The organism is Streptomyces sp. NPDC001744 (assembly GCF_042892575.1).
GTDB lineage: Bacteria > Actinomycetota > Actinomycetes > Streptomycetales > Streptomycetaceae > Streptomyces.
The window spans coordinates 334,870-449,224 of sequence record NZ_JBIAUG010000001.1 but is presented as its reverse complement, the minus strand read 5'-3'; the positions used below and the strand labels follow the sequence as shown (position 1 = coordinate 449,224).

The window sequence follows — 114,355 nt, the reverse complement described above, 5'->3', positions numbered from 1 at the left end:
GCGAACCGAGCCGGGTCGCGAAGGTCACCGTGCGCGGCCCGCCCGGACCGAGCGCCACCCACACGTGCCGGCGCCCGATCTCGTCGCAGGTGCCCTCCACGAGCAGCCCGTCCGGGGCGAGCCGTCCGCACAGGCGCTCCCAGACGGCCGCGACCTGCTCCTCGTCGTACTGGCGCAGCACGTTCGCCGCCCGGATCAGGGCGGCCCGGCCGGGGACGGGCACCTCGAAGCCGCCGTGCACGAAGGAGAGCCCGTCGTGCTCGTACGGCCTGGCGGCCTCGACCCGGGCGGGCTCGATCTCGACGCCGTACAGGAGCGCGCGGGGGTCGGCGGTGCGCAGCCGGGCGAGCAGCTCGACGGCGGTCCAGGGGGCGGCCCCGTACCCGAGGTCGACGGCGAGCGGCGGCCCGGGGGAGCGGCGCAGGGCGGGACCGTGGACGGCGGCGATCCAGCGGTCCATGCGGCGCAGCCGGTTGGGGTTGGTGGTCCCGCGGGTCGGCGTGCCGACGGGGCGGGTGGTGCGCGGGGCCATGCCACGAGCGTAAGGGGTGGGGGAGGGGCGCCGGAGGGGCGAGGGGCCGGGTGGTGCGGGGCGGGCGAGAGGTGCCGGAGGGTCGAGGGGGCCAGGCGGTGCGGGGCGGGGGAGCGAGGGACCCGGGCTCACGGCAACGAATTGGCAAAAGGCCCCCACCAGCGGAAATGAAAGGGACCGTTCCGGTGTTCTCGCCGCTGGAAGGCGCACCGCGCCCTCCGCCCGCCCTGCGGACCCAGCCCAGCCCGTCCAGACCCAGTTCAGTTCAGCCCGAAGGCCCGGTCACCGGCTCCGGTCCCGGCCCGGCCCCGGCTCCCGCCCCGGTCCCGGCCGGTCCGGGAGCACGGTCCGCGGGCCCCGAGCGGAAGGACCGCCGACGTGAGCCAGTACGTGTCCCGGTTCGCCGGCACCCGGCACCGGCACCCGGCGCCGAACCGGCTCCGGCTTCCCGGCCGGTCCCGTGCCCCCCGGCGCGTGGCCATGCTCAGCGTCCACACCTCGCCGCTGCACCAGCCGGGCACCGGCGACGCGGGCGGCATGAACGTCTACATCGTCGAGCTGGCCAAGCGGCTCGCCGCCATCGACATCGAGGTGGAGATCTTCACCCGGGCCACCGCCGGCGGCCTCCCCCCGGTGGTCGAGCTGACGCCGGGCGTGCTCGTGCGGCACGTGGACGCGGGGCCGTACGAGGGCCTGGCCAAGGAGGAGCTGCCGGCCCAGCTCTGTGCCTTCACGCACGGCGTGATGCGGGCGTGGGCGAACCACCGCCCGGGGTACTACGACCTCGTCCACTCCCACTACTGGCTCTCCGGCCACGTCGGCTGGCTCGCCGCCGAGCGCTGGGGCGTCCCGCTGGTCCACGCCATGCACACCATGGCGAAGGTCAAGAACGCCGCGCTCGCCGAGGGCGACACGCCCGAGCCGGCGGCCCGGGTGATCGGCGAGACCCAGATCGTCTCCGCCGCCGACCGGCTGATCGCGAACACGACCGAGGAGGCCGGCGAACTGGCCCGCTTCTACGACGCGGAGCCCGGCAAGATCGCGGTCGTCCACCCGGGCGTCAACCTCGACCGCTTCCGCCCCGGCGACGGCCGCGCCGCCGCCCGCGCCCGGCTCGGCCTGCCGCAGGACGCGTTCGTACCGGTCTTCGCCGGCCGCATACAGCCCCTGAAGGCCCCGGACATCCTGCTGCGGGCGGCCGCCCTGCTGGTGGAACGGGACCCGTCCCTGCGCGCGCGCATGGTCGTCCCGGTGGTCGGCGGCCCGAGCGGCAGCGGCCTGGCCAGGCCGGAGGGGCTCCAGAAGCTCGCCGCCCGGCTCGGCGTCGCGGACATCGTGCGCTTCCACCCGCCGGTGGGCCAGGAGCGGCTCGCCGACTGGTTCCGCGCGGCCAGCGTGCTCGTGATGCCCTCGTACAGCGAGTCCTTCGGCCTGGTCGCCATAGAGGCACAGGCGGCCGGCACCCCGGTCGTCGCGGCGGCGGTGGGCGGCCTGCCCGTGGCCGTACGGGACGGCGTGACCGGCTTCCTCGTACAGGGCCACGACCCGGCGGACTACGCGCGGGCCCTCGGCCGCTTCGTGGCCGACCCGTCCCTGTCGGCCCGGATGGGCGACGCGGCGGCGGCGCACGCGGGCTCCTTCGGCTGGGACACGGCGGCCTCGGCCACGGCGGACGTCTACACGGCCGCCGTCCACGACCACCGGCTGCGCGAGAACCGGCGTCGCGTACGCTCCCACCATGGCTGAGGACAAGACCGCCGAGGGCGTTCGGCAGACCATCGAGTCCACGCTCGACGACGCGGAGCTGGAGTGGGAGTCCCCCGGACCGGGCTCCTACGTCGTCAAGCTCCCCGGCACGCGCAAGCTCTTCACCACGCTCTCCCTGCGCGCGGGCCGCCACTCGCTCTCCCTCAACGCCTTCGTCGTCCGCCACCCGGACGAGAACGAGGCGGGCGTCCACCGCTGGCTCCTCGAACGCAACCTCAAGCTGTACGGGGTGGGGTACGCGGTCGACGGCCTCGGCGACGTCTACCTCACCGGCAAGCTCCCGCTCGCCGCCGTCACGCCCGAGGAACTGGACCGGCTGCTCGGCTCGGTCCTGGAGGCGGCGGACGGCGACTTCAACACGCTCCTGGAGCTGGGCTTCGCGACGTCGATCCGGCGCGAGTACGCGTGGCGGGTCTCGCGGGGCGAGTCGACCCGGAACCTGGACGCGTTCAAGCACCTCCTCGGGAAGCCGGCGGACGAGCCGGTGGAGGAACCGCGGGAGAAGCCGGTCGGCTGAGAGACCCCCGAACGCCGCGACGGCGCCCGCCCGTGCTCGGTGCGGGCGGGCGCCGTCGCGGCGCGTACGGAGGGGAAGGCCCGCCCCGGCCCGGCGCCCGGAAGCCGGAAGGACGAGGACCGGGACCCGGGCGCCGGGCGGGGATCAGACGTCGTCCGGTGTCCGGCCGGCGTCCTCCCCCTTCCCGAGGGGAACGGCCACGGGGACGGGGACGGGACCGGCCCCGGCGTCGCGCTCGACCCCGGTACCGAGACCGGCTCCGGTATCGAGACCGGGGTCGGACTCGTGCCCGGATCCGGACTCGTGATCGGAAGCGAAGGCCGTGTCGGAGCCCTCGGCCAGGGCCTTCCGCAGCAGGGTCGGGTACCCGACGGCGGCGACGGCGCCGATCGCGGCCGTGGCCGCCCACAGGACGCCGGGGCCGGGGCCGTCGACGATCGCGCCGGCGAGGATCGGGGCGACGAAACCGGCGACGGCCCAGGACATGCCCATGACGCCCTGATAGCGGCCCCGGGCGTGCTCGGGGGCGAGGAGGGCGGTGGCGGCGGCGTTGGTCGGGACGTGGATCATCTCGCCGACGGTCCAGACGACGACGGTCGCGGCGAAGGCGACGGAGGACCCGGCGAGGGCGGTGGCGCCGGTGCCGAGGCCGAAGAGGAGGGCGGAGAGGGCGAGCAGGAGCACCGGGGAGCGCTTGTCGGTCAGCTTGTTGACGAGGAGCTGGAAGCCGACGATGACGATGCCGTTGACGGCGATGACGACGCCGTACGAGGAGGGGGAGAGGCCCTGGGCGGCCATGGTGAGGGGCAGCCCGATCCAGGGGGCGGTGAACACCAGGCAGACGAGCAGGTTGAGGAGGACGAGCGTGCGGAAGGGCGCGTCGCGCAGCACGGTGAGCATGCCGGCCTTCTCCTCGGCCACGGGCTCGTCCACGGTCCGGGGGCGCCGCTCGGGGCGGGTTTCGGGAAGCCGGAGGAAGACGATCACGGCGCACAGGACGGTGGCGACGGCGTCGACGACGAAGAGGGTGCGGTAGCCGAGGAAGGCCGCCGCGCCGCCGCCGATGGAGGCGATGGCGAAGCCGAGGTTGAGGGCCCAGTAGTTGAGGGCGTAGGCCCGGCGCACGTCGTGGGCGGGGACCATGTCGGCGATGGTCGCGTTGATGGAGGGCCGGACGGCCTGCATGGCGGCGCCCATGAGGAGGACGGCGGTGGCGATGGCCCAGGGGCTGGTGACGACGGCGAGGGCGGCGGCGCAGGCGGCACCGGCGAGGTGCGTGGTGATCATGGTGGGGCGGCGGCCCCAGCGGTCGGTGAGGGTGCCGCCCAGCGGGGAGCCGGCGACGCCGCCGAGGCCGTGGAGGGCGACGACGAGCCCGGCGAACCAGGCGGAGTGCCCGAGTTCCAGCGTCAGGTAGAGGGAGAGGAAGGTGAGGACGAAGGCGCCGGTGCGGTTGACGAGGGTCGAGAGCCAGAGCCACCAGAAGCCGGGCGGGAGGCCCGAGACCGTCGCACGGGCCGATCGTCTGAGCGAACTGATGGACATGTGTGGCGGTCCCCCTGATGCGTAAGACTCCTTCTGGCCACACGCAACTTACGCATCTCTCATGCCGGACACCACTCGATTGACGGCGCGCGGCAATCACCGGGGGTCGATTAGGCTCGTACGCATGGCCGACGCACCGTACAAGCTGATCCTCCTCCGCCACGGCGAGAGCGAGTGGAACGAGAAGAATCTGTTCACCGGATGGGTGGACGTGAACCTCACCGCGAAGGGCGAGAAGGAGGCGACGCGCGGCGGCGAGCTGCTCAAGGACGCCGGCCTGCTGCCCGACGTGCTGCACACCTCCCTCCAGAAGCGCGCCATCCGCACGGCGCAGCTCGCGCTCGAGGCGGCCGACCGCCACTGGATCCCGGTGAACCGTTCCTGGCGCCTGAACGAGCGTCACTACGGGGCCCTCCAGGGCAAGGACAAGGCGCAGACGCTCGCCGAGTTCGGCGAGGAGCAGTTCATGCTGTGGCGCCGCTCGTACGACACCCCGCCGCCGCCGCTCTCCGACGACAGCGAGTACTCGCAGGCCCACGACGCCCGTTACCAGACGATCCCGCCGGAGCTGCGCCCGCGCACGGAGTGCCTGAAGGACGTCGTGGAGCGGATGCTCCCCTACTGGTACGACAGCGTCGTCCCGGACCTGCTCGCCGGCCGCACGGTCCTGATCGCGGCCCACGGCAACAGCCTCCGCGCCCTGGTCAAGCACCTGGACGGCATCTCGGACGCCGACATCGCGGGCCTCAACATCCCGACCGGCATCCCCCTCGCCTACGAACTGGACGGGGACTTCAAGCCCCTGAAGCCGGGCGGCACGTACCTCGACCCGGAGGCGGCCGCGGCGGCGATCGAGGCCGTGAAGAACCAGGGCAAGAAGAAGTAGCCCATGTGATCACGCCCCCTACCTGCGGGTCCTCCGCCGGTGGGGGGCATGGTCATGCTGGTGGACCGGTCGGTGACGCGGCGGGTCGTGGTGTCGATGCGGGACGCGAGCCGGTGGCGCGTGCCCCGGGAGGCACCGGCTCCGGTGCTCTCAGGACTCGGGCTCGTCCAGGCGGCCGTTCAGGCTGAAGAGGAACCATTCGAGCCAGTCCGCCGTGACCCCCATGGAGGACGCCCAGTCGTGCATGTGGTGGACGTAGGTGGTGTACCGGGTGGGCCAGTGGCGCGTTCCGGCCGCCTCCCAGCTGGACCACCCGAGGGCGTTCAGGGAGCGGAAGACCCGGTCGTCGAGGATCAGGGCCCGCTCGCACGGGGCGTCGCGGTCGTCCACGGTCCTGAACCACTTGGTGAAGAAGGACCGTCCCACGCCCCTGAGGACGAACTTCCGGTAGGCGCCGCCCAGATCGCCGGCCCGGACCGCCTCGCGCGTGCTCCGGAGGACGGCGGGCAGGCGCGGGTCGGCGAGGGCCGCTCCGGTGTACCGGGGGCCCCGCCCGTTGGTGGTGCCCGAGCCCCAGATCATGACGGCCACGAACAGGTCGCGCAGGCCGTCGGGGTCGTCGCCGACGCGGTCGCGGAGGGCGGCCAGGTCGTCCCGGCCGACGAGCCGGTCGCCGCGCACCCCGCCCGTGGACGGGACGCCGATGTCGAGCACGTGCGCCGCCCGGTGCGGCTCCAGCCACGGGCGCCACGTCCCCGGGCGGAAACGTACGGGTTCCTGCGCGCGTTCGCCGTGACGTTCGACGAGTGTCCGAAGCTGTTCCATCGTGGCCCCCGGGTCATGACGGCGACGTGCCGTGGGGGCCAACGTACGGGAGCGCGGACCGGGACGACAGACCCGCCGGCGGTGACGGGACGCGCCGTCCGGGACCGCCCGACGGGGGACCGGGCCGCTCGCGGAACGCACCCGCTCCGGCGCCCCCCGCCGCGCGTACGGAAGAAACCGCACGACGGATCCGTACGGTCCCGCTAGCGTCCACGTCATGAGCGCCCCGTACACCCCGGACCCCCAGGTCACCCCGGACACGTCACTCCGCCTGGAGGAGATCACCCCCGCCAACGTCGACGCCGCCCTCGACCTCCGCGTCCATCCCCACCAGGAGCGGAACGTCGCCCCCGTGGTGCGCTCCCTCGCCGAGGCGTACGCCTTCGGGGAGGCCGCCTGGCCACGGCTGATCCTCGACGGGGACCGGATCGTCGGGTTCCTCATGGCCTACCTCGACATCCCGTGGGGCGAGGAGGCGGACGGCGACCGCCGCAGCGGCCTCTGGCGGCTCAACATCTCCGCCGACGTACAGGGAAAGGGGTACGGGCGCTTCGCGGTCCGCGCCGTCGCCGACGAGCTGCGGCGGCGCGGGGAGCGGCGGATGTACGTCAGCTGGGAGCCGGGCGACGGGGGGCCCGGCGCGTTCTACCACCGGCTCGGCTTCCGCCCCACCGGTGAGCACAGCGGGCGGCAGGTCGTAGGCGTGCTCGACCTCGGGTGAGTTCGGGTGACCCCGGGTGACCCCGGGTGGGAAAGAGGGGGGTGCGGCGAGCCGCACCCCCCTCCCCCCCCGTTCAGCCCGAGCAGCCCCCGCACTGGCACGGGCCGCCCGACTGGCATCCGCAGCCACAGCCCGAGCCGCAGCCGCAGGCGCCGAGGACGGGCAGCAGGACCGCCTCGCGCGGCGGTTCCGCCCCGGATTCGGTCGTCATCGGGGAATCGGCCATGAGGGTCCCTCCCTTTCGAGGCGCGGATCGCCTCCCCCCATTGCATGCCCACCCGGACCGGCGCATCAACGGCGCACCGGAGCCCGCACACCTGTGTGTTTTGGAGCGGTTCCGGCGGGGAGCTACGCCCCCTCCACCGGCGCCTCCGCCGCCTGGAGCTCGTCCGCGTGCTCGCCCGTCACCAGGTACACCACCCGCTTCGCCACCGACACCGCGTGGTCCGCGAACCGCTCGTAGTACCGGCCGAGCAGCGTCACGTCCACCGCCGTCTCGATGCCGTGCTTCCAGCGGTCGTCCATCAGGTGCCGGAACAGCGTCCGGTGCAGCAGGTCCATCTCGTCGTCGTCCTGCTCCAGCTGGAGCGCCAGGTCGACGTCCTTGGTGATGATGACCTCCGCCGCCTTCGCCATCAGGCGCTGCGCCAGCTGACCCATCTCCAGGATGGTCGCGTGCAGGTCCCTCGGCACCGCCGACGCCGGGAACCGCAGCCGCGCCAGCTTCGCGACGTGCTGTGCCAGGTCGCCCGAGCGCTCCAGGTCGGCGCTCATCCGCAGCGAGGTCACCACGATCCGCAGGTCCGTCGCCACCGGCTGCTGGCGGGCGAGCAGCGCTATCGCCCGCGCCTCCAGGTCGTGCTGGAGGTCGTCCACCTTCTGGTCCGCCGCGATCACGCTCTCCGCGAGCTTCAGGTCGGCGTCGAGCATCGCCGTCGTGGCGCGCCCGATCGCCGATCCGACGAGTCGGGCCATCTCGACCAGGCTCTCGCCGATCGAGTCCAGTTCCTCGTGGTACGCGTCCCGCATCGATGTCCCTCTCTACCTCTACGCAAAGCTCCGGACCCCTACGCAAGGCTCCGGAAGCCCCGGAAGTTCCCGGCCCGAGTGGGGCTCGGACCCCCACGTTTCCACGTTCGGCCCCCTACGCGTCCGGCTCCACCCCCTCGTGTGAACCGGCACCGTCCCCCAGGTGAACTCTGGGCGACGCGCGCCACCGCGCCCGCCGGGACAAGTGAACCGGCCCCGTCCCCAGGGTGAACTCTGGGCGACGACTGTTCGAGCAGCCACTCGTACGGCTGGGAGAGGGTCCGCGAGCCCGCATAACCTTGAGGCATGGACGTGAACGCGGCAGTCGCCGCATTGGCAGCGATCGCCGGGGTGTGCACCGGCGTGATCGCCGTGCTGGCGTTCCGCTGGAGCGAACGCGACCAGACGCGACCCACCCGCACCTCGCTGCACACCGACGCCGTGCTCCCGCCCGGCGTCGACACCGTGCTGTCCGTACTGCGCTCCTCCGCGGTCGTCCTCGACGAGAGCGACTCCGTGGTGAAGGCCAGCTCGGCGGCGTACGCGCTCGGTCTGGTCCGCGGCGGCAAACTGGCCGTCGAGGCCATGCTCACCATGGCCCGCGACACCCGCCGCGACGGAGAGATACGGCAGGTCGAACTGGACCTGCCCCGGCGCGGCACCGGGCGCGGCGAGGCCCTCGCCGTCTCCGCCCGCGTCGCCCCGCTGGGCTCCCGGCTGGTCCTGCTCCTGGTCGAGGACCTCACCGAGGCCCGGCGCATCGAAGCGGTGCGACGGGACTTCGTCGCCAACGTGAGCCATGAGCTGAAGACGCCCACGGGCGCGCTCTCCCTGCTCTCCGAGGCGGTCATGGACGCCTCGGACGACCCCGAGGCGGTCACCCGCTTCGCCGGCCGGATGCAGATCGAGGCGACCCGTCTCACCAACCTCGTACAGGAGCTGATCGACCTCTCCCGCGTGCAGAACGACGATCCGCTGGAGGACTCCGAACCGGTGTCCGTGGACGAGCTGGTCGCCGAGGCGATCGACCGCTCCCGGCACACCGCCGGCACCAAGCAGATCACCATGGTCTCCGGAGGCTCCGCCGACCTGCGGATCTGGGGCAGCCGCGGCCAGCTCGCCGCCGCCCTCGGCAACCTCGTCGAGAACGCCGTCAACTACTCACCGGCCCACACCCGCGTCGGCATCGCGGCCCGCAAGGTCGCCGCGCCCGGCGGCGACCTCATCGAGATCGCCGTCACCGACCAGGGCATCGGCATCCCCGACAAGGACAAGGAGCGCGTCTTCGAGCGCTTCTACCGCGTCGACCCCGCCCGCTCCCGTGCCACCGGCGGTACGGGCCTCGGCCTGGCCATCGTGAAGCACGTGGCCGCCTCGCACGGCGGCGAGGTCACCGTCTGGAGCACCGAGGGCCAGGGCTCCACCTTCACCCTGCGGCTGCCCGAGGCGGGCTCCGCACGGGACCGCCGCCCCGCCTCGTCGCTCACCCCCGATCTCATGACCGAACCGCTTCCTGCCCCGGAGGTCCTTCCGTGACCCGAGTGCTCGTCGTCGAGGATGAGGAATCCTTCAGCGACGCCCTGTCGTACATGCTCCGCAAGGAAGGCTTCGAGGTCGCCGTCGCGGCGACCGGGCCCGACGGCCTCGACGAGTTCGAGCGCAACGGAGCCGACCTCGTCCTCCTCGACCTGATGCTCCCGGGCCTGCCCGGCACGGAGGTCTGCCGCCAGCTGCGCGGCCGCTCGAACGTCCCGGTCATCATGGTGACCGCCAAGGACAGCGAGATCGACAAGGTCGTCGGCCTGGAGATAGGGGCCGACGACTACGTGACCAAGCCCTTCTCCTCGCGGGAGCTGGTCGCCCGCATCCGCGCGGTGCTGCGCCGCCGGGGCGAGCCGGAGGAGGTCACCCCGGCGGCCCTGGAGGCCGGCCCGGTCCGCATGGACGTGGACCGCCACGTGGTGACGGTCTCCGGCGGCAAGGTCGACCTGCCGCTGAAGGAGTTCGACCTCCTGGAGATGCTGCTGCGCAACGCGGGCCGCGTGCTGACCCGCATGCAGCTCATCGACCGGGTGTGGGGCGCGGACTACGTCGGCGACACCAAGACCCTCGACGTCCACGTCAAGCGTCTGCGCGCCAAGATCGAGCCGGACCCGGGCGCCCCGCGCTACCTGGTGACGGTGCGCGGTCTGGGCTACAAGTTCGAGCCGTAGGAAGAACCGCGGGAAACCGCGGGAAACCGTGCGTACGCGTGAAGGGGCGCCCCCTCGGCAGGGGGCGCCCCTTCACGCGTACGCGGGTGCGGCCGGGTCAGTGACCGGTTCCGTGGCTCGCCTCGCCCGACGGCGACGCGGAGGCGGAGGGCGACGCCGGGGCGGACGCGGAGGCGGACGGGGGAGCGGGGACGACCGAGGGGCCGAACTCCTTGAAGTAGCTCGTCGCGGGGACCACGAAGGCGTCCAGGCCGACCTCGCCGGTCTTGCTCAGCTTGAAGACGACCTTCTGCGCGTCGCCGTCCTTGGCGGACTCGGCGCCGCTCTCGACCAGGGCGGTGGCGTTGCCCGCGCCGCCGATGACGAGGGAGCCGCCGGCCGGGACGGTGACCTGGCCGGTGCCCTTGGCCGGGGTCAGCTTCACGACGGCGTTGGTACCCGGCAGGGTGACCGCTTCGAGGGTCTGCGGCTGGTCGCCGCCGTTGAAGACGGTGGCCGAGACGGCGGCCGGACCCTTGGCGCCGGGCTCGGGCTGGGTGATCACGAGCGCGTTCTGGATCTTGATGTCGTCCACCGTCACGGCGGCGTTGTCCGGACGGATCTGAAGGGTCTGCGCGTCGTTGCCCGCGCCACAGGCGGACAGGGCGGCGACGGAGAACACGATGGCGGTGGCGGCGAGGGCGCCGCGTCGAAGGCTGCGGCTCACGGCGGCGGCATCTCCTAGGACGTACGGACGGACTGGGGACCGGGGGCCAACTCAAGGCGTGTCAGCGCGTTCAGGTTACCGAGCCGCACTCTCCGTCCCGCACCCGACCCGCCCCTAACCCGCCGCGGCCCTTTCCCGCCTCTCCGGGGAGCCCGCCTCTGCGCGCTCCCCGTGGAGCGGGCCTTCCTCGTGGGGCCGGGGCCCTCCTTCGTGGAGCCGGCCCTCCCCGTGGAGTCCGGCGGAGCGCTCCCGGGCGCCCCCGCGGCCGCCGCACCCGTGCGGTCATGGCCGGATCGCGACCCATTGACCTGTTGTTCACATAAGAGCCTTGATCAATTCGGGAGTGCCGCGCATTCCCCGGAGCCGCGTCTCCGGAAAATCCCGGGCCGATGTCGACCGGACCCGGTTGATCAATTCCGGGAAACGTCGTGCGATGCACCCGTACGAGTGGTCGATCCTCGAACGGAGTAGGTGAAGAAGGACACACCGAACCCGACAAAACGGCACATCACGCCTTCTCCTCGAAGGGGCGAGTGGGTGTAACGTACGCGTTTCTCTCCGTCCGGACAGCCGCTCCGACCTGCGAATACCCCCTTCCGCAAGCCTTCCGCAGCACGTCCGCATCGCTGTTGTCAAGCCCCGAGATATGCCCTGACCTGCGAAAACGCCATTCAGAAGAAGCCGTATCCGTGTTACCCTGGATAGCCACGGAAGGGGTACCTGTCACATGACGTTCAAGGTTGGCGACACCGTGGTCTATCCCCATCACGGGGCCGCGCTGATCGAGGCCATCGAAACTCGCCAGATCAAAGGCGTGGACAAGACCTACTTGGTGCTCAAGGTCGCGCAGGGTGACCTGACGGTCCGCGTGCCGGCGGACAACGCGGAGTTCGTCGGGGTCCGCGACGTAGTCGGGCAGGACGGGCTGGACCGGGTCTTCGAGGTGCTGCGCGCGCCGTACGCCGAAGAGCCGACGAACTGGTCCCGTCGGTACAAGGCGAACCTGGAGAAGCTCGCCTCCGGCGATGTCATCAAGGTCGCCGAAGTGGTCCGCGACCTGTGGCGGCGCGAGCGCGAGCGGGGTCTCTCCGCGGGTGAGAAGCGCATGCTCGCCAAGGCGCGGCAGATCCTGGTCAGCGAGCTGGCCCTCGCGGAGAACACGAACGAGGACAAGGCCGAGGCCCTCCTCGACGAGGTCCTCGCGTCCTGAGCGTGCTCCGACCACACCGGAGCGCGTTGCCGAGCGAAGCACTGCCGTGGTGCCCGCCGACGCGCTGTGATCCACACAGTGCTGTCGCCGGGCGCCGCGGCATGTTCGCGTACGTACCATCCCCCTCACACATAACCGTTCGCGCGCGCCTCACACACACCTTCGCGCGTCCGCGTGCGTGAACCTCGCGCCCACGGCCGAGTGCGCACGGACCCGGATCCGCGTGTACGGCGTCGAGGAGCCGAGGAACAAGGGGAGAAGCAGCCGGGGAGCGGCCGATGAGCGCCCGCCCACCCCGCTGTGTCCGAACCCCCTGTGCTGGGCGGCAACGCCTCGACCGTCGTCACGGAAAGGGCCCGGTCAAGGCGGAGCGTCCGGCACGGTGAGTGCCCTACCCATGTCGGCCGCGGAAACAAACCTGCCGGAGTGCAACCGATGTCAGACGAAGCGCCTCCCCGTCGCACCGCCGTGGTGATCCCGGCGGCCGGACGGGGCGTACGCCTCGGCCCGGGCGCCCCCAAGGCGCTGCGCGCGCTGGGCGGCACCCCCATGCTCATCCACGCCGTCCGCGCGATGGCCGCCTCCCGCGCGGTCTCGCTCGTCGTCGTGGTCGCCCCTCCCGACAGCGCCGGTGCCGCCGAGGTCAAGAACCTCCTCGACACCCACGCCCTTCCCGAGCGCACCGACTACCTGGTCGTCCCCGGTGGCGGGACCCGCCAGGAGTCCGTACGCCTCGGGCTCGAAGCGCTCCCCCCGGGCATCGACACCGTCCTCGTCCACGACGCGGCCCGCCCCCTGGTCCCCGTCGACACCGTGGACGCCGTCGTCGAGGCCGTACGGGACGGGGCCGTCGCCGTCGTCCCCGCGCTGCCCGTCGCCGACACCGTCAAGGAGGTCGAGCCGGCCGGGGAGCCCGGCGGCCCCGAGCAGGTCGTCGCCACCCCGCCCCGCGCCCGCCTCCGCGCCGTCCAGACCCCGCAGGGCTTCGACCGCGACACCCTGGTCCACGCCCACGCCACCGTCGCCCTCGCAGGTGAGGGCGCCACCGACGACGCCGGCATGGTCGAGAGGCTCGGCGCGCCCGTCGTCGTCGTGCCCGGCCACGAAGAGGCGTTCAAGGTGACCCGCCCCCTCGACCTCCTCCTCGCCGAGGCCGTACTCGCCCGAAGGAGGGCCAACGATGGCTTCTGAGCCGCCCGCGCTCCCCGTGCTTCCTGTGATTCCCCGTACCGGCATCGGCACCGACGTCCACGCCTTCGAGAAGGGTCGCGCCCTGTGGTGCGCGGGCCTCCTCTGGGACGTCGCCGAGAGCGACGGGTACGGCCTCGCAGGGCACTCCGACGGCGACGTCGCCGCCCACGCCGCCTGCGACGCGCTCTTCTCCGCCGCCGGCATCGGCGACCTCGGCGCCCACTTCGGCACCTCGCGCCCCGAGTGGTCCGGCGCCTCCGGCACCACCCTGCTCGCCGAGGCCGCCCGGATCGTCCGCGCCGAGGGGTACGAGATCGGCAACATCGCCGTCCAGGTCGTCGGTGTCCGCCCCAAGATCGGCAAGCGGCGCGACGAGGCGCAGAAGGCGCTGAGCGAGGCGGCCGGAGCGCCCGTCTCCGTCTCCGGCACCACCACGGACGGGCTGGGCCTCACCGGCCGGGCCGAGGGCCTCGCCGCCCTCGCGACCGCCCTGGTGTACCCCGTGACCGCCCCTTAGGGGTCCCGCCGGCCGGGCCGGGACCGCGCCGCCGGGTGCCGCGGGCCCGGCCCCGGCCCCCCGGGCGCACCCCCCGAGGCGGCGGGACCGCCGAAAAAACGTGCCCCGGGGCCGGGAACGGGTCGCGGGGCACCGTCGCACGCCCACTACCCTGGGGGGGTGACTATTCGCCTGTACGACACCAGCGCCCGGCAGATCCGTGACTTCACCCCGCTCACGCCGGGCCGCGTCTCGATCTACCTGTGTGGCGCCACCGTCCAGGCGGCCCCGCACATCGGCCACATCCGGTCGGGCCTGAACTTCGACATCATGCGCCGCTGGTTCGCGTACCGCGGCTACGACGTCACGTTCGTCCGCAACGTCACCGACATCGACGACAAGATCATCACGAAGGCGGCCGAGCAGGGCCGCCCCTGGTGGTCCATCGGGTACGAGAACGAGCGCGCGTTCAACTCCGGCTACGACGCCCTCGGCTGCCTGCCGCCGACCTACGAGCCGCGCGCCACCGGGCACGTCCCCGAGATGATCGAGATGATGCGCGGTCTCATCGAGCGCGGCCACGCCTACGAGGCGGACGGCAGCGTCTACTTCGACGTGCGCTCCTTCCCGGACTACCTGGCCCTGTCCCACCAGGACGTCGACGACCTGCGCCAGCCCGACGAGGGCGTCTCCGGCAAGCGCGACCCGCGCGACTTCGCCATGTGGAAGGCGACCAAGCCGGGCGAGCCCGACTGGGAGACCCCCTGGGGCCGCGGCCGTCCCGGCTGGCACCTGGAGTGCTCGGCCATGGCCCACAAGTACCTGGGCTCCGCCTTCGACGTCCACGGCGGCGGCCTCGACCTGGTCTTCCCGCACCACGAGAACGAGATCGCCCAGGCCAGGGCCTTCGGCGACGAGTTCGCGCGGTACTGGGTGCACAACGCCTGGGTCACCATGAGCGGCGAGAAGATGTCGAAGTCGCTCGGCAACAGCGTCCTCGTGTCCGAGATGGTGAAGAACTGGCGCCCCATCGTCCTGCGCTACTACCTGGGCACCCCGCACTACCGCTCGATGATCGAGTACAGCGAGGAGGCCCTGCGCGAGGCCGAGTCGGCGTTCGCCCGCATCGAGGGCTTCGTCCAGCGCGCCACCGAGAAGGCCGGGGCGCCCGTCGCCCCCGCCGCCGAGGTGCCGCCGGCCTTCGCCGAGGCCATGGACGACGACCTGGGCGTCCCGCAGGCGCTCGCGATCATCCACACCACCGTCCGCCAGGGCAACAGCGCCCTCGCCGCGGACGACAAGGACGAGGCCGTCGCCCGCCTCGCCGAGGTCCGCGCCATGCTCGGCGTCCTCGGCCTGGACCCGCTCGACCCCCGGTGGGCCGGGGAGTCCGGCGGCGGCGAGGAGCTCCACGGCGTCGTCGACACCCTCGTGCGCCTCGTGCTCCAGCAGCGCGAGTCGGCGCGGGAGCGGAAGGACTGGGCGTCGGCGGACGCGATCCGCGACCAGCTCAACCGGTCCGGCCTCGCCGTCGAGGACGGACCGGACGGCCCCCGCTGGACGCTGGGCAACCGTTAGAAGACGTGCCGCCCGGACCTCCGGGCGGCACACTTCACTTACAGACTTCGTACGTCAGCAGAGGAAATCGGGTAGTCATGGCCGGGAACAGCCAGCGCAGGAACCGTCGCACGTCGAACAAGAAGGGTGCGACGGTCGGCAGCGGTGGCCAGCGGCGCAAGGGCCTCGAAGGCAAGGGCCCGACCCCCAAGGCCGAGAACCGCAAGGGCCACAAGGCGTACCGCGTCTCCAACGCGATGGCCCGGCAGGCGGCCAAGCGCAAGCCCGTCGCCCGGCGCGGCGGCAAGGGCCTGTCCGAGATGGTCGTCGGCCGCAACCCGGTCTTCGAGGCCCTGCGCGACGGCGTGCCCGCCACGACCCTGTACGTCCAGCAGTTCATCGACAACGACGAGCGCGTGCGCGAGGCCCTGAACCTCGCCACCGGCCGCGGCAACATCCACATCATGGAGGCGCCGCGCCCCGAGCTCGACCGGATGACGAACGGCCTCAACCACCAGGGCCTCGTCCTCCAGGTCCCGCCGTACGAGTACGCGCACCCCGAGGACCTGGCCGCGGCCGCCTTCGACGACCACGAGGACCCGCTGATCGTCGCCCTCGACGGCGTCACCGACCCGCGCAACCTCGGCGCCGTCGTCCGTTCCGTCTCCGCCTTCGGCGGCCACGGCGTCGTCGTCCCCGAGCGGCGCGCGGCGGGCATGACCGCCGGCGCCTGGAAGACCTCGGCCGGCACCGCCGCCCGCACCCCGGTCGCCCGCGCCACCAACCTGACGCGCTGCCTGGAGGCGTACCAGAAGGCCGGTCTCACCGTCGTCGGCCTCGCCGCCGACGGCGACCACGAGGTGCACGAGCTGGAGGCGCTGTCCGGCCCGGTCGTCATCGTGGTCGGCTCCGAGGGCAAGGGCCTCTCCCGGCTCGTCGGAGAGACCTGCGACTTCCTCGTCCGCATCCCGATGCCGGGCGGCGCCGAGTCGCTCAACGCCGGTGTCGCCGCCGGTGTCGTGCTGTACGAGGCGGCCCGCCGCCGCATGGGCTGACACCGGCCCGCGGCCCCGCCGCACCCCCGGCCCCGGCGTCGACCTTGACGGGTCTCGGACATTTGCGAGCCGTCAAGGCAGTGTCCTAAACCCGGATCACTCGGTTAGATGAGTGTGGACACCAGAACGCCCCGGCCGGGGTTCGACGATCAGCCCGCGCTGAGCATGGTCAAGGTGGATTCCGATCCCGCCCAGGTGATCGTGAACCACGCCAGCTTCCGTGTGCGGCTCGCGCCGGCCCCGCGACCGAAGTTCGCCGCCGGCTCCCGCGCCGCGGCCCTGTCCGGCGCGGGCGGCCCGCGCCGGCGCCCCGTCGTGTGGACCGGAAAGTCCTCCCCGGGCGCGACCGGCCTCCTCCAGGCCGTGCGCGAGTCCTCCGTCGCCACGCTCGAACCGCTCGGCGGACCCGGCGCCCCCGCCGGGCACGGCGGGTTCGACGCGGTCGCCACCCAGGGCATCCCGCGCGTCGGCGACACCGTGCCCACCCCCGTGGTGCCCGCCGGGACCGCGCCGCTGCTGCCGCCGATGCGCCGCGCCGAGGGCGCCTACGACGAGCTGTACGAGCCGCGGTCCGAGCCCGGCCCCGAGCCGTACGAGGACTCCGCGCCGCGCGGCCGGGCCGACCGGCGGAGCGGACAGGACTCCGTCCGGCACGCCTACTACCCCGGGCGCCGGATGAACCTCGGCGTCGTCCTCCTCCCGCTCCGCGTCTTCCTCGGCCTCATCTCGGTCTACGCGGGCATGGGCAAGCTCTGCGACCCCGTCTACTTCGACGGCGGCGAGCGCGGCTCCATGGTGAAGTTGCTCAACTCCCTCCACCCCTGGCCCCTCGCCGAACCCCTCCGTGACTTCGCCCTCCAGCACCCCGTCGGCGCCGGTCTCACCGTCGCCTTCCTCCAGGTCGTCGTCGGCGTCCTGACCGTCCTCGGCCTCTGGCAGCGCGTCGCCGCGGTCGGCGGCGCCCTGCTCTCCGCCGCGCTGCTCCTCACCGTCAGCTGGAAGAGCGTCCCGGCCTACGACTCCGCCGACATCATCTTCCTCGCCGCCTGGTCCCCGCTGCTCATCGCCGGCGCCCCGGTCTACTCCGTCGACAGCCGTCTCGCCGGAGAGGCGTGGCGGACCCTCGGGCCCCGCGCCGACCTCCTCGACCTCCGCCGTCGCGTCCTGCGCCGCGGAACGCTCCTCGCCTCCGTCGTCGTCGGCCTCACCCTCCTCGTCGGCTCCGTCCTCGGCGGCGCGGTCCGCTCCACCGACATGGTCACCGTCCCCGGGCCCGACAACGACCCGGTCAACCACCTCCCCGGCCGCCCGCTCCCCGAGGAGCCGCGCCGCCGGGCCCCCTCCACGACCGGGACCGCGCCCGCCGCGCCCCGGCCGACGGCGACCACCGGGGCCCCGGCGAAGAGCGAGCGGACCCGGAAGCCGACGGCCCGCCCCACCGAGCCGGCCCGGGGGTCCACCCGGACCCGGGAGCAGCGCCCGACCGCCACGCAGGGCGCCGGCACCGGCGACCGCCGGCCCGCGCGGACGAACCCGGAGCCCCCGCCGACCACCAGCGACACCCCGTCCGGTTCCGGCACCACGTCGAGCGGCGGCACCACCACCGGCTCGACCGGCGGTACGACCGGCACCCCGTCGGAGAGCGGCCCGACGAGCGGCGGTGGCGCCAAGAACCCGATCGGCGGCCTGCTGGGCTGAGGCCGCGCCCGTACGGGCGGGTGGTCCGTACGGACGGATGACGGAGGGGCGGCACCGCGCAACGCGGTGCCGCCCCTCCGTCACGCGGTGCGCGGGTTCAGGCCCTCTGGGCGGCCAGTTCCTTGGCGGCCTCGGTGAGGTCCTTGGCGGTGTCGATGGCCCGCCAGTACGCCCCCTGCGGGAGGGGGAAGCCGGCCAGGCGCCGTTCGCGGGCGAGGCGGGGGAAGGTGGTCCGCTCGTGGTCGCCGAGGGCGGGCAGCAGCTCGGTGAAGGCGGCGGAGAAGACGTAGACGCCGGCGTTGATGAGGAACGGCGACGGCGGCGCCTCGACGAAGTCGGTGATGTGCCCGAAGGTGTCGGTCTCGACGGCGCCCCACGGGATGCGGGGGCGGGCCAGGGCGAGGGTGGCGAGGGCGTCGCGCTCGGCGTGGAAGGCGGCCATCTCGCGCAGCGAGAAGCGGGTCCAGATGTCGCCGTTGGTGGCGTACCAGGGCTGGTCCGGGGCGGGCAGGTGCCCGGCGGCGTACTTCAGGCCGCCGCCGCGTCCCAGGGGTTCGGTCTCGACGACCGTCGTCACCCTGAGGGGGAGGTCGGCGCCGGCCAGCCACTCCTGCAGCACTTCGGCGAGGTGGCCGCAGGAGACGACGGCGTCGGTCACGCCCTCGGCGGCCAGCCAGGAAAGCTGATGGCCGATGATCGGGGTCCCGGTGCCCGGGATCTCGACCATCGGCTTGGGGCGGTCGTCGGTGTAGGGGCGCAGCCGCGAACCCTGGCCGCCCGCCAGGACCACGGCCTGCGTCGGAGAGATGTGCATACGGCGAACGATAGGCGCCCGGCGCGGGGGGACGGCGCGGCCGTGCCCTGCGGGGCGCGTGACGGCCCCGCCCGGTGAGTGCGGCGCCGCCCGGAGGGCGCGGCCCCGCCGTACGGGTGTGCCGGCCGTGACCGGTGGCGTACGCGCCGGTGCCGTCGCGGGAGCGCCGGGTGTGCCGTACGCGGGCGCGCCCCGGGCGGGACGCGGGTGTGCCGTACGGGGATCAGCTCGCGCGCATCACGCCGGCCGCGTACGAGGTGTCGCAGACCGGGCGGGAGAAGGACTGGGCGCGCGCGGGGCCGTAGTGCTCGACGGCGGCGCGGCCGAGGGCGCGGGCGATGGAGAAGCAGTGCCGGGCGAGGGAGGGCCGGTTCTCCACCTCGCGCTGGAGGTGGGTGAGGGCGGTGCCGGGGTCCTTCTCCCGGAGCTCCACGACGAGCCTGTCGCGGAGGACGTCCTGGGGAGCGCGGGACTCGGCAGGGGCGGAGACGTTCTTGGCGGATGCCGTCAGCTGGGTCGCGGCACCCTGGCCGGCCCACGGAACGGCGGACACCGCGAGCGTTCCCGAGAGCACCAGGACGACGGGCAGGACGAGGGCGAGGGAGCGGCCGATTCGGCGGGCAGTGTGCGTCACGCGGACGAGCGTAGCCGCCGGTAGCGGCGCGGCGACATTCCGTCACTCGCGCGGGGGACGGTTCGAGGGAGCTTTTCGAATCCCGTGTTGACGACCGGGGCGGTACGGGCCCCGAACGCCGGGGTTCTCCTCCGTAAACCACCCGGGGGGCGCGGATGGCCGAACGGCCCCGCGTCCGGGAGGGACGCGGGGCCGTTCGCGGCGTGCCGGGGCGAGCGGCGTGCCGGGGTCAGTTCTTGAGGCGCTCGCCCGTGGAGGACGAGAACACGTGCAGCTCGTCGGCGCGCGGGACGACGTGCAGCGTGGAGCCCTTGGCGGGGACGTCACGGCCGCCGACGCGGACGACCAGGTCCTTGTCCTCGCCGCCGACGCGGGTGGAGCCGTACACGAAGCCGTCCGAGCCCAGCTCCTCGACGACGTTGACGGTGACGGCGAGGCCCTCCTTGCTCGCCGGGCCCGAGATGTCGAAGTGCTCGGGGCGGACGCCGACCGTCACCGTGGTGTCGCCCTTGGCGGAGGCCGCGGCGATCGCCTCGCGGGAGACCGGGACGACGCTGTTGCCGAACTTCACGCCGCCGTCGGCGATCGGGACCTCGACGAGGTTCATGGCGGGGGAGCCGATGAAGCCGGCGACGAAGAGGTTGGCGGGCTTGTCGTACATGTTGCGCGGGGAGTCGACCTGCTGGAGCAGACCGTCCTTGAGGACGGCGACGCGGTCGCCCATGGTGAGCGCCTCGGTCTGGTCGTGGGTGACGTAGACCGTGGTGATGCCCAGGCGGCGCTGGAGGCTCGCGATCTGGGTGCGGGTCGAGACGCGGAGCTTGGCGTCGAGGTTCGACAGCGGCTCGTCCATGAGGAAGACCTGCGGCTCGCGCACGATGGCGCGGCCCATGGCGACGCGCTGGCGCTGGCCGCCGGAGAGCGCCTTCGGCTTGCGGTCGAGGTACTCGGTGAGGTCGAGCATCTTCGCGGCCTCTTCGACCTTCGCCCGGATCTCGGCCTTGTTCACGCCGGCGATCTTGAGCGCGAAGCCCATGTTGTCGCCGACGGTCATGTGCGGGTAGAGCGCGTAGTTCTGGAACACCATGGCGATGTCCCGGTCCTTGGGCGGCAGGTGCGTGACGTCGCGGTCACCGATGCGGATGGAGCCGGCGTTGACGTCCTCGAGACCCGCGAGCATGCGCAGGGAGGTCGACTTGCCGCAGCCCGAGGGGCCGACGAGGACGAGGAACTCGCCGTCGGCGATCTGGATGTCGAGCTGGTCGACGGAGGGCTTGGTGGCGCCGGGGTAGATCCGGGTCGCCTTGTCGAACGTGACGGAAGCCATGGTGATGTGCCCCTTCACCGGCAGGAACGTGCCGGACGATCCGAGTAAAGGAAGGATTGAGGTCTAGTCCACCTGGGTGAACCGCAAGTGACGCTACCCGGCGCGGGGGGATCTGTCAGCACTCCCCGGCCCATGAGATTCCCGGTCGTCGCCGGGCGGTCTTTGGATACACTGCACGGGCTGCCTCCTTAGCTCAGCTGGCCAGAGCACCGCTCTTGTAAAGCGGGGGTCGTCGGTTCGAACCCGACAGGGGGCTCCAGGTAGGAAACGCGAAGGCCCCCGACCGATCTTGGTCGGGGGCCTTCGACATCCACGGGTGACATCAACGGCGGCGGACGGCCGCGAGCGCGCGGAGCGAAATGTGGGTGCCCGCTCTCAGGCCCGGCAGGCAGGATCACGTCATGTCGACCGACGTCAGTGGAATGATCGAGTGCCGCCCCGGGGCCCGGCTGCGGGGTCTGGACCATGAGGGCGCAGTCTGGGAAGTGGACATCGATCTCTTCCCGCTGAACAGGGGCAACGCCTACGACGGTATCGTGGCGCTTGTCTTCCGCTGCAAGCCGTCCGGCGGCGAGGAACGAACCTCCACGGAGTCGACCGTGGTCGAGTGGCTCACCCCGGAGGAGAACACCGCCCGCATGACCGAGGTGTACGGGGTCCGCCTCCTCGACGCCCTGGACGACAAGGGCTCCCACGTCCGCAGCCACGACGGCCGGCACCTGCTGGAGAAGACCGCGTGACGAAGACGAAGCCGCCGACTGAGTTCGAGAACGTCTACGACTTCCTGGACCAAGTCCGCCTGCGCCCCGGCATGTGGGTCCCTGGTAGCTCCCTGGCGCACTTGGACTCCGTGCTCCTGGGCTACCGGGTGGCCATGGCGGTGCACGATGCCGAAGAGGACTTCCCCTTCTGGGCTCCTGGTGGGGACACCCCTTTCGACACCTGGCTCAATGAGCGCAACGGCCGCCCGAGCGCACTGCGTTGGTCAACACAGATCGAGCGCGAAGCCGAGACCACCGGCGCCCCGGCCATCGAGCTGTTCTTCACTCTGCTCGACCAGTTCCGAGCCGAGCAGCAGCGGTCGGCGGGGTAAGAGTTTCCCTACTTCATCAAGGCGGCTCGCTCCGCTCGCCGCGCGCGGCCCGGCCCCCGGCCGGGCCTGCGCTCTTGCCTCCGTCCCGCTCCAGTCTGGCCGGCGCCCGTGCCGCCCGCATTGCAAGCAGTCGCCTGAGGCCAGGGAAGGGGTACATCGTGGCCGGGACGGTCGGCTCCACGGCTTTACGGAGCCACTTTGGCGCGAGCCTCGAAGATCATGGCCCCAACGTCGTGCTTTACCGGGCAGGTCCACAGACTGCCCGACGCGCCGCAAGCTTACGGGGCCATGATCACTCGCGCCAAAGCAGCGCTACCCCAAAGCCGCTCCACCGACCTTGTGCGATACGCGCTTGCGCCGTTATACGGGCCTGACTAGAACTTCTGCTTGGACTACACCCGGCGGAAGTAGGCGAACCGTAAACCCATCTTTTTCGTAATCAATCAGACTTTCCTTATGGGCCGGACGGAGAACATCTCTCCTGAAGCGCGCGACATTGGGATGCTCAAGCCATTTAACGAGATCAGCCTCCCGCACTGGACCATTTTCACTCAGAAGTAGAAGGAGCATTTTTTGCTTCCAGGTCAACCCAAGACTCAGGACCCTTTTCCTGCTTCCTTCGGCCCATACTTGAGGAACTTCGCGCTCTACCAGGTTCTCAACCAGCGCGGACGCCTGTTCGACAGTGAGCTCGTGGAAAACTCTCACGAGTTCAGCCATGAGCCACTTGCTCATGTAAAGGACTGCTGTCGCATCCATGAGATTCGGATCGATGTCCCCACCAGCGTGGCCAACACCGCGATTGTTTCGAATCTCGTAGAGCGCCAAGAGCATACGAGGAATCTGAACCTTGACTGACCGCGGTACAGAGGAAGGCCTCTGCTCAAGCTCACGACAAGCGCGAACCATGTCGCGAGGTTTGGATGAACGCTCCAGATACTGACCGTCAGCGTATCCCGTGATGGCAGTATAGATTCCTTCGCAGAGCTTTCCTCCATTCAACTCCGCAGGCTCCCACCGATGCTCTCGATAGTTGCTAACGATCCGATTGAAGGCATTAACGATGTCGTCCCGCAGTCCGTCCGGTAGAGACGCAAGGGCTTCGCCAGGTGTCACGTTCCTCAGCTCGCAATCAAACCCTGGACGTAAACCAATCCTTCATGTGTGAGCTTGTACAGCTTGCGCGCCTGGCGAGAGTTCCCAGTCTTTCGCAGTTGAATTACTCGGGCAGGCTTCTTGTTTTGATTGCTCTTGAGAGAGTCCGTGACATTCTTTAGAGCGTGCCCAAGGTTCTTCAGCTCCTTGTTCAGGTTGGCTGACTGGAAGGAGGGGTCCCCCTGAATCGCCTGGAACCAATATCCCGCTACGAGAGCCCTGTCGACATCGGTCTTGGGAGCTGCGGCGTGGAACAGCTCGGCGAAGTGCTCAAACTTTGGGGCCTCGGCAGAGATCTCCTCGTCACTAACTTCGTCGGCCTCCTCTTCAGCCTCGCTCGCGCCCTTGACTCCGTTTCCAGCAGCTGGGCTGCTGAGCGCTACGCCATAGCGCTCAGCAGCCCAGCGCAGCACCCTCCCCTGGGCGTCCTCTTCAAGATCATGAAGAGCGCCAGCAATCGCGGACATTGCACCGATCTCCGGGTCGCTCATCTGTTCCCCTCCCAGTACGTGCACCTGCGGTGCGCCCATCGTCACCGCGCAGGAGTTGTGCGGTGATCGGAATGCTAGTAGCACGCACTCGACCAGGCCGTAGCGATTACCGAACCGCCCGTTGATCAAATACGGTCAACTAGCCCTGCCTGCGCCCCTTGACGCACGGCAAAGCCTTTTAGGATGCACCTAGGTCCCACGCTGCGCAATGAGAACACATTTGCGATTCTTTGCCCAAGGGGACATTGCAACCGGAATCTTTAGACGTCGTTTCCTTTGGCGGTTCGTCTCGTTGTGCTGGGCATGACGAGCCTTGCTGAGCGGTTGGTGCCGGATGAGTTGTGGGAGTTGTTCCGCAGGGTGGTGCCCGAAACGGTGGTGAGACGCCCGCAAGGAGGCGGCCGTCGACGGGCCGGGGATCGTGAGTGTCTGGCCGCGATCGTGTTCGTGGCCACGTCGGGGTGCACGTGGCGGCAGGTGCCACCGCTGTTCGGGCCGGCCTGGCCGACGGTCTACCGGAGGTTCGCCCGCTGGAGCAAGGACAGGGTCTGGGCCCGTCTGCACCGGGTCGTCCTGGACGAGCTCGGTGCCCGCGGAGAGCTGGACTGGTCGCGTTTCGCTATCGACTCGGTGAGTGTCCGGGCCCTCAAAGGGGGCTTTTGACCGGACCGAATCCGACCGATCGAGGCAAGAAGGGATCGAAGATCCACCTCGTCACCGACCGGTCCGGTCTGCCGGTCGCGGTTGTCATCTCCGCGGCCAACACCCATGACAGTCTCGCTCTGCAGCCGCTCGTCGCGTCGATACCGCCGATCCGCAGCCGCCGCGGTCCCCGCCGCAGGCGGCCCGACAAGCTCCACGGGGACAAGGGCTACGACTACCCTCACCTGCGGCGTTGGCTCCGTGACCGGGGCATTACACCTCGGATCGCTCGTCGAGGGGTCGAGACATCACAGCGGCTGGGACGCCATCGATGGGTCATCGAACGGACCATGTCCTGGTTGGCCGGCTGTCGCCGGCCCCACCGCCGCTACGAGCGCAAGCCCGAACACTTCCTCGCCTTCACCGCCATCGCCACCAGCCTCATCAACTACCGCCGACTCACCAAGTGAAACGAGGTCTTACAAGACCCAGGGCGAGAAGTAACCCTGATAGCTGTAGAGCCTCGCCAACCACTCGTTGCAGGTACCGGCCTTCTTGACCACGCCTCAGCCCGAGCGTGGCCTATTTGTGGACCGATCGGTGACAGGTGAAGGCATCCGGCGCTCTGACCTGCTGATACGCGAGCGGCGCATGCAGCCTCCGGAGCCGTTTGCCAGAGGAGCCCTTAGTCCTGAATCGGCATGTCCGGGCGGGTGAACACAAAGAGCATGTACGCAACGGCCGCTGCCGTACCCACCGACGAGAGCGCCAGGCCGGTCAGAGGCTGCGTACGACTGACGCCCTGCCGCGAGGCGGCGCGGTATTCGACGGCGCCCAGGGCGATGCCCGTGAGGCCGAGCGGCAGGGCCAGGGCCCAGACCAGCATCCAGAACGGGCAGCAGAACCAGAACGCGACGGAAGCCGCACCGGAAACGACGGAACGGCTCATCCGCCCGGATCTGTCGCCGGCCGGGTCATCGGGGTGGGTCATGCTCTGATCAAAGCATCGGGGCGGGGAGGCTCGGCAGCCGACCTGACGATCACCGTGCCCTTCCCGGGTTTCGCCCCTGTGGAGGGGCGTGGCGGTGGCCGTGGCCTCGTACGGCGGGGGCGTCCACCGGACCGGTTCACCCGCGGCGGGTGCCAGTGGGGGCGGGTCCTGTGTGGTCCGGGAATTCTTCGCGGGCGTGACGAGCGGAGGTTTCTTGCCCCCCCCCCCGGTGGTCCGGTAACCGGTCGGTGGCGGCCGACACCGTTCAAGTCGGTCTTCCCGACAAGGTCGGCGACAAGTGGCGGGGCGGCCGGTGCCCGGCGCGACGCCCTCCTTCAGCGATCTGCCGTTCGTCCCCGAGGGGTTCGGGAGCGGCCCGGACGCCGGCGGGTGGAGGAGCGAGGGGGCCGACCGCTCTCCCGGCGGTCAGCCGGGGTGGTGGGCCGGGCTCGGGGCGAGGTTCCTCGCCGACACCACGAGAGAGGGGTGGTGGAACGTCGTCGGATTCGGCGGTCCGGGCGTGTACGTGGTCCGGAACCTCCACCGCCGTTTCCGGACCCGATGACCCCCGGAGGACCGACAGCCGGCCGCCCACCCGGCCGGCTGTCGGTCCTCGGTGCTGGAATGTACGGATGACCTACAGGTTCACGGCCTCGGCCGCATGCGGATTCGACGATCCGGAAACGGACGACTGCCTGATGGCGGGGGTGGCGGAGTCGGACGACGAGGGAGGCTTCTCGCTCACGTTCATGTGCGACTTCGACGAGCCCGACGCACAGGAAGTGTCCCTGGGCATGGACACGCACTGCCTCGTCACCGCCGGCCGGGGCACTGCCTACGGCTGCGTGCGCGAGGTACGACTGGATGGCGACGTCCTGCGGGTGACCCTGGACCCCGGGTCGCTGGACGACCTCGGACTGACCGACCCCGTCGTCGAGGCGCTGCTTAGTGCACCGGAGGAGGATCTGGCCCGCATGCGCGAGGTCCTGCCGCGCATCCTCCGGTACGGACGCCCGGGGGCTCGTCCCGCGTGCGCCGGCCTCCGGGACGGGCGGACCAGCGCCCCGGCCGGCCCGACGGGACCGGCCGTCGCGTGACCGGCCCCGTCCGGGTGGTGCCGCTCACCGCCGCGCACGCCGACGAGGTGATCGCGATCTACCGGGCGGGCATCGACGGGGGCGACGCCTCCTTCGAGACCACCGCCCCCCACCTGGGAGGAGTTCGACGCGGCCAGACGGCCCGGACACCGCTTCGCCGCCGTCGACGCGGCCGGCCGCGTCCTCGGCCGGGTCGCCGCGACCGGGGTGTCCGACCGGTGCGCGTACGAGGGCGTCGTCGAGCACGCGGTGTACGTGCGCTCCGACGCCCGGGGCCGGGGCGTCGCCTCCGCCCTCCTGGAGGCGCTGATCGGGTCGACCGAGGCGGCGGGGATCCGGACGATCCAGTCCGGCATCTTCCCGGAGAACGCCGCCGGCCTCGCCGTCCGTGAACGGGCCGGCTTCCGGGGCGTCGGCACGCGCGAGGGCGTCGGCCGCCGGCGCGACACCGTCCCCGTCGAACGCTGCGGCCCCCGCGTCGTCCGACGCCGGCCGGGGTCGGCGAGCCGGACCGGGACCGGGCCCCCGCCGGTCTTTCCGGTCCCGTGTGTGAACTTTCTGTGTGCAAGCGTGCTGTCGTCCGGGACACTTGGGGGTCACGGGGGTGTACGCGTCGGGTGGGGTGTTCGTGGGAGGGGTACGCGCATGGGGCGGCGTTCCGGGGGGTTGATCGGGGTCTGGGCCGAGCAGCAGCGGGTGGCCCAGCGGCAACGGGAGGGGCAGCAGGAGGCGGTGTTGCGGCGGCGGCTGGACGCCGAGCGGCAGCAGCGGGCGTACGAGCGGGACCTGTCCCGGATGCGGCGGGAGCAGCGGGCCGCGTACCGGCAGCACCGGGACGCCGACGCCCTGCGGAAGACGCGGGAGCTGGACGAGCGCGTCGCCGTGCTCGAAGGGCTGCTCGCGGCGGGGTGCCGGGCGCCGGCGTTCGGCGTGGAGTCGCTGCGGAGGCCCGAGGAGGTCGCGCCGTTCGCGCCCGGCCCCCTGGGGGAGCCCGTGGCCCTGCCCGACCAGCGGCACTACCAGGGGCGCGACGGCCGCGCGCGGTTCGAGCGGGACTGGTACGCGGCCCAGGCCGCCGAGGCGCGGCGCCTGGAGATGCTGGCCGCGTACCGGAGGCAGTACGAGGAGTGGGCGGCCGCGCGGATCGCGGAGATCCGGGCGTACAACAGCGGGGTCGCCGGGACCGCCGCCGCCCTGTCGGCCGGTGAGCCCGAGACCGTCGTCGACTACTTCTCCGCCGTGCTCTTCGCCTCCACCGCCTGGCCCGACGGGTTCCCGCGCGAGGTGTCCGCCGCGTACGACCGGGCCGGGCGCGGGTTCGTCCTGGACTGGGACCTGCCCGGGTACGAGGTCGTGCCCGGGGCGAAGGGCGTCAAGTACCTGCCCGGCACCGACCAGGAGCGGGAGGTGCCCCGGCCCGTCACGCAGCGGCGGGCGCTGTACCGGAACGTGCTCGCGCAGAGCGTGCTGCTGGCCGTGCGGGAGCTGTTCGCCGCCGACCGCTTCGGGGCCCTGGAGACCGTCGCGCTCAACGGGTACGTGGGCGGGGTCGATCCGGCCACCGGGCTCGCCTCCCGGGTGTGCGTGGCCTCCGTGGTGGTGGGGCGGCAGGACTTCGAACGGCTCAACCTGGAGCTGGTCGCCGCCGTGGACTGCCTGACCGGGGGCCTCGCCGGGCGGCTCTCCGCCCGGCCGGACGAGCGGGTGGCCGTCGTGCCGCTGCGCACCCCCGACCAGGTCGGGTCCGACATCGTGGTGCAGGGGGACGGGGAGGAGCCCGACCTGCTCTCCATGGACCCGATCGCCTTCGAGGGGCTCGTCGCCGAACTCTTCCGGGCCCGCGGTCTCCAGGCGGTCACCACCCGGCGCTCCAACGACGGCGGGGTCGACGTCGAGGCCCTCGACCCCGACCCCATCAGCGGTGGTTCGATCCTCGTCCAGGTGAAGCGGTACCGGAACACCGTGCCGCCGTCCGCCGTGCGCGACCTCTACGGGACCGTGCAGGGCGCCGGGGCCAACAAGGGCGTCCTCGTCACCACGTCCCGGTTCGGCCCCGGCTCGTACACCTTCGCCAACGGCAAGCCGCTGACCCTGATCCCGGGGAACGACCTGGTCGACCTGCTGCACCAGCACGGGCTGCGGGGGCGGCTGGGCGGCGGCCCGGCGGAGACCGCCCCCGCCACCGCACCGGTCCCCGGCGCCGCCTCCGCCCCGGAGGACGCGCCGACGGCCGCTCCGGCGTCCGGGCGGGCCGGTGCCGCCGGCTCCGCCGATCCCTCCGACGACTTCAACCTCCTCGGCATGGTCTGGTCGGGCTCCGTCGCCCTCGACGTCTGCGCGCTGGTCTGCTCGGGCAACCGGGTCCTCGGCGACGAGTGGTTCGTCTTCTACAACAACCCCTCCACGCCGGACGGTTCGGTCGCCATGGTGCCCGCCGCCCCCGGCGACCGCGCCGCCGTCCGCGTCGGCTTCGACGCCCTCCCCGCGCGGGCCGACCGGCTGGTCCTCGTCGCGGCCGTCGACCCCGAGGTCAACCCGGACGCCGACCTCGGCGGGTTCACGGAGGCCGGCATCCGGCTCCGCGACGACTCCGGCACGGAACTCGACCGCCTGGAGGTCTCCGAGGGGCGGGCCGGCGAGACCGCGCTCGTCCTCGGGTCGTTCCGGCGGCGGGCGGGCGGCGACTGGGACTTCGTGCTCGGCGGGAAGGGGTACGGGAACGGACTCGGAGAGCTGGTCGGGGACTTCGGCATCGAGGTGGAGTGAGACCGGGGCGGTGCCGGGGCCGACCCGGCCCGCCGCCGGGTGAACGGTGCCGGGCCCCGGTCCGTCCCACTGCCGGGTGAACGGTGCCGGGCCCCGGTCCGTCCCACTGCCGGGTGAACGGTGCCGGGACCCGGCCCGTCCCGGCGCCGGACGGGCCGGGGCGGATCGGGGACCCGGTCCGCCCCGCCACCGGACGGGCCGGCCCCGTCCCCTCCGGCCCCGTCCCGGGCTACCTCCCGCTCAGCCTGTTCGCCAGGACCGCCACCCGGTCCGTCCGGACCGAACGTCCCGCCGCCTCCCGCCGGTCCGCGCCCCGGAAGGCCGCGTACATGGACCGGACGCCGAGCCAGCGCAACGGTTCCGGCTCCCACTTGCGGACCTTGTGGTTGACCCAGGGGAGGGTCGTGAGGTCGGTCGGGCCCGACTGGCCCGAGTCCTCCCTGATCAGGTCGCGCAGGGTGCGGGCGGCGAGGTTGGCGGTGGCGACGCCCGATCCGACGTAACCGCCCGCCCAGCCCAGGCCGGTGGAGCGGTCGAGGGTGACGGTGGCGCACCAGTCGCGGGGGACGCCGAGCACGCCGGACCAGGCGTGTTCCACCCGTACCCCCGCGAGCTGCGGGAAGAAGCGGACCAGGACCTCGCGCAGGTCCTCGATCGTCCGGGGCCGTGTGCGGCCGTCGTTGTCGGTCTTCGAGCCGAAGCGGTACGGGACGCCCCGGCCGCCGAGCGCGATGCGGCCGTCGGCGGTGCGCTGGGCGTACACGTAGGCGTGCGCCATGTCGCCCAGGGTCTCGCGGCCCTCCCAGCCGACGGACTCCCACTGGGCCTCGGTGAGGGGTTCGGTGGCGATCATCGAGGAGTTCATGGGGAGCCAGGCGCGACGCTGTCCCGCGAGGGAGGCGGTGAAGCCCTCGGTGCAGCGCAGGACGTACGGGGCGCGGACGGTGCCGTACGGGGTGACCGCGTGCTTCGGCCTGATCTCCGTGACGGGGGTCGACTCGTGGATCGTGACGCCGAGCGCCTCGACCGCCGCCGCGAGGCCCCTGACCAGCTTCACCGGGTGGAGGCGGGCGCCGTGCGGGGTCCAGGTGGAACCGACGGCGCCGGTGACCCGTATGCGCTCGGCGGTCTCGCGGGCCCCGTACAGCGCGCGGTCGGTCTCGCCGAAGGCGGCCTCGGCGGCGTGGAACTCCTTGAGCCGGGCGAGCTGGGCGGGGGAGAGGGCGACTTCGAGGACGCCGCCCCGGTGCACGTCGGCGTCGATCCCCTCCCGCGCGCAGACGTCGACGACCTCGGTGACGGTGGCGTTCATGGCCTGCTGGAGGCGGACGGCGGCGTCGTGGCCGTGGAGCTTCGCGTAGCGGTCGCGTCCGGCGATGCCGTTGTAGAGCCAGCCGCCGTTGCGTCCGGAGGCGCCGTACCCGCAGAACCTCGCCTCCAGGACGGTGATGTTGAGGAAGGGGACGGCCTTCTTCAGGTAGTAGGCGGTCCACAGGCCGGTGTACCCGCCGCCCACGACGCAGACGTCGGCGGTGGTGTCGCCGGGGAGCGGTTCGCGGGGGGCCGGGGCGCCCTCCCGCGCGTACCAGAAGGAGATTCCGCCGTTGACCGTGCTCATGTGTACCCCTGGGTTCCGGATGCGTGGGCGGGACGTTACCCCGGGCCCGCGGGACGGGGATACGGATGTTCCGACGGGGTTTTCGGGACGGGACCCGGCAGGGTGTCCAGAATTGGAGGCGTGGTGCACGTACCGGAGGCGTTCGCGCGTTCGCAGGAGAAGTACCACGGCGGGGCGGGGCGGGCGTTCGTCGCCGGACTCCCGGGGCTCGCCCGGGAGTTCCTCGACCGGTGGGGGCTGCGGGTCACCGGGCCGCCGATGCACGGGGTGGCCTCGCTGGTCCTCCCGGTGGAGCGGCGCGCGGACGGCGTGCCCGCCGCCCTCAAGATGCAGATCCCCGACGAGGAGACCGGGGGCGAACCGGTCGGACTGCGCGTCTGGGACGGGGCGGGCGCCGTGTGGCTCCTCGACCACGACCCGGCGACCGGGACCATGCTCCTGGAACGCCTGGACGAGACCCGGCCGCTGTCGGCCCTCGCGGACGCCCGGGAGGCGGTGGGGGTCGTCGCGGGCCTCCTCGCCCGGCTCACGGCCGTCCCCGCGCCGCCCGGCCTGCGGACGCTCGGGGGCATCGCGGCCGGGATGCTCGCGGAGGTGCCCGGGGCCGCCGCCCGGCTCGGCCCGGGGGACGCGGCGGTCCTGCGGGACTGCGCGGCGGCGGTGCGGGAGGTGGCGGGCGAACCGGGCGACCGGCTGCTCCACTGGGACCTGCACCCGGGGAACGTCCTGGCGGCCGGGCGCGAGCCGTGGCTGGCGATCGACCCCAAGCCGCTCGCGGGCGACCCCGGCTTCGACCTCCTCCCGGCGCTAGTGGACCGCTTCGACCCCGACCCGGACGAGGTGCTGTGGCGGTTCGACCTCCTCGCCGAGGTCGTCGGCGACCGGCGGCGCGCGGTGGCGTGGACGCTGGGCCGGGTGCTGCAGAACGGGCTGTGGGACGTCGAGGACGGCGAACCGTCCCTGGCCGCCGAGCAGGTCGCGGTCGCGCGGATCCTGCGGGAGCGGCGGGCCTGAGGGCGCTCCCGCAGGATCCGGAGCGCGGATGGCGTCCGGTCCCGGGTTCCCGCCCGGCGGGTCCGGGGCCGGCCCTCCGGAGCGTTCCGGTGGACCGGGGGCGCTGGCGGCCCGTACGTTCCGGCAGGCATGATGGGCACACCAGTTCCACACGTCCCGGAGCGATCGGACGCCGCACGGCGGCGCGACATCGGGGCGCCCGGGAGGTCAGAACGTGTCACGCCAGGTGCTCACCGTCGCGCAGGACGGTACGGGCGACTGCCGCACCATCTCAGAAGCCCTTCGGACGGCCCGTACCGGAGCCTTGATCAGCATCGCCCCGGGCCGCTACGAGGAGAGCCTCACCCTCGCCACCTCCCTGACCCTCACCACCACGGAGGGCCGGGGCACCGTGGAGCTGGCTCCCCGGCGCGGCTCCGCCCTGACCCTGGCCTGCGACTCCGCGATGGTCAACTCGCTGGTGCTGCGCGGCCACGACGACGAGCTGCCGGTGGTCGACGTCCCGAGCGGACAGCTCCTCCTCGACCGGTGCGACGTGTACGGGTCCTCCTGGGCCGCCCTGTTCGCCCGCGGCTCCGGCTCGCTGGCCGTCCGCCAGTGCCGGATCGAGAACCCCAAGGGCGCGGGCGTGGTGTCCACCTCCGCGGAGGAGAGCCTCCTGGAGGAGTGCGTCGTCGAGCACCTGGGCACCTCCGCCGTGGTCGCCGGCGAGCAGGGCCGGATCTCGGTGCGGGCCGGGCGGCTCCGGGACGCCCGCGGCAACGGCGTCCTCGCCAACGGGCGCGCGCAGGTGCGCGTGGAGGAGTGCGAGATCTCCGCCGCCGACAAGCCGGGCATCGCCGCCGAGGAGGAGAGCGGCGTCACCGTGGTGCGCACCACCGTCTCGGACTCGGTGGTGGGAGTCTTCATGAACACCACGGGCGTGACCTCCCTGGAGGACGTGACCGTGCGGAACACCACCGGGCACGGCTTCGTCGTCGGCTCCGGGTCCTCCCCCGACCTGCGCCGCTGCCGTACCGAACGGACCGCCGGACACGGGCTGTTCGTGACGGAGCGCGGCCGGGGCCGGTTCGAGGACTGCGTGTTCGCCCACGCCCGGGACGCCGCGGTCCGCGTGACCGACTTCTCGTCCCCCGTCCTCGTCGGGACCACCGTCCGGGACCCGGAGCGGACCGGCGTGCTCCTGGAGGAGAACTCCGTCGCCGAGATCGACGGCTTGGAGGTCACCGGCAGCGGCGGCCCCGGCGTCCTGGTCCGCACGAGCGCCAACCCGCTGCTGCGCCGGGTCACCGTCTCCCGCGCGGCCGGGCACGGCGTGGAGGTCCTCGCCGACGGCCGCGGACGCCTGGAGGAGTGCCTGGTCGAGGAGTGCGAGGGCGCGGCCGTGCACGTCTCCGGCCACGGCAGCCTGTACGTCGGCCAGGGCAGGCTGCGGGCCGCGAAGGGTTCCGGCGTGCTGGTCGGCGCCCTCGGCGCGGTGACCCTCCGCGACACCGAGGTGGACGACTGCGGGGACGCGGGCCTGCTCGTCGAGGAGCAGGGCGACCTCACGGCGGCCCGCTCGCGGGTGCGGGACTCCGGCGGGCACGGCGTGCTGGTGGCGGCGGGCGCCCGCGCGTCGCTCAACGCCTGCGAGGTGACCGGCTCGGGCGCCGACGGCGTACGGGTGGAGGGCTCCGACCCGGTCTCGGTGATCAACTGCGTGCTGCGGGACAACAAGGGCAGCGGGCTGCGCCAGTCCGTGGCCGGCGACCGGGTCGCCGTGGAGCAGCTGACGAGCGCCGGGAACGGCGCCCCGGACGCCTGGGGCAGCGCCGCCGACGCCGAGGCGGCGGGCGACGGGCGGCTGCCCGGCGGGGCCGTCGTGGCGGCGGCCGACACGGCCGGGGAGAGCGGCGCCGTGGCGGAACTCCAGTCCCTGATCGGCCTGGACGACGTCAAGGACCAGGTCCTGACGCTGATCAACCTGAACCGGATGGCGCAGCGCCGGGCCGGCCTCGGCATGCCGGCGCCCCCGATGAGCCGCCACCTGGTCTTCGCGGGCCCGCCCGGCACCGGCAAGACGACGGTGGCCCGTCTCTACGGGTCGATCCTCGCCTCCCTGGGCGTGCTGCGCTCGGGCCACCTGGTGGAGGTCTCCCGGGCCGACCTGGTCGCGCAGATCGTCGGCGGCACGGCGATCAAGACGACCGAGACCTTCACGAAGGCGCTCGGCGGCGTGCTGTTCATCGACGAGGCGTACACGCTGCTCTCCGACTCCTCCGGTTCCGGTGCCGACTTCGGCCGCGAGGCCATCGACACCCTGGTGAAGCTGATGGAGGACCACCGCGAGGACGTCGTGGTGGTGGCGGCCGGCTATCCGAAGGAGATGACGGACTTCCTCGCCTCCAACCCCGGTCTGGCCTCGCGTTTCACCCGCAGCGTGGAGTTCTCCGACTACACGTCGGCGGAGCTGGTCACCATCGTGGAGCGGATGTGCTCGGCGCACCGCTACGAGCTGGACGGCGACGCCCGGACCGCGCTGCACACCCACTTCGAGCGGATGCCCCGCGACGCCGGGTTCGGCAACGGCCGCACCGCCCGGAAGGTCTTCGAGGAGATGGTGGACCGGCAGGCGTCCCGGCTCGCCGCGCGCGGCGACGTCGGCGAGCACGACCTGGCCCTGCTGACGGCGGAGGACGTCGGGCTGCCGCCGGCCGCCGCGGCCGGGGACGACGGGGACCCGCTGCTGCGGCTGGACGCGCTGACCGGCCTGGCGGCGGTCAAGCGCGAGGTGAGCGACCTCGTCAACCTGCTCGCGACGGCCCGCCGCCGGGCGGCGGCGGGGCTCCCCGCCCCCCGGATCAGCAACCACCTGGTCTTCGCGGGCCCGCCCGGCACCGGCAAGACGACGGTGGCCCGCCTCTACGGCGAGCTGCTCGCCTCCCTCGGCGTGCTCCCGCGCGGCCAGCTGGTGGAGGTGGCCCGCGCGGACCTCGTCGGCCGGTACGTCGGCCACACCGCGCAGCTGACCAAGGAGGTCTTCCAGCGGGCGCTCGGCGGCGTGCTGTTCGTGGACGAGGCGTACACGCTGACGCCCCACGGCTCCGCGGGCTCCTCCGACTTCGGCCAGGAGGCGGTGGACACGCTCCTGAAGCTGATGGAGGACCACCGCGACGAGGTGGTGGTGATCGTGGCCGGCTACACGGAGGAGATGGACCGCTTCCTCGACTCCAACCCCGGCCTGGCGTCCCGCTTCACCCGGCACATCGAGTTCCCGAACTACTCCTCCGACGAGCTGGTCACCATCGTGCGCCGGCACGCGGTGGAGAACGGGTACGAGTGCGCCCCGGGCACGGCGTCGGCGCTGCTGGCCCACTTCGAGGCGCTCCCCCGCGGCCGCACCTTCGGCAACGCCCGTCTGGCGCGCCAGACGCTGGAGGCCATGATGACCCGGCAGGCCCGCCGGCTCAGCGCCGTGGCCGCGCCCAGCCTGGACGACCTGCGGTTGCTGCTGCCGGAGGACCTGCGGGAGGACCTTCGGGAGGGCTGAGCCGTGGCGGGCACCGGGCCCGCACCGGCCCGGCACCCGCCCCCGCCTTTCCGGAACCCCCGCCCCGCCCCCGCCTTCCCGGAACCCCCGCCCCGCCCGACGGCCCCGGCACGGCCCCGCCCGCCCCGGAGCCCCCGCTCCCCGCCCGAAGACCCCAGCTCAGCCCCGCCCCACCGGCGGGCCGAACCGAGGACAGCCATGCGCCGCCGTATCCGTCCGCTGCTGTGCGCCGCCCTGATCGCCGCGCTCGTCGGCCCCGCGCCCCTCGCGGGGGCCGCGGACGGCGGCACCGCGCTGCCCGGCGTGCCCGAACGGCTCGCCCCCGACCAGCCCTGCACGACGCTGCGGGGCACGGTCACGGCGGCCGCCCCCTGGACGCGCGGCGTCCTCGGGCTCGACCAGGTCTGGCGGCTCTCCCGCGGACGCGGGGTGACCGTCGCGGTCGTCGGCACCGGCGTGAGCGGCGACCCGGCCGTCCTCAGGGGCCGGGTGCGGGCCCTCGGCCCCGCGGGCCGGGACTGCGTGGGCCGGGGGACCTTCCAGGCCGGTCTGGTCGCCGGGGCGGCCCTGCCCGGCCAGGGCTTCTCGGGGGTGGCCCCCGATGCCCTGGTCCTGGCCGTGCGCGGCACCGGGGAGCGCGGCGAGCCCGATCCCGCCCGGCTGGCCGCCGGGGTGCGGGAGGCCGCGGCCGCCGGGGCGGACGTCATCACGGTGGCGGCGCCCCTGGACGGCTCCGATCCGCGGGTGCGCGCGGCGATGGACGCGGCGCGCGCGCACGACGCCCTCGTCGTCGTACCGGCGGCGGCCGACAGCGTCCCGCAGGGCACGGCCACGCCGCAGCCCGCCCCGGCGGCCCCGCCGGAGGCCCTCGCCGTGCTCGACACCGGGCCGCAGGGGGTCCGTCCGGACGCCGCGCCGCCCTTCCGGCACGCGGACCTGTCCGCGCCCGGCGGCGCGCTGATGGGACCGGGCCCGGTGGGCGACGGCAAGTGGACCGCGTCGGGGGCGTCCTTCGCCGCGGCGTTCACGGCGGGCGCGGCGGCCCTGGTGCGGTCGTACCATCCCGGGCTGAACGCCGCCGAGGTGCGCGCGCGGCTCCTCCGCGGGGCGTACCCGGGGGACCTGCCCGCCCTCGACCCGTACGGGGCGGTCTCCGGGGTCGCCCCCGGCGCCGCCCCGGCGGTGGCGCCCCCGCCCCCGGCGCCGCTCCGTCTGCCGGATCCCCCGGACACGGCGGGGGCCCGTTCGACCGCCTACCTGGTGGTGGCGGGTGCGGGAGGGACGATCGCGCTGGTCGGTCTCCTCGCGGTCGTCCTGCCCCGGGGCCGGGCACGCCGCTGGCGTCCGGGCCGCCTGGACGCGACGGGCCGCCCGCTGGACTGAGGCGGCCCCGGTCCTCTCACCCCTCCGCCGGCTTCTCCCCGGTCTACCCGATCTCTCCGGTCTACCCGGTCCACCCGGTCTTCCCGATCTCTCCGGCCTCCCCGATCTCCCCGATCTCCCCGATCTCCCCGGTCTCCCCGGTCTCCCCGGTCTACCCGGCCTCCTCGTTCTCCTCGGGGTCCGGCAGCGCGAGGTGGACCAGGCGGGTCTTGCGGCGGACGACGCTCTGGGCGCGGCCCGGCGGCAGGATGCGCGGTTTGATGCCGTCGAGGAGGTAGCCCTCCGACGGCGGGCAGGAGAGCAGCAGCGCCGAGGAGTTGACCTCGCCCAGCTTGTGGACGAGCGGGTCGGACCGGCCCGCTCCCGTGGAGGCGCGGGCCACGACGAAGTGCAGGCCGATCTCGTAGCCGAGCGGCAGGTGGGGCAGCAGCGAGTCGAACGGCCCGTCGAAGGGCGAGCCCACCATCTCGTAGTCGTCCACGAGGACGAAGAGGCGCGGTCCGTTCCACCAGTCGGCGCGGCGCATCCGGGCGGGGGTGATGTCCTCGCCGGGGAGCCGAGAGGTCATCGCGCGGGCGACGCCGTCGACGTACTCCCGCAGCGGGTCGGCGGAGATCGCGTGCCCGAGCCGGTACTCCTCCGGGATCGCCCCGACCAGTTCGCGGCGGTAGTCGGCGATGAGGAAGCTGGCCCGGTCCGGGCCGTGCGTCTGCATGATCCGCTGGGCGATCATGCGCAGCGCGGCGGTCTTGCCGCTCTCGGTGTCACCGATGATGTAGAGGTGCGGGCTCTGGGCGAAGTCGTGCCATACCGGGGCGAGTTCCGTCTCGTCCAGACCGATGGAGATCCGCAGCGGGCTCTCCGACACGGGGAGTTCGGCGAGGGCGAGCCGGGTGGGGAGCATCCGTACGGCCGGAGCGGGCGGGGCGTCCCAGCTCTCGGCGACGGCCTCGACGAGGTCCGCGACCGCCTCCGCCAGGTCCTCCGACCGTTCCTGGCCGTCGATGCGGGGGAGGGCGGTGAGGAAGTGCAGCTTGTCGGGGCTGAGGCCCCGGCCGGGCGAGACGGGCACGGTGCCGGCCTTGCGGACGTCCACGTCGGAGTCCATGGGGTCGCCCATGCGGAGTTCGAGACGGGTGCCGATCTGGTCGCGGAGGGCGGAGGAGAGTTCCACCCAGCGGGCGGTGGAGATCACCAGGTGGACGCCGTAGTTGAGGCCCCGGGTGGCGATCTCGCCGAAGACGGCGATGTCGTCGAAGAAGTCGCTGCGGACCGTGGACCAGCCGTCCACCACGAGGAAGACGTCCCCGAAGGGCTGGTCGGCGAACTCGCCCGCCGCGCGCCTCTTGCGGTAGGCGGTCATCGAGTCGATGCCCTGTTCCTGGAAGAACAGCTCGCGCCGGTTGAGCAGCGACAGGATCTCCGCGAAGGTGCGGGCGATCCGCTCCCGGTCGAGCCGGCCGGCGACCCCGCCGACGTGCGGAAGGCCGGCGAGGGCGCCGAGCGCGCCACCGCCGAAGTCCATGCAGTAGAACTGCACTTCGCGCGGGGAGTGGGTGAGGGCGAGGGAGCAGATCAGGGTGCGCAGCAGCGTGCTCTTGCCGCTCTGCGGGCCGCCGGCGACGGCGAAGTGCCCGCCGGCGCCGGAGAGGTCGACGGTGAGGAGGTCCCGGACCTGCTCGAAGGGCCGGTCCACGAGGCCGACGGGGACCCGGAGCCGCCCCCGGTCGGCGAAGCCGGCCGTGGTCAGGCCGAGGTCGGGGTCCGGGGTCAGCGGCGGGAGCAGGGCGTCGAGGCTGGGTGCCCGGTCCAGCGGCGGCAGCCACACCTGGTGGGCGGGCGGCCCGCTGTCGCGGAGCCGGCCGAGGGCGAGGGCGAGCAGGCTCTCCTCGGTGTCCGGCTCGGTCTCGGGCTCCGGGTCGGGGGCGGCGGGGAGGGTGTGCGGCACGATCCACTCGGTGCCCCAGGACACGACCTGGCGGGCGATCTGCTCGCGGCGGACGGTGCGCCGGGGCGCCTTGTACGGGCCGGACACGTAGGCGGCGCGGAAGCGCGTCAGCGCCTCGACGCCGCTCTTGAGGTAGCCGCTGCCGGGCTGCGAGGGAAGGTGGTAGGCGTCGGGCACGCCGAGCACGCCCCGGCTCTCGATGGCCGAGAAGGTGCGCAGGCCGATGCGGTACGAGAGGTGTCCCTCCAGCGCGCTCATCCTGCCCTCCTCCAGCCGCTGGGAGGCGAGCAGCAGGTGAACGCCGAGTGACCGCCCGAGGCGGCCGATCATCACGAAAAGCTCCATGAAATCGCGGTGCGCGGCGAGCAGTTCGCTGAACTCGTCGACGACCACGAAGAGGCTCGGCAGCGGGGCCAGCGGCGTGCCGGCGGCGCGGGCGCGCTCGTACTCCAGCACCGAGGCGTAGTTGCCGGCCTTGCGCAGCAGCTCCTGGCGGCGGATCAGCTCGCCGTGCAGGGCGTCCTGCATGCGGGCGACCAGCGCGACCTCGTCGGCGAGGTTGGTGATGACGGCGGAGGTGTGGGGCAGTTCGTCCATGCCGAGGAAGGTCGCGCCGCCCTTGAAGTCGACGAGGACGAAGTTGAGCGTCTCGGAGGAGTGGGTGAGGGCCAGGCCGAGGACGAGGGTGCGCAGCAGCTCGCTCTTGCCGGAGCCGGTGGCGCCGATCAGCATGCCGTGCGGGCCCATGCCGCCCTGCGCCGACTCCTTGATGTCGAGTTCGACGGGGGTGCCGTCCTCGCCGACCGCGATGGGCACCCGCAGTCGTCCGCGCCCTTCGACGGGGTGCTTCCAGAGCCGGTCGGGCTCGTGTTTCCGCAGGTCGGTTATGCCGAGGAGGCTGGTGAGGTCGGTGTCGGTGACGAAGGGCTCGGAGGCGGTGACGCCACCGCCGAGCCGGTACGGGGAGAGGCGGGCGGCCAGGGCGCGGGCGGCGGCGGGGCCGAGGGCGTCCGGCCGCCCGAGGAAGGTGGCCTGCTCCTTGCGCTCGCGGTCGGTGCGGACGAGGTGCAGCCCCGCTCCGTCGAGGCGGAGGCGCAGGGTGGCCCGGGCGGGCTTCCAGGGCAGCGCCCCGCCGAGGTCGACCAGGACGGTGTTGCGGTAGCCGGGGCCGGTGACCCGGTGGCCGGGGGGCACGGTGCCGCCGTCCACCACCACGAGGACGAAGGGTTCGTCGCGGCTGGGCGGGGTCTCGGGGTCGAAGGGGGGCCGCTGGGTGAAGTCCGCTCCGAGCAGCTCCTCCAGGGACGGGAAGTCGGCCGCGGCGAGCCGGGCCTGGCCCGCGCCGTCGCGCTGGTAGCCGTGCTGGGCGTGGGGGAGCCATTTCAGCCACTCCCAGTCGGCCCGGCGTTCGTCGCTGACGCAGAGCGCGACGTTGAGCTCCTCGGGGGCGTGGAAGGCGGCCAGCTGGGCGACGAGGGCCCGCAGCAGGGCCCGCGACCGCTCGCCCTCCCCGCCGGAACCGGCCCTTCCACCGGCCTGCGCGCCCGTGCCGTCCGTACCGGAACCGCCGTCGGCCGCCGCCCCCGGTCCCGTGCCGTCCGTACCGGAACCGCCGTCGGCCGCCGCCCCCGGTCCCGTGCCGTCCGTACCGGACCCGGCGCCCTCCTCCCGGACCAGCACCCGCGACCAGGCGCGCAGGTAGAGCGCGATGGGCTGGTCGGGCACGGTGCCGTACGCGCGGATGAAGCTGCGCAGGGCGTGCGCGGCGAGGGGTTCGAGGTCCTCGACGGGCTTGGTGGCGAGGGGCGCGAGCCGTACGGCGAGCTTCTGGTCCCCGACCGCGACCCGCACCTCCGCGAAGTCGTCGTCGGCGGGGCGGCGTTCCCACTGGCGGCTGGTGCCGGTCAGCGCCCACAGGGCGGAGGGGTCCGGATGGCGCCAGGACAGGGCCTTCTGCTGCTCCCCGACCGTGACCCGGATGCGACGGCGCATCTGGGTCAGGTAGCGCAGGTAGTCGCGGCGCTCGCCCTTGAGCTTGCGCTTGCGCTCGCCGGCCGTCCGGATCAGCTGGGCGAGGACCATCGCCACGGACGAGACCAGCATGAGCCCGATGGCGACGTAGCTGAAGGCGTTGGCCTGGCCGGGGCGCAGGAACATCATGAGCATCGCCAGCGAGGTGAGCCCCATCGGCAGGTACGTCCACATCGCGGACGTGTTCGGCTCCGCCTCCGGCAGCGTCGGCGGCTCCTGGAGCGCGAGTTCGCCGTCGGGCATGTCGGGACCGCGCCGCCGCGCGGGCCTGCGGAAGAGGACGGTGCTCACGCTGGGTGTCTCCTCGGGCTGATCGCGTCCGGGACGGGTCCCGGTGCCGCGTCCGGGCCCGGTGGTCGGCCCGGGTCCGGCGGTGGGGTTCCGGCCGGGCGGCCCGTCCGGGGCCGGGCACGGCCCGGTTCCGGCGGTCCGCCGGGACCGGTGGCGTACGAGGTTCTCCGTCGCCCCGGGCCGCACGGAGGCGCACGGGAAGGGGGCGCGGTACAGGCGTCAACGGGCCCGGGGGGCCTGTGACCTGACGTGAAGACCAAGGTAATGTGCGCTACCCAGCTTTGGTACCCCGGCCCCTCGGAGAGGTGCGGCCACCCGCCATGAGTGAAACTTCGGGCATATCGAGCCCCGGTCTCTGTCGTCTTTCGGTCAGAACCCCCCGGCGTCTCCTCGACCTCGCGGTCCCCGTGGACGTCCCCCTGGCAGACCTCCTGCCGACCCTGCTCGACCACGCGGGCGAGGAGCTCGCCGAGGAGGGCATCGAGCACGGCGGCTGGGTCCTCCAGCGCCTCGGCGGGGCGCCCCTCGACGAGGAGGGGACCCCGGAGTCGCTGGCGCTCCGCGACGGGGAGACCCTGCATCTGCGGCCCCGGGTCGAGGCGCTGCCCGAGATCCACTTCGACGACCTCGTGGACGGGGTCGCCGGCAGCATGCGGGAGCGGCCGCACGCCTGGACCGTCCGCACCGGCCGCTGGACGCTGCGTGCCGCGGCCGTGCTGGTGCTGGCCGCCGCGTGGGTGGTCTGCGCCCTGCCCGGCGGTGACGGGCCGACCCGTGCCGCCGTCGCGGGCGTCACCGGCCTGCTGGTCCTCTTCGGAGCCGCCGCGGCCTCCCGCGCGGTCGGGGACTCGGCCGCCGGGGCCGCCCTCGGCGCCTTCGTCCCGCCCTTCCTGGCGCTGGCCGGAGCCCTGCTGCCGGTCGGGGAGGCCGACGGCGGCGGGCAGCTGACCGGGGCCCGGCTCCTCGCCGCGTCCGCCGCGGCGGCGGGCGGCGCGGTCCTCTCCGTCGCCGCCGTCGCCGCCTTCGTCCCGCTGCTGCTGTCGATCGCGGTGATCGCCCTGGCCGGGGCGATCGCGGGCGTCCTGATGCTGACCCTGGACCTCGCCCCGGGCCCGACGGCGGCCGTCGTCGCCGTGCTCGCGGTCGCCGTCGGCGGCCTCGTCCCCGGTCTCTCCTTCCGCCTCTCCGGCCTGCGGCTGCCCGCCCTGCCGTCGAACGCCGAGGAGCTCCAGGAGGGCATCGACCCGCACCCGCACGCGCGCGTCGTCGACCGCACCGCGCTCGCCGAGCAGTGGATGACCGCCCTGTACGCGGCGGTCGGCCTGGTCTGCGCGGCCGTGCTCACCGCCCTGGTCCTGGACGACCCGGACGGCCCGGCCCTGGCCACCGCGGGCACCCTCTGCCTGCTCCTGCTGCTGCACTCCCGGAACATCGGCAACGCCTGGCAGCGCACGACGGTCTTCCTGCCCGGCCTGTACGGGCTGCTGCTCGCCGTCCTCACCCGGGCGGCCGGGCTCGCGCCCGACGGCCGGCCGCTGCTGCTGGCCGGCCTGCTCGCCCTGGCGGGCGCCACGGCGGTCGCCTCCTGGACCGTGCCGGGCCGCCGACTCGTGCCGCACTGGGGCCGGGCCGGGGACATCCTGCACACCTGCGCCGCGGTGGCGCTGATCCCGCTGGTCCTGTGGATGCTCGGCGTCTACGGCGCCCTGCGTTCCGTGTCCGGCTGACGAGGGACCGTCATGCAGTCCAGAAAAGACCAGGTCCAGGCCCACATGTTCGTCATGGGGCGGCTCGTCAGCGGCATGCTGCGACAGGACCCGGACGCGCCGGAGAGCCCCGTGGGCCGCACCAACCGGGGCCTCGCCTGGGGCATCGGCCTGGGAGTGGTCCTCGTCCTCGGCTTCCTGCTGTTCGGGATGATCTCCCCGGCCGGCACCAAGTCCTGGCGGACCGAGAACGCCCTGATCGTGCAGAAGGAGACCGGGACCCGCTACCTGTACCTCGACGGACGCCTGCGGCCCGTGCTCAACTACGCCTCGGCCCGGCTGCTCTCCTCCGGCGACCCGCGGACCGTCACCGTCTCCTCGGCCTCCCTGCGCGGCGAGGCCCACGGCACCCCGGTCGGCATCCCCGGCGCCCCGGACGCGCTGCCCGCCCCCGGCGACCTGGAGAAGGGCGCCTGGCAGGTCTGCGCCGTCCCGGCCCCGGCCGGCACCGTCCGGCCCGCCGCCCGCACCTCGCTGCGGATCGGCTTCGAGGCCGGCGGCGTGTTCCCCGGGAAGGGGGAGGGCGTCCTCGCCTCCGGCCCCGACGGACACACGTACCTGCTGTGGTCCGACCACCGGCTGCGGATCGGCGGACACGGCGCGCTCCAGGCCCTGGGCTGGTCCGGCGCCCCCGTCACTCCCGTCACGGCCGCCCTCCTGGACAGCCTGCCCGCGGGCGCGGACCTGGTGGCGCCCGAGATCGACGGCAGGGGGACGGAGTCGGGGACGGTCGGTGGGGCCCCGGCCCGGGTGGGCCAGGTCTTCGCCCTGTCCTCGCCGGGCACCGACCGGCAGTACTTCCTCCTGGAGAAGGCCGGCCTCCGGCCGCTCACCCCGCTGGCCGCGGCCCTCGTCCTGGGCGACGAGCGCACCGCCCGCGAGTCCTACCGGGGCGCCGTCCCGGCGGCCCTTCCGCTGACCGCCGGCGAGCTGACGCGGCGGCAGGCGGCGGGCGGGGATCCCGCCGGTCCCGCCGGCTGGCCCGGCACGCCCCCGGCCGTGCGGCCCGCCGCCGGCACGGCCCCCTGCGCCCAGATCCAGCCGGAGGGGCTGGCGCCCCGGGTCCGGCTCGCCCTGGTGGCGGAGGCCGGCACCGCGCCGGTTCCGGCGTCCGGGCCCGGGATCGCCCCGGCCTGCCTGCCGGTGGAGGGCATCGCGGTACGGCCCGGCGGCGGTGCCCTCGTGCAGGCGCTCGGCGCCGGCGGCGGGGTGCGCGGCACCACGACGTACCTGGTCACCGATGTCGGCGTGAAGTACCGGCTGGCGGAAGCCACCGCGGTGGACCGGCTCGGCCTGAAGGGCGGGCACGCCCAGGCCGTGCCGTCCCGGCTCCTGGACATGCTGCCGACGGGCCCGCGCCTGGACGTCGCGTCGGCGAAGGGGCTCGTACCGCCGGACGGCACGGGGGAGTTGTCCCTCTCCGGGGCGAACTGCGGGTGAAAGTCCGGGGTCCGTCCGGGGTCCTGCCGGCAGGACCCCGGACCCGTACCCGTAAGGAACATCAGAAGAAGCTCAGAAGACCCCTCAAGTCGTTGCCCGCGTCGCCCTGTTCTCCTTAGCATCGGGAACCTCCAGACGAGCGTTCGACTCTTCCCCCTCGTCAGCCCCGTCCGTGCGTCAGACAAGGACTCCTCCCATGACGACTCCGCCGCCCGTCGGCAACACCCAGACTTCGAGTCAGAGCGAGAACCAGCGCGCCTACAACGCCCTCTGGCAGGCCAAGGACGGTGTGGGAAGGTCGCGGGCCGACGTCGAGACGGTCATGAACGGCCTGATCAACACCTACGGCGGCAGCGACGGCACGGCCTTCCGGGAGCTGCTCAGGAGCTGGACCGACGAGGTCGAGGTGATCACCCGGAGCATGGGCGACCTGATGCAGAAGCTCACCGAGACAGGCATGGCGCAGACGCGCACGCAGTCCGAGATCAACGAGTTCATCGAGGCGGCCAAGCGCACCTCGCGCTCCCAGGGCGCCGAGGCCCGCCTCGGCGGCTGATCCCCGCCCCCGCCCCCGCCCTCCCCACCCGTCACCCCGCCGAGGAGTCCCCGATGTCCAACTTCTACGACAACAAGACCGACGGCGTCATCCACGTCCAGTACAAGCACGTCGACAACGCCGCCGAGGACATGCGGATGCAGACCGAGGCCATCAAGAAGACCGTCAAGGCGCTCAACGAGGAACTGGCCGGCCTGCGGGCCGCCTGGCAGGGCACGGACGCCGGCGTCTACACCGAGAAGCAGGGGGAGTGGAACGCCGCCATCGACCGGCTCAGCCTGGTCCTGCAGAACAACAGCTCCCTCCTGAGGCAGATCAGCGACACCTACAAGAAGCACGAGAACACCAGCACCAACAACTGGTCGAGCGTCCGCATCCCCGGCGCCTGACCCGCCGCCGTCCCGCCGTACGACCACCGCGGTGCCCCCGCCCCGCAGCCCGAGGGAGAGAGCGCATGGCCGAGAAAACCGATCTGTCCCACCTCGACGTCGAGGCCCTGGAGCGGTTCCTCAGGGTCGAGGGGCAGGGCATCCCGATGTTCACCAAGAGGCTGGCCGAGCTGGGGGCCACCGAGTCCAAGACCGGGCACCTGTCGCTGTACCTGCTCGCCCTGATCATCGACACCCCGACGGCGGACATCGCCTCCGGCGGCCCTGCGCTGGGCAAGCTCCTCACCGAGATGAAGGCGGAGTCCAGCAAGGAACTCATGGGCAAGACCCTGATCGCCAACCTGAAGACGACGGCCCAGAGCCTCGGCAACGTCCTGGTGAACCAGAAGATCCTCTTCGAGAACATCAAGAGGGAACTGGAGTTCACCATCACGGACATGAAGGCGGCCAAGGAGACCAGCCTCGAGGACATCGAGGGCCAGAAGGCCATCGACGAGTGGCCGTCGATCCTGAACCCCGCCGCTCCCACGGGCGGCGTCACCCCTCCCAAGTGACCTCCGCCCCGCTCCGCCACCCGTCCTCCCCGCATCCCTGAAGGAACCGCCGCCATGCCCGACCCGGCCGGAGACAAGACGACGCGGGCCGAAGTCCTCGCGACCCAGCTGACCGGCTTCCTCGGGCCGACGCGGGAGAAGGTCGCCGGGATCGGCAGCACGGCCGACCAGGGGTCGGCCGACGGGGGCGGGTGGCTGCGGGCGAAGATCGAGAGGGAGGGCGCTTATCCGTCCCTCAGCAACCCGGTGCCCAGTCCGCTGGAGAGGGTGGTCAAGTTCTACGACTGGGACCACAAAACCAACCTCGTCAACGGGTATTTCAAGGTCACCCTGTCCGTCCCGTGGAACGAGAACGGGAACGACTTCAGCGACAACGGGTACGCCGGAGCCTTCGACCACGGTTACGAACAGGCCCTGAAACACCTCGTGAGCCAGGGCAACACGAAGAACTTCACGCACTCGTGCACCGGCATCCCCCAGATCACCAAGGAGGACGCGGTCGACCTGGGCTCCCTGCTCCCCTCGGCGAAGGCGTTCGACGAGACGCTGACGTTCTTCACCGACTACGGCACGGAGCTGGACAAGTGGGTGAAGGACCTCGGGGGTGAGGACGCCGCCTGGCAGGGCTCGGCCGCCGACGTGTTCCGCACGCTCGTCACCGGCGTGCGCCACGGCTACAAGGACCTCCAGGAGAGGCTCACCCCGTTCGGCACCCCGCCGGACCCCCTCCCGTTCGACACGACCCAGTACAAGGCGACCTCCACCGTCGGGCAGGAGATCCTCCGGTGCGCGGTGGACATCCACAAGGCGGCCTCAGCCTTCGCGACCGCCTGGACCAACTGGCTGAACGCCGCTCCGGCGGGCGCTCCGGCCGGTGCGACGGAGAGGACGTACATCCCCACCTACTACCTCAACGTCGAGGTGGACAAGGCCGTCCAGTACCTCAATGAGAACAACATCGGCAAGGTGCATCACGACTCGAACCAGTACGGAACGTACTCGCTCCTGCCGGGATTCAGCATCTACCACCCCCTGTACGGCGACCTCACCCAGCAGGAGGCGTGGCGCAACGTCGCCCGGCAGGCGTACAAGGCGTGGCTCGCCAACGTCGAGGCGACGCTGGACGTGGCCGCCACCACCCAGGCGCGGGCCGTCAACGACGCCCTCCGGAGCGTGCAGGCGACCACCTTCACCTTCAACCCCGGCTTCACGGACCTGAAGTCCAAGTTCGTCGAAGAGGCGACGAAACAGAAGCAGAAGGAGCTGGAGGACAAGCAGAAGGAGCTCGAGGACAAGAAGAACGAGCTGGACAAGAACGCCGGCAAGGACGGCCCCAACGGAGGCGGACCGCCGCCCCTGGGCCCCAACGGCCTCGGCGGTGGCCTCGGCGGCAACAAGGACCTGGGCGGGAACGGCAAGGACGAGAAGGGCGGGCAGAAGCCCCCGGGCCTCGACACCGGCGTCAAGCCCCCGCCCCTCCTGGACCCCAACAACCTCACCGGCGGCAAGGACGGCTTCGGCACCGGCAACACCGTGCGCACCCCGGACGGCTCCACCATCGTCCGCAACCCCGACGGCTCGTACACCACGACCTACCCCGACGGGCGCAAGGAGACCACCCCCGCCGGCACGCTGCCGCCCCTGCTCCAGCCGAACCCGACCGGCCCCGGCCCCGGCACGGGCAACCCCGTCGCGCTGCGGACCGTCAAGGGCCCGGACGGCTCCACCACCTCGTACAACCAGGACGGCTCCCGCACCACCACCCACAAGGACGGGACCACCACCACCGTCACCCGCGACGGCACGACCACCACGGTCAACCCGGACGGCTCCACCACGGTGCTGCGCAAGGACGGCAGCCAGACGATCACCTACCCGGACGGCACGAAGACCACGTTCCGCCCGGACGGCAGCAGCGTCACGCAGTACAAGGACGGCACGGTCCAGAACCGCGCCACCGACGGCACCCTCACCACGACCGACCCCGAGGGGAACAAGAAGGTCACCCGCCCGGAGCCGGGGCAGAGCATCCAGAACCCCGACCGCTCGACCACGACCTTCGGCAAGGACGGCTCCACGACGACGGTCCACGCCAACGGGACCAGGACGACGGTGAGCCCCAACGGGACGATCACCACGATCGACCCCGACGGCACCAAGACCATCTCCCACCTGGGCAAGAACACCTCGACGATCGAGTACGCCGACGGTTCCGTGGCCACGGTGGACAAGGACGGCACCGTCATCACCACCTACAAGGACGGCTCCTCCACCCGGCTCGCCCCCGACGGCACGTACACCACCACGGAGTCCGGCGGGCAGAAGAAGACCGAGCACCTGAACCCGCTCGGCGGGAACGCGGGCGCGGAGACCAAGCACAACCCGGACGGCTCCACCACCACCCGCTACCCGGACGGCACCGTCGACCACGCGCTGAAGAACGGCGGCCACAAGATCACCTATCCGGACGGGCGGACGGTCACCACGGACGCCGACGGACGCACGGTCTCCGTGACCGGCGGGTCGGGCGGTTTCCGCACGTCCTCCGGCACCGGCCGCTTCACGGAGACCCCGGACTACTACGACTTCCTCGACGGGAAGAAGAAGATCTCCGTCCCTCCGCCCAGCAGCGGATACGGCGATTCCGGGCGGATCCCGCTGCTGTCCGCCAACCCCCTGGGCCCGGGCGTCGGCTTCCCCACCTCCCCCTCCGGCCTCTCCGCCGCCACCGCCGAACGCCTCCGGACCACGACCGCCGGCGAGGTGACGGCCGGCCGCGCCCGCGCCGCCCAGATCGCCGCCGAGGAGGCCGTCGCGATGCGCCGCCCGGCGACCACGTCCGGCGGCATGCCGATGATGCCCCCCATGGGCGGCGGCATGGGAGGCGCGGGCGGCCAGGGCACCCAGAGCGACGAGCGCGAACGCTCCACCTGGATCAGCGAGGACGAGGACGTCTGGGGCACCGACGAGGGCGGGGTCGCGGGAGTGATCGGCCGGTGAACAGCCCCGCGGGGCGCACCCCGGCGGCGTACGAACGAGGAAGAAGAGGTACGGGACGATGAGCAACCCCCTGGAAGAACGGCTCGCGGAGGCCCTGGCGGAGTTCGAGGAGACCCGGGCCCGCCTGGACGAGGCCGCGGCCGAGGCGGCCCGGATCTCCGTGACGGTCACGTCCAAGGACCGCACCGTGGAGGCGACCGTGGGAGCGCAGGGCGAGCTGACCGGCCTGCGCTTCCCCACCTCCCGCTACCGCACGATGGCCCCCGCCGAACTGGCGAACGTGCTGATGGGCACCATCGCCTCCGCCCGTTCCCAGGCCGCCTCCCGGCTCCTCGACGTGTACCGCCCCTTCGGCCCCGTCCCCGGGCTGAACCCGGACGCCGAGGGCGGCTTCGCGCCCGTCGAGTGGGACGAGCTGCTCGCCCCGCTGCGGCTCGACCCCGAGCTGGTGGTGCCCTCCTCGCGGTCCACCGCCACCTCCGGCGGCGCCCTGCTCGACGAGCTGGTGGACGACGAGGAGAACACCGGGGCCGCGGGGGAGGAGACGGCGCGATGAGCGAACTGAACGTCAACAGCGGCGGTCTCGACAAGGGCGGCGAAGCCGTCAAGAACGTGGGCGAGGAGCTGAAGGTCGCCCGCGACGAGTACATGGACAAGATCACCAGCTACCGGGGCTGCTGGGGCACGGGCGAGTTCGGCGAGGCCTTCGCCAAGAAGTACTACCAGGGGCTCGGCTTCGTCGTGGAGGGGAGCGAAGCCCTGGTCGAGGCGCTCAAGGCCAGCGGGCAGAGCCTCACCGACACCTCCGACCGCTTCAAGAGGACCCAGGACGGCATCACCGGGAACATCGACACCCACACGAAGAAGCGCTGACCCGCCATGTCCCTGCATTTCCCGCCCGAGTGCGCCTGGCTGTTCGCGGCCCTGACCGGCGAGATCCCGCCGGACGGCGACGAGGACAAGCTGTTCGCCCTCGCCGAGGCGCACAAGGGGCTGCACGGGAAGCTCAACGGGGACATCCAGCGGCTGGTCGCCGAGGCCCTCGGCTACACGCGGAAGAACTTCGAGGGCACCGCCGCCGAGATGTACCAGGAGGCGATGAAGTCGTTCCTCGGCGGCCAGAAGGGGCTCGACTACTTCAACGCGGTCACGGACCAGGCGGATCTGATCGCCAAGTTCACCCGCAAGAGCGCCACCCAGCTCCAGTACACCAAGTACATGATCATCGCCCAGCTGGTGGAGCTGCTGGTCGAGGCAGCCGTGGCGGCGGCGCTCTCCTTCTTCTTCGGCGCCTCCATCGCCGCGTACCTCCAGAAGCAGGCGATCGTCCGGCTGATCATCCGCACCCGTCTCGGCCGGCTGCTGGTCGCCCTGCTCATGCACGAGATCATCAACGTCGGCATGGGCGTCGTCATGGACGGCCTCTCCCAGTGGATCCAGCTCAACCAGGGCACCCGTGACGAGTGGGACCACGACCTCACCAAGGCGGCGGCGCTCTCCGGTGCCGTCCAGGGCCTGCTGGCGGGCCCCTTCCAGGCACTGGGCAAGCTCTTCAACAAGGGCCTCGCGAAGCTGTTCGGCGACGACGCGGGCGGGCTGATCGGCAAGAAGCTGGACGACGTACCGCCGCCGAAGAACAAGCTCGGCGGCGACCTGCCGCCCCCGCCGAAGAAGACCGCCGGGGACCTCGGCCCCACCCCGCCGCCGAAGGACAAGGTGGGCGACGACGTCGTTCCTCCGCCGGCCAAGGGCAAGGGCGACGACGTCGGCCCCCCGCCCCCGCCGAAGGGCACGGGCGACGGCGCCGGACCCACCCCGCCGCCCAAGGGCACGGGCGACGGCGCGGGCCCCACTCCTCCTTCGAAGAGCAAGGGGGACGACGTCGGTCCTACACCGCCGCCGAAGGACAAGGTGGGCGACGACGTCGGTCCCACCCCTCCTCCGAAGGGCAAGGGCGATGTCGGCCCCACGCCGCCGCCGAAGCCGTCCTTCGGCCAGGACGTCACCGACAACTTCCGCAAGAACCTCCCCGGAGTGGCGGGCCCGAACCCGGAGAAGTCCGCACGCGACTTCATCAAGGGGATGGGCGACACCTTCGAGAACCACCTCGGCAAGGGGACCCGCGAGGTGGGCGAGAAGTGGGCCGAGACCCTGCTCTCGAAGACCGGCCGGCCGGACCTGCCCGACGCGTTGAAGAACGTCCTGAAGCCCCTCGACGACACCGTTCTCGACAAGAACATGCGGGACGTCCTGACGAACGGCACCGCCGACGCGATGGGCTCCAGCATCATCAAGTCGATCCGCGAGCACGGCGTGACGGGTCTCTTCGAGGGCGTCCACGCGTCCGTCTCGGAGGGCACGTACAACCTGCTCTTCTCGGACGAGCACAGCTTCAAGACCTCCGGCCTGACCTTCGGCTCCGGCATCGTCGAGGGCCGGCTGGGCCACCTCCTGGAGACCGGCGGCGAGAAGCTGGGCCTCGGGATGCGGGACTCCCTCGGCATGAAGGCCCCGGACTTCGGTACTCCCGGCGGCGCGCCGGGCCCCGTGCCGGACGCGTCGGACGTGTCGGACGCGTCGGCCGACGCGAAGCCGGAGACGGTCTCCTCCGGGGACCTCCAGGATCTCCAGGACCTCGCGGTCACCGACGACGATGACGAGTCCGACCTCCAGTACCTCGATGTCGGTGACGAGACCGCTCGGGACGAGGAGCAGCACCGGCCCGGGGCCGCTCCGGTCGCCACGACCTCGACGGCGCCCTCGGCCCCGTCGACCTCGTCGGCCGCGACCGGTCCGCAGAACACCGCGCCGTCCACCACCCAGAACACCCAGAGCACGTCCGGGAACCAGAACCAGGCTTCCTCCGGGCAGCGTTCGGAGACGCCCCCGACCAAGACGGACGCCAAGGGCACGAACGGTACGAACGGCGAGAGCGCCTCCAGCGCCCCCGTACAGCCGTCGGGCCTCTCCACCGAGACCACCACCACGTCCACCGAGACCACCACGTCCACGGAGACCCGCGAGAACACGGCGGAGACGGAAGAGAAGGAGGCGGCGGCGGGGGAGACCGAGGCGAAGCCGTCCACGGCCCAGGTCCCGACCACCTCGTCGTCCACGACCGAGTTCCTGGTCGAAGGCACCCTGTCCCCCTCGTACGACGAGCCGGTGTTCCCGACGTCGCAGACGAGTCCGGTCGACGAGATGGAGATGGTCTCCCTGTCGTCCCGCCCGGAGGGGAACAACGCGCAGACGGTCACGGAGTCCTCCCCGGAGGCCACCGCCCCCGCCACCGTCCAGTCGAACGCCCCGGTTGCCGTTCCCTCTTTGTCGACCGAGTCCTCGGACCTCCAGGGGGACCTTCAGGAGGCCCTCCAGGAGGACCTTCGGGAAGAGGAGCCCGCGCCCCAGGTGGTCGTGCCCCCGATTCCCGTTCCCCCGGTTCCCGCGCCTCCGCTGCCCGGACCTTCCACCGGCGGGCTTCGGACGACCGGGAACCAGGCGCCGGGGAACCAGACGCCCGAACCCCTGACGAACGACACCCAGGACTCCCGGACGGACGAAGAGCCGAAGCGGAACAACCCGGCCGACATCCCCCTCCCGCCCCCCTCGGCCACCGAATCCACGGATCTCCAGGAGAGGCCCACGTCCCGAACGGCCGCGAGCCCGACAGGGGGAGAGCAGACGCCCGGCTCCCCTGTGCCCGTGCTCCAGACGGTCGGATCACCGGTTCCCGAAACCCTGACGGTCGAGACCTCGGAGACCGGGGAGCAGACGGTCAGCGCCCCGTCGACCGCGCCCCGGACGACCGATTCCTCGGAAGCCGGTCACCAGGACTCCGAAACCCTCGAAACCGAGGCCCAGGAGGTCGAGTCTCAGGAGGTCGAGGTTCAGGAGACGGAGCCTCAGGAGGTCGAGTCTCAGGAGGTCGAGGTTCAGGAGACGGAGCCTCAGGAGGTCGAGTCTCAGGAGGTCGAGGTTCAGGAGACGGAGCCTCAGGAGGGCGAGGTCCAGGAGGCTGAGGTCCAAGAGACCAAGTCCCAGGAGGCCGAGGTCCAAGAGACCGACACCCGTACGACTGGCATCCAGGAGACCGAGAACCGGGAAGACGACACCCAGGAGGCCGAAACCCAGGGCCTCCAGAGCCCGGTGGTCGTGACCCCGGCGCCCAGAAGCCAGACACCCGAACCCCTGGCGGCCGAAACCAAGGGCTCCCGGGCCGAGACGAACGAGAACCAGGAGGCCGAGGTCTCCGCGGTCGAGACCCAGATGCCCGGATCTCCTGTGCCCGTGCTCCAGACGGTCGGATCACCGGTTCCCGAAACCCTTTCGGTCGAGACCTCGGAGACCGAGGAGCCGAAGCGGGACGATCAGGCCGACATTCCCCTCCCGCCCCTCCCGGCCACCAAGTCCACGGACCTTCGGGAACACCTCCGGGAGGAGCCCGCGCCCCTGGAAACCCAGGTCCGGACGGACGAAGAGCCTCAGGCGCAGACGACCGAAGAGCACCAGGCACAGACGACCGAACTCCAGGCGACCGACGTCCCGGTGACCGACCAGTCCGCCCAGAACGACCAAGCCCTTCAAGTCGAGCAGGCCGAGCAGGCCGAGCAGGCCGAGCAGGTCGAGCAGACCGAGCAGACCGAGCAGACCGAACAGGTCGAGCAGACCGAGCAGACCGAGCAGACCGAGCAGACCGAGCAGACCGAGCAGACCGAACAGGCCGAACAGGCCGAGCAGACCGAGCAGACCGAACAGGCCGAACAGGCCGAGCAGACCGAGCAGACCACCCAAGACAACCTGGCCGACCAGGAGAGCCAGGAGAGCCAGGAAAGCCAGGAAAGCCAGGAAGGCCAGGAGAACCAGGAAGGCCAGGAGAGCCAGGAAGGCCAGGAGAACCAGGAAGGCCAGGAGAACCAGGAAGGCCAGGAGAACCAGGAAGGCCAGGAGAACCAGGAGAACCAGGCCCCCCAGGTCACCCAGGCCCCCCAGACCACCCCGCCCCCCTCCCGCCACATCCTCGCCTTCGGCCAGGACGGTCACCCGGGAGTCGGCGGTGTGCAGATCTCCCCGATCGCGGACGACGTGATCTCGTCCCTCCGGGACAGCGTCCTGGACTCCCTCGGCGTGCCGCCGGAGCGCCGGGCCGCGATGCAGGAGCAGCTGCAGGCGCTGATCACCTCGCAGACGCTCATCGACAACCGGCACATGCTGATGAGCCGGGACGGTCACCGGATGACGGTGGACGACGACGGCACCGAACTGTCGTTCCACCTGAAGGTGAACCTCTCCGGCCCCCGCCCGTCCGTGCTGGCCGGCGTCACCGGCGCCCTGCCGACCCACAACAACGAGCAACGCCAGACGGCGGCCTCCTCCCAGAGCCGGCAGAACGGTACGACCCTCTACCGGGGGTTCTCGATCCCGACCCTCTCGCTCACGATCCCGACCAGCGAGCCGTCGTCCTTCGTCACCGGTTACCCCGTCGGGGGTTCCCTGAGCTTCACCCACTGGCAGCTGGCGACGAGCAGCACCCGGACGGTGAGCGTAAACAGCACGAGCCTGCACCGGAGTTCCGAGCCGGCGCATCCGTACGACTACAACGCCACCGTGCAGCTGAAGGGGCCGCACGACACCACGTGGACCCGGCCTGCGGACCTGTCCCCGTTCACGATCACGGCCTGGTTCCCCGAGCACCTCAAGACGGACCGGGACGCCGCCGAGGAGATCACGGTCTTCTGGGACAGCGATGAGGCGCTGAGCAGGCACCTCGACGCCACTCCGGTCTGGGCGCTGGACTCGCTCTCCGATCCGGGCCGGCTGCTGCGTACGGCGAAGACGCAGTTCGCCTCCCAGCTGGCGGACCTCTCCCCGGATTCGCTGCGGGAGGTCGAGCAGTTCTTCGGGATCGAGCACCAGCTCGGCGCCCTGCCCCTCCAGCGCCGGAAGGGCACCGACGACACCAGGACCGTCGGCACCCTCTCCCCGGTCCTGGTGGACGAGAGCGGCGCCGCTGTCGGCATGTTCCGGATCGTCGCCGACGTCACGCACCAGCCCGACACCCCGAACTCCCGCCGTGAGCCGGGGGTGTGGGTGCCCGACCGCTACAGCTTCGAGCGGTACGTGGAGCGCCAGGTCAAGCAGGACACCCTGCGCAAGATCACCTCCGGCTTCAGCGTCGAGGGCTTCGGCGGCGTCGGCCTGCACCAGGACGCCTCTCCGGTGAACAAGGCGTTCCGCGACTTCGGGCTCGGCGGTCAGATCCTCGGCAAGGCGAACCTCGGCTGGCAGAAGGACAACTCCCTCGGTACGGGGACGACGCACAGCACCAACCGCAACATGCGGGCGTCCGCGGCCAACGTCCTGTTCCCGGCCCTGGTCTCCTACCGCGTGGAGTTCATCTCCTCCGAGGGCACCGTGACCGAGGCACCCGGTCCCGTCACGGTGGAGGCCCGGATGCGGGCCCTCGGTCAGGCCCCGCCTCCCGCTCCCGTCCGCCCCCCGTCGCCGGACTCCTCGTCCACGGCGGTCGCGTCGGGTTCCTCCGCGAGCACTCCGCCGCCCCCGCCGCGGAGTTCCTACCCCGACGATCCCGTCGCCGCCCTGCCGGAGAACCTCGCCGGCCTCCGGGGCGTGGGCCTCACCGTCACCCCGCTGCACCTGAGCGGCACGGGCCTGACGACGGCACTGGACCAGGCGCGCGGCTGGCTGCAGGAGAACGGTTTCCTGCCCAAACCGGGGCTCACCACGGCGGAGAACACCCGGAACCGGCTGGACAATCTCCGCAGCTTCGACCTGCTCACCGGTGAGGCGGCCCTGCTGGCCTCCGTCGACGAGCTGACGGACGGCGGGCTGCGGCTGCCCTTCACCACGGTCAGCCCCGACGGCCGGGTCCGCCAGGTCGAGGTCGTCCTGCGCCTGGAACGTGACGAGACCGCCCCCGTCGTCCACCGGACCACCCTCGCGAACGTGTTCGTCTCGAACTCGGGCGGCCTGACGGACACCAGCAACAACCAGCAGTCGAGCACGCTGTCCTGGAACTTCGGCCTCGGCGGCGACATGTCCCAGCAGGGCGTCATACCCAACCTCGCCGCCGGTCTCAAGGCGGGTCCCCAGACGGTCTGGTCCAGCGCTCCCACCACCTCGTTCGGTCACTCCCAGTCCGTCCGGCCCGTCACCTCCGAAGCGAGCGAAGCCCGCGTGGAGGTCTTCCGGTTCCCCGCCCGCCTGCGGATGGAGATCCTGGAGAACGGAACTCCCCTCTCCCTGCCCGGGTCCGCTCCCTCCCCCCTCTTCGTGCCCGCCCCGGTCCCCGTGCCCACGGCCTCGTCCTCGCTCACGCCCGCCCCCGGGCCGCTCTCCACGACCGTGCCCATGTCCACGACCGACGACGATCCCGCCTCCGTGGTCCTCGACCTCGCCGTGCCGCCGAGCCGGTACGTGTCGGACGGGACCCTCCGCCCCGAACACCGGGACGAGACGGTGGTGCTGCCGGACGGCTCCCAGGTCGACGTGCTCCTCGGCAGCGACGCCCTCCAGCAGGCCCTGGCGGAGGCCCTGCGCCACCGGCCCACCGACGATCCCACCCATCTGGGCACCGGCACCCGGCTGCCTCCCGCGCACCAGCAGGGCGCGGGGCTGCCGCTGCACACCGGGGACGTGAACCGGCCCGCCCCCTCCTCGGCGCTCCGGCGGCTCGCGGAGTTCGCCGAGGCCGCGAAGCGGGTGCTGGGCCTGTCCTCCACCGCCCCCGTCACCGCCCCGGCCTCCGGGGACACCTCCCCGCCCCGCCCCGTATCCGGCTACGAGAGCTCCCTGAACCACCAGGTCAGCCCGTCCGCGCTGCTCGCCAGGTCCCACCAGATGAGCAAGGGCGTGTACGTGATCGACGGCCTCTTCGCCCCCGGTCTCCTCGGGGACGAAGAGGTGGCCGTCGAAATACGCATGGTGCTCAAGAACCCGGTCGACCTGGGGCCCGTCAGCCAGTTCGGCGAGACGGACCTCTCGATCGGCCAGGGCGGCACCAAGCAGACGAGCCGGACGCGTCTCGCCTGGGAGGCGAGCGGAGAGGTCGGCGGCAAGTTCGGGGTCGTCCGGCCGGACGCCGACACGCCGGCGCCCTCCAACCCCGTCACCGGCACCCTGTCGGCGAAGGGCGCCTACGGCCGGGGAACGGCCCGCACGACCACGGAGTCCTCCTCCCTCCAGGTCGTACGCGTCGCGGCCGAGAACAGCACCCAGCGGCGGATCCGTGCGGACGTGGAGTACCAGGTGACCGTCCTCCGGGGGACGAGCACGCTCAACGTCTCCCACGGGGTCTCGACCACGCAGGCCCCTCCGGTCCTCGTCCCCGGAGGGATCGAGTTCGTCGCCTCCAAGGAGCAGATACAGCGCGACGGCGGGGTGCTGAGGGACTTCCTCCCCGCCGACGAGCAGGCCGTCCCGCCCGGGACGGGCATCCCCCTGCCCGTCCGCTTCCTCCGGTACGGAGCGCTCGGTACGGACGCCGTCCTCTCGGTGGTCCCGCTCGGCCACGACCCGTCGCAGCAGCACGTACCGCAGGACGTACCGCAGGACGCGCGGGCGACCGCGTCCCAGGACGAGGGGAACACGCACGCCCCGGCGAACGGCCGGGAGGAGCCCCCGTACCACCTGCTGCGCGATCACCTGACCGCCCTGGTGAACGAGCGCGCCCCCGGCGCCCTCGTCCCCGGCGACCACCGGTACGTCCCCGGCCTGCGGACCATGATCGCCGAGTACACGTCGGCCGCCGCCCTCGCCGAACTCGTCGGCCGGGGAAAGAACCCGGACGGCACCCCGTCCTCGCTTCCCCCGCTCACCTTCCCGTACAAGAGCGTGTTCGGGACCACCACGCTGTCCCTGACCGTCACCACCGAGTTGGCCATGAGCGAGCGGGAACTGGCCGCCCTGCGCGGCCGTTCCGCGCCGTCCGGCGCGGAGCTGGAGTACTACTCGCAGCACCGTCCGCTCGACACCGGCACGAGCACCGCGCGCACCACGAAGTGGTCGGCCGGGGTGTCCGGGAGCGTCTCCTTCCCGCTCGGGGGCGTCCCCATGAAGGCGTCGACGACACCGGGACTCGGGGTCTCCCAGGCCACGACCGTGGCCAACGCGACGGTCGCCGAGAACCGCGCCTGGGGACGCACGAACGGCGGCACCGAGTTCGACCTCCGCTACCGGTTCACCGCCGCCCTCGACGTCCCCGCGTACGTGACGGGCAGGCCCGTCACGTATTCCTCCCCCCCGGTCGAGGCCAGGGTCACCCTGCGCCTCGGCGGCGACCAGGGCCTCGGCCCCGCCACCCCGGACACGGTCCAGGACCTCCCCCCGGAGGTCCACACCCCGGAGACCCTTCCCCCGGAGGTCCGGGAGCGCCTGGAGCGCCATCCGAAGCTGCGGCTCCAGGAGGCCGTCACGGTCACCGCCGTCACGAACATCGAGCAGCTGAAGGAAGCGGTCACCCAGGTCGCGCCCGGCCTGATCGACGCGAAACGGCCCGGCGCCACCTCCCACGAGACCGTCGCGGTCCTGTTCACGGATCTGCTCCGCAAGAACGTCTCGACCCTCGGGCCGACCGGTGCCGCCACCGCGTTCGGCGGTTCTCCGGGCAAGGGGCGGGTCGACCTCGACCTCCGGATGAGCAACCCCCGCCTGCTCGACCGGACCATGGGCGTGACCGGCGACCACACGCGCGTCACCGGTACGACGTCCACGACCTCCTCGGCCACCACCCGCACCTACTCGTCCCCCTTCTCCCTCACCGGACAGCACAAGTTCACGACCCCGCTGGCGCCACCGCGGAACGAGATGAGCCTCGGCATCGGCGCGACGGTGCCGACGCTGCACCACCAGACGATCCCCGGGGGCCAGGGCGGCGGCGTCGGGACGACCGCCCGTCTCTGGACGAAGATCGGCTCGGCCGGACGGCAGGACGCCCAGAGCGGCATGAAGACCCACGAGGTCGTGGTGGACACGCTCACCACCGTGACCGGGACCAAGGGCGACGAGCGGCAGGTGACCGGCACGGCGGTCATCCGCGTCCCGGAGCAGGTGCTCCTCGGCCTCGGGGTCCTGCCGGACGCGGACCGCGGCAACGGCGTCTGGGACCTGTCCGCCGGTACGCGCGAGGCGGGCGGGACGGACCCCGTGGCCCACGCGTCCCGGGTGGACGGCCTCGTCGAGACGTGGCTCCGGGACACGGACCAGGACACCCCGCGGCCGGAGCTCCAGCTGTGGCTGAACCTCGACGCGGCCCTGGACCGGGACGCCGCCCGGACGAACGCGGAGGAACGGGCCGCGCGGTTCGCCGTCGACCACGGGCGGACCGTGCACCTGGTCTTCCAGGACGGGAACGGCACGTACCTGACGACGTACGGCCCGGACGGCGCCGAGGTGACCAGGCAGGCCCCGCCGACGACGGCCGGCTCGACGGTTCCGGCCAATGTGCAGGTTCCGTCGGCTCCGGCCAATGTGTCGGCCTCGACGGCTCCGGCCAACGTGTCGGCTCCGTCGGCCTCGACCAATGTGTCGGCCTCGACCAATGTGTCGGCCTCGACCAATGTGTCGGCCCCGGCCAACGTGTCGGCCCCGTCGGCTTCGGCGTCCCCGGCCAACCTGTCGGCCTCGGCGGCCCCGGTCCCGGACACCCAGACGACCGATACCACCGACACCACCACCGAGCAGCCCCCTCCCCGCGAGAAGGGCCGGCTGGTGGAGAATCCGGTCCGCCCCGGCGAGCTGACCCCCTTCCGCGGCGCGAAGAACACCGTGGTGCACACCGAACGCTTCGACCCCAAGAGGGGCCAGGAGAATCGGCCCGCCGGCCGGCTCAACGGCTCGTGGACCCTCATCCGCAACAGCGTGCGCCGCGAACAGCTCGCCGACGGACGCACGGTGCGGCACTTCTTCGTCACCCTGCCCTTCAAGCTCGCCGACGGGCTCACCACCGGGGACCTCGCCCAGCACCGGGACCGGATGCAGAAGACCCTCGACCAGCACGTCAACCGCGGTTACCGGCTGCCGGGCTCCGGCGACCAGCTGTACGTCACCGCCGAGTTCGTGCACGCGCCCGACCACAGCGAGGCCGTCACCCTCTCCCGCACGGACTCGCCGGCCCGCGCCGACCAGCTCCACTGGGACGTCAACGACAGCGACGCCACGATCACCCACGAACTCCTGCACTACCTGGGCCTCGCCGACGAGTACGTCGACACCGACGCCGACAGGGACAACCGCCACCTCTTCCGGCGGGACGAAGGGGCGAGCGGCGTACGGACCGAGGGCCTGATGGTCCGCCCCCGCGAGGAGACCCTGCGCGAGTTCCCCCAGGACTACCTGCGGACCATCGAGACCGTCAGCGACAACGCGGTCATCCCCCTCCACACCGCCCCCACCACCGTGCCCGCGGACCGGGAGGACCTCGCCCCCGGCCGCGACGAGGGGTTCGAGGGGCAGAGCAGCCGGGCCCCGTCGAACACGACGGCCCTGCTGTCCTCCACGAACGCCGCTTTCGAGGAATTCGTCGGGGAGAACACACGACCTTTTTCACCCCTGACGTCCGATGAGTACCGCCAGAGGATGAAGGAAAGTCACGAGGGAAACCACGAGATCTCCTACGTCGTGAACGCGATCGTGGGCAGGAAAACGTTCATGGAGGGGAACGCTCTCGAAGAATTCGTCGACTGGGTCAAGGCGGGTCTCTCCGACGACATGCGCGACCGGGTCATGATCGTTGTCGGAGTGAACGACCTCGGTTACGCAAGTGGTTTCAAGACGAAAAAGGCGAAGGAGGAGGAAGAGGCGAAGTTCAACGAAAGGCTCGAAAAGGCGAAGATCGGAATTCCCGTCGCCGCGGTCGCCATGCAGCTGAACAGGTGGGGAGCCGGCAAGTTCCCGTACGGCCGGGCCCGCAACCTCACCATGACGAGCGAGGCCACCTTCAAGGCGATCGATGCCCTGGTCGCAAAGAAAACCCACCCGTACGTGGCCTTCATGGACTTCGACGCCTACAAGCACACCACCCCCGACGGCCTGCACATCTTCGACCACTTCTCCAAGGAGCTCGGTTTCGAGGAGAACCCTCTCCTCGAACTTTCAGAACCTCTTCCTGCCCCCCTGCGCCCCCTGATGATGTCCGGGGGCTACAGGGCACCGCGCCCCGGGGAGTCCGATCTCTACCAAAAGCTGATCAATGAGACGAAGGAGAGGTGGCCCGAAGAGAAGGCCGAGGTGGAGAAGAGGCTGAGGAAGAAGAACCCCACCCTGGAACTGGGTGATTTCCCGTCGGAAGGGGACCTCGACACCCTGATGGAAAAGTTCGTCCAGAAGGTCGAACACGACATGCGCGCGCGGGACAGGCTGGTGTCCCAGTCCCCCCTCCTCCCCTACTCGCCCGAGCCGAACCTCTTCGTGGACGCTCTGGCCGTCATGCTGGAGGAGAACGAAGCCGAGGGACGCCCCCCGGTCCGTTTCGGCGACGCCAACGCGGAGTTCGAGGGCCTCGCCGAGAACCTCGCCAAGTTCGCGGCCTGGGAGATCGGGCAGAGCTACCGGAACGACACCGCCCCGGAGGCCCCCGGCGTCGTGACGGAGACCCCCCTTTCCACCGCGAGGGGGACCGCCTTCCACGCCTCGTTCCGGACCACCACCCAGACCGACCTCTCCCGCCTGCTCGTCGGCATGGCCGTGTCCTGGAAGGTGAAGTCCCTGGAGGTCGGCGGCGACCTGAGCGAAACGCATTGGGAGGAGATCCAGGTGGCCCAGAGCCACACCTCCCCGGTTCCCTACCTGAAGCTCTTCCACGAGGCCGCCCACGGCGACAGGGGAAAGAACCAGAAGAAGCTCGCGGACCTCCAGGACAGCGGGGACGCGCTCCGCCTGAACTTCTCCGCCGACGACCCGTGGACGAACTTCCCGGGGCAGGACGCCGAGGCCGCCGGCAGGGCGAGGGAGGTCCTCGAGGAATTCGCGGGCAAGAACCTCATGACGAAGGTCTCCCGCACGCGCACCGACGAAAACGGCATCGGCCTCCCGAACGACTCGGCCAGCAAGGTGCGCCACGCGATCAACCTGCTGTACTCCTCCGACGAGGGACACATCCAGCGCAGTTTCCACGAGGTGGCCACCGCCTACCTCATCGCCGAAACCACCGAGGAGACCCCGCCCCCGGAGTCGGACGGCACCGTGGCCCCCACCGGCGCCGCGCCCGAACCCGCCCCCTTCCAGCGGCGGTTGAGGGCCCCCTACGGTTCCTTCTTCGCCGCGCTCACCGAGGCGTTCCTCCCGGACGGCCAGCCGTACGCGCCGGCGGACCTGCCTTCCCCGAAGGACCCGCCCTCCCCGGAGGACCTGCGGGGGCACGCCGGCCTCCAGAGCCTCAGGACCGCCCCCGAGGTGCGGAGCATGCTCACCACCCTCTACGAGAACCACCGCACGACCGACAGCGCCCGGCGGCTCCTCGCGGATGCGGCGACAGCGGGCCTGCACGTGAACGACCTCACCGCCCGGCTCTTCACCGGACGCCTCCACCCGATGGAGCACCCGCTCGACCACTACCGCTTCCCGGACACGGGCGACGGGACCTCCTCGGCGAGCAGGCCCCCCGTCTTCTCCCTCGACGCGTCCGCGGCCTTCCTCCTGGAGCTCTACGCCGACGTGCTCGGGCGTCCCCTGGAGGTCACCGCCCCCGACGGGACGACCCGCGGCTTCGGCCCCGAGAGTGGCCTCCCGCCGATCCGGGTGACCTGGCGGGACGGCGTGGGCTGGCGCGCGGTACGGCCGGCGGACCAGCAGGAAAGTCCGGAGAACCCCGGGGAACCGCAGGGGTCCGGGAAGAAGCCGGGTTCCCCGTCGGACATTTCCCCCCTCGCCCAGAGCGCCTTCGACAAGCTCACCGGCGGCCCCTCGTGACCGCCCTCCGCACGGGTGGAGCGCCCATGATCGAATCGGAGCCACCGAACAGGGGAGGGCGCATGCGACAGGGTGGCGGCGAACGGGTGGAGAGCGCTCCGGACAACCGGCCGGGAGGGCTGCTGCGGAGACTCGCCCGCCGCCGGAACGCCCCTGCCCCGGCCGTCGCGGAACCCGCCGCGCCCGGCCCCGGGGCGGCTCCCGCCGGGGCCTCCGGAGGAGCGGCACCGGAGGCGCCGCACACCGTGCGGGACGACTTCCCCCACCGGTACCTCCTGCGCTCCTCGGCCGCCCCCGACTCACCGGTCCGCGCCCTCGTGCGCGCGCTGCCCGCCGACCCCCGGCGCCCCGCCGTCGTGGTCGACGTCCCCCAGGCGGCCGCCGGGAACCTCGGCGGGGAACTCGGCGCGCTGCTCGCCCGGCTGCGTGACGAGGAGCCGCTGTCGCTCCGTCTCGTCCTGTCCGGTGCCGCCGCCCCGGCGGGCGAGGACGGACCGCTGGCCCAGCGCCTCGCCGACGCCTGGAACGTGACCCTGGAGGCCCCGGACGCGCCCGCCGTCCTCGCCCCCGGCGGCCTGCTCTACGTCACCGAGCCCGCCACCCCCGGCGGCGGCTGGTGGCGCTTCGCACCCGGGGAGGCCCCGGAGCCGCTGGGTGCCCGGCTGCCCGCACCGCGCTGGCAGCGCGCCCTGGCCAGGGTGCCGCTGGGGCCGGTCGGCGGGAGCGTCGTCCGCGCCGTGCCCGCCGGCCTCGCCCTCGCCCCGGCGGACTCCGCCCCGCCCCGCCCCGACGAACCGGCCTACGCCGTCGCCGTCCACCCCGACCGCCCCGCCGTCCTGCTGGGCGCGCCGCGCGCCGAGCCGGTCGCGGCCGAGGACCTCGCCACGCTCCTGGTCTCCCTGCCGTCCGAGGTGCGCCGTACGCTGCGGCTTGTCCCGGTGGACGGGCGCGACGCGACCGCGCTGGCCGAGGAGGTGTGCGACCTCCTCGGCACGGAGCTGGAGGTGACCCTGGGCCTTCCGCTCGCCACCGAACCGACCGAACCGACCGAACCGTCCGAGCCGGCCGAACCGTCCGGGGGCGGCGGGGCCGAGGACCGGGACGGGGCCGGGACACCCGTGGAAACCGTCCGGCTGGTCTCCGCCGAGGGCGAGTTCGCCTGGCCCGCGCCCCTCGCCGCCCTCCTCTGCTTCCCCCTCGCCGCCGACGGCTCCCGCCCCGCGCCCCGCCCCACCGCCTGGACGCTCCCGGAATCGGCGGGAGTCCCGGAGCCGGAACCCGCGACCCTGCGGATGCCCTCCGGGGCCCGTGCGGTGGCCGTCCGCTCCGGCCTCTGGATCGGCCCCACGGGCGAGCCGCCCGCCGAGGTCCGGGACCGGGCGGGCGAACCGCGCGTCCTGCGGGTGGAGATCGCGTCGGACTGCCTGGCCGGAGAGGCCGTTCGCGCGGCGACCCTGCGCGATCTGTCGGCGCTCGTCGCCGCCCTCGCCCCGGCGGCCCGCGCCCACGCCGAACTCGCCGTCTCCGGGGAGGCGGGGCCGGAGGCGGTCGCCGCCCTGCGCCGCTTCGCGGTCCGCGCGGGCCTCTCCCTGGCGGCCGTCCCCCACCCGGAGACGCCCGGGGCATCCGAGGAACCGGCCACGGCTCCCGCACCCCTGCCGCCGACGACGGAACAGGACGCGCACAGGAGCACGGGCGCGGGCACAGAAGCCGACACGGAACCGGGCACGGAGCCGGAACCGGACGCGCGGCCCGCCGGAGTGCCGGACCCACTCCAGGTCCCGGCACCGGCCCCCGTCCCGTCCCCGGCACCGGCCCCCGTCCCGTCCCCTCCGGCGGTCGCGACCTCTTCGGCGGCCTCGGCGGCTTCGGCGGCCTCGGCGGGCACGGCGGGCACGGCGGCCCCGGCCGTATCAGCCGTCTCCGCACCCGTGCCTGTGCCCGCCCAGCCCACCGCGTCCCCCGCACCCGCTCCCGCGACCGCGCCTCCTTCCCGTCCTTCCCCTCCTTCCCCTCCTCCCTCTTCTCCCCGCCCCTCCCTTCCTTCCCCCTCCGCACCCGCTGTCGTCCCCGCCTCGGTGAGCCGCACGCGCCGGCTGCGGGAGGAGTCGGCCGGGGAACCGGACCGGCGGGCGTTCCGGGAGCTGGCGGCGAAGGTCTGGGAGGAGCACAGCGGGCCCGTCGGGCAGGCGCTGATCCGGATGCCCGCGCTGCGCGGGGCGGACGAGGACGCGGTGCGGGCGGACCTGATCGCCGTACGCCTGTACCTCTCCTCCGCGCCCGAGGACCCGTTCGGCGCGCGCGCCCTCGCCGCCGGGGGCGAGGAGCTGCGCCCGTACGCCGGCTGCCTGGCGGCCGGGCTGCGCCGACTGCCCGCGCTGCGGGGCACCCTGGTACGGGCCGCCGCGGAACCCTCCGTACCGGACGAGGTCGTCCCGGGAGCGGTGCTCTCGTGCGACGCGCCGCTGGACGCGGTGCACCTGGAGGCGCCGGGCGCACCCCTGCCGCCTCCGGACCGGGTCCGCTACGTCATCAGGCCGACGACCGCCCGGCGCACCTCGGTCCTGTCCCGTGACGGAAGCGGCGTGCAGGCCCTCTTCGCCACCGGTACGGAGTTCACGGTGCTGGCCCGGCACGAGGCCGACGGCGAACTGCCCGCACGCGTCCTGCTGGCCGAACTCCCGCCGGACGCCGGGCGGTTCAGGGCCCCCTCGGCCGGGGTCCTGGAGCGGCTCGACGCCGTCGCGGGCCGTCCCGGCTCCACGGGGGCGGCGCCCTGGCCCGACCGGTGCACCGGCCCGTTCCTCCACGTCCCGCCGCCCCGCTGAGCGGGTGCCCCGCGCACCTCTTTCCCGTCGAGAAAGGCAGAGCAGCCATGACCAGCAGAGAGACCACCCCCGCAGGGGAGAGCGCCGGGGCCTCTCCCGTGCCGCGCGCGGCCGCACTGGCCGTCCTGAGCGAGGAGCCGTCCACGGGGCTGTTCCCCGCCGCCCCGCGCGCCGCGAGCGGCGACGCGGCGGCCGGGACCGCTCCGGCCGCCGTCACGGCCACGGCCACCGCCGCCGCGACCGCCGGGACCGCGACCGCCGGGACCGCGACGACCGTCGCCGCGGCGGCTCCGGAGACCGGGACGGCCGCGCGGACGGCGACCGCGCCGGATTCCTCCTCCGCGCCGGCCGCGCCGGCCGGGGCGAGGACCGGGACGGGGACGAGCCCCGCGGCGGAAACCGCCCCCACCACGGCCACGTCCGCGGCTTCGACCGCGACCACGACCACGAGCACGACCGCGGCTTCGGCGACGGCCACGAGCACGGCCACGTCCGCGGCTTCGGCGACGGCCACGGCCACGTCCGTTCCCCGCCCCTCCGCCGACACGGAGACCGTGCCGCCCCTGGGCCGTCCCAACAAGCCGATGATCGCCGCCGCGCTTCTCGGCGGCCTGGTGCTGATCGGGGTGCCCTTCCTCGTCTCGGGCCCCGACGAGAAGCCGCGCCCGTCGATCGCGGGCGGCCCGGCGGGCAGCACGATGAACCCCGACGGCACCGGAACCGGCATCGTCCCCAGCGAGCAGCGGCTCGACGCCCCGACGCCGGGCAAGGGCGTCGGCGGGACACCGGGCCGGGCCCCGGGCCCCGTCAAGGACGTGAAGGGCCTCGGGCCGATCGGCGGCATCCACGAGGTCGGCACGGGCGGCACGGACCCCGCCGGCGCCCCGCGCGCCACCGACGCCCCGCGCGCCCCCGGCTCCCCGAAGACCACCGCTCCGAACGTCCCCGGCACCGCGAGGACCACCCCCACCGCCCCGGCCGGGGGTGCCCCCGCCTCGAACCGGCCCGCCCCGAACCAGCCCGCGCCGAACCGGTCCTCGTCCGCCCCCAAGCCTCCGGTGGCCCCGGCGGCGGTCACGTACAACCACCTCATCGGCCTGGGCTGCAACACCCCGGGCTTCGCCGTCGGCGACATGTACACCGACGGCGACGAGGGCTGGCGGAAGAGCTGGGGAAGCACCACCTCGTACGGCTGCAGCGGCCTCTACTACAGCATGCCGATGTCGGGCAGCTCGCGGTCCGACGGCATCTGGGCGCAGTGGAAGTTCACCACCGGCTCGGTCCAGAAGGGCACCTGCGCGGTGCAGGTGTTCATCCCCAACGTGCGCGACATCTCGTACGTGGGCGGCACTCCCGCCCACTACACGGTGTACGGCTCCTTCTCCCAGAGCAAGGACGCCGTCGCCGGCACCTTCGAGATCAACCAGCCCTCGCACCTGGGCAAGTGGGTCTCCGCCGGCCGTTTCCCGGTGACGAACAACAAGATCTCCGTCGTCCTCGACAACCGGGGCAGCGGCGCGAACAACCGCCACGCGGCGGTGGCCCCGGTCCGCGTCGACTGCACGGCCTCCTGACCCGGTCCCGGCCGCGGGACGAGGGGACGGGCGCACCGGCCGGCGCGCCCGTCCCCGGTCGCCGGGCAGGTCGCGGTCGCGCGGGTCCTGCGGGGGCGGCGGGGCCGAGGGGCCCGGCCCGGTCCCGGAGTGTGAATCCCCCTGGTCGCGGAGGCCCGGTCCGGGGCACCCTGGCCCCATGATCCGTACCGCCACACCCGCCGACGTCCCCGTCATCCACGCCATGGTCCGCGACCTCGCGGAGTACGAGAAGGCCCTCCACGAGGTCCGCGCGACCCCCGAACAGCTCCACGAGGCGCTGTTCGGCGAGCGACCGGCCGCCTACGCGCACATCGCGGAGTCGGAGGCGGGCGAGCCGGTCGGCTTCGCGCTCTGGTTCCTCAACTTCTCGACCTGGCGCGGAGTCCACGGCATCTATCTGGAGGACCTGTACGTCCGCCCGGAGGCCCGGGGCGGCGGCCACGGCAAGGCCCTGCTGCGCGAACTGGCCCGGCTCTGCGCGGAGCGCGGCTACGAACGCCTGGAGTGGTCGGTCCTGGACTGGAACGAGCCCTCGATCCGCTTCTACGAGTCCCTGGGCGCCCGCCCGCAGGACGAGTGGACGGTGTACCGGCTGACGGACGGGGCCCTGGCGGAGCTCGGCGGTGCGGCGGGAGTGTAGGAAAGGGCCATGGACAACGAGCACAGCGACCACAGCGACCACCACGACATCGAGCAGCGGTTCCGGCGGATCACCGGTTTCATCGAGGCGCGGCTGACGCCGCTCTTCGACCCGGCGAACGGCAGCGACCACGGTTTCGGCATGGACGACACCTCCCGGGCGCTGCGGGCCACCCGCTACACCGTGCAGGCCGCGTCGGCCGTCGGCGGTCTCGTGGAGAAGCGGTCGACGGCCCCGGAGCTGCGGCAGGTCGTGGACCAGGCCCTCGAACACAACTGGGACGTGCTGCGTTCCGTCGCCCGGATGTGGGAGGACCACCCCGACTTCCTGAAGGAGTTCAAGGCGCACTCCTGGGACGTGGTCGGGGCCGTCTGACCCCGTACGCCGTCTACGGGATCAGCACCACCTTGCCCGTCGTGCCCCGGTCCTCCAGGGCGCGGTGGGCCTCCGCCGCGTGCGCGAGGGGGAAGCGGTGGACCGCCGGGCGGAGGGTGCCGGCGGTCGCGGCGGCGAGGGCGGCGCGTTCGAGGGTCCGGATGTCGCCGCCCGCCCTCTCGATCATCACCGGGCCGAGGACGGACTCCGAGGTGATGCCGCGCTCCGCCAGTTCCCCCGGTGTGAAGGCGAGCGGTCCGCCGCCGAGGCGGCCGGCCCCGGACCAGCCGAAGACGAGGTGCTGTCCGCCCTCGCCGAGGAGGTCCACGGCGGCGCGGCCGGTGTCGCCGCCGACCGAGTCGAAGACGACGGTGGCCCGGCGTCCGCCGAGGGGCCCGTCCAGGTACGCGCGGACCCGCTCCGGCCAGCCGGGCTCCAGGTAGTCCACGGCCAGGTCGGCGCCGTTCTCCCGGACCAGCGCGGTCTTCGCGGGGCCGCCCGCGAGGCCGACGACGGCGGCTCCCGCGTTCTTGGCGTACTGGACGAGCAGGGTGCCGATGCCGCCCGCCGCCGCGGGGACGATCGCGACCGAGCCGGGGCCGAGCTCCGTGAACCGGAGGATGCCCAGGGTCGTGCGGCCGGTGCCGATCATGGCGACGGCCTCCGCCTCGCCGAGGTGGCCGGGCAGGGCGTGGAGCCGGGCGGCGTCGGTGACGGCGAGTTCGGCGTACCCGCCGGGGGCCGTGCCGAGGTGGGCCACGACCCGCCTGCCGAGCCAGGACGGGTCGGTGCCCCCGCCGAGGGCGTCGACCGTGCCGGCGACCTCGCGGCCGGGGATCGTGGGCAGTGCGGCGGGCGCCGGGAAGGGTCCCGTGCCGCCCTCCCGGAGCACCGTGTCGAGGAGGTGCACCCCGGCCGCCGCGACCCGGACGCGGACCTGGCCGGGCCCGGGGACGGGGTCGGGCACTTCCTCGTACACGAGGTTCCCGGCGGGACCGAAGGCGTGGAGGCGGATGGCGCGCATGGGGCTCCCCTGTCGTCCGTGCTGGTGCGGAAAGCCTCCGACCTCGAGCGCCCTTGAGGTCAAGGCGCCTTCCGCGCGGACTCCCGGGCGGCCGCTTCGAAACGCCTAGCCGGTGACCGCCACCGCGAGCAGCAGGGCCAGGGCGCCGCAGGCGTCGAAGACGCCGCACCATTCGGACCACGGGCGGGGGACGACCCGGGCCCTCGCGTAGTGGACGGCGTCCCAGACGGCGTGGCCCAGCCAGCCGGCCGCCAGGACGAGCAGGGCGGTGGCGCCGTCCAGGAGGACGGCCGACAGGGCGACGGCGGCGAAGCCGACGAGGCCGGCGAGCTGTCCGGCGAGGACGCCGGGGCGGCGCAGTTCGCTCCGGAACGCGCCGAAGAGCAGGTAGAACAGGGGCATCGCGGCGAGGACCCCCGCGAGGAACTCCGGCGCGGGCCGGCCGTCGACGAAGGTCAGGCCCGCCAGGACCAGGGCGATCAGAGTGGGCCGGCGGTGCGCGAGCGTGTGCATCCGGGTGCCTCCCGCGTGCGGGTGTACGGGTGGGTGCGGCCGTGGGGACGGGTACGGCCGGGGGAACGGTCACGGACGTGGGTACGGGTACGGGCGCGGACGTACGGCCGGGTACGGACGTGCGGGCGCATGGGGCGGGGCCCACTGTCCGGGAGCGTCCGGGCCGGCGGGAAGCGGCGTCCGGCGCCCTGTCCGTTCCCTTGGGGTACCCGTCCTTCCGGCATAGGGTCGGCGCATGGCGGAGAGGCTCATGGTGGTGGTCGGCTACGAGGCGGCCGAGCTGCTGGACATCGCGTGCGTGACCACGACCCTCGCCATGGCCAACGGGATCGGCGCGCCCGAGGTCCCGTACCGGGTGCTCCTCGCCGGTCCGGGCGGCGGCCCCCTCGTCTGCGGCTCGGGGCTCGTCCTGCGCAGCGAGCGGTCGCTGGAGCGGCTGACCGGTCCCCTCGACACGCTGATCGTCTCCGGCGGTACGGGGTACGAGCGGGCGGCGTCGGACACGCGGCTCGTCGGGCACGTGCGCCGGCTGGCGCGGGAGAGCCGGCGGGTGGCGTCGGTGTGCACGGGCGCGGGGGTCCTGGCGGCCGCCGGGCTCCTGGACGGCCGGCGGGCGACCACCCACTGGCGCTTCGCCCGCCCGCTCGCCGAGCGGCACCCGGAGGTGACCGTGGACCCGCACCCGATCCACGTCCGCGACGGTCACGTCTACACGGCGGCCGGGGTGACGAGCGCCCTGGACCTCACCCTCGCGTTCGTCGAGGAGGACCACGGTCCCGAACTGGCCCGCCAGGTGGCCCGGGACCTCGTGGTGTACCTGCAACGGCCCGGCAACCAGGGGCAGATGAGCCTGTTCACCGAGGTCCCGCCGGCCCGTGACGACGTGGTCCGCGCGCTCGTCGGGCACATCGCGGCCCACCCGGACGACGACCTGAGCACGGCGGCGCTGGCCGCGCGGGCCGGGGTGACGCCCCGTCACCTCACCCGGCTCTTCACGGAGCAGCTGGGCAGTGCGCCGGGCCGCTACGTCCGGCGGGCCCGCACCGAGGCCGCCGCGCAGCTGCTCGCCACCACGACGCTGCCGGTGGCGGGCGTGGCGGCGCGCTGCGGCTTCGGCAGCGCCGAGGCGCTGCGGCAGGCGTTCTCGGAACGGTTCGGGACCGCCCCGTCCCGCTACCGGGCGGCGATGCGCCCGGCCTGAGGCGGGCGGGGCGGCCGGCGCCCGCGACGCGCGCGGTCCGTCGTGCGCGTGGCGTCCGCGGCACGAGGCCGTTGTCAGTGGCGTACCCCACCATGGGGTGATGGCGAACCACCGGGCGACGACAGGGAAGAGGAAGGTGCCGGGGGCACGGCGGCCGGAGGTGCGGCTGCCGCCCCTGGAACCCTACGGGGGCGGACTGGAGCCGGACGGGGACTACGACGGTCTCGACCTGTCCGGGCTCGACCTGGCCGGACAGTCGGGGGAGGGGGCCCGGTTCCTGGACTGCGCGCTGCGCGCGTGCGGCCTCGACGGCGCGCGGCTGGCGAACGCGCGCTTCCTGGACTCGGTGCTGAGCGGGGTGCGGGGGGTGGGGACCGACCTCGCGGGGGCGCAGCTGCGGGACGTGGAGGTCGTGGACGCGCGGCTCGGCGGGGCGCAGCTGCACGGGGCCGTGCTCGAACGGGTCGTGGTGCGGGGCGGCAAGAGCGACTACCTGAACCTGCGGTCCGCGAGGCTCAGGGACGTCGTCTTCGAGGGGTGCGTGCTGAGCGAGCCGGACTTCGGGGGCGCGGTCCTCGAACGGGTCGAGTTCGTGGACTGCGTCCTGACGGACGCCGACTTCACGGGCGCGCGGCTGAAGGACGTGGACCTGCGGGGAGTCCAGCGCCTGGAGATCACGCGCGGGGTGGAGTCCCTGGCGGGGGCCGTGATCTCGGCCTCCCAGCTCCTGGACCTGGCGCCGGTGCTGGCGGCGCGGCTGGGGATGCGGGTGGAGGGGTAGCGCCCGGGGCCCGGCCCCCTCGGGCCCCCGGTCCCTCCGGGGGCCGCCCCCGGCCGGGTCACGGCAGGCGGGGGAAGCGGGCCTGGAGGGACCAGACGGCCGGGTTGTCGGCCAGGCCCTCGTGCATGTCCGTGAGGTCGGCGATCAGGTCGTGCAGGAAGTCGCGCGCCTCGCGGCGCAGCTCGGCGTGGTTGAAGGCGACCGGGGGCTCGTCGCCCGGCATCCAGTCGGCCTCGACCTCCACCCAGCCGAAACGGCGCTCGAAGAGCATCCGGTCCGTGGACTCGGTGAAGTCGAGTTCCGCGTACTGCGGCTGCGCGGCCCGGCTGCCGCGCGGATCCCGGTCGAGCTGTTCCACGATGTCGCAGAGCGCCCACGCGAAGTCGAGGACCGGCACCCATCCCCAGGCCGTGGACACCTCCCGGTCCGTCTCGGTGTCCGCGAGGTACACGTCCCCGCAGAACAGGTCGTGCCGCAGCGCGTGGACGTCCGCGCGGCGGTAGTCGGTCTGCGGGGGGTCGGGGAAGCGACGCGAGAGGGAGTAGCCGATGTCGAGCACGGAACCGATGGTGTCACGGGGCGGGGCCGGGCCCGTACGCGAGGAGCGGCGGCCGGCAGCCGTGCGCGGGGAGCGGCGGTCGGCCCCCGTGCGCGGGGAGCGGCGCCCCGCCCCCGTACGCCGGGGCCGCCCGGACGGGCCGCCCTCCTCCGCACCGGCCGCGCGCCGGACGGGCCGCCCTCCTCACCGCCGGCCGTGCACCGCCCTGGCCACCCTCGGGCCCAGCCAGCGCTTGAGGCGGCGCAGGGACTCCAGGCGGTCGGCGGCGCGGTCGAGGCGGTAGTAGAGCTGCGGGGGGACGTGGGGGAGGAGGGGCGAGTGGCGCTGGCCGAGGAGGGCGAACATGCGGGCCGGCTCCAGGCACATGTAACGGGGCAGGTCCTCGTACCAGCGGGCGCTGTAGCGGGCGGCGCTCTGGGCGGAGAGGAGTTCGGCGCGGCGCCGCTTCCCGTACAGGGTCAGGGCCGTGTCGAGGTCCCGGGGCGCGGACGGGGCCAGGGCGTCCGCGAGGGCGAGCGCGTCCTCCAGGGCCAGGGTGGTGCCCGCGCCGATCGAGTAGTGCGTGGTGTGGGCGGCGTCGCCGAGCAGGACCAGGTTGTCCCGGTGCCAGACGCGGTTGGTGAGCGTGCGGAAGGTGAGCCACCGGGCGGGGTCGTCGGCCCGGTCCCGGCCGATCAGCCCGTGCCCGTCGAGGAGGTCGTGGAAGATCTTCTCCAGGAGGCGCAGGCTGTCGGCCTCCCCGAGCGCGTCGAGGCCCAGACCGGTCCGGGTCTCCGGGGAGCACTCCACCACGCAGGTGGAGCGCTCCCCGCTGAAGCCGTAGGCGTAGCACCAGATCCAGCCGTGCGCGGTCTCCTTGAAGGCGAAGCTGAACGAGTCGAAGACCTTGGTCGTGCCGAGCCAGACGTACGGGTTGCGGCCGTTCGTGACCCGGCTGCCGAAGTGGTCCGCGTACGCCTCGCGGAGCGCGCTGTTCACCCCGTCGGCGGCGACGACGAGGTCCGCGCCCGCGAGTTCGGGCGCGTCGGGGCCGGTGACCGCGTGCTCGAGCTCGATCCGCACGCCGAGTGCGCGGGCGCGGTCCGCGAGGAGCGCGAGCATGCGCCGCCGTCCGATGCCGAAGCCCGCGTCGCCGTGGTGGACGGTCCGCTCGTCGCGGACGATCGCGACCCCGTCGGTCCAGGTCACGGAGGCGTCCGCGACCGCCCGCGCGGACTCCGGGTCGCCCGCGCGCAGCTTGTCGAGGAGTCCGGCCCAGTAGGTGACGCCCCAGCCGTAGGTGGAGCCCTCCGCGTTCCGTTCGTACACGACGATCTCGTGGGACGGGTCCCGCCGCTTCAGCAGGACCGAGAGGTAGAGGCCGGCGGGACCGCCGCCGACGATCGCGAGCTTCATGGGCGCTCCCCCTGGAACTGAGTGTGACACCGTGCGGTCGGAAGGCAACGCACGGTAGCAGCGGGGGTGGTGACACGCCGGGAACGGCGCCGGGACCGTCCTCCGAGCCGTCTCGGCGGAGGAGCGGACGGCGGTGGCCGGGGCCCGCGACGGCGGCCTACGGCAGCAGCCGGCGTTCCTTCGCCACCGCCACCGCTCCCGCCCGCGTGTCGACGCCGAGCTTGGTGTAGATCCGCCCGAGGTGGGTCTTCACCGTCGCCTCGCTGATGAACAGGGCCCGCGCGATCTCGCGGTTGCCGAGCCCCCGCCCCAGCTGCCCGAGGATGTCCCGCTCCCGGTCGGTGAGGGTCGGCCCCGCCGCGCCCCGCATCCGGTCCATGACCCGGCCGGCGACCGGCGGGGAGAGGGCGGTACGGCCCTGCGCGGCGGCGTGGACGGCCGCGAACAGCTCCTCCGGCCGCTCGGCCTTCAGGAGGTAGCCGGTGGCGCCCGCCCCGATCGCCCGCGTGATGTCGGCGTCCGTGTCGTACGTGGTGAGGACGAGGACGTGGACGCCGGTCGGCGCGATGCGGCGGGTCGCCTCGACGCCGTCGATGCCCGGGCCGAGCTGGAGGTCCATGAGGACCACGTCCGGCTTCAGCTTCGCCGCCATGGCGACGGCCTCCTCGCCGCTGCCGGCCTCCCCGACGACGTCGATGTCGGGGGTGCTGCCGAGCAGGGCGAGCAGTCCGGCGCGGACGACGGCGTGGTCGTCGCAGAGCAGGATGCGTACGGGGGACATCACGACTCCTGGGGGAACGGGAGCGGGCTCAGCGGGATCGCGGCGGAGAGCACCGTGCCCTCGCCCGGGGTGGACTCGACCGTCAGGGTGCCGCCGAGCTGCCGGGCCCGCACCCGCATCGCGGGCAGCCCGTGACCGCGCACCCCGCCCGGCTTCTCCACGGGGTCGAAACCGCGCCCGTCGTCCGCGACGTCCAGGACCACCTGGTCGTCCAGGTACGTCAGGGTCACGGCGGCCGAGTCGGCGGCGGCGTGTTCGCGGATGTTGGCGAGCGCGCCCTGCGCGATCCGCAGCAGTGCCGACTGGGTGCGGTCCGGCAGCGGCACCGGGGCCCCGTCGACCCGGAAGGCGGCCGACTCGCGGGCGGCGAGCCCCCGCAGGGCCTCTTCGAGGCCGGCGCCCCCCGCCAGGTCGGCCGGCGCGAGGTCGTGGACGAACCGGCGCGCCTCGGCGAGGTTGCGCTCCGCGACGGCCTCGGCGGTACGGACGTGCCGGCGGGCGGTCGCCGGGTCGGCCTCCCAGACGCGGTCCGCCGCCTGGAGCAGCATCTGCTGGCTGGAGAGGCCCTGCGCCAGGGTGTCGTGGATCTCCATGGAGAGCCGCTGGCGCTCGGCGAGGGTCCCTTCGCGGCGCTCGGTGGCGGCGAGTTCGCGCCGGGTGCGGATCAGGTCGTCGATGAGGTCCCGCTGGCGCCCCGCCTGCCGGTCGGAGTGGACGAACACCCCGGTGGCGAGGGCGGCGACGGCCGGTGGGGCGACGATCAGGTTCGGGTCCCACCCGCCGTGCGAGAGCTGCACCTGGGCGAAGACCACGAACACGGTGAGCAGGGCGACCAGGCCGAGCGCGGCGCGCGGCGGGAGGGTCCGCAGCCCCGTGTAGAAGAGCGGCACCGCGCACCAGGCGAAGCTGGGCGCGAGGACGACGAGGACGACCCAGACGGCGACGACCGTGCCCAGCCAGGCGATCCGGCGGGGGGTGGCGCGGGTGCCGAGGACGGGGCCGAGGAGGTAGAGGGCGGCGAGCGCGCCGGTGAGGACGACGATCCAGGGGCTGCGGGCCTCCCAGCCGTGCCGCAGCAGGAAGCGGGCGAGCGAGGCGCCGAGCAGGAGGAAGAACGCGGTGTGCATGATCCACGCCAGTCGGCGGGCGTCCGGGTCCCGCTCCATGGTTCCGTCCTTCTCTCCGTGCCGCTTCACCGTCCGCGCCGTTCCGTCGTCCGTGCCGCTTCACCGTCCGCGCCGCGTCGCCGTCCGCGTGGCTCCGTCGTCCGCGTCGTCCCATCATCCGCTCCGGCGGCGCCGTTCCGCCGCCCCGGTGCGGCTCCGGGCCGCCGGGCCCGCCCGGGGACGCGCCTTCATCGTGGCCCGACGGGACCGGTCCCGCATCAGCCGATCGGCTGACCCGGCCGTCCACCGGTGGGCGTCCGCAGGGCAGCCGGAACGTGGACCGGGCGGTCCCGGCGACGGCCACAGGATGGATACCGGAGCGGGACGGACGAACGGATCGTCCGTCGTCACCGCCCGGCCCCTCACCCGGTCCACCGCCTCACGGCCCGTCCCACGGAGTTCCCCATGAAGAAGATCCTCTTCGGTGCCACCGCCGCCGCCGTCATCGCCGCCGGCACCTTCGGCGTGGTCTCGGCGAACGCCACCGCCCCGGCCGCCGCCCCCGCCGTCGCGGTCCGCGCCGACGCCGGCAACGGCAACCTCCAGCAGTCGACGCACCTGACGGTCGAGGCCGCGACGAAGGCCGCGCAGGCGGTGCTCAAGGCGGCCCAGAAGGAGAACCAGCGCGTCTCCGTCGCCGTGGTCGACCGCAACGGCAACACCCTCGTGACCCTGCGCGGCGACGGCGCGGGCCCGCAGTCGTACGAGTCGGCCGTGAAGAAGGCGTACACCGCCGTCTCCTGGAACGCCCCGACCTCCGAGCTGGTCAAGCGCCTCGCCAACGCCCCCACCCTCAAGGACATCCCCGGCACCCTCTTCCTCGCCGGCGGCGCCCCGGTGACCGCCAAGGGCGCGCCGGTCGCGGGCATCGGCGTCGCGGGCGCTCCCTCCGGTGACCTCGACGAGAAGTTCGCCCAGGCCGGCGTCGCCTCCCTCGGCAGGTGAGGACGCCCCAGGAACGGTGAGGGCGCCCGGACCCCCCGCCGGGCGCCCCGCCCCGCGCAAGGCGCCCGCTCCCGCCCCCGTGGAAGGCGCCCCCTCCCCACTCGGGCGTTCCCACCCGGCCCCGCCGGAAGCGGCTGCTTAGGATCGGTGCGTGACCCAGCGCAGCCGGACCGGAGCCGCCGCCCCCCTCGCCGCCGTCCTCACCGCGCTCGCGCTGCTCGCGGCCGCCTGCACCGGGGCCACCGGCGGGGTCCGGGGCACCCCGGGGGCCGCCGGCCTCCGGGACCGGTACTTCCCGAAGCAGGGGAACGGCGGCTACGACGTACGGCACTACGCCCTCACCCTCGCCTACGACCCGGGGACCGGGCGGCTCGACGGCACCGCCGTCCTCACCGCCGTCGCCACCCAGGACCTCAGCGCGTTCAACCTCGACCTGTCGGGGCTCGTGGTCGGCGGCGCGAGCGTGGACGGCACCCCCGCCGCGTACCACAGGGCCGGGAACGAACTGACGCTCCGCCCGCGCGAGGAGGTCCGCAAGGGCACGGAGTTCCGCGCCACCGTCACGTACGGGGGCGTGCCCGAACCGGTCACGGACGCGGACGGCTCCCGGGAGGGCTGGCTGCGCACCGGGGACGGGGCGATCGCGGTCGGCGAGCCGACCGGCTCCATGACCTGGTTCCCCGGGAACCACCACCCCTCGGACAAGGCCGCGTACGACATCGCGCTCACCGTCCCCGCCGGGGTCGAAGCCCTCTCCAACGGGGTCCGGACCGCCCGGCGGACGGAGGCGGACGGACGCGTCACCACCACCTGGCACGCGCCCGAGCCGATGGCGAGCTACCTCGCGACGGTCGCGATCGGCCGGTACGAGACGGGGACGGCGACCGCCCTCGGCTCCGTGCCCGTCCTGACCGCGGCCGCACCGGCGGTCGCGGTGGACAGCGCCGCGCTGCGGGCCGAGATCCCCGCGATCCTCGACCGGCAGGCGCGGCGCTTCGGCCCGTACCCCTTCTCGGCCGCCGGGGCGGTCGTCCTCGGGAACGGGACCCTCGGCTACGCCCTGGAGACCCAGACCCGGCCCGTCTTCCCGGTCGCCTCCTTCGGCCGGACGACCCTCGTCCACGAACTGGCCCACCAGTGGTTCGGCAACTCGGTGACGCCCGCCGGCTGGCGGGACCTGTGGCTGAACGAGGGCTTCGCGACGTACGCGGAGTGGCTGTACGAGGAGGAGTACGAGAAGGTGCCCGCCCGTGCCTCCTTCGAACGGGCCTTCGCGGAGCGGGACAACTGGGCCTTCCCGCCGGCCGCCCCGCCCACCGCCGAGAACCTCTTCGACCCGCCCGTCTACCAGCGGGGCGCGATGGTCCTGCACAAGCTGCGCGTGACGGTCGGGGACGGGACCTTCGACCGGATCCTGCGCGGCTGGGCGGAGGAACACCGGTACGCCAACGCCTCCACGGCGGACTTCACGGCCTACGCGGAGAAGACCGCCGGGCGGGACCTCGGCGCGTTGTGGGAGGTCTGGCTGTACGGCGACGGACGGCCGGAGCGCCCCTGAGACCGGCCGGTCGCGCGACCGGATCCGTCAGGTCCGCCACCGGGCCCGCCGGACGTGCCACCGGGCCTGCCGGACGTGCCGACGGGCCCGGTCGCGGTCCGGACTCAGTACGTCCAGCGGGCGCGGTCGCCGTCCATGACGCAGCGGATCACGCGGCGGTTGGCCGCGTGCGTGGAGCTGCCGAGGTCGGACTTCCGGCAGAACTGGCCGGCGCTGTAGCAGTTCCCGGCGTTGGAGACGATCTCGCAGGTGGCCTCGGCCGCCGGTGCCTCGGTCGTGCGCTTCGGCGCGGGGGCGTGCGTGGTGGGCCTCGGGGCCCGGGTCGCCGTCGGCTCCGCCGGCGCCTGGGTCGTGGGCTTCGCCTTCGGGGGCGCGGGCGCCGCGGTGGTGGCCGCGGGGGCCACGGTGGTGGGCGCCGCGGTCGTCGGGGCCGGTGTGGTGGGCTCCGCGGTGGTGGGGCCGGGCGTCGGCGACGCGGAGGCCGTGGTGGAGACCGGCGGCGGAGCGGCGGAGCCCTCGGCCGCGGTGGGCCCGCAGGCGACGGTGAGGCCCACGAGCGCCAGGCCCGTCAGCGTCCGCCGTACCAGCCGGCCCGTCCGGGTCCCGGGTCCGTGGCGGTGCGGTACGGCGGGCCCCCCGCCCCCGTGACCTCCCGCTCCGGTGCCTCCGGTTCCTCCGGGTCTCCTGCCGCCTCCGCCGGTGTCGTCGGCGTCGTCGCAGGCATGGGTGTCGTACATCGGCCCCCCACGGGTCGTTCAGATGATCGAAGGGGGCACGTTATAGGACGATGCGACCGGTCGGGGAGGGCGGCGACGCGAAAAGGGAAGACGCCGGTTCCGGAACCACGAGCGTGGTTCCGGAACCGGCGGCCGGGTGCCGGCGCGGGGCCGGCCGGGTGTCAGAGGTTGACGCCGAAGTCCCGGGCGATGCCCTCCAGGCCCGAGGCGTAGCCCTGGCCGACGGCGCGGAACTTCCACTCGGCGCCGTTGCGGTACAGCTCGCCGAAGACCATGGCGGTCTCGGTGGCGGCGTCCTCGGAGAGGTCGTAGCGGGCGATCTCGGCGCCGCCGGCCTGGTTCACGACGCGGATGTACGCGTTGCGGACCTGGCCGAAGTTCTGCGAGCGGGCGACCGCGTCGTAGATGGAGACCGGGAAGACGATCTTGTCGACGTTCGGCGCGAGGGCCGCGAGGTTGACGTTGATCTGCTCGTCGTCGCCGCCGCCCTCGCCGGTGCGGTTGTCACCGGTGTGGACGATGCTCTGGTCCGGCGTGGACTTGTTGTTGAAGAAGACGAAGTGGGCGTCGGAGACGACCTTCCCGCCCGCGTCCACGCCGATCGCGGAGGCGTCGAGGTCGAAGTCGGTGCCGGTGGTGGTGCGGACGTCCCAGCCGAGGCCCACGGTGACGGCGGTGAGGCCCGGGGCCTCCTTGGTCAGGGAGACGTTGCCGCCCTTGGACAGGCTCACAGCCATGGAAAGTCCCTTTCATCGCGTTCAGCGTGTGCGTCGTGCTGCTGTCGCCTGGAGAAACGCGCGCGACCGTCCGTCGGTTCCCGTGGGGCCGGGAGGGAAATGAGGATGACTCCAACGGCCCCGTACGGGGAACATGGGGAGCATGTCCGGTCCCTATCCCGTCCGCGGCTCCGTCTCGCTCCCCGAGGCCGAGCTCCAGTGGCGTTTCTCGCGTTCGTCGGGTCCGGGCGGACAGCACGTCAACACCAGCGATTCGCAGGTGGAACTCCGCTTCGACCTCGCGGCCACGGAGGCGTTCCCCGCCGTGTGGAAGGCCCGCGCCCTGGAGCGCCTCGCCTCCCGCCTGGTCAACGGCGTCGTGACCGTACGCGCCTCGGAGCACCGCTCCCAGTGGCGCAACCGCGAGACGGCGGCGGTCCGCCTGGCCGCCCTCCTCGCCGAGGCGACGGCCCCGCCGCCGAAGCCCCGCCGGCCGACGAAGATCCCGCGCGGCATCAACGAGCGCCGGCTGCGCGAGAAGAAGCAGCGCTCGGAGACCAAGCGCACCCGGCAGTCCCGCGACTGGGGCTGAGCCCCCGGAACCGCCGCGGACCCCGGAGCTGCCGCGGGCTCTGGAACCGCCGCGCACCCCGGAACCACCATGGCCCCCCCCGGAACCACCGCGCCCCTCCGAGACCGCGCCCCTCCGCGCCTCCGGCCCGGAGGACCGGAACCCCCGGAGCCCCGGCGCCTCCCCCTCAGTCCAGCCGCCGGTACCTCCCCCGGAAGTACGCCAGCGGCCCGCTGCCGTCCTCCGGCGACAGGCCCACCGTCAGGACCCGTCCCACCACGAGCGTGTGGTCCCCGGCCACCACGCGGCTCTCGGTGCGGCACTCCAGGACCGAAAGGGCGCCGTCCACGAGCGGGGCGCCGCTCGCCCCGCCCCGGGTGTGCGGCACGTCGGCGAAGAGGAGCCGGTCGCTCACGCGGTTCTTCATCGAGAAGCGCGAGGCGACGTGCCGCTGGTTCTCGGTGAGGACGGAGACCGCCCAGCAGGGGACCTCCGCGAGCAGGTCGTCCATCCGGGAGCCGTTGCGCAGGCTGACCAGGACCAGGGGCGGGTCGAGGGAGACCGACACGAAGGCGGTGGCCGTCATGCCGACGTCCTCGCCGCGCGGGCCGTCGTCGGGATCGTGCGCGGTCACCAGGACCACGCCCGACGCGAGGCGGGACATCGCCGCCCGGAACTCGTCGTTGCTCACCCCCTCAGCATGGGGGACGGCGGGAAGGGGCGGGACGGGCGGGGAGAGGGTCTTCCGGGACATGCCCCCGACGCTAGCCCGCCCCCTCGGGGTCCCGCCTCGGGCCCGGGGACCAGAACGCCGCCCCCGGGGGTCCTAGGACCCGCGTATGCTCACGCACACCACGAGGGCGCTTGTGACTTGAGTCACAGGAGGGAGTATTTGTTGACCCTGTGTACCGGGTGCGCAGCTCGCTGTGATTCAGTGGCGGGGACAGTGCGCTGCGAATCGTGACTGTGCAACACGAAGTCGATGAGAACCCTGGAGTTGCTGTCGAGGTCTCGGGGAGAGCGAGCGATGGAGACCGAGTCGGAGCCTTACGTCCGTCTCTCGACCCTGCGGCAGCTGCACCAGGTCGTGGCGGACCTCAACACCGCGCGCAGCCTGGCGGACACCCTGCAGACCGTCGCGGACGGCGTGGTCGCCGGCCTCAACTACGAGCTGGCCTGCGTCAACCTCGTGCGCCCCGACGGTGACCTGGTCGTCGCCGCCTTCGCCGGAAGCTCCGCCGCCGAGGCCCTGATCACCGGCCGGGTCGGCTCCCGCGAAGCCTGGGACCGCCGCCTCTCCATGGGCGTCGCCTGGGGCGAGCTGCGGTTCATCCCGCACACCGAGGGCTGGGTCCTCCTGGAGGACGACGTCCCCCAGTGGCACACCGACGGCCCCGCGCCCCGCTTCGAGGACGAGTGGCACCCCCACGACCGGCTCTACGCCCCCATGTACTCGCCCTCGCTGGGCTCCGCCCGCGCGGGGGGCTCCGGCCGCGAACTCCTCGGCGTCATATCCGTCGACCGCCCGCGCAACGGCCGGCACCCGGGGCCCTGGGGCCAGGAGGCGCTCCAGATGTACGCCTCGCAGTCGGCCATCGCCATCAGCAACGCCCGCCTCCGCTCCAACATGCAGCGGGCCCTGGTCCGGCTCGAACGGGAGCAGCAGGCCCTCCGCGCCAGCGAGGAGTCCTTCCGCCAGGCGTTCGAGTACGCCCCCTCCGGCATGGCCATCGCCGAGATGGGCGGCGACCAGCACGGCCGGCTCCTGCGCACCAACGACGCCCTGTGCCGGCTCCTCGGCCGGCCCGCCTCCGTGATGCGCCGCTACTCCTTCGCGGACCTCGTCCACCCCGAGGACATCGGCACCCTCCTGCGGACCTCCGCCGAGGGCGGCCGGGCCGAGCTGCGGCTCGCCCGCCGCGACGGCACCTACGTCTGGGTGTCCCTGCGCAACTCCGTCGTCGCCGACACCACCGACGGTCCCCGTTTCCTCCTCACCCACGTCGAGGACATCGAGGAGCGCAAGCGGCACGAACTCCAGCTCGCCCACCGCGCCTCGCACGACGCCCTCACCGGCCTCCCCAACGGCGCCGAGCTGCGCTCCCGGCTCTCCGCCCGCCTCTGCGAGCGCCCGGCGTCCCGCGCGACGGGCGACGAGGCCGCGTACGGCGGGTACGACGCCGGGCGGGGGTACGGGACGGGGTACGGCCCCGCGCACGACGGCGGCCCGGGTTACGAGCCGTACGAACAGCGCGAGCCGTACGAGCCCTACGAGCCGTACGAACACGAGCACGGCTTCGGTTTCGAGCCGGTGGGGGGCGCCGGGTCCTACGACCACCACGTCCACATGACGGCGCCCCCGGGCGGCGAGACGGACGACGGCGCCAAGGGGCTCGCGGTCCTCTTCTGCGACCTCGACGGCTTCAAGTCGATCAACGACCGCTTCGGCCACCACACCGGCGACGCCGTCCTCATCGAGGTGGCCCGCCGCCTCACCACCGGCGTCCGGGACGGGGACACCGTCGCCCGGCTCGGCGGTGACGAGTTCGTCGTCCTCGCCGACGGCCTCGGCGCGGCCGACGCCGCCGACCTGGCCGTACGCCTCCGCAACGCGATCATCCCGCCCATCCGGGTGGACGGGCGGGCGGTCCGGGTCGGCGCCAGTTTCGGCATCGGCTGGGCCGAGTGCGGGATGTCCGTGGAGGAGGTCCTGAACTCCGCCGACCAGCGCATGTACGTGGAGAAGCGCTCCCGCGCCAAGGTCCAGCGCCGGGCCGGCTGACGTACGCGCCGGGCGTGGGCGGGGTGAGGGCCCGGGTCGGCCGATGGTCCGTTCGGGGTAGGCTCGGCCGGTCGGCGACGGCTGGCGAGCATGGAGAGGATGACCCGGATGGCTGCCGGTAACGACGGCGCGAACAAGCCCGAGGACGACGATCCGTTCGGCTACCTGTACGCGGACGGCCAGGCAGCGGGTGCCCAGCCCCCGCACGGCGGCGGCTACGGCTACCCCGGCCCCGCGCCCGCCCAGCCCGGCGTGCCCCGGACCTCGTACAACCAGGTCAGAACGGTCGGCGAGCGCCAGTACGGCGGCCAGCAGCACACGCAGCCGTACGTGCCGCCGCAGCAGCAGGGACCGTACGGCCAGCCGCAGGCGCAGTACGCCGCGCCCGAGACCTACGGCGGCCGGCAGCAGCCCCGTGCGACCCCGCCCCCGCAGCGCGGCGGCTCCGGCCGGGGACCCAACACCCGCGGTCTGCTGATCGGCGCGGTCGCGGTCGTCGCGGTCGTGGTGATCGGCATCGCGGCCGCGGTGATCACGAACATGGGCAAGGACGAGGACGGGAAGAAGGACGGGGCCCAGGGCGTCACGCCCCCGCCGGTCTCCTCCTCCCAGCCCGTCGAGACGCCGAGCGGCGGCCCCACCTCGGCCTCGCCGACCCCGGCCGACCTGCCGCGCCAGGACGCGGCCACGCTCCAGCTCGGCGGCCCCGCGAAGCTCGACACGGCCGTCAAGGGCGCGAAGGGTCCGGGCGGCGCCTACGTCACCTTCAACGGCGCGGGCGGCTCCGCGAGCTGGTCCGTGGACGTGCCCAAGAGCGGTGACTACACGCTCCGGATCACGTACAGCGTGCCCGGCAAGGACGCCAAGACCTCCCTGACGGTCAACGGCGCGGCGCCCCGCGAGGTCAACATGTCCAACTTCGCGAAGGCCGCCGAGGGCGACTGGGAGAAGGGGTGGACCTACACCTACGCCTACGTGAAGCTCGACAAGGGCTCGAACTCGCTCAAGATCTCCTGCGAGGCGGGCAACTCCTGCGACGCGATCCTGGACCAGGTCTATCTGGAGGCCGGACACACCGGCAAGGGCTGACGCGCGGATCCGGGGGGCCCGCACGGCCGTGCGGGCCCCCCGGCGTGTTCCGGCGCGTTTCAGCCCACCGTGGGGCTCCTGTGCGTGTTCCGGCGCCCCGCCCGCCGCGCGGGTCGGCGGCGCCCCCGGGACAGCCGCTAGACGATCTCCTCGGTCACCTTCACCCGCGGCAGCAGCTCCTCGTACGCCCCCGCGTCGAACTCCCCGGCCACCGGGGAGAGGACCGTCGCCGTCGAGAGGGCGACCGCCCGGACGAGGCGGTCCGGCCAGGGGACGCCGTCGACCAGGCCCGAGAGCAGGCCGGCGACGGCCGAGTCGCCCGCGCCCGTGGGGTTGCCCCTGACGGCGGCGGGCGGAGCCGCCCGCCAGAGGCCGTCGGGGGTGGCGGCGAGCAGGCCCTCGGGGCCGAGCGAGGCCACCACCGCGTGGGCGCCCCTGCGGCGCGCGTCGAGGGCGGCCCGGCGGGATTCGCGGGAGCCGGTGAGCTGGGCGAGTTCGTCGGCGTTGGGCTTGACCAGGTCGGGGCGGGCGGCGATGCCCCGCCGCAGGGGTTCGCCGCTGGTGTCGAGGAGGACGGGCACGCCGGCGGCGCGGGCGAGCCGGACGAGTTCCGCGTACGCGCCGACGTGGACGCCCGGCGGGAGGCTGCCGCAGAGGGCGACGGCCGCCGCGCCGCCGAGGAGCCGGGCGAAGCGCTCGCGGAAGGACTCCCACTCGGCGGGGGAGACGGTCGGGCCGGGCTCGTTGAGCTGGGTGGTGTCCCCGTCGGAGGCGTCGACCACGGCGACGGTGCGACGGGTCGGGCCGGCCGTCGTGACCAGTTCGTCGCGGACCGGGGTGGCCGCGAGCGCCTCCCGGAGCACGGCCCCGGTGGCGCCGCCCGCGAAGCCGGTGGCGACGGTCTCGTACCCGAGGGCGGCGAGGACCCGGGCCACGTTGAGGCCCTTGCCGCCGGGGCGTTCGACGACCTGGGTGATCCGGTGCGAGGCGCGCGGGACGAGGGCGGGGACCCGGTAGGTCAGGTCCAGCGCCGTGTTGAGGGTGACCGTCACAATCACCTGTCCACCCCGTGTTCCCTGTGGAGACCGCTGGAACGTGTGTTCCGGCGGTTTCCGATCATGCCAAACGGAGGGCGGTTGGCCCAGCCCCGAGCCCGTCGCTCTTCCGTACGCCCTCCGGCCGCGCCACGGGCCGGCCGGCGGCCGGTTCGACGATCCAGGTGCCCTTGCGCATGACGCCCTTGAGGTCGAAGCCGGCGTCGAGGACGACGAGGTCGGCGTCCTTGCCGGGCTCCAGGGAACCGACCCGGTCGTACACGCCGAGGAGGCGGGCCGGGTTGGCGGAGACGGCCTGGACGACCGACTCGACGGGGAGGCCGTCGACGGTGACGGAGCGCTTGAAGGCGCGGTCCAGGGTCAGGGTGGAACCGGCGATGGAGCCGCCCTCGACCAGCCGGGCGACGCTGTCCTTCACCTCGACCTCCAGGGTGCCGAGCATGTAGCTGCCGTCGCCGAAGCCGGCGGCGTCCATGGCGTCGGTGATGAGCGCGACGCGCGCGGCGCCCGCGTGGTGGAAGGCCAGCTCCAGGGCGGCGGGGTGCAGATGGGTGCCGTCGTTGATCAGCTCGACGGTGATCCGCTCGTCCTCCAGGAGGGCGGCGATCGGGCCGGGCGCGCGGTGTCCGAGGGCGGGCATCGCGTTGTAGAGGTGGGTGGCGACGGTGGCGCCCGCGTCGATGGCCTCGACGGTCTGCTCGTACGTGGCGTCGGTGTGGCCGATGGCGGCGATCACGCCGTGCTCGGCGAGCAGGCGCACGGAGTCGAGGCCGCCGGGCAGCTCGGTGGCGAGGGTGACCATCCGGGCCCGGCCGCGACCGGCGTCGATCAGCTTGCGGACCTCGGCCGGGTCGGGGTCGCGCAGCAGCGTCTCGTCGTGGGCGCCCTTGCGGCAGGGGGAGATGAACGGGCCCTCGAAGTGGAGCCCGGCGAGGTCGCCCTGCTCGGCCAGCTCGGAGAGGAGCCCGGCCCGCTCGGTGAGGAAGTCCATGTCGCCGGTGACGAAGGAGGCCACCAGGGTGGTGGTGCCGTGCAGGCGGTGGGTGCGGATGCCCTTGAGGACCTCCTCGACGGTGCCGGAGGTGAAGGAGGCGCCGCCGCCGCCGTGGTTGTGCATGTCCACGAAGCCGGGGACGATCCAGTGGCCGCTCAGGTCCAGGGCGGGAGCGCCCTCGGGAGCGCTGCCCGCGATGCGCCCGCCCTCGACGATCACGCGTCCGTTCTCGACGATCCCGGTGGGCAGCACGACGCGTGCGCCGGCGAGAACCTTGTGATCGGCCATCAGGCGGAAACCTCCGAGTCGGTGGGGCGCGGGTCGGCGAGCAGGTCCCAGGCGAGCAGGCCCGCGCCCAGGCAGCCGGCGTTGTCCCCGAGGGCCGCCGGGACGATGGCGGGCAGCTTCTGGAACGTGACGCGCTCCTCCACGGCGGCCCGGAGTGGTGTGAACAAGGTTTCCCCGGCTTCGGCGAGTCCGCCACCGATGATGAGCGTGCGGGGGTCGAGAAGGGTGAGCGCGGTGACCAGACCGTCCGCGAGGGCGTCGACGGCGTCCTGCCAGACCCGTACGGCCGCGGGGTCGCCGGACGCGACGGCCTTCGCGCAGTCGGCGGCGTCCGCGCCGGGCCCGCCGCCCGCCTCGGACCAGGCGAGGGAGACGGCCGAGGCGGAGGCGTACCGCTCCAGGCAGCCGCGCTGGCCGCAGCCGCACGCGGTGCCGCCGGGGCGGACGACGATGTGGCCGATCTCGCCGGCGTAGCCGTGGGCGCCGGCCTCGATGCGCTCGCCGATGCCGATGGCGCCGGCGATGCCGGTGCCCAGGGGGACGAAGAGGAAGCGGTCGGCGCCGTTGCCCGCGCCGACGCGGCCCTCCGCGAGGCCGCCCGCGCGCACGTCGTGGCCGAGGGCGACGGGGACGCCGCCGAGGCGGCGGGCCAGGAGTTCGCGCAGGGGAACGTCGCGCCACCCGAGGTTGGCGGCGTAGACGGCGATGCCGTTCTCGGCGTCGACGATGCCGGGGACGGCGACCCCGGCGGCCGCGGCGGGCTGCCCGTACCGCTCCCGGCCGAAGGCGTGCAGCTCTTCGGCGAAGTCGAGGATCGTCCCGACCACGGCCTCCGGGCCGCGGTCGCGCCCGGTGGCGCGCCGGGCCTCGTGCAGCAGGGTGCCGTCCGCCCCGACGAGGGCGGCCTTCATGCCGGTGCCGCCCACATCCAGGGCGATGACGTGTCTCACGGGGACAGTCTGACGCCCGGGACCCCAAAAGGTCTAGTCCACTTTCGGGGATTGTTGCGCATGGATACAAAATCGAACACCGGCCCGAACCGACCCGTTCCCCGGTGTTGCGGAAGTGATATCCGGGTGGTGTAGACCTCGTACCCGCGCACGGGGCAGACTTGCGGCCTTGACCGGAGCAAACGTGCAGCTCAACGACGAGCAAAAGGTGGATGAAGCCGTGGAGCGGCGACGATTTCTTGGACTGACCGCAGCCGCCGCCCTCGGACTGACCGCCACGGTCTCCGGCTGCGGCTCCCTGGGGGGCGGCTCCGGCGACGTGACCCTCAGGCTGGTCGCCGCCGAGTACGACCTCACCGGCGGTGACAGCACCAAGAAGTACTGGACCGCCCTCGCCGCCGCCTTCGAGGCGAAGCACCCCAAGGTCAAGATCGAGGTCCAGGTGGAGTCCTGGGACGACGTCGACCGCAAGGTCGCCGAGATGGTCAAGGCGGGCAAGGCCCCCGACATCGCGCAGATCGGCGCCTACGCCGACTACGCGTCCGCCGGCCACCTCTACTCCGCCGACGAACTCCTCTCCATACCGGTGCAGGCCAACTTCCTGGCCCCGCTGGTCGCCGCCGGCGAGACCAAGCGCACCCAGTACGGCATGCCCTTCGTCGCCTCCACCCGGCCCCTCTTCTACAACAAGGCCCTCTTCGAGAAGGCCGGCGCCGAGCCCCCCACCACCTGGGACGAGCTGGCCGAGGCGGCCGGGAAGCTGAAGGAGAAGGGCGTCCGCACCCCCTTCGCGCTGCCGCTCGGCCCCGAGGAGGCCCAGGCCGAGGCCATGATGTGGCTGCTCGCCGGGGGCGGCGGCTGGACCGACGCCACCGACCACTACGCCGTCGACTCCGACGCCAACGTGCGCACCTTCGAGTGGCTGAGGACGAACCTCGTCGGCAAGGGCCTCACCGGCCCCGTCGCACCGGGCAAGCTCAACCGCAAGGCCGCCTTCGCCGCCTTCGCGAACGGCGAGGTCGGCATGCTCAACGGCCACCCCTCGCTCCTCAAGGAGGCCGCGAAGAAGGGCGTCCAGGTCGGTCAGGTGCCCCTCCCCGGCGCCGACGGCTCGTCCAGGACCTCCATGGGCGTCGCCGACTGGATCATGGGCTTCAAGCAGAACGGTCACCGCAAGGAGATCGGCGACTTCCTCAACTTCGTCTTCAGCGACGAGAACGTCCTCAAGTTCGCCGGGGACAACGACCTCCTGCCGGTCACCGTCAGCGCCTCCACCCGCATGGAGACCGACCCCGCCCACGCCAACCTGCGCGTCTTCCTCAAGGTCCTCCCCGACGCGCAGCTCCCGCCGGTCGGCAAGACCTCCTGGGCCAAGGTCAGCGAGAACGTCAAGCAGAACATCGGCAGGGCCGTCATGCCGAACGGGCGGCCCGCCGAGGTCCTGGGCTCGATCGGCCGAGCGGCGACGGCGGCGGAGGCCGCCGAGTAATAGGTTGGTCGTATGACCGAGGACCGGGAAGCGGAGCACGGGGCGCACGAGGAGGACGGCGGGGAGACCGGCGGGGACGGACGCGGCGGGTCCGGCGGTACTGAGGGGGTCGGCCGGTCCGGCGGTACTGACGGCGTCGGCGGTCCGAGTGCGGCCGACGGTCCGAGTGCGGCCGGCGCGGCCGGCGGCCCCGGCGAGGCCCTCACCGGGCGGGAGCGGGAGCTCCTCGCCGTCGAGCGCCGCTCCTGGCCCGGACCCGGCGCCAAGGAACGGGCCGTGCGCGAGCGCCTCGGCCTCTCCCCGACGCACTACTACCAACTGCTCAACGCCCTCCTCGACGACCCGCGCGCCCTGGCCCACGACCCGGTGACCGTCAACCGGCTGCGCCGGGTCCGCGAGGAGCGGCAGCGCAGGCGGTAGGGGACGGGGACGGCGGGACGGAAACGCCCCCCGGCCGGACGCGCGTCGGCGCGGGCGCTCCGCACGGGTACGGCGGGACGCCGTGGGTAGGGTCGGACACATGGCCACCAGCCTTCCGCACCCGACCACGCCCGCAGGCCGCGACGGTCTGGCCGCGATCCTCGCGCGGCCCGGGGAGACCGTCGTCGCCCTCGACTTCGACGGCACGCTCGCCGACATCGTCCCCGACCCCGAAGCGGCCCGCGCCCATCCCGGCGCCGTGGCCGCCCTCGCCGCCCTCGCCCCCGCGGTCGCCTCCGTCGTCGTGGTGACCGGCCGCCCCGCCGGGGTCGCCGTCCGCCACGGCGGCTTCGCCGGCGTCCCCGGCCTGGAACACCTCGTCGTCCTGGGCCACTACGGCGCCGAACGCTGGGACGCCGCCACCGGCACCGTGGAAGCCGCCCCCGTCCACCCGGGCGTGGCCGCCGTCCGCGCCGAACTGCCGGGCTTCCTGGAGCGGTCCGGGACCTCGCCGGGCGTCCGGATCGAGGAGAAGGGCCGCGCGGTCGCGGTCCACACCCGCCGGGCCGCCGACCCCGAGGGTGCCTTCGAGGCGCTGAAGGGCCCGCTCGCCGAGCTGGCCGCCCGCCACGGGCTCGTCCTGGAGCCCGGCCGGATGGTCCTCGAACTGCGGCCCCCCGGCGTGGACAAGGGCGTGGCGCTCGGCGCGTACGTCCGGGAGACGGGGGCCGGGTCCGTGCTCTACGCGGGTGACGACCTGGGCGACCTGCCCGCCTTCGCCGCCGTCGAGAAGCTCCGCGCCGACGGCACCCCGGGCCTCCTGGTGTGCAGCGACTCCGGCGAGGTCCCGGAACTCTCCGGCCGCGCGGACCTCTCGGTCCCGGGCCCGGCCGGCGTCGTGGCCCTCCTGGAGGCGCTGGCGGAGGCGGTACGGGGCGGCTGACCGGCGGGCGGTACGAAAGGCCCGGCCGGACCGGAACCGGTCGGCGCTCCCGCACCGTCAGGAGACGCCCGGCTGCCCCCGGCCCCGTCGTGACCCCGGCCCACGACAGCCCGCCCGGACGGCGGGAGAGCCGGACGGGCGTCCGCCACGTGTGCACGGCGACCACCCACCGGCCCCGGCCACGCTTCCCCTTGATGCCACGACCCCGGCCCAGGACGGCCCGCGCGTTCCCGCGACGGGTGTGGGGCACCCCCGAGGAACGGAGCGGAGCGAATACCGCAGGGGCTCCCGTACGGCGGGTGCGCTTACCTCCTTGAGGCGGAGCGACCCGGGGAGGGCGCTGACCTGCGCCAACGCACGGCAATCTATTCACTTCTGGGTGAGGCAACCCAGAAGGGAATAGATTGCGTGTGCTTTACCCAGTTCTGGGTAGGGGCTCGTCAGATTTGAATGAGTTGATCCAGTCCTGTTCGTATCTCATTCGTCCATGGGGGTAGCCTGTGTATGCGGACCGGAAAGTCACCCGGATCGAGACCGTCAACCGGTCGACGGGAGAGACGGCCGACCTCACCGTCCACTCCTCGGTCTCCACCGGGGTGGGTCCCTGGTTCAGAGGAGGAGGGTTCACCACGGTGGGATACGCGGCACACCTGGCGCTCGCCGATGCCGATCTCAGCGCGGCGTCCTTCAAGCTGTTCCACAAGATGTGCGCCATCCAGAACCGCAAGGACCACGGCCTGGTCATCGTGGAGAGCCAGACGAAGTTCGCCGAGCAGGTCGGCATGTCCCAGTCCTCGGTGTCCCGTGCTCTCCGGCAGCTCTCCGAAGCCGGGTTCATCTATCCCGACGGCCGCAACTGGCGCCTCCGCCCCGACTTCGTCTTCAACGGCAACGGGGCCGCCCAGGGCCGGGCGATCCAGGGCATCCCCGACGACGCCCCCGACCCGTACCGGCAGAAGGGCCCCGGGCTGACCGTCATCGACGGCGGCGAGGGAGACGACGAGTAGTCCCTCCCCGGTCAGGCACCGGCCCCGGTCGGCCGGATCATCGCGGTGAGTACGGGCGACTCGGGGGACGGGCGGCTCGTGCCGATCACCTCGTACCCCCAGGACTCGTAGACCCGCTGGACCTTTCCGTCACCGGCCGACGCGTTGACCATGAGCGACACGTACGCCTCGTCGCGGCCGGCGAGGAGGTCGTCATGGATGCGCCGTGCCAGCCCGGTTCCCCGGTGGGGCACTGTCACGCCGATCTCCTTGAGGGCCAGGGCGGGAGCGCTGGTGAAGACGGCGTCCACGTCGCCGATCCTCCGCCACCACCGGTCCCCGCTCTCCACCGTGTTGCCGTATGCGTAGCCCACGGGCTCGTCTTCGGCGTCGAACGCCAGCACCGCTGCGAATCCCGGCTCCCGGACGTGACGTTCCAGCCGCTCGGCGAAGGCGGGCACCGCGTAGTTCGGCAGGTGGAGCAGCGGTTCGCGCACCTTCGCGTACACCGCGGTCATGGGAGCGACGATCCGCTCGACATCCTCGGGAACGCTCGTGCAGCGACGGAGCCGGGGTGTCATACGGACTGCCTCCAGACCTCCTGAACACGTGGGTTCCAGGCGGGGTCGAAGCTACCGGAAGCGACGGTTCTCAGACGGCTGCCGAAAGTACGGAGCACCCCCGCGACACGAGGGTGATGGGTCGCGGCGTCGGCCGGGACGACCACGAACCCCGCCCCGGCCCTCCGGGGGCCTACGGGGCCTTCCCGAGCGCCTCCAGCTGGTCCAGGAACCAGCGCTGCGGCGGCAGGGCCGTGGCCGCCGCCGCCAGGCGCTTGGTGCGGTCGGCGCGTTCGGGGGCGGGCATCGAGAGGGCGGTGTGGAGGGCCTCCGCCGTCTCCGACACGTCGAAGGGGTTCACCGTCAGGGCGTCCTCGCGCAGTTCCTCGTACGCGCCCGCTCCCCGGGACAGGACCAGGGCGCAGCCCGCCTCCGAGACCACCGGTATCTCCTTGGCCACCAGGTTCATGCCGTCGCGGACCGGGTTCACCAGGGCCACGTCCGCGAGGCGGTAGGCCGCGAGCGAGCGGACGAAGTCGTCCTTCACCGAGACCAGGACCGGGGTCCAGTCCTCCGTGCCGAACTCGGCGTTGATCTCCTCCGCGAGCGCCGCCACCGAGGCCGTGTACGAGCGGTACACCTCCAGGTCCTGGCGCGAGGGGTACGCCGACGCCAGGTGGACCACCCGGCCGCGCCACTCGGGGTGCGCGTTCAGGAGTTCCCGGTAGGCGAGCAGGCCGCGCAGGATGTTCTTCGACAGCTCGGTGCGGTCGACGCGGACGATGGTCTTCCGGTCGCCGACCTCGGCCCGCAGCTCCGCCAGCCGCTCGTCCACGGCCGGCCGGTACGCAAGGGCCCGCAGCTCCTCGGCGTCGACGCCGAGCGGACGCACCGCGACGCGCGTCCCGGTGCCCTCGACGGGCGCGCCGCTCGTGAAGCAGTCGGCCCAGGCCTGGGTGTGGAACCCCACCTCGTCCGCGCCGAGCATGCCCCACAGCAGCTCCTCGCGGATGTCGTCCGGCAGCATCCCCAGGTACGCGGGGGAGGCCCAGGGGGTGTGGGTGAAGTGCGAGATCCGCAGGTCCGGGCGCAGCTCGCGGAGCTGCCCGGGGACCAGCGCCAGGTGGTAGTCCTGCACCAGGACCGCCGCGCCCTCGTCCGCCTCGGCCGCCAGCGCCTCCGCGAAGGCGCGGTTGTAGGCGCGGTACGCCTCCCAGCGGCGCCGGAACCCCGCGTCGAAGGCGGGCTCGCGCGGGATGTCGTACAGGTGGTGGTGGAGGAACCACAGCACCGAGTTCGCGATGCCGTTGTACGCGCCGTCGTACACGGCCGGGTCGATGTCCAGCATCCGCACGCCGGGCTCGCCGACGCCGCGCCGGACCGCCTCCCGGTCGCCCTCGCCGAGGGCCGCGCACACCCACAGGCTGTCCTGCGAGGAGACGGCGCTCAGCCCGGAGACCAGGCCGCCGCCACCCCTCCGGGCGTCGAGCGAACCGTCCTCGCCGAGCGTGTACGAGACCGGACCCCGGTTGGATGCCACGAGCACAGTAGCCATGTGGCGAACCTAGCCCGTCCCGTAAACGCTCAAACGTACGGATACGAGACGGGGGAGTTCCGGCCACGGAGGGTCACGGAGGCGATCGGGCCGGACGGGGGCGGCTCCGGGCCGGGCGGAGGGCGGTCCCGGGGCCGACGGGAAAGGGCCCCGGGCGGGGAGCGGCTCCGGCCGGTCAAGGGGCGGTTCTGCTCCGCAGCGCCGCCCTCGCCACCCACCCCGTTCCCGCCAGCGCCGCCACGAGCCCGCCGAGCAGCCACAGCCGTTCGGCGCTCCCCCGGGGCCGGGCTCCGGGCGGGGCGGGTGCCGGTGCCGGGGCGGTGGCCGGGAGGACGGCGCGGTTCCCGGGGCCTCGTGCCGTCGACGCGGGGCCCGACGCCGCCGACGCGGGCGCGGGTCCCGGCGGCGCCGAGGCGGGCGCGGGGCCCGCCGCGACCGGTACCAGCGCGACCGCCGCCAGGGCCGTCGCCGTCAGCGCCCTGCCCATACGTTGTCCGAAGCCCATGGGGAAGAAATGTAGGCAAAGCGAATCATCGGACGGCGTTACGCCACGCGGCGCCGCGCGTACTCCGCGATCCCGGCCATCGGCGGCCGCTCCTCCGTGTCCACCGCGTACGTGCGCGGCTCGAAGCCCCGCTCGCCGCGCTCGAACTGGGTCAGCCACGGCCGCACCAGGTGCCCCCGCGAGAGCCGCAGCTGCGCCGTCCGGTAGATGGTCGCCGCCATCCGGCCCAGCGCGTGCCCGTCCTGGTTCCGGTGCTTGCGCACCCCCACGTCCACCTGTGCGAGCGCGTCCAGGCCCACCGTGTGGAGCGCGTCCACGAGCAGGCCCAGCTCCACCCCGTAGCCGACCGGGAAGGGCAGCCGCTCCAGGAGCGAGCGGCGGGCCGCGTACTCGCCGCCGAGCGGCTGCACGAAGCCGGCCAGCTGCGGCCAGTGCAGGTTGAGCAGCGGGCGCGCCATCAGCTCCGTCACCCGGCCGCCCTGGCCGGGGACGCCGTCCAGCGGACGGTCGTACATCGCCTTGACGAGGTGGACCTCCGGGTCGGTCAGGAGCGGGCCGACGATCCCCGTGACGAAGTCGGCGGAGAAGTCCCGCAGGTCCGCGTCCACGAAGCACACCACGTCCCCGTCGGTCGCCATCAGCGACCGCCACAGGACCTCGCCCTTGCCGGGCACGGCCGGTATCCGGGGGAGGACCGCGTCCCGCGCGACCACCCGGGCGCCGGCCGCCGCCGCGACCTCCGCCGTGCGGTCGGTGGAGCCCGAGTCGACCACCACCAGTTCGTCGACGAGTGGCACCGACTCCGACATCAGCTCGCGCCGGATCACGGTGACGATGTCCCCGACCGTCGTCTCCTCGTTCAGCGCCGGCAGCACCACGCTGACCGTCGTCGCACGCTTGGCGGCGAGGATCCGCTCCATCGGCCGGTCCGCCACGGACCAGGACCGCCGGGCCAGCCAGCGCTCCACCTCTTCCAGCACGTGATCTCCATCTCGCGGTTCGGACGGGCCGTCCAAGCGCCCGGGCCTTCGGTTACAGTCTTGAACAACGCGACCGCCCTCCGCACTTCGGGGTGGCATCCGCGCCGGAGCGCAGGAACGAAAGTCCACCGCGCTTCACAACCGAATACCGCTCATCCAGAGGGGCAGAGGGAAACGGCCCGTTGAAGCCCCGGCAACCCTCCAGTCGGTCAGTCTCGTACTCCATCGGGGTCCACCGGCTAGGGAAGGTGCCAAATCCGTCTCATGGCGAAAAATTCGTCATGGGAAAGATGAGGAGAAAGGGCCTCGCCTCCATGGCTGTACAGACCGTCGCACCCTCCACCGCCGTCGACCTCGGTCCCGCGACCGGACTCTCCTGTCGCGAATGCGGTGAAGTCTTCGCCCTCGGCCCGATCTTCGCCTGCGCCCTCTGTTTCGGGCCGCTCGAAGTGGCCTACGACCTGCCGACCGGCGACCCCGAGGCACTGCGGAAGCGGATCGAGGCCGGCCCCGCCAGCATCTGGCGCTACGCCCCCCTCCTGCCCGTCCCCGCCGACGTGGCCGAGAAGCCGAACCTGAACCCCGGCTGGACCCCGCTCGTCAAGGCCGACAACCTCGCCCGCGAGATCGGCGTCGCCCCCGGGAAGCTCTTCGTCAAGGACGACTCGGGCAACCCGACCCACTCCTTCAAGGACCGGGTCGTCGCCCAGGCCATCGAGGCCGCCCGCGCCTTCGGCTTCACCACCCTCTCCTGCTCCTCCACCGGCAACCTGGCCGGCGCCGTCGGCGCCGCCGCCGCCCGCGCCGGCTTCCGCTCCTGCGTGTTCATCCCGCACGACCTGGAGCAGGGCAAGGTCGTCATGGCCGGCGTCTACGGCGGGGACCTCGTCGCCATCGAGGGCAACTACGACGACGTGAACCGCTTCTGCTCGGAGCTGATCGGCGACCCGCTCGGCGAGGGCTGGGGCTTCGTGAACGTCAACCTGCGCCCGTACTACGGCGAGGGCTCCAAGACGCTCGCGTACGAGATCTGCGAGCAGCTCGGCTGGGTGATCCCGGACCAGCTCGTCATCCCGATCGCGTCCGGCTCCCAGCTCACCAAGATCGACAAGGGGCTCCAGGAGCTCGTCAAGCTGGGCCTGGTCGAGGACAAGCCGTACAGGATCTTCGGTGCCCAGGCCGAGGGCTGCTCCCCGGTCTCCGCCGCCTACAAGGCCGGCCACGACGTGGTCCGCCCGCAGAAGCCGAACACGATCGCCAAGTCGCTCGCGATCGGCAACCCGGCCGACGGCCCGTACGTCCTCGACATCGCCCGCCGCACCGGCGGCGCCGTGGAGGACGTGAACGACGAGCAGGTCGTGGACGCGATCAAGCTGCTCGCGCGGACCGAGGGCATCTTCGCGGAGACGGCGGGCGGCGTGACCGTCGGCGTCACCCGCAAGCTCGTGGAGAACGGCCTCCTCGACCCGGAGCTGACCACCGTCGTCCTCAACACCGGCGACGGCCTCAAGACCCTGGACGCGGTGGCCGACACCTCGCAGGCGACCGCCACCATCCGCCCGAGCCTGGACGCGTTCCGCGACGCCGGCCTGGCGCACTGAAGCCCCCCGGCCCCCGAAAGGTGACGAAGTCATGGCCGTGAACGTCCGCATCCCCACCATCCTCCGCACCTACACCGGCGGACGGTCCGAGGTGCCGGCCGAGGGCGCGACCCTCGCCGAGGTCATCGCGGACCTGGAGAAGAACCACACGGGCATCGCCGCCCGCGTCCTGGACGACCAGGGCAAGCTGCGCCGCTTCGTCAACGTCTACGTGAACGACGACGACGTGCGCTTCGAGCAGGGCCTGGAGACGGCCACCCCGGACGGCGCGGGCGTCTCGATCATCCCGGCGGTCGCCGGAGGCTGCTGAGAGGCGGGCCGCGCGTCCCCGCCGGCCCGCCCCTTCCGCTCCGTTCTTCCGGTTCCGTCCTTTTCGGATCGCCCGTGAATCACCCTCGAATTGCCCCTTCCGCATCCATAAGCGGAAGGGGCAATTCTGTATGGTTGAGCGCGGTAGAGTTGGGGAAGCCCCCTCCGCCGCTCATGCCGGGCGCATATGAGAACGCCCCCCGACATGACAAGAAGTGGCCAAACCGTGCGCGCGTTGTGCACCTTCTGCGCGTTTTGCCGGGCCCGACTTGCCCGGACATTCAAGGGATTCTCCCTTTCCTCCTTTCTGGCGTGCCCAGAATTCTCGCTCGAACGGCCTGTTGCAGAGGGCAGTTGGGCAGATACATTCAGCCGCGGTCGACGCGTTCCGGCGCAGGGTCTGACCCGGGGTTCGTGAAGTGCGGCCCCGCGCAAGGGCCAGTAACAGGGGAGTTAGGCATGGCTCAGGGCACCGTCAAGTGGTTCAACGCGGAGAAGGGCTACGGCTTCATCGCGGTCGACGGTGGTGCGGATGTTTTCGTCCACTACAGCGCGATCCAGATGGATGGCTACCGCAGCCTCGAAGAAGGACAGCGAGTCGAGTTCGAGATCTCGCAGGGCCAGAAGGGTCCGCAGGCGGACATGGTCAAGCTCGCCGTCTGAGCGCGGCGCGATCGGCCACCGACGCAACGCCGTCGAGGGGCCCGCATCCCGAAGGGGACGCGGGCCCCTCTCGCGTGTGCGGGGCGGGGCGGCTTCCGGGCCGGGCGTCGTCCGTTCCTGCGGGGGCCCGGCCCGTCCGGGGCTCCGCGCGCCCGGAGCCTTGTCCGTCCGGGCCTCTGTGCGTCCGGAGTTCTGTCCGTCCGGGGTGCTGTGCGTCCGGAGTCCTGTCCGTCCGGGGTGCTGTGCGTCCGGAGTCCTGTCCGTCCGGGCCCCTGCCCGCCCGAAGCCCTGTTCACCTGGGGCCTCGCCCCCCGGGTCCCGTCCGCCGGGTCCTTCGCGCCGTCTTCCGGAACCCCCGGCTCCCCGCCCGAAACCCGAGAGTCGCTTGCACTCTCATAGGGCGAGTGCTAATCATTGGCGTTAGCACTCGGAAGGTGAGAGTGCTACGAGGATCGGGCAGGCGAGGCCGTCGGCCGCGTGGGGCAAGGAACCGCGCGGAGCAACCGGAGGCCGTCCGTCGCGGGCGTCGGCGCGGTCCTGGAGCGTTATCCACCCCATGTCCGGGAGGACCACTTCACATGGCCAAGATCATCGCGTTCGACGAGGAGGCCCGGCGCGGTCTCGAGCGCGGCATGAACCAGCTCGCTGACGCCGTCAAGGTCACCCTCGGCCCCAAGGGCCGCAACGTCGTCCTCGAGAAGAAGTGGGGTGCCCCCACGATCACCAACGACGGTGTTTCCATCGCCAAGGAGATCGAGCTCGAGGACCCGTACGAGAAGATCGGCGCCGAGCTGGTCAAGGAAGTCGCCAAGAAGACGGACGACGTCGCCGGCGACGGTACGACCACCGCCACCGTCCTCGCCCAGGCGCTCGTCCGCGAGGGCCTCCGCAACGTCGCCGCCGGTGCCAACCCGATGGCCCTCAAGCGCGGCATCGAGAAGGCCGTCGAGGCCGTCTCCGGCGCCCTGCTCGAGCAGGCGAAGGATGTCGAGACCAAGGAGCAGATCGCCTCCACGGCCTCCATCTCCGCCGCCGACACCCAGATCGGCGAGCTCATCGCCGAGGCGATGGACAAGGTCGGCAAGGAAGGCGTCATCACCGTCGAGGAGTCCCAGACCTTCGGTCTGGAGCTGGAGCTCACCGAGGGCATGCGCTTCGACAAGGGCTACATCTCGGCGTACTTCGCCACCGACATGGAGCGCATGGAGGCGTCGCTCGACGACCCCTACCTCCTGATCGTCAACTCCAAGATCTCCTCCGTGAAGGACCTGCTCCCGCTCCTGGAGAAGGTCATGCAGTCGGGCAAGCCGCTGCTGATCATCGCCGAGGACGTCGAGGGCGAGGCCCTGTCGACCCTGGTGGTCAACAAGATCCGCGGCACCTTCAAGTCCGTCGCGGTCAAGGCGCCGGGCTTCGGCGACCGCCGCAAGGCCATGCTGAACGACATCGCCATCCTCACCGGCGGCACGGTCATCTCCGAGGAGGTCGGCCTCAAGCTGGAGAACGCGGGCCTCGACCTGCTGGGCCGCGCCCGCAAGGTCGTCATCACCAAGGACGAGACCACCATCGTCGACGGTGCCGGTGACAGCGAGCAGGTCGCCGGTCGCGTGAACCAGATCCGCGCCGAGATCGAGAACAGCGACTCGGACTACGACCGCGAGAAGCTCCAGGAGCGCCTGGCGAAGCTCGCCGGTGGCGTCGCCGTCATCAAGGCCGGTGCCGCGACCGAGGTCGAGCTCAAGGAGCGCAAGCACCGCATCGAGGACGCCGTCCGCAACGCGAAGGCGGCCGTCGAGGAGGGCATCGTCGCCGGCGGTGGCGTGGCCCTGCTCCAGGCGTCGAGCGTCTTCGAGAAGCTCGAGGCCGACCTGTCGGGCGACGAGGCCACGGGCGCGAACATCGTGAAGCTGGCCCTCGAGGCCCCGCTGAAGCAGATCGCCGTCAACGCCGGCCTCGAGGGCGGCGTCGTGGCGGAGAAGGTCCGCAACCTGCCCGTCGGCCACGGCCTGAACGCCGCGACCAACGAGTACGTCGACCTCATCGCCGAGGGCATCATCGACCCGGCGAAGGTCACGCGCTCCGCGCTGCAGAACGCCGCGTCGATCGCCGCGCTGTTCCTCACCACCGAGGCCGTCATCGCCGACAAGCCGGAGAAGGCCGCCGCGCCGGCCGGCGGCGGCATGCCGGGCGGTGACATGGACTTCTGATCCCGAGGGATCGGCGGTTCGTCGCTGGACGCGACAGCCGAGGGCGGTACTCCCGTGAAGGGGTGCCGCCCTCGGGCCGTTGTGCGGGCCCGGCCTCCGGTGGCGCGGGGGAGGGGCGGAAGCGGCCGGAGTCGCGGACGAGGTCGTCCGGAAGGCCGGGTGCGAAGGCTCCGCCGCTCAGGAATCGCAGGCTCGTCTCCCGGCCCCGTTCCCCCGCCCGACCCTCAGCGGCGAAAGAATTGAACGAGTTCGAAAAAATGTTCTCCGGTGGTGCCGTCCTCTGCTAGGGTCGGCCTGCTCGCGCGGGGGAACGAGCGGCGAGCACACCTGGCCCCTCCCCGCGCCGTATGCCCCGGGGAGGGACTTTCTTCGTGATCAACCCATTGCGCCGGCAGTCGAGACGGCGCGCGCTCGGCCGTATCGCGCTCACCGTCGGCCTCGTGGTGACGGCGGGAATCGGCACCGCCGCGGGGGCGGCCGTCGCCGAGCCCCCCGCCGGAACCACCGAGCCCGTCGTCGTCAGTCCGGGCGCGCGCTTCGTGCCCCGCGCCACCCTCGTCCTGAACGCCGGCGAGACCGGCTTCCTCACCGCGCGGGAGGGCGACGACCGGCTCCGCTGGATCGACTACGCCACCGGCACGACGACCGTCCTCGACCACCGGCTGCCCGAACCCCTCTCGTACGACGTCGACGCCTACCGCTTCACCCGGTACCCGTCGGACTTCGGCCACGGCTCCGACACCGTGGCCGTCCTCTCCGGGGACCCGGCCCCGTACGTGACGCTCCAGCAGCGGGCCGGCGGCAGCGCGACGACCAGGGTCGCGATCCCGGAGGGGCAGACGTACGTCGCGACCTACGGGAACACCGTCGTCACCCGGACCGGCACCGAGAGCGCCGTCACGAGCCTGCACCTCCTGCGCCCGGAGGGCGGCGGAGTGCGGGACCAGAAGCTGGAGGGCCTGCCGGAGGGCTGGAACCTCACCATCAGCGAGGGCGACGCCCGGTCCGTCGCCGTCCGGGGCATCAAGTGGGAAGACACCACGATGTCCCAGGGCTGGTGGGTCGTCGACCTCGCGAGCGGAGGTGTGAAGGCGCTCTCCACACACGGCGAGAGCATCTCCTTCGACCGGGACACCGTCTTCCACCTCGGCGCCCCGTCCGGCAGCGAGGCCCAGGTGTACCGCCGCGACGACCCGGACGCGGCCCCGGTCACGCTCGATCTGCGGGACGTGGCCTCCTACAACGACGTGGTGCGGCCCTTCGGCGACGCCTTCGTCACCGTGACCCCGCCCAGCCCCGGCAACGAGGGCGGGTACCGGGGCAACCACCTCGTCCTGCGCGACGCCGCCGGAAGCTGGAAGTCCCTGCTGGCCGTCGCCTCTCCCTCGGTGCACCGCACGCCCGACGGCTCACTGCTCGTCGCGGGCGCCGAGGAACGCACGGACCTCGGCGCCCTCGACTGGGGGTACTACCTCTTCACCCCCGGCACGAACGGCACCTTCACCCGCAAGCGCCTGGCGGACATCGAGGACAGGGAGGCGAACCCCTACGGCATCTCCCTCGGCAGCGGCATCCTCACCACGGCCGACGACTCGAACCTGTACCAGCCGGGCACCGCCCTCGGCGGCTACCGGAGCACCTGGCTGAAGACCTCCGGGCGCCCGGAGGAGCTGAACTCGACCGTCGACGGGGTCGTGTCCGGGGGGGACGACGACTTCTGCGCCCCCGTTCACGGCACCTACTGCGTCACCATGTTCGCGAGCGGGGACGGTCATCACGGCCGCCGGGAGGCGACCGAGCAGGGCGTCACCATGCTCTACCGCAACGGCACCGCTCCGTGGGGCCCGAGGGTGAACTCCGGGATCGGCAGCCCCCAACTGGTGGACTTGTCCGGCCGGTTCGGCGTCGTGAACCAGAGCTGGGGTGGCGCGCAGGCGGTCCTCCACTTCAAGGACGCCGACACCGGCGGCGTGCTGCAGAAGCGGGAGCCGGTCGCGGCCTCCGTCTGGGGCGGCACGCTGTGGAGCGCCCTCGGACGGTGGAACGACACCGGTTCGGGCGTGTCCACCCGGGTGGAGGCGAAGAACCTGTCGACGGGCGCCGCCGGAGAGTCCTTCGACGCGTCCTGCGTGCCCAGTGACCTCCAGGCCGTGGGCCGCTGGGTGTATTGGAGGTGCAGCGACTACTGGAACGATTTCAAGGGCGCCGGCGTCCACGACCGGCAGACGAAGCGTTCCCTGCGGCTCGGGGCCGACGAGACGCTCCTCGGCGACGGTTATCTGGTCCACCGCTCGGACACGGCCGGCCTCACCCTCGTCGACCTGCACGACGGCCTCCCGGCCAGTGGCAAGGAGGCGGACCTGCCGCGGCGCGTGGTCGCCACCGCCGCCGAACTCGGTGACCGGACCGCGCGCCGGGCCGGGTGGACGGTCGACCGTTTCGGCGGCCACGTCGCCTACACGGGCGGGGACCGCCGGGTGCGGATCGTCCCCTCGGGCGTTCCCGCCTCCCCGGTCGCCGCCATCGACGCCGACACCCCGGCCGTGAACCTCGGTTCCGGTGCGTGGAAGCCTCGTTGGTGGCTCTCGAAGCCGGGCGCGTCGTGGTCGCTGGCGCTGCGGAACAAGGCGACGGGGAAGGCCGTGCGGACGCTGGCCGGGGGCGAGGCCCGCGGACTGGTGACGACGTCGTGGGACGGCAAGGACGCCGCCGGGAAGCTCGTCGCCAACGGCGCGTACACGTGGACCCTGACCGTGAAGCCCGCCGACGGGCAGGGTGCCGACCTGGTCCTGTCCGGCGTGGTGCCGGTTACCGGCGGCGCCACTGTCTGGCGGGATCTGGCCGGGGGCGACGGTTTCGGTGACCTGCTGGTGTCGGACGCGGCGGGCCTGGTGTCGATGTACCGGGGCACGGGCACGGGCGCGCTCTCGGACCGGATCGCCGGTACGGGAGCGAAGTTCCCGGCCGGTTCGGCGATCGTGCCGGCCGGCGACCTGGACGGCGACCGGTGCGCGGACGACTACGTCCGGGTGGGGGACCAGCTCCGGGCCTACCGTCCCGGCTGTGACAAGGTGCTCTCGGCCTCCTCGCCGTACACGCCGGTCGGCGTGGGCTGGGGGCAGTACGACGTGCTGACGTCGTCGGGGGACGTGGACGGTGACGGGTTCCCGGACCTGCTGGCGCGTCAGGCGTCGACGGGGGACGTGTACTTCTACGGGGGCACGGCCGACCACCGGTTGAAGGCCCGCGTGCGGATCGGGACCAACTGGAAGCTGTACGCGAAGCTGGTGGGCGCCGGTGACCTGAACGGCGACGGGCGGGGCGACCTGCTCGGCGTGGACGCCTCGGGCGTGCTGTGGCAGTACCACGGCACGGCGGCCGGCGGCGTGACGGCCCGGACGCAGGTCGGTGGCGGCTGGGGCGTCTACTCGGCCCTGGCCGGGACCGGCGACCTGAACGGCGACGGCCGCGCGGACCTGGTCGCCCGCGACACCACGGGCAAGCTCTACGCCTACTACTCCGCCGGCTCCGCCGCCACCCCCTACGGGGGCCGCGTCCTCATCGGCACCGGCGGCTGGAACACCTTCAGGGGCCTTCACTGATCCTTCCGGACAACCCGGGGGCCCGGCCGTCACCGACGGCCGGGCCCCCGGGGCGTTTCCCCGGGGCGCCACGGGGACCCCGGCGGTTACCGGGCGTGCAGCGCCGCGCGCAGGTGGCCCCGGGAGTCGGCGAGGCGCTTCGCGGCCGTGGGGGCGTCGACGTCGGCGAGGAGCATGAGGATCGCGTTCTTCACCTCGCCGTCGGCGGCGGCGAGGGCGGCCTCGATCTCCTCGTCCGGCGCGCCGGTGGCCAGGGCGACGATCCGCCGCGAGCGGGCCCGGAGCTTCTCGTTGGAGGCGCGGACGTCGACCATCAGGTTTCCGTAGGTCTTGCCGAGCCGGATCATCGTGATGGTCGAGATCATGTTGAGGACGAGCTTCTGGGCGGTGCCCGCCTTGAGCCGGGTGGAGCCGGTGAGCAGCTCGGGACCGGTGACGACCTCGATGCCGTGCTCGGCGGCCGCGGCGAGCGCGCTGCCGGCGTTGCAGGACAGGCCGATGGTGAGCGCGCCGAGCGCGCGGGCGTGTGCGACGGCGCCGACGGCGTACGGGGTGCGGCCGGAGGCGGAGACGCCGACCACGGTGTCGTCGGCGGTGAGTCCGAGCGCGGCGAGGTCCTCCGCCGCGAGTTCCCGCGAGTCCTCGGCGCCCTCGACGGCCTTGACCATGGCGGAGGGGCCGCCCGCGATGAGGCCGACGACCCGCGCGGGGTCGGTGTTGAAGGTGGGCGGGCACTCGCTGGCGTCGAGGACGCCGAGGCGTCCGGCGGTTCCGGCGCCCATGTAGACGAGCCGGCCGCCGCGGGCCATCCGCTCGGCGGTGGCGTCGATGGCGGCGGCGAGGGCGGGGAGCACCCGGGCGACGGCGGCGGGGACGCTCTGGTCCTCGCCGTTCATGGTGCGGGCGATGTCCAGGGTCGGGAGCTGGTCGATCTCCGCGAGCTCGGGCCGGAACGCCTCGGTGGTGAGGGTGGCGAGCTGGGCGCGGAGTTCGGCGTACGTGGAGGCGGAAGGGGACACGTGCGGCTCTTTCGGTACGGGGGCGGCGGCGCCGTGGACTTCACGGGTACGGGGCCCGGCGGGCGCGGGGGCCCCGGCGGGTGCGGGGCGTGGTTCAGCGGGCGCGGGGCGCGTGGCGGTGGGCCAGGGCCTCGTACGAGGCGGCCAGGGCCGGGGCGGCCGTTTCGTACGTCCGCTGGGTGACGCAGGTGAACAGGCAGTCCACGACCAGGAGTTGGCTGGTGCGGGAGGACATGGCCGCGGGGCGCAGTTCGCTCTCGCGGGCGGTGGAGGTGGTGAGGACGTGGTCGGCGTACTGCGTGACGGGGCCGTCCGGGCGGCCGGTGATCGCGACGGTGGTGGCGCCGTGGTCGAAGGCGACCCGGAGCGGTTCTATGACGTCGCCGGTCGAGCCGGAGTGGGTGATGGCGAGGGCGACGTCCCCGGAGCGGAGCTGCACGGCGTTGGTGACGGCGAGGTGCGGGTCGCTGTGGGCGTGGGCGATCAGGCCGATGCGGAGCAGTTTCTGGCCGAGGTCCTGGGCGACGAGACCGGAGGCTCCTATGCCGTAGATGTCGACGCGGCGGGCGGCGGCGAGGGCGGTGACGACGGCGCCGAGCTGGACGGTGTCGAGCCCGGCGGCGGTGTCGGCGAGGGTTTGCTGTTCGTCGTAGGCCAGTTTGGCGACGACGTCGGCGATCGGGTCGTCCACGGCTATGTCGGCGGTGACGGAGGGCGCGCGGCCGGACTGCTGCTGGGCGGCGAGTCCGGCGAGGGCGAGGCGCAGGTCGCGGTAGCCGGGGTAGCCGAGGAGGCGGGCGGTGCGGACGACGGTCGCCTCGCTGGTGCCGGTGAGTTCGGCGAGGCCGGTGACCGTGAGGGCGGCGCAGCCGGCGGGGTCCCCGGCGACGGCCTCGGCGACCCGCTGCATGGAACGGGTCATGGACGGCGCGAGGGTCCGCACCTTGGCGGCGAGCGCGGCGGGGGCGGGGGGCGCCTCGCCGCTGAAACTTTCCTTCACGTCATTGATCACATCTGAAAGATACTTTCGGAAAGCGGGGGGCGACAAGCCCCCGCGGGCCCCCGGCCGGGAAGGGGCCCTCGTCCTCCGGCCCCGCGCGGGGTGACAATGAGGGCATGGACGACATCGACCCCGTGGAACAGGCGCTGCACACCGCTCGCGCGCTGGTACTGGCCGACCTGGCGGCCCGGCGGGTCGCCGCCGCCGAGATGGTGTCGATGGTGGAGGACGCGGTGACCCACCGGCGCTGGTGGGTCGAGCAGTGGCCGGAGGGGGTGACGTACGTCGCGGGGCTCGTCGCCCAGGACGTGCAGGACGCCCTCCTCGAACGGCACGGCCGCTGGCCGATCTGCCCGGTCTGCTCCTCGGGCGACCCGCACGCCCTGGACGTGGAGCCGGAGCTGGGCCCGGACCCGCACTGGGTCTGCGGCAAGCAGGGCGTGGTGGTGGCGCCGGTGGGCGGTCTGACGTGACGGAGGCCCGCGGGTGACGCTGTACATCGATCCGCCCACCTGGCCGGGGCACGGCCGCATGTGGTCGCACCTGGTCAGCGACGTCTCCTTCGAGGAGCTGCACGCCTTCGCCGCGACGCTGGGCGCCCCGCCCCGCGCCTTCGAGCGGGACCACTACGACATCCCGTCCGACCGGTACGCGGCCGCCGTGGCCGGCGGCGCGGTCGAGGTCGGCTCGAAGGAGCTGCTGCGCCGCCTCACGGGAGCGGGCCTGCGGCGGCCGAAGGGCCGGCCGGTCGGCTGACGGGACCGGGCGGTCCGGGCGTACGCGAACGGGGGGTCCGGGCGTACGCGACCGGGCGGTCCGGGCGTACGCGAACGGGGGCGCCCGTCCTCAGCCGCACAGGGGGGAGGACTCCCGGCCGTCCTTCGCGGAGGCGGCGACCGCGCTCCCGGCCACGACGTGGCCCTCCCCCGGTGCGCGGCGGCTCAGCCACAGCGCCAGCGCCGCCGCCCCGAGCCCCACCAGCGTCATCGCCGCGCCCGCCCAGGCCGTGGAGGCGTAGCCGAGGCCCGCGTCGATGACGGTGCCGCCGAGCCAGGGGCCGCCGGTGTTGCCGAGGTTGAAGGCCGCCGTGGTGGTGGCGCCCGCGAGGGTGGGGGCGGCGCCGGCGACGTTGAACATGCGGGCGTTGAGGGCCGGGGCGGTGAAGAAGGCCGAGACGCCCAGGAGGAAGGCCAGCAGGACCGTGACGACCGGGCTGGAGGCGAAGAGGGCCAGGGCGGCCAGGAAGACGGTCGAGGCGGCGATGCCGCCGAGCAGCACCCCGAAGAGGTGCGCGTCCGCGATCCGGCCGCCCACCGCCGTACCGACCAGGGCGCCGACGCCGAAGAGGCCGAGGACGCCGGAGACCCAGGACTCGTCGAGGCCGGCCACGTCGGTGAGGAGCGGGGCGAGGTACGAGAAGGCGCAGAAGACGCCGCCCGCCGCCAGGGCCGTGACGACGACCGAGAGGAGGACCTGCCGGTCGCGGTAGATGGTCAGTTCCCGCTTGAGGCGCGGCCTCGTCTCCGGCAGGGGGAGGTGCGGGATGCGGGTCAGCACGCCGACGAGGGCGACGGCGGAGGCGAGGCCGACCGCCCAGAAGGCGGAGCGCCAGCCCAGGTGTTCGCCGAGGAAGGCCCCGGCGGGGACGCCGAGGACGTTGGCCACGGAGAGGCCGCCGATCATGACGGCCATGGCGCGGGCCCGCGCGCCGGGCGGCACCATCGCGATGGCGACGGCCGCGCCGACCGCCCAGAACCCGGCGCAGGCGAGCGCGCTCACCACCCGGGAGGCGAAGAGCACGGCGTAGTTCGGCGCCAGGGCGCCCGCCACCTGTCCCAGGCCGAAGACGGTGATCAGGGCGACCAGCGTGGTCTTGCGGGGGAGGCGCAGGGTCGCCACGGCGAGCAGGGGGGCGCCGACGACCATGCCGATCGCGAAGGCCGATATCAGCAGCCCCGCGCGGGGGATGGAGACGCCCATGTCCTCCGCGAGGGGCGGCAGCAGCCCGGAGAGCATGAACTCGCTCGTCCCGAGCGCGAAGACGGAGAGGCCGAGGATGTGGACGGCCAGGGGCATCCGGACCGGAGCGGTCCGGGGGGCGGGAACGGAGGGCGGGCGCCCGGCTGGTGAAGACGGCATGACATGGGCCAACCCGTGGTTCGTTCCTGTCATTCCTCCCGGCCGGATCGTCTCGGGATGCGGAACGGTGTTTTTCGGCCGGGCTACCGGGCGGCCGGCCGGCTCCTCGCGGCGGGCGGCGAGGCGATCGACGAGCGGTTCGTTCTCCGGCGGCGGCCGGGCCGTCACGGGCAGGGGCGGTGCCCGTTCCCTTCCGGGCGCGTCCGTCGGCTTCCCCGGTCCGGCGGGTACTCCGGGACTCCGGGTCCGCCGGGTTCTCTGAGCTGTTCGAGTTCCCGCTCCACGTTCTCCCGCGCCTTCTCCTCCCACACCGCCGCCCCGTACGGCGTCCGGAAGAGCCGGGGCAGGCCGAGGAGGTGGCGGAGGACGGCGGCGCGGCCCTCGCGGAAGGCGTCGTCGGGGACGAAGCCGTACTCCTCGCGGACCGCCGTCGCGTACGCGTCGTACGCGGCGGGCTCGCCCGCCAGGACCGCGAGGTCCGCGTCGCACAGGGTCTCGCCGTTCAGGTCCCCCTCGGCCGGGTCGTGGGAGGCCGTCAGGAGCACCAGGCGGGCGACCTCGGTCACCTCGCGCGGGGTCAGGCCCGCCTCGGTGAGGGCCTTCCCGGCCAGGGCCGCCGAGCGCTCCTCGTTCTCGGAGCGGTCGGGCCGGTAGACGGCGTCGTGGAACCACGCGGCCAGCCGGACCAGTTCCAGCTCCCCGCCCTCGCCGCCCTGGTCGGCCAGTTCGTCGACGCGGTCGAGGACCGACCGGAGGTGGTCGACCGTGTGGTAGCGGCGCTGCGGCTCGGCCCAGCGGGCCAGCAGGTTCCTGCCGTACGGGGCGGGGTCGGGCCCCTCGCGGCCGGCGCGGGCGGCGAGCAGGGTGGCGTTCCAGCGGTGGAGCAGCGCGTGCTCTTCCTCGGCGGTCATGGGGGCATTCTGCCCACCGGGGCCGGCGTACCGCCGAAGGACCCGCTCTCCCCCGTTTCGGAGACCGTCCCGGAGACCGGCCCGGAGGACTGCCCGGCGCTGCCGTCGCTTGTCAGGGTGGCCCTGACGTCCGTACGCTGCCCGTCAGGAACGGCCTGACGGTCGGGTCGTGGCCGGAGGAGGAGGCGTCATGCCCGGGGAAGCGCCCGAACACGGCGGCCGGATCTGCTCGTTCTGCGCCAAGCCCGAGACGGAGGTGGACAAGCTGGTCGCCGGGCCAGGGGTGAACATCTGCGACGAGTGCGTGGACCTGGCCGCCTCGATCGTGGCCGAGTACCGTCCGGACCCGGCCGGGCCGCGGATGCCGACGTGGGGCGGTCTCACCGACGCGGAGATGCTGGAACGGCTGCCCCGGGCCGCCGCCGTGGCCGACCAGGTCGAGGCCGATGTGCGCCTGTGGGTCGTGGAGTTGCGGCGGCGCGGCGTGACGTGGGCCAGGATCGGCGAGGCGCTCGGCATCACCCGCCAGTCGGCCTGGGAACGGTTCTCCGGGGAGGCGTGACCCCGGGGCGGCCCGGCGGACGCGCCCCGGCGCACCGGCTTCCCGGTGTCCCCTCAGCCGGAACGGAGGACCCGGAAGCGGCCGGGGTCCGCCGGGTCCCGGTCCACGACCTGGGTCGCCGTCCAGGACGACTGCCAGACGCCGATGCCCGGGACGCGGGAGAACCGGATCTCGCCCCGGGTGCCCCCGACCGCGACGCGGGACCAGGCCGGCGCGGCGCGGACCCGGTCAGGACCGTGGGAGCGCAGGACGCCGGCGAGGACGAGGGCCGTGTCGTACCCCTCGAACGCGACGAAGGAGGGCGCTCCGCCGAGTCGCGCGCGGAGGTCCGCTGCGACCCGAGCGCCGAGCGGGGTGAGGCGTTCGGGCAGGTAGCGCAGGAACGGGACCGAGGCGCCGTCGCCGCCCAGCAGCGCCTCCCACTCCGCGAACTCCGGCTGCCCGGCCGGGGCGCCGATCAGGACCTCGGAGAGGCGCGGGTCACGGCGGACGGCCGCGACGACCGGAACCGCTGGTTCCGGGAAACCGGTCAGCAGGAGGAGGGCCGTCGCGCCGTCGGCGGCGAGTCCGTCGCACAGCGCGGTGGGGGAGAGGGCGCGCGCGTCGAACGCGGTCACGGTGCCGCCGCGCGGGGCGAGGCGGTCCCGGAGGAGGCGGATGCCCGCATCCCAGTACGCGCCGGGGTCGGCCGCCACGGCCACGCGGCGGTGGCCCGCGACGAGGAGGTGGTCCGCGTAGACCCGCCAGCCGTGGGACTGCGGAGGGGAGAGGCGGGCGACCCACTCCGTCGGCCGTTCGGCCACCGCGTCGAGCACGGCCGACGAGCACAGGAACGGCAGACCGAGGGCATCGGCCCTGGTGGCGGCGGCACGGGCGACGACGCTGTGGTACTCCCCGGCCACGGCGGCCACGCCCAGGCGCGCGAACTCGTCCACGGCCGCCGCCGCCCTCGACGGATCGGCGGCGGTGTCCCGTACGACCGGTTCGAGCGGCCTCCCGGCGACCCCGCCGGCGTCGTTGACGTCGCGGACGCCCCGCTCGAACCCGGCGAGCAGGTGCCGCCCCGCCTCGGTCCAGCCGGGCCGGGAGAGCGGGGCGAGGACGCCGATCCTGACGGCTGCCGCGCCGGAGTCTTCCGCTCCGGCCGGGAACGATGGCGCGTGCACGGGCGGACGTCCTCCTGGGCGGACCGGTTCGGGCGGGGGCCCCGAAACGCGTTGCCGGGGGCCGGGGTCGCGCGGGACGGCGACGCCGAACGGATCTTCTCAGGAATTCCGGTACGCGGGGGTGGACTTGTGGTTCGCTGCCTGCTGCCTGCTGCCTGCTGCCTGCTGCCTGCTGCCTGCTGCCTGCTGCCTGCCGCCTGCCGCCTGCCGCCTGCCGCCTGCCGCCCGCGCCGGTCCGCTGCCCGCGCCGGTCCGCCTCCCGCGCCGAAAACCCTTTGCGGCGCGTGGACCCGAAGCGCCAGGCTTCCCGTCCATGACCCGCCCTCCCTCCTCCTCCGCCGCCGTCGCGGACCTGTTCACCGCCGACGGACGCCTCAAGGCGGTCCCGCGCCGGGCCGCGCGCCGTGAGGCGCTGCTCGCGCACCTCGCCGCCACCCTCTTCGAGCCCGGCCGCGACTACGCCGAGCCCGAGGTCAACGAAGCCCTGCGGACCGTGCACGAGGACTTCCCGGCCCTGCGCCGGTACCTCGTGACCGGCGGTTTCCTCACCCGGACGAAGGACGGGTCCGCCTACCGCCGACAGCAGCGGACCGGCTCCCCCGGAGGCGCGATCACCGCCGCCGCGTGACGACGGGTGCGGTGGTGGCCGGCCTCCTGGCCGGCTACGGCATCGCGGTCCCGGTCGGCGCCGTCGGCGCCCACCTGGTGGCGGTCGCGGCCCGTTCCCCGTGGCGTACGGGAGCGGGTGCGGCGCTCGGCGTCGCCACCGCCGACGGGCTGTACGCGCTGCTCGCCGTCCTCGGCGGCACCGCCCTCGTCCCCCTCCTCGCCCCGGTCGCCACGCTCCTGCGCCCGGTCTCTGCGCTGGTCCTCGTGGCCCTGGCGGCGCACTCCTCGTGGCGGGCCGTCCGCGCGTACCGCACGGCCACGGGTCCGGACGCGGCCACGGGGACGGGCCGACCGTCCGCTCCCCGGCGCGCGCTCCCCGCCTACGCGGCCTTCCTAGGGATCACCCTCCTCAACCCCCTGACCGTGCTCTACTTCACCGCCCTCGTCCTCGGCGGGCGCCCGGCGACGGGGCCGGCCGGTGCGGCGGTCTTCGTCCTCGCGGCCTTCGCCGCCTCCGCGAGCTGGCAGCTCCTCCTGTCCACCGCGGGCACCCTCCTCGGCCGCGCCGTCACGGGTCCCCGGGGCCGCCTGGCGACGGCCCTCGCGTCGAGCGCGCTGATCACGGCCCTGGCGGTGGGCATGGTGAGCTGAGCCGGTACGGGGTGCCGGGGCCCGTGCGGGGCCCGGACGTCAGCGGCCCCGCCGTACCCCCGCCGTCAGGGAGACCGCCGTCAGGGCGACCGCCCCCGCCGCCAGCGCCACGGCCGCCCCCGTCCTCACGGCCCCGCGGCACGGGCCCGGGGAGAGGAACGAGTCCTTCGAGCGGACCGAGAGCACCGAGCGGACGCTCGCCCAGGAACCGGCCGAGGCGACCGACAGCGCGGAACCGACCGAGGCGACGCTCGCCCAGGATCCGATGGAGGCGACCGAGTGGGCGGAGCCGACCGAGCCGACGGAGAGGAAGGAACCCACCGAGCCGATGGAGAGCATCGAGCCCACGGAACCGATGGAGAGGAACGAGTCCTTGGACCAGAGGGAGAGGGACGAACCGCCGGTGCGGTCGGGGGACGTGGAGGCCATGGGGCGATCCTAGGGACGCGGGACGCCTGCCGGGAGTACGCGAACCGCCGGGACCGGGGCCCGGAGCGAGGACGGGCGGCGGTCCCCGGCGCTTCCGGCCGGGAAGGTCCCGGCGCGAGCGGATTTCCCCGGTGCGGGCCGAATCCTTTCGGCGGCCCGGTGCCTCCTTCATGTGTACCGACGCACGTCGGGACGGGACAAGGAGGACCTCATGATCGTCGGAATCGTCGTCGCCGCCGGAGCCGTACTGCTCTGCACCTGCGCCTACGCGCTCACGCGCAAGCGGAAGCAGACCCGTGGCTGACGCGTCCTGGCCCGGCGAACGGCTGGTCACCGCCGCCCGGAGCGGCGACGTCGACGCGATCGCCGCCCTGGTGTCGGGTTCGCACCCGAACGTGCGGCGGTTCGCCCGCTCGCTCTGCGCCACCCCCGAGGACGCCGAGGACGCGGCGCAGGAAGCCCTGATCATCCTCTACCGGAAGATCGGGATGCTGCGCGCGTCCGGCGCCCTGGCCTCGTGGATGTTCCGCATCGTCCGCAACGAGTGCCTGCGGCGCGCCCGGACGACCCGGGTCCACGCGCCCCTGCCGGACGACGCCGCGGGCCCGGCCGGGAAGGCGGCTCCGCCGGGCCCGGCCGTGGAGTCGGCCGAGGACGTGGTCCTGCAGCGCATCGAGGCGGGCAGGGTGGCGACCGCCGTCGCCGCCCTGCCCGCCGAACAGCGCCACGTCCTGATCATGCGGGACGTCCAGGGCCACAGCGGGCGCGCGGTCGCCGAGGCGCTCGGCCTCAGCGACGCCGCCATGAAATCGCGCCTCCACCGCGCCCGCGCCGCGGTCCGGCGGTCGCTCCGCACCCCGTCCACCCCCCTGCCCGTACCCGGAGGTTCCCGTGACACCAGCCGAAGCGGCCGGCCCTGACTTCGCCAGTTCTTCCCTGTCCCGCCATCTGGTCCGGGGCGCCCTCGGTTTCGGCGGCCTGATCGGCTCGGTCGCGCTCCTTCCGGTCACCGGCCCGGTCAGCCTGCTCCTCCTGCCGGTCGGCGTGCTCGCCCTGCGCGGCTGCCCGATGTGCTGGATCGTCGGCCTGGCGCAGACCGTCTCGCGGGGCCGCCTGCGGCGCGACTGCGAGGACGGCGTGTGCCGGCTGTCCGTCGCGGACCGGGGCCACGAGGGGCATCCGGCCGTTCCGGCGGGCCCGGCCGGGTCACCGGGCCCGGCCGGGCCGTAGCGGTGCGGCGGGGGTGCGGCGCGGTCAGCCGACCGGGCCGGTCCAGTCCGCCGGGACCCGGGCGGCGCGCACGCGTTGCGGGTGGTCGCCCACCGCCACCGTCGCCACCTTCCGGCCGGTCGCGAAGTCGATGGCGGTGACGGCGTCGGCACCGCTCTCGGAGATGACGCACGCCTTTCCGTCCCCGCTGACGGTCGCCCAGTACGGCTTCGACGCGGGGACGAGCGGCCCCTCCTGCAGGGTGGCCCGGTCGACGACCGTCGCGTAGTCGTCCATCGTCCCGGCGACGCACAGCTTGTCGCCCGCCGGGCTCATGGACATGCCGTGGTGGCGGGAGTCGTTGACCCAGGTGGTGCGGTCCTCGCTGGTCGCCGGGTTCTTCGGCAGCGTCTTGACGCGGGTGATGCGGTCGGTGGCGACGTCGTACTCCAGGAAGCCGTTGAAGAACGACACCTGGAAGTACAGCTTCGACCCGTCGGGCGAGAACACCGCCGGGCGGACCGCGTCGGACAGGTCCTTGCGGCCGAACGCGTCGAGCCGTTCGCGCATGTCGATGACGCGGACCTGCTCGAAGGTCCGGGCGTCCACGACCGTGATCTTCCGGTCCCCCTTGGTGAAGTCCCAGAACGGGTCGTCGAGCGCGGTCGTCACCTCGCCGATCGACATGTTCCACAGGTACCGGCCGTCGGCGGTGAAGACGTTCTCGTGCGGCTTGTCCCCGGTCGCGAACGAACCGACCTGGACGCCCGTCTCGATGTCGAGGACGTGCACCGTGTTGGAGGTCGAGGCGGAGACCGCGACCCGCCTGCCGTCGGGCGAGACGGCCATGTGGTCGGCGCGGAAGCCCGAGACGGGGAAGCGCCACCGGAGCTTCCCCGTGGTCAGGTCGACGGAGACGACGTCGGCGAAGCTCGGGCGGGAGACGACCACGGCCGAGCCGTCGGGCGTGGAGTACATGTCGTCCACGAACTGGTCGTGCCCCTCGCCCGGCCCCAGCCGGATGCCGAGGAAGAAGGCGAGCTTGACGGGGTTGAGGTAGATCTCGGCCAGGCGCTGCGTCTTGTCCGGTACGACGTTCACCCGGGCGATCCGGGAGAAGGCGCCGCGGTCCTCGATGACGTCGGCGGTCCCGTCCCAGTTGTTGCCGACGAACATGACCTCGCGCAGGCCGGCCGGGCCGTTCTCCGCCGCGAGGGCCGGCGGCGCGGCGCTCGCGGCGACCGACAGGACGAGCGCGGCGGCCACGGGGGCGACCGTGCGCCACGCGCGGGAGGGGGACCGCGTCGGAGCGGGCTTCGCTCCGTTGGATGTCGCGCCGCCGGGCGTCGTGCCGTGGGGGGACCGTCTCGAAGAGGACATCGCTGTTCCTTCCATGGAGCGGCCGCCGGGGGCGGGCCGCGGATGAGGGGCATGGGAAGAGCTGAGCGTTGTTCATGTTCCGGCTACTGGAAAGTAACGACCCGGACCCCGTCCGGCAAGACTTCCGGCAGGACCTCCGTCGCCCTCCCCGCGGCGCGGTCCGGGGAAAAGGGGCGGCTCCCCGGGCCGTCCGGGCCGTCCGCGCGCATCGCCGCAGTACGCGCCCCCTTCCGGCGTCCGCGCCCCGCGCGAAAGGGCCCAAGTGGTCTAGTCCAAGACTTGTTCAAACTTGGTCCAGACCATTGACGCACTCGGCCCGCCGGGACTACTCCGTATGCCAACAGGCGTGCCCGACAAAGGCGTTGACGCACCCGCCCCCCCACAGCCATTGGACTGCCATGAGACGCGTACGTTCGCTCCGCTCGGCCCTCACCGCCGCCGTGACCGCCGTCGCCGCCCTCGGCCTCGCCGCCGTCACCGGCGCGCCCGCCCAGGCGGCGACCCCCCTCCCCGA

Annotated in this window: 93 protein-coding genes, 1 tRNA gene, 2 pseudogenes and 1 riboswitch (2 of these 97 running past the window's edge); of the genes and pseudogenes, 59 read left to right on the top strand and 37 right to left on the bottom strand. The window is 73.2% G+C overall.

The features are described from left to right. A protein-coding gene (locus ACFYZY_RS02110; protein WP_388688687.1) for a class I SAM-dependent methyltransferase crosses the window boundary here: on the bottom strand, positions 1–532 show its 5' portion. 263 nt of this gene lie to the left of the window's left edge; only the first 532 of its 795 coding nucleotides appear in the window; its start codon is at positions 530–532; the stop codon falls past the left edge of the window. Positions 533–910: 378 nt separating this feature from the next. Here ACFYZY_RS02110 and mshA point away from each other — a divergent pair, with 378 nt between their 5' ends. Continuing rightward, positions 911–2,278 carry a D-inositol-3-phosphate glycosyltransferase gene (gene mshA / locus ACFYZY_RS02105; protein WP_388688685.1) on the top strand — a complete coding sequence of 456 codons (1,368 nt, stop codon included), beginning with the start codon at positions 911–913 and terminating at the stop codon, positions 2,276–2,278. Next, complete coding sequence (locus ACFYZY_RS02100) at positions 2,271–2,816, top strand: YbjN domain-containing protein (RefSeq protein ID WP_388688684.1); 546 nt, start codon at positions 2,271–2,273, stop codon at positions 2,814–2,816. Before mshA ends, ACFYZY_RS02100 begins: the two co-directional genes overlap by 8 nt. A 144-nt stretch (positions 2,817–2,960) precedes the next feature. On the opposite strand, the gene ACFYZY_RS02095 is transcribed toward ACFYZY_RS02100, so the two are convergent. Then, on the bottom strand, positions 2,961–4,361 hold the full coding sequence (locus ACFYZY_RS02095) for an MDR family MFS transporter (RefSeq protein WP_388688682.1): 1,401 nt from the start codon (positions 4,359–4,361) through the stop codon (positions 2,961–2,963). A 124-nt stretch (positions 4,362–4,485) separates the two neighbouring features. Between ACFYZY_RS02095 and ACFYZY_RS02090 the strand changes: the two genes are divergently transcribed. Further along, complete coding sequence (locus ACFYZY_RS02090; protein ID WP_388688681.1) at positions 4,486–5,247, top strand: phosphoglyceromutase; 762 nt, start codon at positions 4,486–4,488, stop codon at positions 5,245–5,247. Between the two features lie 150 nt (positions 5,248–5,397). Here the strand turns inward: ACFYZY_RS02090 and ACFYZY_RS02085 are convergent, their stop codons facing one another. Further along, positions 5,398–6,072, bottom strand: coding sequence for a hypothetical protein (locus tag ACFYZY_RS02085; protein WP_388688679.1), 675 nt, complete (start codon positions 6,070–6,072; stop codon positions 5,398–5,400). A 217-nt stretch (positions 6,073–6,289) separates the two neighbouring features. Here ACFYZY_RS02085 and ACFYZY_RS02080 point away from each other — a divergent pair, with 217 nt between their 5' ends. Next, positions 6,290–6,793 carry a GNAT family N-acetyltransferase gene (locus tag ACFYZY_RS02080; protein ID WP_388688677.1) on the top strand — a complete coding sequence of 168 codons (504 nt, stop codon included), beginning with the start codon at positions 6,290–6,292 and terminating at the stop codon, positions 6,791–6,793. 73 nt (positions 6,794–6,866) lie between these two features. Here ACFYZY_RS02080 and ACFYZY_RS02075 read toward each other — a convergent pair whose 3' ends face one another. Together ACFYZY_RS02075 and phoU are read right to left on the bottom strand one after the other, a co-directional pair. After that, positions 6,867–7,019 carry a hypothetical protein gene (locus ACFYZY_RS02075; protein ID WP_388688676.1) on the bottom strand — a complete coding sequence of 51 codons (153 nt, stop codon included), beginning with the start codon at positions 7,017–7,019 and terminating at the stop codon, positions 6,867–6,869. Between the two features lie 122 nt (positions 7,020–7,141). Beyond that, on the bottom strand, positions 7,142–7,822 hold the full coding sequence (gene phoU / locus ACFYZY_RS02070) for a phosphate signaling complex protein PhoU (protein WP_388688674.1): 681 nt from the start codon (positions 7,820–7,822) through the stop codon (positions 7,142–7,144). 306 nt (positions 7,823–8,128) lie between these two features. Here phoU and ACFYZY_RS02065 point away from each other — a divergent pair, with 306 nt between their 5' ends. After that, on the top strand, positions 8,129–9,358 hold the full coding sequence (locus tag ACFYZY_RS02065) for a sensor histidine kinase (protein WP_388688672.1): 1,230 nt from the start codon (positions 8,129–8,131) through the stop codon (positions 9,356–9,358). Next, the gene (locus tag ACFYZY_RS02060; RefSeq protein WP_017242433.1) at positions 9,355–10,035 is read left to right on the top strand and encodes a response regulator transcription factor; all 681 of its coding nucleotides are present in this window, start codon (positions 9,355–9,357) and stop codon (positions 10,033–10,035) included. Before ACFYZY_RS02065 ends, ACFYZY_RS02060 begins: the two co-directional genes overlap by 4 nt. A gap of 97 nt (positions 10,036–10,132) precedes the next feature. Here the strand turns inward: ACFYZY_RS02060 and ACFYZY_RS02055 are convergent, their stop codons facing one another. Beyond that, positions 10,133–10,741, bottom strand: a complete 609-nt coding sequence (locus tag ACFYZY_RS02055; protein ID WP_388688670.1) for a DUF461 domain-containing protein — start codon at positions 10,739–10,741, stop codon at positions 10,133–10,135. Between the two features lie 727 nt (positions 10,742–11,468). Here ACFYZY_RS02055 and ACFYZY_RS02050 point away from each other — a divergent pair. The 6 genes from ACFYZY_RS02050 (at position 11,469) to ACFYZY_RS02025 (ending at position 17,948) form a co-directional block, all read left to right on the top strand. Next, complete coding sequence (locus tag ACFYZY_RS02050; protein ID WP_003953493.1) at positions 11,469–11,951, top strand: CarD family transcriptional regulator; 483 nt, start codon at positions 11,469–11,471, stop codon at positions 11,949–11,951. Between the two features lie 435 nt (positions 11,952–12,386). Further along, positions 12,387–13,142 (top strand): 2-C-methyl-D-erythritol 4-phosphate cytidylyltransferase, encoded by a 756-nt coding sequence (gene ispD, locus ACFYZY_RS02045; protein ID WP_388688668.1) that lies wholly within the window; start codon positions 12,387–12,389, stop codon positions 13,140–13,142. Beyond that, a complete protein-coding gene (ispF, locus tag ACFYZY_RS02040) occupies positions 13,132–13,659 on the top strand; it encodes a 2-C-methyl-D-erythritol 2,4-cyclodiphosphate synthase (protein WP_388688667.1) in 528 nt (175 codons plus the stop codon). Before ispD ends, ispF begins: the two co-directional genes overlap by 11 nt. A 159-nt stretch (positions 13,660–13,818) precedes the next feature. Then, positions 13,819–15,216 carry a cysteine--tRNA ligase gene (gene cysS, locus ACFYZY_RS02035; protein WP_388688665.1) on the top strand — a complete coding sequence of 466 codons (1,398 nt, stop codon included), beginning with the start codon at positions 13,819–13,821 and terminating at the stop codon, positions 15,214–15,216. A gap of 77 nt (positions 15,217–15,293) precedes the next feature. Next, the gene (gene rlmB / locus ACFYZY_RS02030; RefSeq protein WP_388688663.1) at positions 15,294–16,250 is read left to right on the top strand and encodes a 23S rRNA (guanosine(2251)-2'-O)-methyltransferase RlmB; all 957 of its coding nucleotides are present in this window, start codon (positions 15,294–15,296) and stop codon (positions 16,248–16,250) included. A 108-nt stretch (positions 16,251–16,358) separates the two neighbouring features. Continuing rightward, entirely contained in the window at positions 16,359–17,948 is a 1,590-nt protein-coding gene (locus tag ACFYZY_RS02025; protein WP_388688662.1) for a DoxX family membrane protein, read from the top strand. A 97-nt stretch (positions 17,949–18,045) separates the two neighbouring features. Here ACFYZY_RS02025 and ACFYZY_RS02020 read toward each other — a convergent pair whose 3' ends face one another. The 3 genes from ACFYZY_RS02020 to ACFYZY_RS02010 all read right to left on the bottom strand — a co-directional run bounded on the left by ACFYZY_RS02020 (position 18,046) and on the right by ACFYZY_RS02010 (position 20,723). Further along, positions 18,046–18,762 (bottom strand): NDP-sugar synthase, encoded by a 717-nt coding sequence (locus ACFYZY_RS02020; protein ID WP_388688660.1) that lies wholly within the window; start codon positions 18,760–18,762, stop codon positions 18,046–18,048. 223 nt (positions 18,763–18,985) lie between these two features. Continuing rightward, entirely contained in the window at positions 18,986–19,396 is a 411-nt protein-coding gene (locus ACFYZY_RS02015) for a hypothetical protein (protein WP_388688658.1), read from the bottom strand. 229 nt (positions 19,397–19,625) lie between these two features. Continuing rightward, positions 19,626–20,723, bottom strand: coding sequence for an ABC transporter ATP-binding protein (locus tag ACFYZY_RS02010; protein WP_388688657.1), 1,098 nt, complete (start codon positions 20,721–20,723; stop codon positions 19,626–19,628). 182 nt (positions 20,724–20,905) lie between these two features. Between ACFYZY_RS02010 and ACFYZY_RS02005 the strand changes: the two genes are divergently transcribed. From ACFYZY_RS02005 to ACFYZY_RS01995, 3 genes are all read left to right on the top strand, one after another. Further along, positions 20,906–20,982, top strand: a tRNA-Thr gene (locus tag ACFYZY_RS02005). A gap of 142 nt (positions 20,983–21,124) precedes the next feature. After that, positions 21,125–21,463 carry a hypothetical protein gene (locus ACFYZY_RS02000; protein ID WP_388688655.1) on the top strand — a complete coding sequence of 113 codons (339 nt, stop codon included), beginning with the start codon at positions 21,125–21,127 and terminating at the stop codon, positions 21,461–21,463. Then, on the top strand, positions 21,460–21,816 hold the full coding sequence (locus tag ACFYZY_RS01995) for a hypothetical protein (protein WP_388688653.1): 357 nt from the start codon (positions 21,460–21,462) through the stop codon (positions 21,814–21,816). The genes ACFYZY_RS02000 and ACFYZY_RS01995 overlap by 4 nt, the downstream gene beginning before the upstream one ends. Before the next feature lie 360 nt (positions 21,817–22,176). Here ACFYZY_RS01995 and ACFYZY_RS01990 read toward each other — a convergent pair whose 3' ends face one another. Together ACFYZY_RS01990 and ACFYZY_RS01985 are read right to left on the bottom strand one after the other, a co-directional pair. Then, positions 22,177–22,650 carry a hypothetical protein gene (locus tag ACFYZY_RS01990; RefSeq protein WP_388688652.1) on the bottom strand — a complete coding sequence of 158 codons (474 nt, stop codon included), beginning with the start codon at positions 22,648–22,650 and terminating at the stop codon, positions 22,177–22,179. A gap of 287 nt (positions 22,651–22,937) precedes the next feature. Continuing rightward, a complete protein-coding gene (locus tag ACFYZY_RS01985) occupies positions 22,938–23,462 on the bottom strand; it encodes a hypothetical protein (RefSeq protein WP_388688650.1) in 525 nt (174 codons plus the stop codon). Between the two features lie 297 nt (positions 23,463–23,759). On the opposite strand from ACFYZY_RS01985, the gene ACFYZY_RS01980 reads away from it, so the two are divergent. Then, positions 23,760–24,574, top strand: a protein-coding gene (locus ACFYZY_RS01980; RefSeq protein ID WP_388688792.1) for an IS5 family transposase whose coding sequence is annotated in 2 segments (ribosomal slippage) — positions 23,760–24,120 and positions 24,120–24,574 — 816 coding nt in all. Because the reading frame shifts where the segments join, the coding sequence is not laid out codon by codon here. A 215-nt stretch (positions 24,575–24,789) separates the two neighbouring features. On the opposite strand, the gene ACFYZY_RS01975 is transcribed toward ACFYZY_RS01980, so the two are convergent. Further along, positions 24,790–25,095 carry a hypothetical protein gene (locus ACFYZY_RS01975; protein ID WP_388688648.1) on the bottom strand — a complete coding sequence of 102 codons (306 nt, stop codon included), beginning with the start codon at positions 25,093–25,095 and terminating at the stop codon, positions 24,790–24,792. A gap of 632 nt (positions 25,096–25,727) precedes the next feature. Between ACFYZY_RS01975 and ACFYZY_RS01970 the strand changes: the two genes are divergently transcribed. The 3 genes and pseudogenes from ACFYZY_RS01970 (at position 25,728) to ACFYZY_RS01960 (ending at position 28,958) form a co-directional block, all read left to right on the top strand. Next, positions 25,728–26,192, top strand: a complete 465-nt coding sequence (locus tag ACFYZY_RS01970; protein WP_388688647.1) for an Imm10 family immunity protein — start codon at positions 25,728–25,730, stop codon at positions 26,190–26,192. Beyond that, positions 26,189–26,672: pseudogene (locus tag ACFYZY_RS01965) on the top strand (GNAT family N-acetyltransferase); the annotation flags it as partial. The gene ACFYZY_RS01970 and the pseudogene ACFYZY_RS01965, both read left to right, overlap by 4 nt. A 165-nt stretch (positions 26,673–26,837) precedes the next feature. Next, the gene (locus tag ACFYZY_RS01960) at positions 26,838–28,958 is read left to right on the top strand and encodes a restriction endonuclease (RefSeq protein WP_388688790.1); all 2,121 of its coding nucleotides are present in this window, start codon (positions 26,838–26,840) and stop codon (positions 28,956–28,958) included. 229 nt (positions 28,959–29,187) lie between these two features. Here the strand turns inward: ACFYZY_RS01960 and ACFYZY_RS01955 are convergent, their stop codons facing one another. Beyond that, the gene (locus ACFYZY_RS01955; RefSeq protein WP_388688645.1) at positions 29,188–30,576 is read right to left on the bottom strand and encodes an NAD(P)/FAD-dependent oxidoreductase; all 1,389 of its coding nucleotides are present in this window, start codon (positions 30,574–30,576) and stop codon (positions 29,188–29,190) included. Between the two features lie 111 nt (positions 30,577–30,687). On the opposite strand from ACFYZY_RS01955, the gene ACFYZY_RS01950 reads away from it, so the two are divergent. The 3 genes from ACFYZY_RS01950 to ACFYZY_RS01940 all read left to right on the top strand — a co-directional run bounded on the left by ACFYZY_RS01950 (position 30,688) and on the right by ACFYZY_RS01940 (position 36,505). After that, a complete protein-coding gene (locus tag ACFYZY_RS01950) occupies positions 30,688–31,590 on the top strand; it encodes an aminoglycoside phosphotransferase family protein (protein WP_388688789.1) in 903 nt (300 codons plus the stop codon). A 214-nt stretch (positions 31,591–31,804) separates the two neighbouring features. Next, on the top strand, positions 31,805–35,122 hold the full coding sequence (locus ACFYZY_RS01945) for a right-handed parallel beta-helix repeat-containing protein (RefSeq protein ID WP_388688643.1): 3,318 nt from the start codon (positions 31,805–31,807) through the stop codon (positions 35,120–35,122). Positions 35,123–35,320: 198 nt separating this feature from the next. Further along, positions 35,321–36,505 carry a S8 family serine peptidase gene (locus ACFYZY_RS01940; protein WP_388688641.1) on the top strand — a complete coding sequence of 395 codons (1,185 nt, stop codon included), beginning with the start codon at positions 35,321–35,323 and terminating at the stop codon, positions 36,503–36,505. A gap of 151 nt (positions 36,506–36,656) precedes the next feature. Here the strand turns inward: ACFYZY_RS01940 and eccCa are convergent, their stop codons facing one another. Beyond that, the gene (gene eccCa / locus ACFYZY_RS01935) at positions 36,657–40,775 is read right to left on the bottom strand and encodes a type VII secretion protein EccCa (RefSeq protein ID WP_388688640.1); all 4,119 of its coding nucleotides are present in this window, start codon (positions 40,773–40,775) and stop codon (positions 36,657–36,659) included. Between the two features lie 320 nt (positions 40,776–41,095). Here eccCa and eccD point away from each other — a divergent pair, with 320 nt between their 5' ends. The 13 genes from eccD to ACFYZY_RS01870 all read left to right on the top strand — a co-directional run bounded on the left by eccD (position 41,096) and on the right by ACFYZY_RS01870 (position 67,841). Beyond that, positions 41,096–42,502: a type VII secretion integral membrane protein EccD gene (eccD, locus tag ACFYZY_RS01930; RefSeq protein ID WP_388688638.1), complete on the top strand. Its 1,407-nt coding sequence runs from the start codon at positions 41,096–41,098 to the stop codon at positions 42,500–42,502. Positions 42,503–42,514: 12 nt separating this feature from the next. Then, entirely contained in the window at positions 42,515–43,981 is a 1,467-nt protein-coding gene (gene eccB, locus ACFYZY_RS01925; RefSeq protein WP_388688636.1) for a type VII secretion protein EccB, read from the top strand. A gap of 196 nt (positions 43,982–44,177) precedes the next feature. Continuing rightward, positions 44,178–44,537, top strand: coding sequence for a hypothetical protein (locus ACFYZY_RS01920; protein ID WP_388688635.1), 360 nt, complete (start codon positions 44,178–44,180; stop codon positions 44,535–44,537). 53 nt (positions 44,538–44,590) lie between these two features. Further along, positions 44,591–44,926 carry a WXG100 family type VII secretion target gene (locus ACFYZY_RS01915; RefSeq protein WP_388688633.1) on the top strand — a complete coding sequence of 112 codons (336 nt, stop codon included), beginning with the start codon at positions 44,591–44,593 and terminating at the stop codon, positions 44,924–44,926. 65 nt (positions 44,927–44,991) lie between these two features. After that, on the top strand, positions 44,992–45,480 hold the full coding sequence (locus ACFYZY_RS01910) for a type VII secretion system-associated protein (RefSeq protein ID WP_388688631.1): 489 nt from the start codon (positions 44,992–44,994) through the stop codon (positions 45,478–45,480). Between the two features lie 54 nt (positions 45,481–45,534). Continuing rightward, positions 45,535–48,480: an AAWKG family protein gene (locus tag ACFYZY_RS01905; protein ID WP_388688630.1), complete on the top strand. Its 2,946-nt coding sequence runs from the start codon at positions 45,535–45,537 to the stop codon at positions 48,478–48,480. Between the two features lie 58 nt (positions 48,481–48,538). After that, the gene (locus ACFYZY_RS01900; protein ID WP_388688629.1) at positions 48,539–49,036 is read left to right on the top strand and encodes a YbaB/EbfC family nucleoid-associated protein; all 498 of its coding nucleotides are present in this window, start codon (positions 48,539–48,541) and stop codon (positions 49,034–49,036) included. Further along, positions 49,033–49,353: a hypothetical protein gene (locus ACFYZY_RS01895; RefSeq protein WP_388688628.1), complete on the top strand. Its 321-nt coding sequence runs from the start codon at positions 49,033–49,035 to the stop codon at positions 49,351–49,353. Before ACFYZY_RS01900 ends, ACFYZY_RS01895 begins: the two co-directional genes overlap by 4 nt. 6 nt (positions 49,354–49,359) lie before the next feature. Beyond that, entirely contained in the window at positions 49,360–62,403 is a 13,044-nt protein-coding gene (locus ACFYZY_RS01890) for a hypothetical protein (RefSeq protein WP_388688626.1), read from the top strand. A 62-nt stretch (positions 62,404–62,465) separates the two neighbouring features. Then, positions 62,466–65,231: a hypothetical protein gene (locus ACFYZY_RS01885; RefSeq protein WP_388688624.1), complete on the top strand. Its 2,766-nt coding sequence runs from the start codon at positions 62,466–62,468 to the stop codon at positions 65,229–65,231. Between the two features lie 47 nt (positions 65,232–65,278). After that, complete coding sequence (locus ACFYZY_RS01880; RefSeq protein ID WP_388688622.1) at positions 65,279–66,805, top strand: hypothetical protein; 1,527 nt, start codon at positions 65,279–65,281, stop codon at positions 66,803–66,805. Between the two features lie 178 nt (positions 66,806–66,983). After that, the gene (locus tag ACFYZY_RS01875) at positions 66,984–67,466 is read left to right on the top strand and encodes a GNAT family N-acetyltransferase (protein ID WP_388688620.1); all 483 of its coding nucleotides are present in this window, start codon (positions 66,984–66,986) and stop codon (positions 67,464–67,466) included. Positions 67,467–67,475: 9 nt separating this feature from the next. Next, a complete protein-coding gene (locus ACFYZY_RS01870) occupies positions 67,476–67,841 on the top strand; it encodes a hypothetical protein (RefSeq protein WP_388688619.1) in 366 nt (121 codons plus the stop codon). A 13-nt stretch (positions 67,842–67,854) separates the two neighbouring features. Here ACFYZY_RS01870 and ACFYZY_RS01865 read toward each other — a convergent pair whose 3' ends face one another. Both ACFYZY_RS01865 and ACFYZY_RS01860 read right to left on the bottom strand, forming a co-directional pair. Continuing rightward, positions 67,855–68,865, bottom strand: coding sequence for a zinc-binding dehydrogenase (locus ACFYZY_RS01865; RefSeq protein WP_388688617.1), 1,011 nt, complete (start codon positions 68,863–68,865; stop codon positions 67,855–67,857). Between the two features lie 105 nt (positions 68,866–68,970). Beyond that, on the bottom strand, positions 68,971–69,378 hold the full coding sequence (locus ACFYZY_RS01860) for a hypothetical protein (RefSeq protein ID WP_388688615.1): 408 nt from the start codon (positions 69,376–69,378) through the stop codon (positions 68,971–68,973). 235 nt (positions 69,379–69,613) lie between these two features. On the opposite strand from ACFYZY_RS01860, the gene ACFYZY_RS01855 reads away from it, so the two are divergent. Beyond that, positions 69,614–70,579: a GlxA family transcriptional regulator gene (locus ACFYZY_RS01855; protein WP_388688614.1), complete on the top strand. Its 966-nt coding sequence runs from the start codon at positions 69,614–69,616 to the stop codon at positions 70,577–70,579. Between the two features lie 100 nt (positions 70,580–70,679). Beyond that, complete coding sequence (locus tag ACFYZY_RS01850; protein ID WP_388688612.1) at positions 70,680–71,360, top strand: pentapeptide repeat-containing protein; 681 nt, start codon at positions 70,680–70,682, stop codon at positions 71,358–71,360. A gap of 58 nt (positions 71,361–71,418) precedes the next feature. On the opposite strand, the gene ACFYZY_RS01845 is transcribed toward ACFYZY_RS01850, so the two are convergent. The 4 genes from ACFYZY_RS01845 to ACFYZY_RS01830 all read right to left on the bottom strand — a co-directional run bounded on the left by ACFYZY_RS01845 (position 71,419) and on the right by ACFYZY_RS01830 (position 75,261). Further along, entirely contained in the window at positions 71,419–71,919 is a 501-nt protein-coding gene (locus ACFYZY_RS01845) for a hypothetical protein (RefSeq protein ID WP_388688610.1), read from the bottom strand. 183 nt (positions 71,920–72,102) lie between these two features. Beyond that, a complete protein-coding gene (locus ACFYZY_RS01840) occupies positions 72,103–73,314 on the bottom strand; it encodes an FAD-dependent monooxygenase (RefSeq protein ID WP_388688609.1) in 1,212 nt (403 codons plus the stop codon). A gap of 157 nt (positions 73,315–73,471) precedes the next feature. Then, complete coding sequence (locus ACFYZY_RS01835) at positions 73,472–74,095, bottom strand: response regulator (protein WP_388688607.1); 624 nt, start codon at positions 74,093–74,095, stop codon at positions 73,472–73,474. Further along, on the bottom strand, positions 74,095–75,261 hold the full coding sequence (locus ACFYZY_RS01830) for a sensor histidine kinase (protein WP_388688605.1): 1,167 nt from the start codon (positions 75,259–75,261) through the stop codon (positions 74,095–74,097). The genes ACFYZY_RS01835 and ACFYZY_RS01830 overlap by 1 nt, the downstream gene beginning before the upstream one ends. A 405-nt stretch (positions 75,262–75,666) precedes the next feature. Between ACFYZY_RS01830 and ACFYZY_RS01825 the strand changes: the two genes are divergently transcribed. Continuing rightward, positions 75,667–76,206, top strand: coding sequence for a heme-binding protein (locus tag ACFYZY_RS01825; RefSeq protein ID WP_388688604.1), 540 nt, complete (start codon positions 75,667–75,669; stop codon positions 76,204–76,206). A 151-nt stretch (positions 76,207–76,357) separates the two neighbouring features. Then, the gene (locus ACFYZY_RS01820; RefSeq protein WP_388688603.1) at positions 76,358–77,764 is read left to right on the top strand and encodes a M1 family metallopeptidase; all 1,407 of its coding nucleotides are present in this window, start codon (positions 76,358–76,360) and stop codon (positions 77,762–77,764) included. Between the two features lie 104 nt (positions 77,765–77,868). Here the strand turns inward: ACFYZY_RS01820 and ACFYZY_RS01815 are convergent, their stop codons facing one another. Together ACFYZY_RS01815 and ACFYZY_RS01810 are read right to left on the bottom strand one after the other, a co-directional pair. Continuing rightward, positions 77,869–78,501, bottom strand: a complete 633-nt coding sequence (locus ACFYZY_RS01815; RefSeq protein WP_388688602.1) for a hypothetical protein — start codon at positions 78,499–78,501, stop codon at positions 77,869–77,871. 161 nt (positions 78,502–78,662) lie between these two features. Then, complete coding sequence (locus tag ACFYZY_RS01810; RefSeq protein ID WP_388688600.1) at positions 78,663–79,238, bottom strand: TerD family protein; 576 nt, start codon at positions 79,236–79,238, stop codon at positions 78,663–78,665. A gap of 133 nt (positions 79,239–79,371) precedes the next feature. Here ACFYZY_RS01810 and arfB point away from each other — a divergent pair, with 133 nt between their 5' ends. Next, complete coding sequence (arfB, locus tag ACFYZY_RS01805; RefSeq protein ID WP_388688598.1) at positions 79,372–79,809, top strand: alternative ribosome rescue aminoacyl-tRNA hydrolase ArfB; 438 nt, start codon at positions 79,372–79,374, stop codon at positions 79,807–79,809. A gap of 166 nt (positions 79,810–79,975) precedes the next feature. Here the strand turns inward: arfB and ACFYZY_RS01800 are convergent, their stop codons facing one another. Beyond that, positions 79,976–80,542: a flavin reductase family protein gene (locus tag ACFYZY_RS01800; protein ID WP_388688597.1), complete on the bottom strand. Its 567-nt coding sequence runs from the start codon at positions 80,540–80,542 to the stop codon at positions 79,976–79,978. Between the two features lie 273 nt (positions 80,543–80,815). Between ACFYZY_RS01800 and cdgB the strand changes: the two genes are divergently transcribed. Next, on the top strand, positions 80,816–82,570 hold the full coding sequence (gene cdgB / locus ACFYZY_RS01795) for a diguanylate cyclase CdgB (protein WP_388688596.1): 1,755 nt from the start codon (positions 80,816–80,818) through the stop codon (positions 82,568–82,570). 108 nt (positions 82,571–82,678) lie between these two features. Next, on the top strand, positions 82,679–83,659 hold the full coding sequence (locus ACFYZY_RS01790; RefSeq protein ID WP_388688594.1) for a CBM35 domain-containing protein: 981 nt from the start codon (positions 82,679–82,681) through the stop codon (positions 83,657–83,659). 137 nt (positions 83,660–83,796) lie between these two features. On the opposite strand, the gene ACFYZY_RS01785 is transcribed toward ACFYZY_RS01790, so the two are convergent. The 3 genes from ACFYZY_RS01785 to ACFYZY_RS01775 are packed head-to-tail and all read right to left on the bottom strand — an operon-like array spanning position 83,797 to position 86,946. Then, on the bottom strand, positions 83,797–84,717 hold the full coding sequence (locus tag ACFYZY_RS01785) for a 1-phosphofructokinase family hexose kinase (protein ID WP_388688592.1): 921 nt from the start codon (positions 84,715–84,717) through the stop codon (positions 83,797–83,799). 58 nt (positions 84,718–84,775) lie between these two features. Further along, positions 84,776–85,996, bottom strand: coding sequence for an N-acetylglucosamine-6-phosphate deacetylase (nagA, locus tag ACFYZY_RS01780; RefSeq protein ID WP_388688590.1), 1,221 nt, complete (start codon positions 85,994–85,996; stop codon positions 84,776–84,778). Next, the gene (locus tag ACFYZY_RS01775; protein ID WP_388688589.1) at positions 85,996–86,946 is read right to left on the bottom strand and encodes an ROK family protein; all 951 of its coding nucleotides are present in this window, start codon (positions 86,944–86,946) and stop codon (positions 85,996–85,998) included. Before ACFYZY_RS01775 ends, nagA begins: the two co-directional genes overlap by 1 nt. Before the next feature lie 208 nt (positions 86,947–87,154). On the opposite strand from ACFYZY_RS01775, the gene ACFYZY_RS01770 reads away from it, so the two are divergent. The 4 genes from ACFYZY_RS01770 (at position 87,155) to ACFYZY_RS01755 (ending at position 90,805) form a co-directional block, all read left to right on the top strand. Next, complete coding sequence (locus ACFYZY_RS01770; protein WP_388688787.1) at positions 87,155–88,435, top strand: extracellular solute-binding protein; 1,281 nt, start codon at positions 87,155–87,157, stop codon at positions 88,433–88,435. Positions 88,436–88,447: 12 nt separating this feature from the next. Continuing rightward, positions 88,448–88,855: a DUF3263 domain-containing protein gene (locus ACFYZY_RS01765; protein ID WP_388688588.1), complete on the top strand. Its 408-nt coding sequence runs from the start codon at positions 88,448–88,450 to the stop codon at positions 88,853–88,855. 100 nt (positions 88,856–88,955) lie between these two features. Further along, on the top strand, positions 88,956–89,798 hold the full coding sequence (gene otsB / locus ACFYZY_RS01760; RefSeq protein ID WP_388688586.1) for a trehalose-phosphatase: 843 nt from the start codon (positions 88,956–88,958) through the stop codon (positions 89,796–89,798). A gap of 500 nt (positions 89,799–90,298) precedes the next feature. Continuing rightward, positions 90,299–90,805 carry an ArsR/SmtB family transcription factor gene (locus tag ACFYZY_RS01755; RefSeq protein WP_388688584.1) on the top strand — a complete coding sequence of 169 codons (507 nt, stop codon included), beginning with the start codon at positions 90,299–90,301 and terminating at the stop codon, positions 90,803–90,805. An 11-nt stretch (positions 90,806–90,816) separates the two neighbouring features. Here the strand turns inward: ACFYZY_RS01755 and ACFYZY_RS01750 are convergent, their stop codons facing one another. From ACFYZY_RS01750 to ACFYZY_RS01735, 4 genes are all read right to left on the bottom strand, one after another. Further along, positions 90,817–91,302 (bottom strand): GNAT family N-acetyltransferase, encoded by a 486-nt coding sequence (locus ACFYZY_RS01750; protein ID WP_388688583.1) that lies wholly within the window; start codon positions 91,300–91,302, stop codon positions 90,817–90,819. A gap of 235 nt (positions 91,303–91,537) precedes the next feature. Then, positions 91,538–92,899, bottom strand: coding sequence for a trehalose-6-phosphate synthase (locus ACFYZY_RS01745; RefSeq protein ID WP_388688582.1), 1,362 nt, complete (start codon positions 92,897–92,899; stop codon positions 91,538–91,540). Between the two features lie 175 nt (positions 92,900–93,074). Next, complete coding sequence (locus tag ACFYZY_RS01740; protein WP_388688581.1) at positions 93,075–93,404, bottom strand: hypothetical protein; 330 nt, start codon at positions 93,402–93,404, stop codon at positions 93,075–93,077. Positions 93,405–93,442: 38 nt separating this feature from the next. Further along, positions 93,443–94,384, bottom strand: coding sequence for a glucosyl-3-phosphoglycerate synthase (locus tag ACFYZY_RS01735; protein ID WP_388688580.1), 942 nt, complete (start codon positions 94,382–94,384; stop codon positions 93,443–93,445). 149 nt (positions 94,385–94,533) lie between these two features. After that, positions 94,534–94,681, top strand: a riboswitch (SAM riboswitch). 17 nt (positions 94,682–94,698) lie between these two features. On the opposite strand from ACFYZY_RS01735, the gene thrC reads away from it, so the two are divergent. The 5 genes from thrC (at position 94,699) to ACFYZY_RS01710 (ending at position 102,766) form a co-directional block, all read left to right on the top strand. Then, the gene (gene thrC / locus ACFYZY_RS01730) at positions 94,699–95,985 is read left to right on the top strand and encodes a threonine synthase (RefSeq protein WP_388688579.1); all 1,287 of its coding nucleotides are present in this window, start codon (positions 94,699–94,701) and stop codon (positions 95,983–95,985) included. A gap of 31 nt (positions 95,986–96,016) precedes the next feature. Then, positions 96,017–96,295 carry a MoaD/ThiS family protein gene (locus tag ACFYZY_RS01725; RefSeq protein ID WP_030498268.1) on the top strand — a complete coding sequence of 93 codons (279 nt, stop codon included), beginning with the start codon at positions 96,017–96,019 and terminating at the stop codon, positions 96,293–96,295. Positions 96,296–96,753: 458 nt separating this feature from the next. Beyond that, positions 96,754–96,957, top strand: a complete 204-nt coding sequence (locus tag ACFYZY_RS01720; protein WP_015035246.1) for a cold-shock protein — start codon at positions 96,754–96,756, stop codon at positions 96,955–96,957. 578 nt (positions 96,958–97,535) lie between these two features. Further along, a complete protein-coding gene (gene groL, locus ACFYZY_RS01715) occupies positions 97,536–99,164 on the top strand; it encodes a chaperonin GroEL (protein ID WP_388688576.1) in 1,629 nt (542 codons plus the stop codon). A 371-nt stretch (positions 99,165–99,535) separates the two neighbouring features. After that, entirely contained in the window at positions 99,536–102,766 is a 3,231-nt protein-coding gene (locus tag ACFYZY_RS01710) for an FG-GAP-like repeat-containing protein (RefSeq protein ID WP_388688575.1), read from the top strand. A gap of 86 nt (positions 102,767–102,852) precedes the next feature. Here ACFYZY_RS01710 and murQ read toward each other — a convergent pair whose 3' ends face one another. Next, complete coding sequence (gene murQ, locus ACFYZY_RS01705; RefSeq protein ID WP_388688574.1) at positions 102,853–103,785, bottom strand: N-acetylmuramic acid 6-phosphate etherase; 933 nt, start codon at positions 103,783–103,785, stop codon at positions 102,853–102,855. 94 nt (positions 103,786–103,879) lie between these two features. Next, positions 103,880–104,797 (bottom strand): MurR/RpiR family transcriptional regulator, encoded by a 918-nt coding sequence (locus ACFYZY_RS01700; protein ID WP_388688573.1) that lies wholly within the window; start codon positions 104,795–104,797, stop codon positions 103,880–103,882. A gap of 104 nt (positions 104,798–104,901) precedes the next feature. On the opposite strand from ACFYZY_RS01700, the gene ACFYZY_RS01695 reads away from it, so the two are divergent. Further along, the gene (locus ACFYZY_RS01695) at positions 104,902–105,258 is read left to right on the top strand and encodes a hypothetical protein (protein WP_388688571.1); all 357 of its coding nucleotides are present in this window, start codon (positions 104,902–104,904) and stop codon (positions 105,256–105,258) included. A gap of 13 nt (positions 105,259–105,271) precedes the next feature. Then, a complete protein-coding gene (locus tag ACFYZY_RS01690) occupies positions 105,272–105,541 on the top strand; it encodes a DUF4031 domain-containing protein (protein ID WP_388688570.1) in 270 nt (89 codons plus the stop codon). A gap of 90 nt (positions 105,542–105,631) precedes the next feature. On the opposite strand, the gene ACFYZY_RS01685 is transcribed toward ACFYZY_RS01690, so the two are convergent. Further along, a complete protein-coding gene (locus ACFYZY_RS01685) occupies positions 105,632–106,861 on the bottom strand; it encodes a Cmx/CmrA family chloramphenicol efflux MFS transporter (RefSeq protein WP_388688568.1) in 1,230 nt (409 codons plus the stop codon). Between the two features lie 227 nt (positions 106,862–107,088). After that, positions 107,089–107,835: a hypothetical protein gene (locus tag ACFYZY_RS01680; RefSeq protein WP_388688566.1), complete on the bottom strand. Its 747-nt coding sequence runs from the start codon at positions 107,833–107,835 to the stop codon at positions 107,089–107,091. A 190-nt stretch (positions 107,836–108,025) separates the two neighbouring features. Here ACFYZY_RS01680 and ACFYZY_RS01675 point away from each other — a divergent pair. Then, a pseudogene (locus ACFYZY_RS01675) lies at positions 108,026–108,169 on the top strand (ClpX C4-type zinc finger protein); the annotation flags it as partial. A gap of 281 nt (positions 108,170–108,450) precedes the next feature. Here ACFYZY_RS01675 and ACFYZY_RS01670 read toward each other — a convergent pair. Beyond that, a complete protein-coding gene (locus ACFYZY_RS01670) occupies positions 108,451–109,563 on the bottom strand; it encodes an ABC transporter substrate-binding protein (RefSeq protein WP_388688564.1) in 1,113 nt (370 codons plus the stop codon). Positions 109,564–109,876: 313 nt separating this feature from the next. Here ACFYZY_RS01670 and ACFYZY_RS01665 point away from each other — a divergent pair, with 313 nt between their 5' ends. Further along, positions 109,877–110,191: a DUF2087 domain-containing protein gene (locus ACFYZY_RS01665; RefSeq protein WP_388688563.1), complete on the top strand. Its 315-nt coding sequence runs from the start codon at positions 109,877–109,879 to the stop codon at positions 110,189–110,191. Next, entirely contained in the window at positions 110,188–110,823 is a 636-nt protein-coding gene (locus ACFYZY_RS01660; protein ID WP_388688561.1) for a LysE family transporter, read from the top strand. The genes ACFYZY_RS01665 and ACFYZY_RS01660 overlap by 4 nt, the downstream gene beginning before the upstream one ends. A gap of 39 nt (positions 110,824–110,862) precedes the next feature. Here the strand turns inward: ACFYZY_RS01660 and ACFYZY_RS01655 are convergent, their stop codons facing one another. Continuing rightward, positions 110,863–111,252: a hypothetical protein gene (locus ACFYZY_RS01655; RefSeq protein ID WP_388688559.1), complete on the bottom strand. Its 390-nt coding sequence runs from the start codon at positions 111,250–111,252 to the stop codon at positions 110,863–110,865. A gap of 296 nt (positions 111,253–111,548) precedes the next feature. Here ACFYZY_RS01655 and ACFYZY_RS01650 point away from each other — a divergent pair, with 296 nt between their 5' ends. Together ACFYZY_RS01650 and ACFYZY_RS01645 are read left to right on the top strand one after the other, a co-directional pair. Further along, complete coding sequence (locus ACFYZY_RS01650; RefSeq protein WP_388688557.1) at positions 111,549–112,172, top strand: RNA polymerase sigma factor; 624 nt, start codon at positions 111,549–111,551, stop codon at positions 112,170–112,172. Further along, positions 112,144–112,482, top strand: coding sequence for a hypothetical protein (locus ACFYZY_RS01645; protein ID WP_388688555.1), 339 nt, complete (start codon positions 112,144–112,146; stop codon positions 112,480–112,482). Before ACFYZY_RS01650 ends, ACFYZY_RS01645 begins: the two co-directional genes overlap by 29 nt. A 24-nt stretch (positions 112,483–112,506) precedes the next feature. On the opposite strand, the gene ACFYZY_RS01640 is transcribed toward ACFYZY_RS01645, so the two are convergent. Then, positions 112,507–113,727, bottom strand: coding sequence for a YncE family protein (locus tag ACFYZY_RS01640; protein WP_388688553.1), 1,221 nt, complete (start codon positions 113,725–113,727; stop codon positions 112,507–112,509). Positions 113,728–114,239: 512 nt separating this feature from the next. On the opposite strand from ACFYZY_RS01640, the gene ACFYZY_RS01635 reads away from it, so the two are divergent. Continuing rightward, positions 114,240–114,355: the 5' end (the start) of a chitinase gene (locus ACFYZY_RS01635; protein WP_388688551.1), read on the top strand. Its footprint extends 1,405 nt past the window's final position; the window shows 116 of its 1,521 coding nt (coding positions 1–116); the start codon lies at positions 114,240–114,242; its stop codon lies beyond the right edge, outside the window.

Bases quoted from the DNA above. Each gene is read 5' to 3' on its own strand.
- ACFYZY_RS01895 (WP_388688628.1), top strand. From the start codon at position 49,033: ATGAGCGAACTGAACGTCAACAGCGGCGGTCTCGACAAGGGCGGCGAA.
- eccD (WP_388688638.1), top strand. From the start codon at position 41,096: ATGAGTGAAACTTCGGGCATATCGAGCCCCGGTCTCTGTCGTCTTTCG.
- ACFYZY_RS01695 (WP_388688571.1), top strand. From the start codon at position 104,902: ATGGACGACATCGACCCCGTGGAACAGGCGCTGCACACCGCTCGCGCG.
- ACFYZY_RS01985 (WP_388688650.1), bottom strand. From the start codon at position 23,462: ATGAGCGACCCGGAGATCGGTGCAATGTCCGCGATTGCTGGCGCTCTT.
- arfB (WP_388688598.1), top strand. From the start codon at position 79,372: ATGGGGAGCATGTCCGGTCCCTATCCCGTCCGCGGCTCCGTCTCGCTC.
- nagA (WP_388688590.1), bottom strand. From the start codon at position 85,996: ATGGCCGATCACAAGGTTCTCGCCGGCGCACGCGTCGTGCTGCCCACC.
- ACFYZY_RS01790 (WP_388688594.1), top strand. From the start codon at position 82,679: ATGGCTGCCGGTAACGACGGCGCGAACAAGCCCGAGGACGACGATCCG.
- ACFYZY_RS01955 (WP_388688645.1), bottom strand. From the start codon at position 30,576: ATGAGCACGGTCAACGGCGGAATCTCCTTCTGGTACGCGCGGGAGGGC.
- ACFYZY_RS01830 (WP_388688605.1), bottom strand. From the start codon at position 75,261: ATGGAGCGGGACCCGGACGCCCGCCGACTGGCGTGGATCATGCACACC.
- ACFYZY_RS01975 (WP_388688648.1), bottom strand. From the start codon at position 25,095: ATGACCCACCCCGATGACCCGGCCGGCGACAGATCCGGGCGGATGAGC.
- ACFYZY_RS02075 (WP_388688676.1), bottom strand. From the start codon at position 7,019: ATGGCCGATTCCCCGATGACGACCGAATCCGGGGCGGAACCGCCGCGC.
- ACFYZY_RS01680 (WP_388688566.1), bottom strand. From the start codon at position 107,835: ATGACCGCCGAGGAAGAGCACGCGCTGCTCCACCGCTGGAACGCCACC.
- ACFYZY_RS01860 (WP_388688615.1), bottom strand. From the start codon at position 69,378: ATGCACACGCTCGCGCACCGCCGGCCCACTCTGATCGCCCTGGTCCTG.
- ACFYZY_RS02095 (WP_388688682.1), bottom strand. From the start codon at position 4,361: ATGTCCATCAGTTCGCTCAGACGATCGGCCCGTGCGACGGTCTCGGGC.
- ACFYZY_RS02025 (WP_388688662.1), top strand. From the start codon at position 16,359: ATGAGTGTGGACACCAGAACGCCCCGGCCGGGGTTCGACGATCAGCCC.
- ACFYZY_RS01765 (WP_388688588.1), top strand. From the start codon at position 88,448: ATGACCGAGGACCGGGAAGCGGAGCACGGGGCGCACGAGGAGGACGGC.
- ispD (WP_388688668.1), top strand. From the start codon at position 12,387: ATGTCAGACGAAGCGCCTCCCCGTCGCACCGCCGTGGTGATCCCGGCG.
- ACFYZY_RS01835 (WP_388688607.1), bottom strand. From the start codon at position 74,095: ATGTCCCCCGTACGCATCCTGCTCTGCGACGACCACGCCGTCGTCCGC.
- ACFYZY_RS01850 (WP_388688612.1), top strand. From the start codon at position 70,680: ATGGCGAACCACCGGGCGACGACAGGGAAGAGGAAGGTGCCGGGGGCA.
- ACFYZY_RS02050 (WP_003953493.1), top strand. From the start codon at position 11,469: ATGACGTTCAAGGTTGGCGACACCGTGGTCTATCCCCATCACGGGGCC.
- ACFYZY_RS02020 (WP_388688660.1), bottom strand. From the start codon at position 18,762: ATGCACATCTCTCCGACGCAGGCCGTGGTCCTGGCGGGCGGCCAGGGT.
- ACFYZY_RS01880 (WP_388688622.1), top strand. From the start codon at position 65,279: ATGACCAGCAGAGAGACCACCCCCGCAGGGGAGAGCGCCGGGGCCTCT.
- ACFYZY_RS02065 (WP_388688672.1), top strand. From the start codon at position 8,129: ATGGACGTGAACGCGGCAGTCGCCGCATTGGCAGCGATCGCCGGGGTG.
- ACFYZY_RS01970 (WP_388688647.1), top strand. From the start codon at position 25,728: ATGACCTACAGGTTCACGGCCTCGGCCGCATGCGGATTCGACGATCCG.
- ACFYZY_RS02100 (WP_388688684.1), top strand. From the start codon at position 2,271: ATGGCTGAGGACAAGACCGCCGAGGGCGTTCGGCAGACCATCGAGTCC.
- rlmB (WP_388688663.1), top strand. From the start codon at position 15,294: ATGGCCGGGAACAGCCAGCGCAGGAACCGTCGCACGTCGAACAAGAAG.
- ACFYZY_RS01725 (WP_030498268.1), top strand. From the start codon at position 96,017: ATGGCCGTGAACGTCCGCATCCCCACCATCCTCCGCACCTACACCGGC.
- ACFYZY_RS01655 (WP_388688559.1), bottom strand. From the start codon at position 111,252: ATGGCCTCCACGTCCCCCGACCGCACCGGCGGTTCGTCCCTCTCCCTC.
- ACFYZY_RS01915 (WP_388688633.1), top strand. From the start codon at position 44,591: ATGTCCAACTTCTACGACAACAAGACCGACGGCGTCATCCACGTCCAG.
- ACFYZY_RS01865 (WP_388688617.1), bottom strand. From the start codon at position 68,865: ATGCGCGCCATCCGCCTCCACGCCTTCGGTCCCGCCGGGAACCTCGTG.
- otsB (WP_388688586.1), top strand. From the start codon at position 88,956: ATGGCCACCAGCCTTCCGCACCCGACCACGCCCGCAGGCCGCGACGGT.
- ACFYZY_RS01720 (WP_015035246.1), top strand. From the start codon at position 96,754: ATGGCTCAGGGCACCGTCAAGTGGTTCAACGCGGAGAAGGGCTACGGC.
- ACFYZY_RS02085 (WP_388688679.1), bottom strand. From the start codon at position 6,072: ATGGAACAGCTTCGGACACTCGTCGAACGTCACGGCGAACGCGCGCAG.
- ispF (WP_388688667.1), top strand. From the start codon at position 13,132: ATGGCTTCTGAGCCGCCCGCGCTCCCCGTGCTTCCTGTGATTCCCCGT.
- ACFYZY_RS01815 (WP_388688602.1), bottom strand. From the start codon at position 78,501: ATGTACGACACCCATGCCTGCGACGACGCCGACGACACCGGCGGAGGC.
- ACFYZY_RS01885 (WP_388688624.1), top strand. From the start codon at position 62,466: ATGCGACAGGGTGGCGGCGAACGGGTGGAGAGCGCTCCGGACAACCGG.
- ACFYZY_RS01910 (WP_388688631.1), top strand. From the start codon at position 44,992: ATGGCCGAGAAAACCGATCTGTCCCACCTCGACGTCGAGGCCCTGGAG.
- ACFYZY_RS02080 (WP_388688677.1), top strand. From the start codon at position 6,290: ATGAGCGCCCCGTACACCCCGGACCCCCAGGTCACCCCGGACACGTCA.
- phoU (WP_388688674.1), bottom strand. From the start codon at position 7,822: ATGCGGGACGCGTACCACGAGGAACTGGACTCGATCGGCGAGAGCCTG.
- ACFYZY_RS01990 (WP_388688652.1), bottom strand. From the start codon at position 22,650: ATGCTCTTGGCGCTCTACGAGATTCGAAACAATCGCGGTGTTGGCCAC.
- ACFYZY_RS01800 (WP_388688597.1), bottom strand. From the start codon at position 80,542: ATGTCCCGGAAGACCCTCTCCCCGCCCGTCCCGCCCCTTCCCGCCGTC.
- ACFYZY_RS01905 (WP_388688630.1), top strand. From the start codon at position 45,535: ATGCCCGACCCGGCCGGAGACAAGACGACGCGGGCCGAAGTCCTCGCG.
- thrC (WP_388688579.1), top strand. From the start codon at position 94,699: ATGGCTGTACAGACCGTCGCACCCTCCACCGCCGTCGACCTCGGTCCC.
- ACFYZY_RS01875 (WP_388688620.1), top strand. From the start codon at position 66,984: ATGATCCGTACCGCCACACCCGCCGACGTCCCCGTCATCCACGCCATG.
- ACFYZY_RS01665 (WP_388688563.1), top strand. From the start codon at position 109,877: ATGACCCGCCCTCCCTCCTCCTCCGCCGCCGTCGCGGACCTGTTCACC.
- ACFYZY_RS02000 (WP_388688655.1), top strand. From the start codon at position 21,125: ATGTCGACCGACGTCAGTGGAATGATCGAGTGCCGCCCCGGGGCCCGG.
- ACFYZY_RS01870 (WP_388688619.1), top strand. From the start codon at position 67,476: ATGGACAACGAGCACAGCGACCACAGCGACCACCACGACATCGAGCAG.
- ACFYZY_RS01685 (WP_388688568.1), bottom strand. From the start codon at position 106,861: ATGCCCCTGGCCGTCCACATCCTCGGCCTCTCCGTCTTCGCGCTCGGG.
- ACFYZY_RS01810 (WP_388688600.1), bottom strand. From the start codon at position 79,238: ATGGCTGTGAGCCTGTCCAAGGGCGGCAACGTCTCCCTGACCAAGGAG.
- ACFYZY_RS02010 (WP_388688657.1), bottom strand. From the start codon at position 20,723: ATGGCTTCCGTCACGTTCGACAAGGCGACCCGGATCTACCCCGGCGCC.
- groL (WP_388688576.1), top strand. From the start codon at position 97,536: ATGGCCAAGATCATCGCGTTCGACGAGGAGGCCCGGCGCGGTCTCGAG.
- ACFYZY_RS01740 (WP_388688581.1), bottom strand. From the start codon at position 93,404: ATGGGCTTCGGACAACGTATGGGCAGGGCGCTGACGGCGACGGCCCTG.
- cdgB (WP_388688596.1), top strand. From the start codon at position 80,816: ATGGAGACCGAGTCGGAGCCTTACGTCCGTCTCTCGACCCTGCGGCAG.
- ACFYZY_RS01855 (WP_388688614.1), top strand. From the start codon at position 69,614: ATGGCGGAGAGGCTCATGGTGGTGGTCGGCTACGAGGCGGCCGAGCTG.
- ACFYZY_RS01890 (WP_388688626.1), top strand. From the start codon at position 49,360: ATGTCCCTGCATTTCCCGCCCGAGTGCGCCTGGCTGTTCGCGGCCCTG.
- eccB (WP_388688636.1), top strand. From the start codon at position 42,515: ATGCAGTCCAGAAAAGACCAGGTCCAGGCCCACATGTTCGTCATGGGG.
- ACFYZY_RS01750 (WP_388688583.1), bottom strand. From the start codon at position 91,302: ATGACCGCGGTGTACGCGAAGGTGCGCGAACCGCTGCTCCACCTGCCG.
- ACFYZY_RS01900 (WP_388688629.1), top strand. From the start codon at position 48,539: ATGAGCAACCCCCTGGAAGAACGGCTCGCGGAGGCCCTGGCGGAGTTC.
- ACFYZY_RS02090 (WP_388688681.1), top strand. From the start codon at position 4,486: ATGGCCGACGCACCGTACAAGCTGATCCTCCTCCGCCACGGCGAGAGC.
- ACFYZY_RS01920 (WP_388688635.1), top strand. From the start codon at position 44,178: ATGACGACTCCGCCGCCCGTCGGCAACACCCAGACTTCGAGTCAGAGC.
- ACFYZY_RS01840 (WP_388688609.1), bottom strand. From the start codon at position 73,314: ATGAAGCTCGCGATCGTCGGCGGCGGTCCCGCCGGCCTCTACCTCTCG.
- ACFYZY_RS01745 (WP_388688582.1), bottom strand. From the start codon at position 92,899: ATGGCTACTGTGCTCGTGGCATCCAACCGGGGTCCGGTCTCGTACACG.
- ACFYZY_RS01940 (WP_388688641.1), top strand. From the start codon at position 35,321: ATGCGCCGCCGTATCCGTCCGCTGCTGTGCGCCGCCCTGATCGCCGCG.
- ACFYZY_RS01825 (WP_388688604.1), top strand. From the start codon at position 75,667: ATGAAGAAGATCCTCTTCGGTGCCACCGCCGCCGCCGTCATCGCCGCC.
- ACFYZY_RS01960 (WP_388688790.1), top strand. From the start codon at position 26,838: ATGGGGCGGCGTTCCGGGGGGTTGATCGGGGTCTGGGCCGAGCAGCAG.